We start from the raw sequence: 112094 nt of genomic DNA on the forward strand, positions 1-112094 counted from the left end.
GCTCTGAATGGCGACGCCGAGAAGATCGAGAAAGGGCGTGGCCAGTTTGACCGCGGGCAGTTGGCTGTGGTGGTGATCTCTTCGCCGAAAGACGCCGAAAAGGTGCCTGTGGCGGAACAGGTGCTGTCCGCCGGGGCGCTGTGCATGAACATCGTGCACGCTGCAACAGCTGCGGGCTGGGGGGCGTGCTGGCTGTCGGGCTGGCCCTCGCATGATGCGCAGTTCCGGGCCTTGGCCTTTGGCTGCGCGGATCACGAGACGGTGGCGGGGATCATTCACATCGCCACTCCGGGCCCGATGGCTGCCGACCGTCCACGCCCCGATCTGTCGCGGCTGGTAAGCTGGGGCTGACATGATCCTTGGCGATTTTCTGAAAGCTGTCCTGCAACTGGGGGATCGGCGTTTCCGGCGGGTGATGGGGCTGGGCGTGCTTCTGACGCTGGCTCTGTTGATCGCGGTCTATGCGGGCTTTCTGGCTCTGATCCAAAGCGTCACCCCCGAGACCATCGACATCCCGTTTGTCGGCCCGGTGACAGGGTTGGAGACGCTGCTGTCTTGGGGATCGGCGGTGCTGATGATCGGGCTGTCAGTGTTCCTGATGATGCCGGTGGCCTCGGCTTTCACCGGGCTGTTCCTTGAGGATGTGGCGCAGGCGGTTGAGGATCGGCACTACCCGAGCTTGCCGTCGGTGCCGCGCATGGCTTGGGGGGATGCGCTGGTGGATGCGGCCAATTTCTTTGCCCTGCTGATCGCCGTCAATGCGCTGGCCCTGATCCTTTATGCCTTTGCGGGGCCGTTCGTTCCGGTGGTGTTCTGGGCGGTCAACGGGTTTTTGCTGGGGCGGGAATACTTCACCCTCGTCGCGATGCGGCGCTTGGGGCGGCAGGGGGCGAAGGCGCTGCGGGGGCGGCATGGGGGCAAGATCTGGCTCGCGGGGATCCTGATGGCGGCACCCTTGTCGCTGCCGCTGGTCAACCTGCTGATCCCGGTCTTGGGGGCGGCAACCTTTACCCATCTGTTTCATCGGCTGAACCGGGATGCATGACCCTCTGTGTTACAAGACTGAAGCTACATACATCTCAATGACTTAGCCTTGCAGCTTTCAGACCTTTTTAACGAACGGGCCCGCAGGACAGACAAAAGAGCGGCTGCGCCGCAATCGTCTTGTCTCGGCTCTGGCCTGCGGCCAACCGCCTCGGCGTGAGGGGCTTTGCCCCTCGCCGCCCGAAGAGGGCGGCTCACCCCAGAGTATTTGGAAAAGCTGCAATTCAGACAGCGCGCAAGGCGGAGAGCGGCAAGCCTTTGCGATCGGCCGCATCCCCCTGCCCTTCATGGCCTTGCACCTTTCTGAAATACTCCCGCCGTAGGGCCAGAGAACAGCGCCGGGATCGGCTGTGCGGTTTGATGGAGGCTGGTCTTGGGCAACGGCCGCGCTGCCACTGGCGCGTCCCTTGTGCCGGGAGGGCTGCGCGCCCGTCTGGCCGCGGCGGGATCAACCGCGGCGGCCGACGTGCAAGACAAAGGCGCGCCCCCGGCAGGAGCGCGCCTCGACAAGCGATGGAGCGGCGGTCAGGCCGCCCAATCCCAAGGGTTGGTGAAGCCGCCGAGCACTTCGGTGACCTTGGCATCCTCCACCTCGCCCGATTTGGCGAGTTTGGCGACAAGGCCGCGCTTCTTGTCTTCGGCGACCATGGCCACCGTGGCGGGGATGCCAGCCTTGGCCAGCGCCTCGTTATAGACCCGGGTGATCGCCATGCGGCGCAGATCGGGTTTGAACACCTTGCCCACCGCGGTTTTCGGCACTTCAGACAGGATCTCGATATGCTTGGGCAGCGCCGCGCGTTCATGAATGTGCTTGCCCGCGTAATCCATCAGGTCGGCCACGCTGGCAGTGGCGCCCTTGACCAGTTCGACATAGGCCGCAGGCAATTCGCCCGAATGCGCATCGGGCTGGCCGATGGCGCCCACCACCGCCACAGCGTCATGGCCCATCAGCGCCTCTTCGATGATCGCAGGGTCGATGTTATGCCCGCCCCGGATGATCAGATCCTTGGCGCGCCCGGTGATGAAGAGATAGCCATCCGCATCGATGCGGCCCAGATCGCCGGTGCGCAGGAAGCGGCCTTCGGCAAACAGATCCTTGTTCTTGTCGACCTCGGTATAGGTGGAGCCTTCGTAGACGCCCGGATTGGCCACGCAGATTTCGCCCACCTCATCCACGGCGCATTCCCGGAAGCCTTCGGGGGTTTGCGTGAGGATGCGGACATGGGTGTAGGGGAAAGGCATGCCGACCGAGCCGATCTTCTTCACGCCATCCGGCGGGTTGATCGAGACAAGGCAGGTGCATTCGGTCAGGCCATAGCCTTCCACGATCTCGATGCCGGTTTCCTTCTTGAAGCGGTTGTAAAGCTCGATCGGCAGCGGGGAGGAGCCGGAAAACGCGCTGCGCAAGGAGGAGATGTCGGCATCGACCGGGCGCTGCATCAGCGCCGAGAGCGCGGTGGGCACCGTGATCATATAGGTGGCCTTGTAGCGGGCGATGAGCTTCCAGAAGTTGTCGAAGACGCCCTCGCCGCGATAGCCCGCCGGAGTGGGGAAGACGACATGGGCGCCCGAGGCGATCATGCTCATCAGGATGGGATAGGCCGCGAAGACGTGGAACAGCGGCAGCGGGCACATCACCACGTCATCGGGCTTGAACAGAAGCTGCTGGCCAAGCCAGCCGTTATAGACCATGCCCGAGACCTTGTGCTGGGCCACCTTGGGCATGCCGGTGGTGCCCCCGGTGTGGAAATAGGCGGCGACACGGTCGCGGGGTTCGTCGGCAAAGGTCAGGCGGTCACTGGGCTGACGCGCGAGTTCGGCCATGAAGTTCTTGACGGTGGCGGTGTGCTTGACCGGGTTCTTCGGCCGGATCAGCGGCACGATGTATTTCTTGGCGCCCGAAAGATAGCGGACGAGATCGACTTCCAGCACGGTCTTCACCGACGGGGCGTGGCGCACGGCCTCGGCCACCTTTTGCGGCAGATCGGTCTTGGGGAAGGCCTTGAGGGTGACGACAACCTTGGCCTTGGTCTCGCGCAGGATGGCGGAGATCTGTTCGGGCTCGAGCAGCGGGTTGATCGGGTTCACGATGCCCGCGACGGCGCCACCGATCAGGGTGACCACGGTTTCAAGGCTGTTGGGCAGCACATAGGCAACCACATCGGTCTCTCCCACACCCAGAGCACGGAACAGGTTGGCGGCTTGGGTGGTCTGGGCGTGCAACTGGGCCCAGGTCAGTGTCTCGCGCTTGGTGTCGGCACCAGAGAGCAGCTGGTAGCTCACGGCGGGGCGCGCGCCATGCGCCGCCTTGGTGGTCGACATGAATTCATGCATCGTGCGCGCCACCGGCCGGTCGGCCCATGACATTTCCGCCTCGGTCGCGGCGATGTCTGCACGCGTCACGAATTTCCCCATAGCATCCTCCCTATGACCCCGTTGATGGGGGGTCTTTTATCCCTGTGCCCAGCATGTGGGCAAATGCGGCATTTGCCAAGCCGATGGGGCGGATGAAAACGCAACGTCATGCCGGCATGGCAAGAACGGGTTTGTCTTCTGCGCCGCCTTCCCCCTGCCCTGCGGGTAGATGCCTCCGGCGGGAGTATTTCAGAAAGGTGCAAATCCTGCGGACGCTTTGGGATTTGCACCTTTTCCAAATACTCAAAATGCACCGCTGGTGCCGCTAGCGGACGGTGCCATCGGTGAACTGCAGGCGGGCAAGGCGCGCGTAGAGGCCGCCTTGGGCCACCAGATCTTCGTGCTTGCCCTGCGCCACGATGCGGCCATGATCGAAGACCACGATGCGGTCGGCGCGTTTGACGGTGGCAAGGCGATGGGCGACCACGAGGGTGGTGCGCCCCTTGGCGAGGGTTTCCACCGCCGATTGCACAAGGCGCTCGGATTCGGCGTCGAGGGCCGAGGTGGCCTCGTCCAGAAGCAGGACCGGGGCGTCGCGCAGGATGGCGCGGGCGATGGCGATGCGCTGTTTCTGCCCGCCCGAGAGCATGACGCCGCGTTCGCCCAGACCGGTGTCATAGCCTTGGGGCAGCGCGGTGATGAAATCATGCGCGGCGGCGGCGCGGGCGGCGGCTTCGACCTCAGCATCCGTGGCCTCGGGGCGGCCAAAGCGGATGTTGTCGCGGGCGGAGGCCGCGAAGATCACCGGGTCTTGCGGCACAAGCGCCAGCGCGCGGCGAAAATCGTTGCGGGTCATGGCGCGCAGGTCGACCCCATCCAGACGCACCGCGCCCTGTTGCGGATCATAAAAGCGCAGGAGAAGTTGCAGGATGGTGGTCTTGCCCGCCCCGGACGGGCCGACGAGCGCCACGGTTTCCCCCGGCTGAACATGCAGGGTTATGGTGTCGAGGGCCGAGGTTTCGGGCCGGGCCGGATAGCGGAAGGTGACGGCGTCGAAGCGGATGTCGCCGCGCACGGGTCGCGGCAGCGTGACGGGGGCGTCCGGGTCTGCCACCGGATCGGTCGCGTTGAGGAGTTCCACCAGCCGCTCGGTCGCGCCGGCGGCGCGCTGCAACTCGCCCCAGATTTCCGACAGCGCGCCGACCGAGCCTGCCACCATGATGGCATAGATCACGAACTGGATGAGCTCACCCGCGGTCATCACCCCGGCGCGCACGTCGCGCGCGCCCATCCAGAGCACGCCGACGATGCCGGTGAAGACCAGAAAGATCACGAAGATCGTCAACAGCGCGCGGGTGCCGATGCGGGTCTTGGCCGAGAGGAAGCTTTTTTCGGTGACCTCGGCGAAGGCGGCGCGGGTCTGGGGTTCATGGGTGAAGGCCTGCACGGTTTGCACCGAGGAGAGCGCTTCGGAGGCGGCGCCGGAGGAATTGGCGATCCAGTCCTGATTTTCGCGGCCCAGATTGCGCAGGCGACGGCCCAGCACGATGATGGGCACCACCACCACCGGCACGATGAGAAGCACCAGACCTGCGAGCTTGGCCGAGGTGGCCAGCATCAGCACCAGACCGCCGAGCAGGATCAGACTGTTGCGCAGGGCGATGGAGACGGAGGAGCCGATCAGCGACAGGATCAGCGTGGTGTCGGTGGTGATGCGGCTGAGCACCTCGCCTGTCATCAGGCGCTCGAAAAAGGCGGGCGAGAGGCCCAGCACCCGGTCGAACAGCGCGCGGCGGATGTCGGCCACCACGCGCTCGCCCAGCCGGGTGACGAGGTAGTAGCGCATCCCCGAGCCAAAGGCGAAGAGGCCCGCGATCACGATGGCGGCGCCGAAATACTGATCGAGGATCACCACATCGGCGTTGAAATTGTCGACCACGCGGCGCACCGCCAAGGGCAGGATCAGGCTGACGGCGGCAGTGAGCACTAAAGCCGCAAGCGCCAGCACCAAAAGGCGGCGGTACGGGGTGAGAAACGGCATCAGCCCGGCAAGCGCGCCGACCCGTTTCGATGTTGCGCGGTCTTCTGTCACTGTCGGGGTGCGTGCCATAACGTCCTGCCTTGTTCTGGCCCGGGTTTAGGCAACCCGGGCCATGGGGGCAAGCGCCCCGATTGCCGCGCCCCTGTGGGGCAGAGGGAAGAGGACTGCGACGGAGGCGCCCTTGGGGGGCGGGGGAGCCTCCGGCGGGGATATTTGGGCCAAGATAAAGGGCGGGCCCAGAGCGGATGAGGGGGGCGGCGCCTTAGGGGGGCGCGGTTTTGTCCGAAGGCGGGGGCCCCGCGGACCCGATGGGGCATTGCGGGCGGGGCGCGCTTGGGCTTTATCTGTGCGGCGGTGGGGACCGTGCGCGCGACGGGACGGGCGCGATCCCGACCGGGGGCGCAGGCCCCGGCGGGACGCGAGGATCGGGCGGCGGGATGGCTGGCGTTGGCATGAAGGCTTCCAAGCGGGGGCGGCAAGGCGAAGGATGTAGGCACGAGGATGCGGCGATGACCCGGTTTTTCACGGCACAGGACGGGGCGCGTCTGGCCTATGACGACCAAGGCGTGGGGCTACCGCTGTTGTGCCTGTCGGGCCTGACCCGCACGATGGGGGATTTTGACTATATGCTGCCGCATCTGCCCCCTTGCCGGGTGATCCGCATGGATTACCGTGGCCGCGGGGCCAGCGACTGGACCGGGGCCGAGAGCTATACCGTGCCCATCGAGGCGCGCGATGCGCTGGATCTGCTGGACCATCTGGAGGTGGAGGCGGCGGCGGTGATCGGCACCTCGCGCGGCGGCCTGATCGGGATGTTGCTGGCCGCCCTTGCGCCGCAGCGGCTGCGCGGGCTTTTGTTGAACGATGTCGGCCCCGAGATCCACCGCCCCGGGCTGGAGCGCATTTTCGATTATGTCGGGCGCAATCCGGCGGCCAAGACCCATGCGGCGCTGGCGGCGGCCTTGCCCGGCGTGATGCCGGGCTTTGCCAACGTGCCCGAGAGCCGCTGGCTGGAGGAGGCGCGGCTGCATTACCGCGAGACGCCGCAGGGCTTGCGCATCACCTATGACCCGGCCTTGCGCGCGGCCTTTCTTGCCGCCTTCGACGGGCCGGAGGTGGACCTTTGGCCGCTGTTCGAGGCCTGTGCGGGCAAGCCTTTGGCGCTGTTGCGCGGCGCGAATTCTGACCTGTTGTCGGCGGCGACGGCGGATGAGATGCGGCGGCGACGGCCGGACATGATCTTTGGGGAGGTGCCGGACCGGGCGCATATCCCTTTTCTGGATGAGCCGGAGGCCGTTGCGGTGATCCGGCGCTTTGTGGAGGCATGCGGATGAATTTGGCCAAGATCGAGGCGGCGGCGGCGCGGCTGGCGGGCGCAGCGCGGGCGACGCCGCTTCTGGAAGCGCCGCTGCTGAGCGCGCGGGCGGGCAAGCGGGTGCTGGTGAAGGCGGAATGCCTGCAGGTGACAGGATCGTTCAAGTTTCGCGGGGCTTGGGCCGCGGTGTCGGCGCTGCCTGCGGAGACGCGCGGGGTGCTGGCCTATTCCTCGGGCAACCATGGCCAAGGTGTCGCCTTGGCGGCGGCGCGGCACGGATTGCCTTGTGTGGTGGTGATGCCGTCCGACGCGCCCGAGGTGAAGGCCGCCAACACCCGCGCCTTTGGGGCGGAGGTGGTGCTTTATGACCGGCAGCACGAGGACCGGGATGCGATTGGCGCGCGGCTGTGTGCCGAGCGCGGGTTGGCGCTGATCAAGCCCTTTGACGATGCCGAGGTGATCGCCGGGCAAGGCAGCGTGGGGTTGGAGATCGCGGCGCAGGCGCGAGCCTTGGGCGTGGAACAGGGCGAGGTGCTGGTCTGTTGCGGCGGCGGCGGCCTGTCGGCGGGGATTGCGCTGGCGCTGGAGGCGCACGCCCCGGGCCTGCGGCTGCGCACGGTGGAGCCTGCGGGTTTTGACGACATGGCGCGGTCCTTGGCGGCGGGCGAGCGGCTGCGCAATGCCCAAGGGACCGGATCGGTTTGTGACGCCATTCTGACGCCCAGCCCGGGAGAGTTGACCTTTCCGGTCTTGCAGCGGCTGGCGGGCGCGGGAATTGCGGTGAGCGACGATCAGGCGCTGGAGGCGATGGCGCTGGCCTTCACCCATCTGCGCATCGTGCTGGAACCCGGGGGGGCGGTGGCGCTTGCGGCGGCCTTGAAGGCCGAGACCCATGATCCGGTGATCTGCGTGGCCAGCGGGGGCAATGTGGACCCGGGCCTGTTCCGCGACGTTGTGGCGCGGTTTGGCTGAGCCATGGCGACGCTGTTCTTTCCCGATCTGCGGGTGAATGTGGAGGTCTCGGGGCCGGAGGGGGCGCCGCCTGTGGTGCTGTTGCATGCCTTGGGCACCCACCTGCGGCTGTGGGATCCGGTGGTGGCGCGGTTGCCCGGGCACCGGATCTTGCGGCTGGACATGCGCGGCCATGGGCGTTCCGATGTGCCGCCCGGGCCCTATGCGATGGGCGCGCTGATCCATGATGTGGAACGGGTGATGGCGCAGGTGGGGATGCGCGAGGCGGTGGTGGTGGGCCTGTCGATCGGCGGGCTGATCGCGCAAGGGCTTGCGGTCAAGCGGCTGGATCTGGTGCGGGGGATGGTGTTGTCGAACACGGCCGCCCGGATCGGCATTGCCGCGCAATGGCAGGCCCGGATCGAGGCGGTGCGCGCGGGCGGGATGGCGGCGATCGCCGAGGCCACGCTGGAGCGCTGGTTTGGCCGCGGGTGGCGGGACCTGCCCGAACTGCCGCAGATGCGCGCCATGCTGCTCTCCACCGCGCCCGAGGGCTGGATGGGGGCGGCGGCGGCGATTGCGGGGACGGATTTCTACACGCCGACCGCCGGGTTGACCCTGCCGACGCTGGCGCTTGCGGGCCTGCGCGATGGGTCCACCCCGCCCGATCTGGTGAAGGAAACCGCCGACCTGATCCTTGGCAGCCGGTTTCAGCTGATCCGGGGGGCAGGCCATCTGCCGATGGTGGAACAGCCCGACGCCTACACACAGGCGATCCGTGAGTTTCTGGAGAGCATCGGCCATGCCTGAGATCCTGTTGATCCACGGCTCGTGCCATGGCGCGTGGTGCTGGCACCGGGTGATTCCCGCGCTGGCGGCCTTGGGCCACCGGGCGCGCGCGATCGATTTGCCCGGGCATGGGCGTGACCGCACCCCGGCGGATCAGGTGACGCTGGACAGCTATGCGCAGGCGATCTGTGGCGCGCTGGAGGGGCCGACGCTGGTGGTTGGTCATTCGATGGCGGGATATGCGATCACCGCCGCCGCCGAGGCTGATCCGTCCCGGATGACGGGGCTGGTCTATCTCTGCGCCTATGCTCCAGTCTCGGGGATGAGCTTGGGCGACATGCGCCGCGCAGGCCCGCGCCAGCCGCTGGCCCCGGCCATTCAGGTGGACAAGGCGGCGGGCACCTTCCGCTTTGACCCGGCGATGGCCGATGCGCTGTTCTACCACGACTGCGACGCGCAGGCGCAGACGCTTGCGGCGCTGTGCCTGACACCGCAACCGATTGTCCCGCAGGAAACGCCTCTGACCTTGACCGCGCGCAGCCAGTCCCTGCCCCGGCACTATATCCGCTGCACGGAAGACCGCGCCATCCCGCCCGAGTATCAGGCGGTGATGGCCGAGGCGGTGCCGCTGGCGCATCGCAGCACGCTGCCCGTCTCGCATTCGCCGTTTTTCGCTTGCCCCGAGGCGCTGGCGCAAAGGCTGGACGCCATCGCGCACGCGGTTCAGGCCGCATCATGAGCCAAACGCCCCGCCTTGCGCTGGCCTTCATCCTGACCACGGTGACGCTGGATGCCATCGGGATCGGGCTGATCTTTCCGGTGATGCCGGATCTGATCCGCAGCGTGACCGGGCAGGATCTGGCCCATGCCGCGCTTTGGGGCGGGGTGCTCGCCACCTCTTACGCGGTGATGCAATTCCTGTTCGGTCCGATCCTTGGCGCGCTGTCAGACCGCTTTGGCCGCCGTCCGGTGCTGTTGCTGTCCTTGCTAATCATGGGGCTGGACTATCTGGTGATGGCGGTCGCGCCGTCGATCTGGCTTCTCCTGATCGCGCGGCTGGTGGCGGGGGTGACGGCGGCCACCTATGCCACGGCCACCGCCTTTATCGCCGACATCACCCCGCCCGACCAGCGGGGCGCGCGCTTTGGCCTGATCGGCGCTGGCTTTGGCGTGGGCTTCGTACTGGGGCCGCTGATCGGAGGGCTGCTGGCGGGGGTGGATACACGCGCGCCCTTTTACGCCGCATCAGCCTTGGCCTTTGCCAATCTCGCCTTTGGCTGGTGGGTGTTGCCCGAAACGGTCACCGACGCCACCCGCCGTCCCTTCTCCTTGCGCCGCGCAAATCCGCTGGGCGCCTTGCGCGCCGTCAGCCGCCTGCCGGGACTGCGCCCGACCCTTGCTTGCTTTCTGATCCTTGGCATCGCCATGAACGTCTATCCGGCGATCTGGGCCTATTACGGACAGGCGCGCTTTGGCTGGTCCAGCCAGATGGTGGGCGTGTCGCTCGCCATCTATGGCATCAGCTTTGCGCTGGGTCAGGCGCTGCTGGTGGGGCCGATGATCCGCCGCTTTGGCGAACACCGCGCCGCGCGTTACGGCATGTGGGTCGATATCGTCACCCTCACCGCGCTGGGCCTTGTCACCTCCCCCACCCTTGCGCTGATGATCACCCCGATCACCGCGCTGGGCGGCGCTGTCACCCCCGCCTTGCAGGCCATCGCCAGCCGCGCCGCCCCGCCCGATGCGCAAGGCGAGTTGCAAGGCGTGCTGGCAAGCCTCAATGCCATCGCGATGATCACCTCGCCCTTGCTGATGACCGCCACTTTCAGCGCCTTCACCGCGCCCGAGGCCCCGGTCTATGCGCCCGGCGCGCCCTTCCTGCTGGCGGCGCTGCTGATGTGCGCCTGCCTCGCGCTGCATGTGCTGGGCCCGCGCCTGTCGCGCCCGCGCCCTGCCTGATCGCCCGTTTGCGGCAGATTCTGTCGCAAAAGCCTTTGCCCTGCCGCTTCTCCCGGCCTAGCCTTCATCTGTTCATAAATATCCCGCAGGGGGTCCGGGGGACGCGACGTCCCCCGGCGCTGGCCACAAAAGGAACGCCGGACCATGAAGCTCAAAGACCTCGAAATCTTCGTCGTGGCGCCGCCTTTTCCCGGCTGGGGCGGGCGCTACTGGATCTTCCCCAAGCTCACCACCGCCTGTGGCATCGTGGGCTATGGCGAATGCTATGCCTCGACCGTCGGGCCACAGGCGATGATCGCGGTGATCGAGGATGTCTTTGCCCGCCATATGGAAGGCAGCTCCCCCGAAGACATCGAGTTGATGTTCCGCCGCGCCTATTCGGCGGGTTTCACCCAGCGGCCCGATCCCACCGTGATGGGCGCGTTTTCGGGGCTGGAAATTGCCTGCTGGGACATCTTGGGCAAGGCGCGCAACCGTCCGGTCTGGGCGCTTCTGGGCGGCAAGATCAACCACCGCATCCGCAGCTATACCTATCTTTACCCCGAACCGGGCAATGAAGACCCCGATTTCTGGGTCGATCCCGATGCTGCCGCCAAGGCGGCGGTGCGCTTTATGGAGATGGGCTTCACCGCCGTGAAGTTCGATCCCGCCGGACCCTACACCATCCGCGGCGGGCATCAGCCGGCGCTGTCCGACATTTCGCGCTCGGTTGCCTTTTGCCGCGCGATCCGCGAGGCGGTGGGGGACCGGGTCGATCTTCTTTTCGGCACCCATGGCCAGTTCACCACCCAAGGCGCGATCCGGCTGGGCCGCGAGCTCGAGCCCTATAATCCTCTTTGGTATGAAGAGCCGATCCCGCCGGACAATCTGCTGGAATTCGCAGAGGTGGCACGGGGTGTGCGCATTCCGCTTGCCACCGGCGAGCGGTTGACCACCAAAACGGAATTTGGCGCGCTGTTGCGCCATGGCGGGGTCAAGATCCTGCAACCGGCCTTGGGCCGGGTGGGCGGGATCTGGGAGGCCAAGAAGATCAGCGCCATGGCCGAGGTCTTCAACGCCGAGATGGCCCCGCATCTTTATGCGGGCCCGGTGGAATGGGCGGCGAATGTGCATCTGGCGGCCTCGATTCCCAATCTGCTGATCGCCGAGACGATCGAGACTGGCGGTGCCTTCCATCAAAAGCTGATTCGCAACACCATCACTTGGGAGGCGGGGTATATCCTGCCGCCCGAAGCGCCGGGGCTTGGCATCGACTTTGATGAGGATGTGGCGCGCGCCCATCCCTATACCGGCACGGGCCTGCATCTTCAGATGCAGGAAGCGCCTTGCGATTACACCAATGGCAACCGGTTCGAAGGCGGCGCGCCCTCGACCCTGCCACACAAGACCTGATTTGCGCTTTGGCCTTGGCGCGGCTAACTGTGAACCAAGTTCAAGGAGATGCCATGACCAAGGCCCCCAGCAAGACAGAGATGCGGCGCGCAGCCTTGCGCGACCGCCTGATCGATCATGCCGAAGAGATCATCGCGCGCGATGGTTTGGCGGCGCTGAAAGCACGTGATCTGGCAGGGCTGGCGGGCTGTTCGGTGGGCGCGATCTATACGGTGTTTCCCGATCTGAACGCGCTGGTCATGGCCGTGAACGGGCGCACCTTCCGGCGGCTGGGGGCGGCGGTCTCGGCCTCGCTTGGCGCGCAGGACAGCGCGCCGCAGGACAGCCTGATCTGCATGTCACAGGCCTATCTGGCCTTTGCGGCGGAAAACACCCAAGCGTGGCGGGCGTTGTTTGATCTGGAGATGTCGGTCGAGCAGCCGGTGCCCGCGTGGTATCTGGCGGAACTGGCGGCGCTGTTTGCGCTGATCGCGGCGCCCTTGCGGCGGATTTTCCCCGACTGGTCGGCGCCGCAGATCGATCTGATGACGCGGGCGCTGTTTTCCTCGGTCCATGGCATTGTGCTTTTGGGGTTGGAAAAGCGCATTTCGGGCGTGCCGGTGGACCGGATCGCCCAGATGATCGCGGTGGTTCTGGCCAATGTGACCGACCGCCCCGCGCCGGAATAGGCCTGCCTTAGCCCGTCTGCGGCTGGGCGGCGATGCGCAGGCCGGTGGCGGAATCAAAAAGGTGCAGCTTGCGGCGGTCAAAGCGCAAAGGCAGCGCCATGCCGCGCGCCACCGGCACCTCGGGCGCGAGACGCACCACCGCCATGCTGCCCGCGATGCGGCACGACACCATGGTATCAGAGCCGAGAGGTTCAAAGACCTCGACCTTGGTGATCAGATCGGGGGTGCCGCTGGTGGCCAGCAGGATCGCTTCGGGGCGCGCGCCGAGTGTCACGGCGGTGCCGGGCGCGGCTTGGGCAGAGAGCGGCAGGTGCAGACCGTCAAGCTGCACCCCCGGCATGCCATCCCCGGCCAGAGTGCCCGCGAACAGGTTCATCTGCGGCGAGCCGATGAATGCGGCGACAAACAGGTTGGCCGGTTCTTCATAAAGCGTCAGCGGCGGGCCTTCTTGCATGATGCGCCCGTCCTTGAGAATCACCACACGGTCGGCCAGCGTGAGGGCCTCGACCTGATCATGGGTGACGTAAACGGTGGTGCGGCCCAGAAGCCCGTGCAGGCGCTTGATTTCGGTGCGCATTTCCACCCGCAGCTTGGCATCGAGGTTGGAGAGCGGTTCATCGAAGAGATAGGCCGAAGGGCGGCGCACGATGGCGCGGCCCATGGCGACGCGCTGGCGCTGGCCGCCGGAGAGCTCGGCCGGGCGGCGCTGAAGCAAGGGTTCGATCTGGAGGATCTGCGCGGCTTCGGCCACGCGGGCGGCGATGTCGGCGGCATCGGTCTTGCGCATTTTCAGGCCGAAACCGATGTTTTGCTCCACCGTCATATGCGGGTAGAGCGCGTAATCCTGAAACACCATCGCCACATCGCGGTCGCGCGGCTCGACCGCGTTGACCACCCGCTCGCCGATGGAAAGGCGGCCGCCTGTTACGTCTTCCAGCCCCGCAATCATGCGCAGAAGTGTGGACTTGCCGCAGCCGGAGGGGCCGACAAGGGCGACAAACTCGCCATCGCGGATCGCAAGGTCGATGCCATGGATCGTCTGCACCGCGCCATAGCTTTTGGTGAGTTGCTCGAGTGTGATCGTGGCCATCTGCGCCTCTTCCCCTGTGACAAAGGGCTTGTCAGCCCGCGGTGTTTCTATTATCGATATTGATAATGATAACGCAGATCAAGTGAGTTGACATGGCTGCCGAGACTTTTTCCCAAGGCCCGAGCCAAACGCAGGGTCCTCAGACAGAGGGGCCTCGGTCACAGGGCGCCAAGGCAATGGGCGCCAAGGCACAGGCCGCCAAAACACAGGCCACTGTGCGGGCCTTTGCGTCGCGGCGCAGCCATGTGATCTATCGCAGTCTGCAGCGCGAGATTGTGCTGGGGATGCTGGCCCCGCGCTCGGCCTTGCTGGAACTGGAGTTGGCGAACCGCTTTGAGGTGTCGCAGGGCACGGTGCGCGAGGCGCTGCTGCTGTTGCAGGAAGAAGGGCTGGTGCACCGGATGGCGCATCGCGGCACGGTGATTGCCGATTGCCGGGCCGAGGATGCCGAAGAGCTGATCCGCCTGCGCCATGACATTGAATGCCGGGGCGTGCGGCGGGCGATGGCGCGGCGCGGGGGCGCGCTGGCCGAAGACCTGCGGCGGCATCTGGGCGCGATGCAGGCGGCGGCGGCGGCGGGGGATGAATACCTGCTGTCGGTGCATGACCGGGCGTTTCACACCGGGCTGTTCGAACAGGCCGACCTGCCACCGGTGCAGCCGATGCTGGCGCGCTGCCTGATCCATGCGCATCGCTTCAAGATCCTGCACCCGGAACAGCAGCGCGACCTTTTGGAGACCGCGAACCGGCATCAGGGGATTATCGAGGCGGTGGCGGCGGGCGATGCCGAGGCGGCGGTGTCGGCGCTGTCGCATCACATCACCACGATCGTGGATTTCGGGCCCAGCGTGATCGGAGGGGCAGCATGAGCCGCAGTCAGCCTTCCGCCAGCCAGCCTTCGCCTGCGATGGCGGCAATTCTGACGCGGCTGGCGGCCGAGGATGCGGGGCTGCCCGATCCGACGCTCTTGCCTGCGGCGGAGGGGCGGGCGCAGGCGGCGCGGGGCAATGCACGCTGGAACCGGGACTTGCCGGAGATGGCCGAGGTGCGGGAGGTGAGTGTGGAGGGCCCGGCGGGGCCCCTGCCCTGCCGGATACTGGTGCCAAAAGGGGCGGTGCGCGGCACGATCTTGTATCTGCACGGCGGTGGCTGGGCGTTCTGCGACCGCGACACGCATGAGCGCGCCTGCCGCCTGCTGGCGATGGCGGCGGGTGCGGTGGTGGTGAATGCCGATTACCGGCTGGCGCCCGAGCATCCCTTTCCCGCCGGGCTGGAGGATGCGCGGGCGATCTGGGCGGCGCTGCACGCGGGCCATGCGCCCTTTGCCGGATTGGCGGGGCCGTATGCGCTGGCGGGCGACAGCGCGGGGGCGAATCTTGCGCTGGCGGTGATGTTGGGGGCGGATGCGCCGCCTGCCGATTGCGGACTGCTGTTTTATGGCGTGTATGGCGCGGATTTCACCACGGCGTCCTACACAGAGTTTGCCGAAGGGCCGGGGCTGAGCCGCGCCAAGATGCAGCGCTATTGGGATTGGTATGCGCCCGAAGCCTTGCGCGACAATCCGCAGCTTGCGCCGTTGCGCGCGACGGATGCGGCGCTGCGGGCTCTGCCCCCTTTGTATCTGAACGCCGCCGAGATCGACCCCCTGCGGTCGGACAGCGAGCGGCTTTATGCGCGGCTGATGGCCTTGGGCCGGGCCGACAGATTTCGCCTGCATGGCGGAGTGGTTCATGGCTTCATGCAGATGAGCCTTGAGCTGGAGGAGGCGCAGCGGGCGCTGGTCGATGCGGGGGAGGCGTTTCGCAGTCTGACCCATCAGCCGCCGCGCAGGGACACACCAAGGGAGAGAGACAGATGATGACCACCCGTATCACCCGCAGGGTTGCGGCGGCGCTGATGGCAAGCACCTTGCTTGCCGGTGCGGCCAGCGCGCAGACTGTGAACTTCTGGTATCACTTCGACAATGCCGACAATCCGATGTCGGATCTGGTGGCGAAGTTCGAGGCGGAGAACCCCGGCATCAAGATCAATGCCGAGAACATCCCGTGGAACAGCTATTACGACCAATTGTATACGGCCTTTGCCGCAGGCACCGCGCCGGATGCGGCGCTGGTCAAGCTGAATGCCCTGCCCCGTCTGCTGGAGATGGAGGCGCTGGAGCCACTGGATGCGCGGCTGGACGCTTGGGAGGGCAAGGCCGAGATTCAGGACAATCTGCTGAACCTGACGGCGGCGGCGGATGGCGGGCATTACTATCTGCCGGTGCAATATGTGGTGCTGTATCTCTATTACCGCACCGACATGTTTGCCGAGCTGGGGCTGACCCCGCCGGAAACCTGCGAGCAGTTCCGCGAGGCGGCGCTGAAGCTGACGCGCGACACCAATGGCGACGGGCAGCCCGATGTGTACGGCTTTGGCTTTCGCGGTGGCAAAGGCGGGCATGACCATTGGGCGAGCTTTGTGCTGTCACGCGAGGGCGTGGGCTTTGGCCCCGGCGAGTTGACCAGTGCCGCAGGCGTGGACGGCAGCCAGTTCGTGGTGGACCTGTTCCGCACCGACAAGGTGTTTCCGCCTTCGGCCCCGAATGACGGCTTTCAAGAGATCATCGGGGCGTTCAAGAACGGCACCACGGCGATGACCATTCACCACATCGGCTCTTCCGCCGATATGGTGGCCACCTTGGGCGACAAGGTGTCGGCCGTGCCGGTGCCGGAATGCGGCGGCGGGCGCTGGACCTCATTCGGCGATGAAAGCACGGCGATCTTTTCCAGCGCGCAAGACAAGGACGCGGCGTGGAAGTGGATCAGCTTTCTGTCGAGCCCGGAAAACAACGCGGCTTTCAACATGGCCACCGGGCAACTGCCGGTGACCAAGACCGACAGCGCCAACTGGAACCTGCATGAGGCGCGGTTTGTGGAGGCGACGGTGAAGTCGCTGCCCTTTGCCAATCTGCTGCCCAATGTCAGCGAGACGGCGGATTTCGCCAATACGGTCTGGCCGGTCGCGATGCAGCGCGCGCTGATCGGCGAGATCAGCGCCGAGGCGATGAACGCCGAGATCGACTCGCTCTACAACAAGTGACCGTTTGAGCGAGCCTGTGGCAGGCCGTTCCTCCCCGGCCTGCCACCCCCTTTAGCTGCAAGGCAACCCCATGTCCGCACTTTCCGCTCCGCCGGTGCCGCTGTCGCGCCGGGTGCTTCCCTATGCCATGCTGTCCCCTGCCGTGCTGGTGACGCTGGCGATCGTGTTCCTGCCGATGGTGCAGGCCGTCTGGATGAGCCTGCATGATTATGTGCTGTTTCGTCCGCGGGTGTTTGATTTTGTCTGGTTCAAGAATTTCCAGACCGCGCTGGCCGATCCGGTGTTTTGGGTGTCATTGCGCCAGACGGTGATCTGGATCGCCATCACGGTGCCTGCGCAGATGCTCTTGGGGCTGGCCACGGCGCTATTGCTCAACCAAGATTTCCCGTGGCGGGGGCTGGCGCGGGCCTTGGTGATTATCCCTTGGGCGCTGCCTTCGGTGGTGATCGCGCTGATGTGGGTGTGGATTTATGACAGCAATTACGGGGTGTTGAACGACCTGTTGCTGCGGATGAACCTGATCACGGCGTCGATCCCGTGGCTGGCGAACCCGGACACCGCGCTGTATGCGATTATCCTCACGCTGACATGGCAGGGCTTTCCGTTCTTTGCGGTGATGATCCTCGCCGGATTGCAGGGGATTCCGAAAAGCTATTACGAGGCCGCGGCGATTGATGGCGCATCGAGCTTTCGGCAGTTCTGGCACATCACCCTGCCGGGGCTTGCGGGCGTGCTGATGACGGCGACGCTGCTGCGGATCATCTGGGTGGCCAATTCCATCGATGTGATCTTTGTGATGACAGGCGGCGGGCCGGGATATTCGACCTATACGCTGCCGCTTTACGCCTTTGTGAATGCGCGCACGGGGCTTGATTACGGCTATGGCTCGGCGCTTGCGGTAAGTTTCACGCTGGTGCTTTTGGGCTTTGTCATCCTGTATCTGCGCCGCGCGGGGAGGAACATCGGATGATGGTGCGCAACCGTTCGCTGACGCGGCGCATTCTGACGGTGGATCTGCCGGTGCTGCTGATCTTGTGTTTCACGCTGTCGCCCTATCTGTGGATGGCGCTGACCTCGGTCACCGAAAAATCGCGGCTGTTCACCGAAGGGCCGTCGCTGGCGGGCGCGACCTTGGAGAATTACGGCCGCCTGTTCCGCACGGTGGGCTTTGGCCGCAACCTGTTTGACAGTTTTGTGGTGGCCAGTGGCACCATGCTGGTGGGGTTGGGCCTTGCGGTGCCTGCGGCCTATGCGTTTTCGCGGTTCCGCTTTCGCGGGCGCCGCTTGCTGATGCTGCAGTTCCTGCTGATCAACATGTTTCCCTTGGTGCTGCTGATCCTGCCGCTGTTCATCCTGATGCGCAGCCTTGGGCTGGTGGACACCTATCTGGCACTGATCATCGCCAATTCCACCGTGGCGATCCCGTTCTCGGTCTGGATGATGACAAGCTATATCGACAACATCCCCCGGTCGCTGGACGAGGCGGCGATGACGGATGGCTGCACGCGCTTTGGCGCGTTGTTCCGGGTGGTGCTGCCGCTGTGCACGCCCGGTATCATTGCGACGGGCGTCTATATCTTCATCACCGCTTGGAACGAATACCTTTACGCGCTGACCCTTGGCGGGCGCAGCGTGAAGCCGATCACCGTCGCGATCCAGACGCTGATCGGGGAATACCAGATTGAATGGGGCCTGCTGACGGCGGGCGGCATTGTGGGCGCGATGCCTGCAACGCTGCTGTTCCTGTTCGTGCAAAAACGTCTGATCGCCGGGATGACCCAAGGCGCGGTCAAGGGATAAGGGAGATGAGTTTGAAGAATCCGGTCGGCATCATTTCGATGCAATTCGTGCGCCCGTTCACCGGCGCGCATCTAGGGCTGTTCGCGCAGATCCGTGCCATGGGCTTTGATTTCATCGAAATGCTGGTGCCCGAACCCGAGGATGGTCTGGACTTGGCCACCACGCGGCGGGCGCTGGACGATGCGGGGCTTGCGGTCGTGCTGGCGGCCCGGGTGAATGTGCAACGCTCCATCGCCTCGGAAGAGGCGACGGCACGGCAATGCGGTTTGGACTACCTTGCCCGCTGTGTGGAAGTGGCTGAAGGCTTGGGCGCGCAGATCATCGGCGGGCCGCTCTATGGCGAGCCGATGGTTTTTGCCGGGCGCCCGCCCCTGCCCCGCAGTGCCGACGAGATGAGGGCGCGCGCCGACCGGATGATCGACGGCTTGCAACGGGTGGCGCCGCTGGCGCGGGCGGCCGGAAAGGTGTTTGCGGTGGAGCCGCTCAACCGGTTCGAGACCGATATGCTCAACACCACGCGGCAAGGCATCGCCGTGGTGGATGCGGTGAACGATGCGGGGCTGGGGCTGATGCTCGACACCTTCCATATGAACATGGAAGATCAGTCGATCCCCGATGCGATCCGGCTGGCGGGGCACCGCACGGTGCATTTTCAGGCCAATGAAAACCACCGGGGATTTCCGGGCACCGGGAACATGGACTGGCCTGCGATCATGCGGGCGCTGGCACAGGTGGGCTATCAGGGGCCGGTGTCGCTGGAGCCGTTCCGGCGCGACGACCAGCGGCTTGCGCTGCCCATCGCGCAATGGCGGGCCCCTGCCGAGGATGAGACAGAGAAACTGAAGGCTGGCCATGCGCTGATCCGCGCGGCGCTGGATTTGGCGGAGTATGCGCAATGACCAAACCCCTGAACATTGGCTGGATCGGCTGCGGGCGTCATGCGCGCTGGATGCTTTTGCCGCAACTGGGCAAGGCCGGGTTCCGGCTGGCGGCACTGTGCGACCGCGACGCCGAAGCGATGGCCGAGACGGCAGCGCATTATGGCGTGACACAGACCTATAGCGACTGGCAGGAGATGCTGGCGCAGCCGGGGCTGGATGCGGTTTTCATGGCGGTGGGGCCACAGGTGCACCATGCCGCCACGCTGGCCTGCATCGCCCGCGGGATTCCGGTGTTCATGGAAAAGCCCCCGGCGGCCAATCATGCGCAGGCGCTGGAATTGCAGCGCGCGTCGGAAGCGGCGGGGGTTCCGGTCTATGTGGGCTTCATGAAGCGCTATTCCACCGGCAACCGGATTGCGGGCAATATCTTGCGCGGCGAGGCGTTTGGCCCGGTGCTGGGGATCACCGCGAGCTATATGACGGCGCCCACCTATTTTGCGGGCGAGGAGGATTACACCGGGTTCTATCTGCATCACTGCGTGCATTACATGGATCTGCTGCCTTGGCTGGCGGGCAGCCCGCTGGCCGAGCTGAGCGTGCGGCGGATCAGCCCGGCGAAGGGGCGCGTGCTGTTTCATATGGGGTTCACCTGCGAGAGCGGCGTGATCGGCCATGTGGTGATGGGCACGCTGCAATCGCGCGGGACACCGATGGAACAGATCATGGTGATGGGCGATCACAACCGGGTGGAAGTGTCGAATGTGATCCATGTGGCGTGGCACCGTGACCCGCCATTCAAGGCGGAAGATCCGGCGGCGACGCTGGACCCGGGCTGTGACACGCTGACATGGAGCCCGAATTTCACCGCTGCGGCGAATGAAGATCACAAGGGCTATGCGGCGCTTTTGGCCGATGTGGCGGCAGGGCTGTCGGGGCGGCCGTCAGCCGCGCCGACGATTGCCGATGGCGTGGCGGCGATGGCGGTGCTGGACCGGATGATCGCGCTGTTGGAGGCGCAGGCCTGACCTTTGGGCGGGGGGCGGCGTCCCCTGCCCCGGCCCAGCGCTCAGAGCACCCCGATGCCGCGCAGGATCACGGTTTTGACCGTTTCGGTCGCTTCGCGCCATTGGGCATCGGTGAGCGGCTGGCCGCCGTTCAGCGTTTCGATCTGATGGCCGAAATCGGCGTAATGCTGGGTCATGGCCCAGAGCATGTAAAGCAGATGGCGCGGGTCCACCGGGGCCATCTTGCCCTGATCCACCCAAGTCTGGATCACCGCCATGCGCCCGGCCGTCCAGTCGCGCAGGGTGGATTCGAGGTAATCCTGAATGACCGGTGCGCCGTGCATCACCTCGGAAGCCCAGACCTTGGAGCCATAGGGATGGCGGCGCGAGATTTCCATCTTGGCCTCGATATAGGCGCCGATGCCTTCGACCGGGCCGGGCGCATGGTCGAAGCTGTCGGCGGCGTGCAGCCAGATTTCAAAGATGTTGCGCACGACCTGACGGTAGAGCGCCTCTTTGGTGGGAAAATAGTAATGCAGATTGGCTTTGGGCAGGCCTGCAAGATCGGCAATGAGCTGCATGGTGGCGCCGCCATAGCCCGCCTCGGCGAAGACGCGTTCTGCCGCATCCAAGATCATACGCTCATTTTCGCGCCGGATTTCGGTGCGTTTGCCTTTGGATATGCGCGAAACTTGGGCGTTTTGAGGCATTGGCCTTGCGGGAATTATGTTGACCGGATGGTCAGGTTGTGGTGCGCTTGAGCTTGACCATACGGTCAGAAAACGAGTCGCGGCAAGGGGTGCAAAGACACCCCGCGCACACAGGGAGAGCCAGCTGATGCCAGCACCCGGAGAGAATCTCCGCATCAATTCCGAACGTCTGTGGGACAGCCTTGACCAGATGGCGCAGATCGGCCCCGGCGTGGCGGGCGGCTGCAACCGGCAGACGCTGACCGATGCCGATAATGAAGGGCGCCACCTTTTTGCCGACTGGTGCGAGGCGGCGGGCCTTACGATGGGCGTGGATCAGATGGGCAATATGTTTGCCACCCGCGCGGGCAGCGACCCCGAGGCCCTGCCCGTCTATATGGGCAGCCATCTGGACACCCAGCCCACGGGCGGGCGCTATGACGGGGTGCTGGGCGTGCTGGGCGCGTTGGAGGTGGTGCGCACGCTGAACGATCTGGGGGTGACGACGCGGCGCCCGATCGTGGTGACGAACTGGACCAACGAGGAAGGCGCGCGCTTTGCGCCCGCCATGCTGGCCAGTGGCGTGTTTGCGGGCATTCACAGCCAAGACTACGCCTATGACCGGCGCGACCCCGAGGGCAAGCGCTTTGGCGACGAGCTGGCGCGGATCGGCTGGGTTGGCGACGAGGCGGTGGGCGCGCGCAAGATGCATGCGATGCTGGAGTTGCACATCGAGCAAGGCCCGATCCTCGAGGCCGAAGGCAAGCAGATCGGCGTGGTGACCCATGGCCAAGGGCTGTGGTGGCTGGAGATCACCCTGACCGGCAAGGATGCCCATACCGGCAGCACGCCGATGGCGATGCGGGTGAATGCGGGGCTTGGGATGGCGCGGATCACCGAACGCGTCCATCAGATTGCCATGAGCCATCAGCCCAATGCTGTGGGTGCGGTGGGACAGGTGTTCGTGCATCCGAACTCACGCAATGTGATTCCGGGCAAGGTGGTGTTCACGGTGGATATCCGCAGCCCCGAGCAAGGCAAGCTGGATGCGATGAAGGCCGAGGTGATGCGCGCAGCCCATGCGGTGGCGGCGGAGCTGGGGCTTGGCTGCGGGATCGAGGAGGTCGGACATTTCGACCCGGTGACCTTTGACGCCGGTTTGGTGGCGACGGTGCGGGGGGCGGCGGAACGGCTGGGCTATGCGCATATGGATATCGTGTCCGGGGCCGGGCATGATGCCTGCTGGATCAATCGCGTGGCGCCGACGGTGATGGTGATGTGCCCCTGTGTCGGGGGGCTGAGCCACAACGAGGCCGAGGAGATTTCGCCCGCATGGGCGGCGGCAGGGACGGATGTGCTGCTGCACGCCTGTCTTGAAGTGGCTGAGGTGGTGTCCTGAGGCTGGCCGCCGGGGGCTCTGCCCCCGGACCCCCGGGATATTTGTGAACAGATGACATGAGGGAGCGGTGTGATGGCCTCGACGGTGATCAAGGGCGGGACGGTGGTGACGGCGGATCTGTCCTATGCGGCGGATGTGAAGATCGAAGGCGGCGTGATTGTCGAGATCGGCAAGGGGCTGTCGGGCGACAAGGTGCTGGATGCGGGCGGCTGCTATGTGATGCCGGGCGGGATTGATCCGCACACGCATCTGGAGATGCCTTTCATGGGCACCTATTCGGCGGATGATTTTGACAGCGGCACCCGCGCGGCTTTGTCGGGGGGCACCACGATGGTGGTGGATTTCATCCTGCCCGGCCAAGGGCAGGATCTGATGGATGCGGCGAAGGTGTGGTCGAACAAATCGACGCGGGCGCATTGCGATTATTCCTATCACATGGCCGTCACCTGGTGGGGCGAGCGGGTCTGGGAGGGGATTGCCGAGAGCGCCAAGGCGGGGATCACCAGTTTCAAGCATTTCATGGCGTATAAGGGCGCCTTGATGGTGAATGACGACGAGCTGTTCGCAAGCTTCCGCCGGGTGGGGGAAGTGGGGGGGCTGGCCATGGTGCATGCCGAGAATGGCGATGTGGTGGCAGAACTGACCGCCAAACTGCTTGCCGAAGGCAATTGCGGGCCGGAAGGACACGCCTATTCGCGCCCGCCGCAGGTGGAGGGCGAGGCCACCAACCGCGCGATCATGATTGCCGATATGGCGGGCGTGCCTTTGTATGTGGTGCATGTGTCCTGCGAGGACAGCCATGAGGCCATCCGCCGCGCGCGTCAGGCGGGCAAGCGCGTGTGGGGCGAGCCTTTGATCCAGCATCTGACGCTGGATGAGTCTGAATATTTCCACCCTGACTGGGACCATGCCGCACGCCGCGTGATGAGCCCGCCCTTCCGCAACAAGCAGCATCAGGACAGTCTGTGGGCCGGGCTGATCTCGGGCAGCCTGTCGGTGGTGGCGACAGATCATTGCGCCTTTACCACCGCGCAGAAGCGCTTTGGCCGGGACGATTTTTCCAAGATCCCCAATGGCACCGGCGGGCTGGAAGACCGGTTGCCGATGCTGTGGACCCAAGGGGTGGGCACCGGGCGGATGACGCCCAATGAATTCGTGGCGGTGACCAGCACCAATATCGCCAAGATCCTGAACTGCTATCCCAAGAAGGGCGCGGTTCTGGTGGGGGCGGATGCCGATCTGATCGTCTGGGACCCGGAAAAGGAGAAGACCATCACGGCGGAGAGCCAGCAATCGGCGATCGATTACAACGTGTTTGAAGGGCATAAGGTGAAGGGCCTGCCGCGCTTTACCCTGACGCGGGGCCATGTGGCGGTGACCGAAGGCCAGATGACCAGCCGCGAAGGGCATGGCCAGTTTGTGGCGCGTGAGGCGCGGCCAGCGGTGAACCGGGCGATGAGCCAGTGGAAAGATCTGACCGCGCCGCGCCCTGTGCAGCGGTCGGGCATTCCGGCGACGGGTGTGTGAGCGCATGAAGGACACGCTGACGACCAGTGCGCCGGTGATTGCGGCGCGCGATCTGAACCTGACGTTTCAGACCGGTGACGGGCCGGTCCATGCGCTCAAGGATGTGAACCTGACGATCAACAAGGGGGATTTTGTCAGCTTCATCGGGCCATCGGGCTGTGGCAAGACCACGTTTTTGCGCTGTATCGCGGCGCTGGAGCATCCGACGGGCGGGTCGCTGACGGTGAATGGCATGACGCCCGATGAGGCGCGGCGGCAGCGGGCCTATGGCTATGTGTTTCAGGCGGCGGGGCTGTATCCGTGGCGCACGATTGCCGGCAACATCAAGCTGCCCTTGGAGATCATGGGATTTTCCAAGGCCGAGCAGGAGCAGCGGGTGGCGCGGGTGCTGGAGCTGGTGGAGCTTGCGGGTTTTGGCGGCAAGTTTCCGTGGCAGTTGTCGGGCGGGATGCAGCAGCGCGCCAGCATTGCGCGCGCGCTGGCCTTTGATGCCGATATCCTGCTGATGGACGAGCCTTTTGGCGCCTTGGATGAAATCGTGCGCGACCGGCTGAACGAGGAATTGCTGAAACTGTGGGCGCGGACGGGCAAGACGATTGGCTTTGTCACCCATTCCATCCCCGAGGCGGTGTATCTTTCGACCAAGATCGTGGTCATGAGCCCCCGCCCCGGCCGCATCACCGATGTGATCGACAGCCCGCTGCCGCGCGAGCGCCCCTTGGACATTCGTGACAGCCGGGAGTTCATCGAGATTGCTCATCGGGTGCGCGAGGGCTTGCGCGCGGGGCATCAGGATGACTGAGCGCGCCCCCCGTTTCGCCGCAGCTTTGCCAGTGCTGAGCGTTTTGGCGGCGATCCTTGTGCTGTGGTATGCGGCGGCGGTGTGGATGAATGCCACATGGGTTTATGATCAGGCCGCACGGGCGGGCACGACGGTGACGCTGGCGGAAGTGATCCCGCAGACGATGGCGCAGAGCCGGCCGCTGCTGCCGCCGCCGCATCAGGTGGCCGCCGAGCTGTGGAAAGGGGTGACGGCGCAGGCGGTGACGTCGAAACGCTCTTTGGTCTATCATGGCTATGTCACCTTTCGCGGCACCATGATGGGCTTTGCACTGGGGATTGCGCTGGGGGTGGGGCTGGCCATGGCCATCGTGCGGTTCCGGGTGATGGAGCTGAGCGTGATGCCTTGGGCGATCATCAGCCAGACCATTCCGATCGTGGCACTTGCGCCGATGATCCTGACGGTGTCGAACCAGATCGGCATCGACAACCGCGAGGTGCCAAAGGCGATCATCGCGGCCTATCTGTCGTTTTTTCCGGTATTGGTGAGCATGGTCAAGGGCTTGCGCAGCCCTGACCAGATGCAGCTGGACCTGTTGTCGACCTATGGCGCGTCAGAGACCGACACTTTCCTCAAGCTGCGCTTGCCGGCGTCGCTGCCCTATTTCTTCGCCTCGCTGAAGGTGGCGGTGGCGGCGGCACTGGTGGGGACGATCATCGGGGAATTGCCGACGGGCGCGATCGAGGGCTTGGGCGCGCGGATGCTGATCGGGTCGCAGTTTGGCGAACCGCTGATCATGTGGGCGGCGCTGTTTGCGGCGGCGATTTTGGCGGGCGGGCTGATCCTGATCGTGGGATGGATCGAGCGCGTCGCGCGGGCAAGGATGGGAGCACCGGCATGATCTGGCTTTGGGGCGCGGTGGTGTTCTGGCTGGCGGCTTGGGCGCTGAACGTGCGGCTGGCGGCAAGCCCTTTTGGCCGCACGCGGGCCGGGCGGTTGATGGTGGCAAGCCTGTTTGGGCTGACGCTTCTGGTGCTGTGGGAAGGGCTGGTGCGCGGCTTTGCGGTGCCGACGGTCATTCTGCCGGGGCCTTCGGTGATTGGGCCAAAGATCGCGTCCTCGCTGCCGATCCTGTGGGCCGATTTCGTGCAGACGGTGATCAAGGGCGCGCTGTCGGGCTTTGCCATCGGCACGGTGGCGGCCTTTGTCGCGGCGATTGCCATTGACCGCTCGCCCTTCTTGCAAAAGGGGCTGCTGCCGGTGGGCAACTTCGTTTCCGCCCTGCCCATCGTGGGCCTCGCACCGGTGCTGGTGATGTGGTTCGGCTTTGACTGGCAGTCCAAAGCGGCGGTGGTGGTGGTGATGGTGTTCTTTCCGCTGCTGGTGAACATGGTGGCCGGGTTGCAGGCCACCGACCGGCTGCACCGCGACCTGATGGCGACCTATTCGGCGACCTATACCCAGCGGCTGATCAAGCTGCGCCTGCCCGCCGCGATGCCGTTCTTCTTCAACGGGCTGAAAATAGCGGCGACCTTGGCGCTGATCGGGGCGATTGTTGCCGAATTTTTCGGCAGTCCGATCGTGGGCATGGGGTTCCGCATCTCGACCGAGGTGGGAAAACTGGCGCTGGACATGGTCTGGGCCACAATTGCAGTGGCGGCTTTGGCGGGATCGGCGCTCTATGGTGTGATCGCGCTGATCGAATCCCGGGTGACCTTCTGGCACCCGTCACAGCGCAAATAGGCGCGCAGCTTCATTAAGGGCGGCACGAAGAACCGCCCCGATACGCAACGGCAACGCCCCCGTCAGAGGGGCACAACACGGAGGTCTGAAGATGAAAAAGACACTGTTTGCGGCCAGCATGTTGGCGCTTTCGGCCGGGATGGCCAGCGCCGAGGATGTGACGCTGCAACTCAAATGGGTGACGCAAGCGCAGTTCGCGGGCTATTATGTGGCCAAGGACAAAGGCTTTTACGAAGAGGAAGGCCTGAATGTCACCATCAAGCCGGGCGGTCCCGACATCGCGCCGGAACAGGTGATCGCAGGCGGCGGTGCCGATGTGATCACCACATGGATGCCCGCTGCCTTGGCCGCGCGCGAGCGTGGGCTGCCGCTGGTGAACATCGCGCAGCCGTTCTCCGAAGGCGGGCTGAAGTTCACCTGTCTGAAGGATTCGGGCGTGACCACCACCGCCGATTTCCCGGGACGCACCTTGGGCGTCTGGTTCTTTGGCAATGAATACCCGTTCTACGCCTGGATGGCCAAGCTGGGTCTCGCCACCGATGGATCGGAAGGCGGTGTGACGGTGTTGAAACAGGCCTTCAACGTGGATGCGCTGCTGCAAAAGCAGGCCGATTGCATCTCGGTCATGTCCTATAACGAATATGGTCAGGTGATCGATGCCGGGATCAGCGAAGACCAGCTGGTGACCTTCTCTTACAAGGATGAAGGTGTGGCGGTGCTGGAAGACGGGCTTTACGTGCTGGAAGACCGTCTGGCCGATCCGGCCTTTGTCGAGACGATGGCCAAGTTCGTGCGCGCCTCGATGAAGGGCTGGAAATACGCCGAAGAAAACCCGGATGAGGCCGCCGAGATCATCGTGGAGAACGACGAATCGGGCGCGCAGCGGCTGGAGCATCAGCAATACATGATGTCGGAGGTCGCCAAGCTGACCGCAGGCGGCGATGGCAAGCTGGACCCGGCCGACTATGAGCAAACCGTGGCCACCCTGCTCGCCGCGGTGTCGCCTGACAATCCGGCCATCACCAAGGCCCCCGAAGGCATGGCCTGGACCCACATGGTGACCGACAAGGCGCTGGAGTAACGCCGTCGCCGCAGGTCGGGTGCGCCAGACCTGCCGCCACGTCAAGCTGTGCCGCCGTCCAAGGGTCGCCCTTGGGCGGCGGTTCCACATTTGCGGCCGCTGGCGGGGCATCTGCCCACTGGAAACCGCGCGGGCTTTGCGGTAACCGGACCATCATGACCCAGGAAATCACCCTTCTCCGCCCCGATGACTGGCACCTGCACCTGCGCGATGGCGCGATGCTGCAAGGCGTGCTGCCCGAAACCGCGCGTCATTTTGCCCGCGCCATCATCATGCCCAATCTGGTGCCCCCTGTGGTGACCGGGGCGCAGGCCGCGGCCTACCGCGACCGCATTCTCGCCGCCTTGCCTGAAGGGGCCGTGTTCGAGCCCTTGATGACGCTTTACCTGACCGAAAGCACCGATGCGCAGGATGTGGCGGCGGCCCATGCTTCGGGTCTGGTGAAGGCGGTCAAGCTTTACCCCGCGGGTGCCACCACCAATTCGCATGGCGGTGTGCATGACGTGGACAAGGTGATGCCGGTGCTGGAGAAAATGGCCGAAATCGGCCTGCCGCTTTGCGTGCATGGTGAGGTGACGACGGCCGAGGTGGATATCTTCGACCGGGAGGCCGTGTTCATCGACACCGTGCTCGACCCGTTGCGCCGCCGCCTGCCGGAGCTGCGGGTGGTGATGGAGCATATCACCACCGAAGAGGGCGTGGCTTATGCGCGTGACGGCGGCGAGACCTTGGGCGCCACCATCACCACGCATCACCTGATCATCAACCGCAACCACCTGTTGGTGGGCGGGATCAAGCCGCATTACTATTGCCTGCCGGTGGCCAAGCGGGAAAAGCACCGTCTGGCGTTGCGCGCGGCCGCCACCTCGGGCGCGGGCCGGTTCTTTCTGGGCACCGACTCGGCGCCGCATGTGGATGCCGCCAAAGAACAGGCCTGCGGCTGCGCGGGGTGTTTTACGGCCACCAACACCATGGCGCTGCTGGCGCATGTCTTCGAGGAGGAGGGCGCGCTCGACCGGCTGGAAGCCTTTACCAGCCTGAACGGCCCCGCCTTCTACCGCCTGCCCGCCAACACGGCGCGCCTGCGGCTGGTGAAGCAGGATCAGCCGCAAAGCTGGCCCGAAAAGATCATCACCGAAGCCGGCCCCGTCACCGTTTTCAACCCCGGCACCCCCGTCCATTGGGCGGTGGAAGCCTGATTTGCACCTTTGTACAAATACTCCCGCCGGAGGCTCCTGCGGCTGTCGTCGGAGCCTCCGGCGGGAGTATTTGGAAAAGATGCAAGCCCGATGCGTTAAAAGGATGACCCGATGATCCCCACCAGCTTTCCCCCGCGCGAAGAAATCGCCCGCCTGACCGCCCGCGCCCTGCTGGAGATCAAGGCCGTGCATTTCAACGCCGAGACACCTTTTACTTTGGCCAGCGGCCTGCCCTCGCCCACCTACATCGACTGCCGCAAGCTGATCTCTTATCCGCGCATCCGGTCGATGCTGATGGATTTCATGGCCGTCACCGTGATGCGCGATGCCGGGTTCGAGGCTTTTGACAACATCGCCGGGGGAGAAACCGCGGGCATTCCCTTTGCCGCGCTGGTGGCCGAGCGTCTGGCACTGCCAATGACCTATGTGCGCAAGAAGCCGAAGGGCTATGGCCGCAACGCCCGCATCGAAGGGGCGATGACCGAAGGCCAGCGGGTGCTGCTGGTGGAGGATCTGACCACCGATGGCGGCAGCAAGCTGTCTTTCGTCGATGCGATCCGCGACACCGGGGCGAGCTGTGCCCATACGGCGGTGATTTTTTATTACGGCATTTTCGAGGGCACCACGGAGCGTCTGGCCGAGCATGGCGTGACGCTGCACCATCTGTGCACGTGGTGGGATGTGCTGGCCGAAGCGCGGGCACAAGGTGCCTTTGATGCCGCCACCCTGACCGAGGTCGAGGCGTTCTTGAGCGCGCCGCGGGCGTGGCAAGAGGCCCGCAAGGGCTGACCCGGTTTCGGCGTGAAGCCGGATGCGCCAGTTTCCGCCTGCCCGCCGCCAAGGCTGTGGGCAGGCCTGTGCACAAACTGTGGACAACCCTTCACCAGAATCGCTTTGCCATGCTAACCTCTGTCTCGTTGCCGCAAGATCTTGCGGCAGCATGACCCGTGCCAGCAACCGGTTGAAGGCGGCCAGAGTCTTGCACAGGCTTATCCACAGCTTTGTGCCCGGCTTGCCGAGGCCCCCCTGGCCGGGCTAAGTCGCAGTCTTTAATCCGGGGAGGCAGGCGCCGCAGATGAACGAAGTTGCAAAGATCAGACCCGACCTGCCGACCGCCGCCGAGACGGACAGCCTGCCGCACAACATCGAGGCCGAGCAACAATTGCTGGGCGCGATCCTGACCAACAACGATGTCTATGACCGTATCGCCAGCACCGTGAAGGCGGAGCACTTCTACGATCCGGTGCATCAGCGCATTTTCGAGAAATCCGCCGCCCGCATCCAGAAGAACGCGCTGGCCAGCCCGGTCACGCTGAAGCCCTTTTTTGAAGATGACGAAGGCCTGAAGGAACTGGGCGGCCCTGCCTATCTGGTGCGTCTGGCCGGGGCCGCCATCTCGGCCTATGCCGCGCGCGATTATGCGCAGATGGTTTATGATCTGGCGGTGCGCCGCGAATTGATCGCGCTTGGCCGCGACATCAGCGCCAAGGCTGGCAAGATCGACATGGCGTCAGAGCCTCGCGAGCAGATCGTCGAGGCGGAACAGCGGCTCTACAAGCTGGGCGAGCAGGGCGTGGCCGAGCGGGGCTTTCAATCATTCCTCAAGGCCGTGACCGATGCGGTGAATGTGGCCAATGCCGCCTATCAGCGCGGCGGCGGGCTTGCGGGCATCTCCACCGGCTTGACCGATCTGGACAAGAAACTTGGCGGCCTGCACGAATCCGACCTGCTGATCCTTGCCGGACGCCCTTCGATGGGCAAAACCTCGCTGGCCACCAACATCGCCTTCAACGTCGCCAAGGCTTATAAGCGCGGGCGCAAGCCCGATGGCCATGAAGGTGCTGTCGAAGGCGGCGTGGTGGGCTTCTTCTCGCTCGAGATGAGCGCGGAACAGCTTGCCGCCCGGATCCTGTCCGAAGCCTCCGAAGTGCCATCCGAGCAGATCCGGCGCGGCGACATGACCGAAACCGAATTCCGCCGCTTCGTCGATGCCGCCAAACAGCTGGAATCCTGCCCGCTCTACATCGACGACACCCCGGCCCTGCCGATCAGCCAAGTCGCCGCCCGCGCCCGCAGGCTGAAACGTACGCATGGGCTGGATGTGCTGATGATCGACTACCTGCAACTGCTGAAAGGCTCGTCAAAAGGTTCGGAAGCGAACCGAGTGCAGGAGGTTTCGGAAATCACCCAAGGGCTCAAGGCCATCGCCAAAGAGCTCAACATCCCCGTCATCGCCCTGTCGCAGCTGTCGCGTCAGGTGGAAAGCCGCGAAGACAAACGCCCGCAACTCTCGGACCTGCGCGAATCCGGCTCGATCGAACAGGACGCCGATGTGGTGATGTTCGTCTACCGCGATGAATATTACAAAGAGCGCGAGAAGCCGGGTGATCACGAGCTGGAGAAGATGGCGGCCTGGCAGCAGATCATGGAGCAGGTCCATGGCAAGGCCGAGGTCATCATCGGCAAGCAGCGCCACGGCCCCATCGGCTCGGTCGAACTCAGCTTCGAAGGGCGCTTCACCCGCTTTGGCAACCTTGCGAAGCCTTGGCAGGGCGACGGGCCCGATTACTGACCACAGAGCCTCAAAGCCGCCGCAAGAGCTTGCAGCTTTCCCAAATACTCCCGCCGGAGGCTCCGCCGCCTGCCTGCCCGCGCCGCCCTCACAGAACCGGCGCGCGGCCGAGCGCGGGCGCGGGGGCTAGATGCCCCCAAGCCCGCCCCTTTCCGCCGAAAGCCCCGTTTTCCGCTTGACCGTAACCCCTGATCTGACAACAAACCCCCATGACAACAGCAACCCTCTCGATTGATCTTGATGCCATTGCCGCCAATTGGCGGGCGCTTGACCGGGCCTCGTCTTCGGGCGTGCAGACGGCGGCGGTGGTCAAGGCCGATGCCTATGGCCTTGGCATCACCCGCGTCGCAAGGGCGCTTGCCCAAGCGGGCGCGCGCCGGTTTTTCGTGGCCGTCGCCGAAGAAGGGGCCGCGCTGCGGCAGGCCTTGGGGCCGGGACCGCAGATCTGCGTGATGTCGGGCCATATGGCGGGCGACACCGAGATGGTGCATGACCTTGATCTCACGCCGATGCTCAACAGCATTGATCAGGTGACCCGCCATCTGGAATCGCTGCCGGGCTTGCCTTTTGGCGTGCAGCTTGACACCGGGATGAACCGGCTGGGCATGGAAGAGGCGGAGTGGGAGGCGGTGGCGCCTTTCGTGTTGGACGCCGGCCCCGAGCTGATCATGTCGCATCTGGCCTGTGCCGACGACCCCGACCATGCGCTGAACGAGCTGCAACTGGCCACCTTCCACGCGATGACCGATGGCACCGGCGTGCCGCGCTCGCTGGCGGCGACGGGCGGTATCCTGCTGGGGCCGAAGTATCACTTCGATCTGACCCGGCCCGGCATCGGTCTGTATGGCGGCCGCCCCTATGAAGGCGCCAGCCGGGTGGTGGGGCTGTCCTTGCCGGTGATCCAGACCCGCATCGTGCAACCCGGCGAGGCCGTGGGCTATTCCTGCACCTGGACCGCCGAGGCGCCCAGCATGATTGCCACGGTTTCGGGCGGCTATGCCGACGGCTTGTTGCGCGGCCTGTCGAACACGGCGGTGCTGTGGGATGGCGATACCCCCTGCCCGCTGGTGGGCCGGGTCTCGATGGATCTGATCACGGTCGACATCAGCCATCTGGCCTATGTGCCACGCAGCCTCGATATTTTGGGGCCGCATCAGACGGTGGATGATCTGGCCGATACGGCGGGCACCATCGGCTATGAGATCCTGACCTCGCTTGGCCCACGCTACACCCGGCGCTATCAGGAGGGCGCGGCGTGAGCCCTGCCAGCGGATTGCGCGCGGTCGGGCGCCCGGCCTTGGCGACGCTGGCCGCGATCGGGCGGGTGGCGCTCTTTGCGGTGGCAACGCTGGGCCATATGCTGCGCCCGCCCTTCTACTGGCGTGAGTTCGCGACGCAGGTGATGCAGATCGGCTGGTTCAGTCTGCCGGTGGTGGGGCTGACCGCGTTGTTTACCGGTGGCGCGCTGGCCTTGCAGATCTATTCGGGTGGCGCGCGCTTCAATGCCGAAGCGGTGGTGCCCAGCATCGTGGCGATTGGCATGGTGCGCGAGCTGGGCCCGGTCTTGGGCGGGCTGATGGTGGCGGCGCGGGTGGCAAGCTCGATCGCGGCGGAGCTTGGCACCATGAAGGTGACCGAACAGATCGATGCCCTGACCACCTTGTCCACCAATCCGATGAAATATCTGGTGGTGCCGCGTGTGCTGGCGGCCACCTTGGCGGTGCCGGTGCTGGTGGGCGTGGGCGATGCCATCGGCATCATGGGCGGCTGGCTGGTGGGGGTGACACGGCTGGATTTCAACTCGGTCACTTACCTGAAAAACACCGTCGATTTTCTGGAGATCTGGGATATCGGCTCGGGTCTGGTCAAGGGCGCGGTTTTCGGCTTTCTGGTGGCGCTCTTGGGCTGCTATCACGGGATGAATTCGGGGCGCGGCGCGCAAGGCGTGGGCCGGGCGACCAAATCCGCCGTGGTGGGGGCAAGTGTTTTGATCCTTGCCGCCAATTACATGCTGACAGAGGTGTTCTTTACCTCATGATCACGCTTGAGAATGTCACCAAATCTTTCGGGTCCAACGCGGTGCTGCGCGGGGTGAACCTGACCATCCCGACCGCCAAGAGCATGGTCATCATCGGCGGATCGGGCACCGGGAAATCGGTGCTGCTGAAATCGGTGCTGGGCTTGGTCACGCCGGATGGCGGCACCATCACGCTGGACGGGCAGGATGTGCGCAAGGCCGAGCGCGACGCCTTTCTGGCGCGCTTTGGCATGTTGTTTCAGGGGGGCGCGCTGTTTGACAGTCTGCGGGTCTGGGAAAACGTCGCCTTTCGGCTGATGCGCGGGGCCAGCCGACGCCCCAAGGACGAGGCGCGCGCCATCGCGGTAGAGAAGCTGCGCCGGGTGGGGCTTGGCCCGCAGGTCGCCGACCTGTATCCCGCCGAATTGTCGGGCGGCATGCAAAAGCGCGTAGGCCTTGCCCGCGCCATCGCAGCCGAGCCAGAGATCATTTTCTTTGACGAGCCGACCACCGGACTTGATCCGATTATGTCGGGGGTGATCAATGACCTGATCCGCGAGATCGTGGTCGAGATGGGCGCCACCGCCATGACCATCACCCATGACATGAGCTCGGTGCGGGCGATTGCCGATGAGGTCGCCATGCTGCACGAAGGCACCATCAAATGGACCGGGCCGGTGGCCGCGCTTGACAGCTGCCCCGACCCCTATGTGCAGCAGTTCATCCATGGCCGCGCCACAGGCCCGATCAACGCCATCCGCTAGGCGCCATGCCCGCACTGTTTCAGGTCGATCTGGCGTTTCTTTTTGAACAGCCTTCGATCTGGCGCAGTCTGGTGCAAAGCCTGATCTTGATGACACCGCTGGCGATTGCGGTGTCGGGATATGCCACATGGCGGATCGGTGACCGGCGCGGCGCGCTGTTGATGCTGGGGGTGGCGCTTTACAGTGTCTGGATGCTTTGGCCCTTTCGCTTGCCCGCCGAAGTGGTGCTGCCCGCCCGGGTCGGATCGGTGATCGGCTGGTTCTGGCTGGTGTCGGGTTGGGGACGTCAGGCGAAATGGCATGAGCCCTTCCTTCTGGCGGTCAACGGGCTTGTGCTGACCGTGTTGCTTGCGCTGAGCCTGACCACAGCCGTCGCGCTGATCCGCGATGCTCTGGGCTGGGACAAGGCCGATGCGCAGATCTTTGGGCACACGCCTGTGCCGGAGCGCGGCCTTGGCGATGGTCCGCCGGCAAAAGCGGCTTGACGGGGGGGCGGCCCACGGCGACCAAGGGGCATGAAATGGCTGAACCTGTCGCTCTTGATCCTGTTTCCGCTGTCGTGGTTCGCGCCGCTGCTGCGCGCGGGGCTGCTGCCGCTGTTTGGCCTGTCCGAGATTTCGGTGATCTCGGGGGTGCAGGCGCTGTGGGCCAGCGACGTGGCCTTGGCGCTGGTGGTGACGGTGCTGGCGATCTTTGTGCCGTGGCTCAAGACGCTGGGGCTGGCGCTGCTGGATTTCGGGCTGCTGTCACCGCGCCTCCTGACTGCGTTGCGGCTGCTGGCACGGCTGGCGATGGCGGATGTGTTCTTGATCGCGCTTTACATCGTGGTGGTGAAAGGTGTGGGCCTTGCCACGGTAGAAGTGGCATGGGGCCTTTATCTGTTCAGCGGCTGTGTGCTGGTGAGCGTGGCTTTGTCGCTGCGCACGCATCGGCCCTGATGCGCCTTGGCGCCGCGCGCGGCAGGCGGGCGATGCAAGCCGGCGAGACTTGAAGAGCGCCCCCGTTCCGCGTTAGGCAGGCGGGATGAGCAAATCCTCCCCCAGCTTCACCTGCACCGCCTGCGGTGCGACATCGCGCAAATGGCAGGGCCGCTGCGATGCCTGTGGCGCGTGGAACACCATCGTCGAAGAAGCCCCGCTTTCCGCCGGACCCAAGTCGCTTGGCCACAAGGGCCGGACGATTCCGCTGACCGATCTGGCCACCGAAGAGGCGCCTCCGCCCCGCGCCTCTTCGGGGATCGAAGAGCTGGACCGGGTGCTGGGCGGCGGTCTGGTACCGGCTTCGGCGATTCTGGTGGGCGGTGATCCCGGCATCGGAAAATCCACCCTCTTGCTCCAAGCGGCCGCCAGCTTTGCCCGCACCGGGCTGAAGATTCTGTATATATCGGGCGAAGAGGCTGCGGCGCAGGTGCGGATGCGCGCACAGCGGTTGGGCCTCCAAGAGGCCCCGGTGGGCTTGGGCGCAGAAACCAACCTGCGCGATATTCTGACCACGCTGGATGCTGAGCGTCCGGCCTTGGCCATCATCGATTCGATCCAGACCATGTGGCTGGACACGGTCGAGGCCGCCCCCGGTTCGGTCAGCCAAGTCCGCGCGGCGGCGCATGAGTTGGTGACCTTCGCCAAGAAACGCGGCGTCGCGGTGATCTTGGTGGGCCATGTCACCAAGGAAGGCCAGATCGCGGGCCCGCGTGTGGTGGAACATATGGTGGACACCGTGCTTTACTTCGAAGGCGAGCGCGGCCATCAGTTCCGCATCCTGCGCGCCGTGAAGAACCGCTTTGGCCCGGCGGATGAAATCGGCGTCTTCGAGATGACAGGCAATGGATTGGCGCAGGTGACCAACCCATCGGCGCTGTTCCTGTCCGACCGCGACCGCCCTGCCCCGGGTTCGGCGGTCTTTGCCGGAATCGAAGGCACCCGACCGGTGCTGACCGAGATTCAGGCGCTGGTGGCGCCGTCCCCGCTGGGCACCCCGCGCCGCACGGTGGTGGGGCTGGAGTCGGGGCGGCTCTCGACGATTCTGGCGGTGCTGGAGGCGCGCTGCGGCATCCCCTTTACCGGGCTGGACGTGTTTCTGAACGTGGCAGGCGGTTTGCGGGTGAACGAGCCTGCCGCCGATCTGGCGGTTGCCGCTGCGCTGCTTTCCGCACGCGAGGATGTGGCAATTCCGCCGAACATGGTGCTTTTCGGGGAAATCTCGCTGTCGGGCGCGCTGCGCCCGGTGGGGCAGACCGAAAACAGGTTGAAAGAAGCCTCGAAACTTGGTTTTCAACAGGCCACCTTGCCCACAGGATCGAAAACCGCGGGCGAAACAGGCATGAGCTTGCGCACCATGCCCGACCTGACCGCCTTTGTCGGCGAGATGTTCGGCGCGGGCTGAGGCGACACAAAGGAGCGGACGATGGACGGCTTTACTCTGGTGGACGGAATCGTGGCGGGCGTGATCGTCCTGTCGGCGATTCTGGCCTATTCACGCGGGCTGGTGCGCGAGGCGATGGCCATTGCGGGTTGGATCGGCGCTGCGGTGCTGGCCTTCCTTTTCGCCCCCGCCGCGCAACCGCTGGTCCGGGAGCTGCCCGTCGTGGGCGAGTTTCTGGGCGACAGCTGTGAACTGTCGATCATCGGCGCCTTCGCCTTGGTCTTTGCGATTGGCCTTGTGATCGCAGCGCTCTTCACGCCGCTGTTTTCCAGCTTTGTGCAGCGTTCGGCCTTGGGCGGCATCGATCAGGCGCTGGGGTTCCTTTTCGGCGTGGCCCGCGGGGTGATTCTGGTGGCCGTGGCCTTCATCGTGTATGACCGCGCCGTGGCCGCCAATGCGATCCCCATCGTCGACGACTCCCGCTCGGCCAAGGTTTTCGCAAGCTTTCAGGCGAACATCGACGAGAGCATTCCGGCGGATGCCCCCGGCTGGATTGTCTCGCGCTACAATGACCTGACGGCCGCCTGCGCCGTTCCGGCCACGGCGCCTGCCGCGCAACCCGCGCCCTCGGGCAACTGACCCGCCGCATTGCAGCACATTGGCGCGGTGCCTGTGCTGCAATGCGCGTGACACTGCCGCGCCCATGCCGTAAAGGGAGGCGCATCAGTCCTAGACGGAGCAGCCCGATGCGCCCCTTCCTGTCCCACCCCTTTGATGATGACAAGTTGAAGGAGGAATGCGGGATCTTTGGCGTCATCGGCGTCTCGGACGCGGCCAATTTCACCGCGCTTGGCCTGCATGCGCTGCAGCACCGGGGGCAAGAAGCGGGGGGCATCGTTGCCTATCACCCGGATCACGGCTTCAACTCGGCCCGCCGCTTTGGCTATGTGCGCGACAACTTCACCAAGGCCGATGTGATGGACACGCTGCCGGGGCAGCTCGCCATCGGTCATGTCCGCTATTCCACCGCCGGATCGAAAGGCGCGACCGCCATCCGCGACGTGCAGCCTTTCTTTGGCGAGTTTTCCATGGGCGGTTGCGCCATCGCGCATAACGGCAACCTGACCAATGCGGCGGCCTTGCGCCGCGAACTTATTGAACGCGGGTCGATTTTCCAGTCTTCCTCCGACTCGGAATGCATCATCCACCTGATGGCGCGCTCGATCCAGAAGAACCTTTCCGAACGGATCAAGGATGCGCTGCGGGCCTGTGAAGGGGCCTTCTCGGTGGTCGCGATGACCCGCACCAAACTGATCGGCGTGCGCGATCCCTTGGGCGTGCGCCCGCTTGTTCTGGGCCGCATCGGCGATTCCGGCTGGGCGCTGTCTTCGGAAACCTGCGCGCTCGACATCATCGGCGCCGATTTCGTGCGCGAGATCGAACCCGGTGAAATGGTGGTGATCGAAGGCAACAAGGTGGTCTCGACCCGGCCTTTCCATCCGGCCCCCTCGCGCTTTTGCATCTTTGAAAAGGTGTATTTCTCACGTCCCGACAGCATCATCGGCGGCCGGTCGGTCTATGAAACCCGCCGCCAGATCGGGGTGGAACTGGCCATCGAATCCCCGGTCGAGGCCGATCTGGTCTGCCCGGTGCCCGATTCCGGCACCCCTGCTGCCATCGGCTATTCGCAACAATCGGGCATTCCTTACGCGATGGGGATCATCCGCAACCAATACATGGGTCGCACCTTCATCGAGCCCACCGAATCCATCCGCAACATGGGCGTGCGCCTCAAGCTCAACGTCAACCGCGCCCTGATCAAGGGCAAGCGGGTGATTCTGGTGGATGACTCGGTGGTCCGCGGCACCACCAGCCGCAAGATCAAGGACATGATCCTTGAGGCGGGGGCCGCCGAAGTTCATTTCCGGATCGCCTCCCCCCCCACGGCCTGGCCTTGCTTCTATGGCGTCGATACGCCGGAACGTGCCAAGCTGCTGGCCGCCACCATGACCGAAGACGAGATGCGCGACTGGATCGGCGTCGACAGCCTCAAGTTCATCTCGCTCGACGGCCTCTACCGCGCCGCAGGCGAGGCCGCGGGCCGCGATGCGGCCAATCCCAAATTCTGCGATGCTTGCTTCTCGGGCGATTACCCGGTCATCCCCTCGGACAAGATCGCCGAAGGGTTCGAAATGAAGGCTGCAGAGTAAACCCATCGCCCCTTCGCCTCTTGCATCTTTCCCAAATACTCCACGGGGGTGCGGGGGTGTGAAACCCCCGCTGCCCACGCCAGCCACCGGAGCCACCCATGACCCAGAATATCGCCCTGATCACCGGCGCCTCGCGCGGGCTTGGTGCTGCCATGGCCGAACAGCTTGCCTTTCGGGGCTGGCATGTCGTGGCGGTGGCGCGCACGGTGGGTGGGCTGGAAGATCTCGACGACAGGGTCAAGGCGGCGGGCCTGCCCGGCGCGGGCGGTCTCACTCTGGCGCCGATGGATGTGACCAATGAAGACGCGATGCGGCATCTGTGCCGGTCGATCCATGACCGCTGGGGCGGGCTGCAGTTCTGGGCGCATAGCGCGGTGCATGCCACTGCCTTGGCCCCGGCGCCCTCGATGGATATGAAGGATCTCGACAAATCCATCGCCGCCAATTTGCGGGCCAGCGCCTTTCTGATCACCATGGTTGCGCCGCTGTTGCAGGCGGCCAAGGGCAGTGCGATGTTTTTTGACGATCCGCTGGCCGGGCAGAAATTTGGCGCCGCTTACGGCGCCAGCAAGGCCGGGCAGATCGCCCTTGCCCGTGCTTGGCAGGCGGAATCCGAACGCATCGGCCCGCGTGTCCTGATCGAAACCCCGCGCCCGATGCCCACGGCGGTGCGCGCGCGCTTCTTCCCCGGCGAAGACCGGGGCCCGCTGAGCGCGCCGCGCGACGAGGCGGCCCGCCTCATCGACCTGATCTAAGCGCCGTTCGAGAGGCGCGCGCAGGGGCGCGCCGCTCGGACGGGTGCGTTCGGATCAGCGCAAGGCCTCGGCCATCGCGTCCCACAGCGCCTCGACCGGTTCCACCCCGATCGACAACCGCAGAAAGCCTTCGGGCACCGCATCGCCCCAGCGGGCCCGCCGCTCGCCTGCCGAATGGGTGCCGCCAAAACTGGTGGAGCGCACCAGATAGGGGCAGCGCTCCAGAAAGCGCTCGGCCACGGTGGCATTTTCCAGCGTGACACCGATCAGAAAGCCAAATCCCTGCATCTGCCGCTTCGACAGCGCATGGGCGGGGTCGTCCGGCAAGCCCGGATAGCGCAAGGCGCGCACCGCATCATGCTCGGCCAGCCGCGCAGCGATCACACCAGCACTGGCGCACATCCGCTCCAAGCGCACGTCCAGCGTCTCGAGCCCGCGGTGCAGCAGCCAAGCCTCCATGCTGCCCGGCACCGCGCCCGACAGCCGCCGCCAGTCGCGCACCCGGGCCATCCGGGCAGCATCGCGGCCCGCGACATGGCCAAACAGCGCATCGGAATGCCCTGCGGGGGCCTTGGTGTCGGCAGCCACCACCAGATCGGCGCCCAGATCCAGCGGGCGCTGCATCAGCGGCGTCATCGTGGTGTTGTCGACAATGACGATGGCCCCGGCGGCATGGGCGCGGGCGCACACATCCGCGATGTCCACCACATCCAGACCCGGATTGGAGGGGGTTTCCAGATAGACCACGGCCGCCCCGGTGAAATCGGCGGTGGCATAATCCAGCGTCGGGATCTGCACCACATCCACACCCAAGGGCGCCAGAAAGCCTTCGGACAAGACGCGGGTGACGTAATAGCCGTCAGACGGCAGGATGACGCGGTCCCCGGTTTTCAACGAGGCGAACAGGGCAGCCGAAATCGCGCCCATGCCCGATGGGAAGCCCACCACCTCGGCATCTTCCAGAAGGGCAAGCTGCGCTTCGACCGCCGACCATGTCGGCTGGCCGTTGCGCGCATAGATATAGGGCGCGCCCTGCACCTCGGGCAGATGAAAGCTGGTCGAGCTGGTCAACGGCAGCGACACCGGGTCGCCCTTTTCCAGCCCCGCGCTGCGGTGGTGAAGCACATCTGCCAAACGGCGCTGCATATCGGTGGTCATCCCCTACCCCTTTGATTTCATGCGCGCGACAATCTGTCAGCGCCGCGCGATTGGCAAGGTGGGGCAAGAAAAAGGGGGCCGCTGCGGCCCCCTTTTCAGATCATTCCGTCACGGTCACTTTTGCCATCTGGTCGGGGTCGCTGACCTCGCCATTGCCGCCGGTGCCTTTCTTGATGGCATCCACCACCTCCATGCCCGAGATCACGCGGCCCACAACGGTATATTGCCCGTTGAGGAACTCGCCCGGCGCGAACATGATGAAGAACTGGCTGTTGCCAGAGTTCGGGTCTTGGCTGCGGGCCATGCCCACGACGCCCCGGTCGAAGGAGATGTCGGAGAATTCCGCGGGCAGGTCGGGGCGGCTGGAGCCGCCCATGCCTGCGCGCGCGGTGTCGCCGCCGGATTTGCCGAATTCCACATCGCCGGTCTGCGCCATGAAGCCGTCGATCACGCGGTGAAACACCACGCCGTCATAGGCCCCTTCGCGGGCCAGCGCTGTGATCTGCTCGACATGCTTGGGCGCCACCTCGGGCAGCATGTCGATCACGATGGTGCCAGACGCTTCGCCCGCCACCTCGATCACGAGGTTCGGGCCGGGGCCGTCTTCGACCTGCGCCATCACCGGGCTGGCGAATTGGCTGACGGCGTAACCGCCCACCACCGCAAGCCCAAGCGCAAAGAGCCCGCCTGCAAGAAAGCGATCACGCGACATCGGCAGCCACCCGCACGGTGATCATCCGATCCGGGTTCGCCGGCGGCTCGCCCCGGGTGATCTTGTCCACATGCTCCATCCCCGAGATCACGCGGCCATAGACGGTGTATTGGCCGTTCAGGAAGTGGTTGTCGGCGAAGTTGATGAAGAACTGGCTGTTGGCCGAGTTCGGGTTCTGGCTGCGGGCCGCGCCCAGCGTGCCCCGGTCATGCGGCAGCTTGGAGAATTCGGCCGGCAGATCCGGCATGTCCGATCCGCCCGTGCCCGCGCGGCGCAGGTTGAAGTTGTTTTCCATGTTGCCGTTTTCCACGTCGCCGGTTTGCGCCATGAAGCCGTTGATCACACGGTGAAAACACACGTTGTCATAGGCTTTGGCGCGGGCCAGTTCCTTCATGCGGGCGGTGTGTTTGGGGGCCACGTCGGCCAGAAGTTCGATCACCACTTCGCCATCCTTCAGCGTCAGGATGATGGTGTTTTCGGGGTCTTTGATCTCGGCCATCGGTTTTGGCTCCTTGCTGTTGTCTGGCCGGGAACCTAACCCTCGTGGGGCCACATGGAAAGGGGGCAGCGCGCAGATCGGTTGACCTGCGCGGCAATCCGGCAGAAACAGAGGGCAGCATTCGACAGGAGGGTCCGTCATGGGCTGGAAAACACTCGACGACATCGGGCTTGCGGGCAAGACGGTGCTGGTCCGCGTTGACATCAACGTGCCGGTGGAGGGCGGTCAGGTGACCGACACCACGCGGATCGACAAGATCAAGCCCACGGTCGAGGATATCATCGCGCGCGGCGGGCGGGTTGTGTTGCTCGCGCATTTCGACCGGCCGAAGGGCAAGGTGGTGCCGGAGATGAGCTTGGGTCACATCGCCCCGGCGGTGGAGGCCAGCCTTGGCCGCAAGGTGGTGTTCTGCGCGCACAGCACGGGCGATGACGCCGCAGCGGCGATTGCCGGGGCGGCACCGGGCGATGTGGTGTTGCTGGAAAACACCCGCTTTCACGCGGGCGAGGAAAAGAATGACCCGGAGCTTGCCGCTGCAATGGCCAAGCTGGGCGATGTCTTTGTGAATGATGCCTTCTCTGCCGCGCACCGGGCCCATGCCTCCACGGCGGGGCTTGCGCATCTGCTGCCTGCCGCCGCGGGCCGTCTGATGGAGGCCGAGTTGCAGGCGCTGGAGGCCGCGCTTGGCACGCCCAAGCGCCCGGTGGTGGCGGTTGTGGGCGGGGCCAAGGTGTCGACCAAGCTGGACCTGCTTGGCAATCTGGTCACAAAGGTGGATCATCTGGTGATCGGCGGCGGTATGGCGAACACCTTCCTTGTGGCGCAGGGCATCGAGGTGGGTAAATCGCTGGCCGAGCGTGACATGGCCGACACCGCGCGCGAGATTTTGGCCAAGGCCAAGGCGGCGGGCTGCACCATCCATCTGCCGGTGGATGTGGTGGTCGCGCGCGACTTCAAGGCGAATGCCGCGCATGATGTGGTGGCGGCCGATGCCTGCCCTGCCGACGCGATGATTCTGGATGCCGGGCCGATGAGCGTGGCGGCCATCGTGAAGGTGTTCGAGGCCTCGGAGACGCTGATCTGGAACGGGCCTTTGGGCGCCTTTGAACTGACACCTTTTGACGCCGCGACCAATGCGGCAGCGAAATCGGCGGCGGCGCTGACGCGCGAAGGCAAGCTGATCTCGGTCGCTGGCGGGGGTGACACGGTTTCGGCCCTGAATCAGGCCGGGGCGGCGGCGGATTTCACCTTTATCTCCACCGCAGGCGGCGCCTTCTTGGAATGGATGGAGGGCAAGGAATTGCCCGGCGTGGCTGCGTTGATGGCCTGAAGCCTTACACCCCGGCCCCCGGCGCCTCGCAAGGTGCGCCGGGGGCCGGGCTTTTGCGCCCGTCTTGTGGGCCGCTGTGGCGCTTCTGCCGGTAAGTGCAGGAAATTCCACACACCGTTAGCGCCACCATGATTGCGAGGCGCAGATCATGGGGCTATCCAAAGGCAACCTCTGCGGCGTTTTCAAAGGATAGTCAGAATGGATTTCGCGCAAGCGGCCGAGCAGATCGGCAAAGGCAACGGGTTTATCGCGGCACTGGATCAATCCGGCGGATCTACCCCCAAGGCGCTGCGCCAATATGGCGTGACCGAGGATGCCTATTCGAATGAAACCGAGATGTTCGACCTGATCCATGCGATGCGGGCGCGGATCATCAAATCGCCTGCCTTCACCGGCGACAAGGTGGTGGGCGCGATCCTGTTCGAGCAGACGATGGACCGCGACATCGACGGCACCCCCACCGCCGAGTACTTGTGGAAACAGCGCAAGGTGGTGCCGTTTCTCAAGATCGACAAAGGGCTGGAGGCCGAGGCCGATGGCGTGCAGCTGATGAAGCCGATGCCGGGGCTGGATGCGCTTTTGGCGCGGGCTAAGGCTTTGGGCGTGTTTGGCACCAAGGAACGCTCGGTGGTCAATGCGGCCAATGCAAAGGGCATTGCCGCCATCGTCGCGCAGCAATTTGCCATCGGCGATCAGGTGGCGGCTGCGGGACTTATGCCCATTCTGGAGCCCGAGGTCACCATTTCGATTGCCGACAAGGCCGAGGCCGAAGCGCTGCTGATGGCCGAGATCCTGCGCCATCTGGACGCGCTGCCCGAGGATCGTCAGGTGATGCTGAAGCTGTCCTTGCCGACGGTAGACGGGTTCTACGCGCCGCTGGTCGATCATCCGCGCGTGCTGAAGGTTGTGGCGCTGTCAGGCGGGCACAGCCGGGAAGCGGCCAATGCCATTCTGGCCCGCAACCGGGGCATCATTGCAAGCTTCAGCCGCGCGCTGAGCGAAGGGCTTTCGGCCCAGCAATCGGATGCAGAGTTTGACGCGTTGCTCGCGCAGGCGATCGACAGCATTCATGCGGCCTCTGTCGCAGGCTGAGACAGCCAAATGTGATCGGAACCCCCCGCAAGGGGGATTCCTTATTCGAATCAACTGTGCGATGGTTCTGCAAAGGCCGGGCAAACGGCCAGACGGGGCAGAGCGATGATAGCACATGGCAACCGGTTTCCGGTCGGCGGCATAGTTTACCTGATCCTTGCCTTCATGCTGGGGGCTTACTTTACCTTTGCCGCCGTGCAGGGGGATTACGGCGTGTTTCGGCAGGTGCAGATCCGCGCCGAGGCCGAAGCGCTGCGGATCGAGCGGGACCGCCTGTATGAAGATCTGGACCGGATCAGCAATCTGACCGCCCGCCTGTCGGACCGGTATCTGGACGTGGATCTGCTGGATGAACGGGTGCGCGATGTGCTGGGCTATGTGCGCCCGGATGAAATCGTGATCCGGTAAACCCCACAGCATTTTTCGGTGCAAGACCTGCCATTTCTGCATGGGTGACATGCAGAACGTGGCGGCACTTTTTGTTTTGCCCAATAAATCCCGATGCGCTATGAATAGTTTAATACTGAACTATTCTAGCCACTGACGGGAGGACGCCGCATATGGCCGCCAAGAAACCAGCCGAGAGGCCCAATGCCTCGAAGGAAGAGTTGCTGAAATACTACCGCGAGATGCTGCTGATCCGGCGGTTTGAGGAAAAGGCGGGCCAACTGTATGGCATGGGCCTGATCGGCGGGTTCTGCCATCTGTATATCGGGCAAGAAGCCGTGGTGGTGGGGCTGGAAGCGGCGGCCAAGGAGGGTGACAAGCGCGTCACCAGCTACCGCGACCACGGCCACATGCTGGCCTGCGGCATGGACCCCAAGGGCGTGATGGCAGAACTGACCGGGCGCATCGGCGGCTATTCCAAGGGGAAAGGCGGCTCGATGCACATGTTCTCGAAGGAAAAGCACTTCTATGGGGGCCACGGGATCGTGGGCGCGCAGGTGCCTCTGGGGGCGGGTCTCGCCTTTGCTGACAAGTATCAGGGCAATGACAATGTGACCTTCACCTATTTCGGCGATGGCGCGGCAAACCAAGGCCAGGTCTATGAGACCTATAACATGGCGCAGCTGTGGAACCTGCCGGTGATTTTCGTGATCGAAAACAACGGCTATGCGATGGGAACCAGCGTCAAGCGCTCGACCAAGTCGCCGTCGCTGTGGGAGCGCGGTGCGGCCTATGGCATCAAGGGCGAAGCCGTGGACGGGATGGACGTGCTGGCGGTGAAGGCTGCGGGCGAAAAGGCGGTTGCCGCCTGCCGTGCGGGCGAAGGCCCCTATATCCTTGAGATGATGACCTATCGCTATCGCGGCCACTCGATGTCGGACCCGGCGAAGTATCGCACCCGCGAAGAGGTGGAAAAGATGCGGTCGGAAAAGGATGCAATCGAGCATGTGCGCGACCTGCTGCTGCAAGGTGGGCTGGCCACCGATGACGACCTGAAAGCCATAGACAAAGAGATCAAGGCACAGGTCAACGAATCGGCCGAATTTTCCAAAGACAGCCCAGAGCCTCCGGTTGAGGAACTCTGGACCGACATCTACGCCTGAGGGGGGACCGACATATGGCAACCGAAGTATTGATGCCCGCTCTGTCGCCCACGATGGAAGAGGGAACGCTGGCGAAATGGCTGGTGAAAGAAGGCGATGCGGTGAAATCCGGCCAGATTCTGGCCGAGATCGAAACCGACAAGGCCACGATGGAATTCGAGGCTGTGGATGAAGGGATCATCGGCAAGCTGCTGATCGCGGAAGGCACGGCGGGGGTGAAGGTGAACACCCCGATCGCGGTGCTGGTGGAGGACGGCGAAAGCGTCAGCGACACGCCCGCGCCGAAAGTGGCCGAAGCCGTCGCGCCGGCGGCAGAGGCCCCTGCCTCGGTTCCCGCCAAGGCTGCCGATCCTGCCCCTGCCCCGGCGGTTGTCGCCAAGGGCTGGCCGCATGCCGACCTGCCCGAAGGCCCGACCAAAACGATGACGGTGCGCGAAGCGCTGCGTGAGGCGATGGCCGAGGAAATGCGGGCCGATCCCACCGTCTTCCTGATGGGGGAAGAGGTGGGTGAATACCAAGGCGCCTACAAGATTTCCCAAGGTCTTCTGGACGAGTTCGGCGCCAAGCGCGTGGTGGACACGCCGATCACCGAACATGGCTTTGCCGGTATCGCAGTCGGCGCAAGCTGGGGCGGGTTGCGCCCGATTGTTGAGTTCATGACTTTCAACTTCGCCATGCAGGCGATTGACCACATTATCAACTCGGCGGCCAAGACGCTGTATATGTCGGGCGGTCAGATGGGCAGCCCGATGGTGTTCCGTGGCCCGAACGGTGCCGCAGCCCGCGTGGGCGCGCAGCACAGCCAGGATTATGCCGCGTGGTATGCGGCCATTCCGGGGCTGAAGGTCTGCATGCCCTATTCGGCCGCAGATGCCAAAGGCCTGTTGAAATCGGCGATCCGCGATCCGAACCCGGTGATCTTCCTTGAAAACGAGATCCTTTACGGGCGCAGCTTCGAAGTGCCGACCGATCCGGACTTCACCATTCCCTTCGGCAAGGCATCGATCATGCGCGAAGGCAGCGATGTGACCATCGTGAGCTTTGGCATTGGCGTGGCCCATGCTCTGGCCGCGGCGGAAGAGCTGGCGAAGGATGGCATCAATGCCGAGGTGATCAACCTGCGCACCCTGCGCCCGATTGATTACGACACCGTTCTGGCGAGCGTTCAGAAAACCAACCGCTGCGTGACCGTAGAGGAAGGCTTCCCCGTGGGCTCGATCGGCGACCATCTGGCCAGCACGATCATGCAGCGCGCGTTTGACTATCTGGATGCGCCCGTGATCACCTGCACCGGTAAGGATGTGCCGATGCCCTATGCCGCGAACCTTGAAAAGTTCGCGCTGATCACCCCGGCGGAAATCGCCACCGCGGTGAAATCTGTCTGCTACCGGTAAGGAGAGCGCATCATGGCAACCGAAATTCTGATGCCCGCGCTGTCGCCAACGATGGAAGAGGGCACCTTGGCCAAGTGGTTGGTCAAGGAAGGCGATGTGGTGAAATCGGGTCAGATTCTGGCCGAGATCGAAACCGACAAGGCGACGATGGAATTCGAGGCGGTGGATGAAGGCACCATCGGCAAGATCCTGATCGCCGAAGGCACGGCGGGGGTAAAGGTGAATACCGCCATCGCCGTCTTGCTTGAGGATGGCGAGGATGCCTCGTCTGTCGCGGCCGCGCCAACATCGGCGAAAGCGACTCCGGCGGCTGCGCCTGCGGAACCCGCGAAAAGCGAAGCACCTGCGAGCGCTGAGCCCGCCAAGGCAGCATCGGCTTCGGGTGCGCGGGTCTTTGCCTCACCGCTGGCCCGGCGCATTGCCAAGGAAAAGGGTCTGGACCTGACGGCTGTCAAAGGCTCTGGCCCCCATGGCCGGATCGTGCGCGCAGATGTCGAAGGGACGCAAGCCTCAACCAAGGCAGCCCCTGCCCCGGCGGCAGCCGCGGCCTCGGGAGCCCCAGCGGCCGCCCCGGCCCCGGTCAAGGCGGCGATGCCCGCCGGCATGGCGGCCGAGACGGTGTTGAAGATGTATGCCGACCGCACCTTCACCGAAGTGCCGCTTGACGGCATGCGCCGCACCATCGCCGCGCGCCTGACCGAGGCCAAACAGACCATCCCGCATTTCTATCTGCGCCGCGAGGTGCAGTTGGATGCGCTGATGGCCTTCCGCGAGACGCTGAACAAATCGCTTGAAGGGCGCGGCGTAAAGCTTTCGGTGAATGACTTCATCATCAAGGCTTGCGCGCAGGCCTTGCAGGCGGTGCCCGATTGCAATGCGGTTTGGGCGGGTGACCGTATCCTGAAGCTGAAGCCTTCCGATGTGGCGGTAGCGGTGGCGGTGGAGGGCGGGCTGTTCACGCCCGTGCTGCGCGACGCCGACAAGAAATCGCTCTCGGCCTTGTCGGCCGAGATGAAGGATCTGGCCAGCCGCGCCAAAACCAAGAAGCTGGCACCGCATGAGTATCAAGGCGGGTCCTTCGCGATCTCGAACCTCGGGATGATGGGGATCGAAAACTTCGATGCCGTGATTAACCCGCCGCATGGGTCGATCTTGGCGGTGGGGGCTGGCATCAAGAAGCCGGTCGTCACGTCGGATGGCAGCATCGGGGTGGCCACCGTGATGTCGATGACGCTGTCGGTGGATCACCGGGTGATCGACGGGGCTTTGGGCGCATCCTTCCTGAAAGCGGTGATCGAGGCCTTGGAAAACCCGATCGCCATGCTGGCCTGAACGTCCCCAGTCCATTGAAAACGCCCCCGGATCCCATGATCCGGGGGCGTTTTTATCTGGCGCCATGGGCTGCCATCAGTTGCAGTCGATGCAGCCCGACAACTTGTGATCCATCGAAACCGCAGGTTGCGAACAACCGGCCTCGCCCACGATCTTGGCCGGAACACCGGCGACGGTTTTGTTGCAAGGAATGTCCTGCAACACCACCGAACCTGCGGCGATACGGCTGCAATGGCCGATCTTGATATTGCCCAGCACCTTGGCCCCTGCCCCAATCAGGACACCATCGCCAATCTTGGGATGGCGGTCGCCATCCTCTTTCCCGGTGCCGCCCAAGGTGACCGAGTGCAGCATCGAGACATTGTCGCCCACGACCGCGGTTTCCCCGATCACAATGGAATGCGCGTGGTCGATCATCAGACCTTTGCCGATGCGCGCGCCGGGGTGGATGTCGACGCCAAAAGCCTCACTGACGCGCATCTGAACGAAATAGGCCAGATCCTTGCGCCCATGCGTCCAGAGCCAATGCCCGATCCGATAGGCCTGCACGGCCTGATAGCCCTTGAAAAAAAGGATCGGCTGCAAAAAGCGGTGGCAGGCCGGGTCACGGTCATAGACCGCCATCAGATCGGCGCGGGCCGCAGCGCCCAGATCCGGGTCATCGCGGTAGGCCTGATCCGCGATTTCGCGCAGGATCTGCTCGCCCATTTCCGCCGATGCGAGTTTGAACGAGAAGCGATAGGCCAAGGCCTGCTCCATGCTGGCATGGTGCAAAAGCGACGAATGGATCAGCCCGCCCAGCAGCGGATCTTCCTTGATCGCGGCCTCTGCCTCGTCGCAGACGCGGGACCAGACCGGATCCAAGGGCGACAGTTTCAGTTTGCGCTCGGCCATGGCACGATCCTTCTGCGGCGTCAGTCTCAAATGTAGCAGATTGCGGGCCGGTTCAACAGGGTGTTCAAAAAAACCCGCAGCACAGGCTTTACATTTCAAAGTATTTTTGTAAGGTATTCACACAGCCAGTCCGGACGGGCCAGCCAAGACCATAAACCCTGTCCAAAGGACCATCTGCCATGACACCTGCCGTTGTCCGCACCGCGCCCGTTGCGCCGGATGTCTCTGAACTTCTTCGCCAATCTCTGGCCGGATTGCTGCCGAACGATCTGCTTGGCGCGATGCTGGATCGGCTGGAGGGGCGGTCATGAATGCTTTGACCCCGATGGAGCAACTGGTCGACGCCGTTCCCCTGCATGACGCCACCGCGTTGACCGAAGGCGGGCGTGAGGCGCGTATCCTCTTGAATGGGATGGTCTATTCGCTGCGCATCACCCGTCAAGGCAAGCTGATCCTGACGAAATGAAAGGGGCCGCATGGCCCCTTCCCGTCACGCGCGCCGCTTAGCCGTTCAAGGCGTGGCGCAGGGCAATGATATCTTCGCGCATGACGCCATGCCCCGCGCCCGGATAAACCTGCATCTGCACTTCTGCCCCCAGCGCGCGCAAGGCTGTGGCACTGTCCTTGGCCCGCTTGAGCGGGATATGCGGGTCGCGTTCGTGCACGGAGAGCCAGACTTTGCCCGTGCGCCGCCCCGTGTAATCAAGCCGCTTGTCCGCATGGCCATAAAGCGCGTCCTGCGGCCCGGAGAGATCGGCCCGCCCCACAAGGCCGCCGGACAGGGCAAAAACGCCTGCCAGACCTTCCCCCTCCCGCGCATAAGCCTCGAGAGCAAGGCAGGCGCCTTGGCTGAACCCACACAGCCAGATGGATGCGCGCGGAATGCCCGCCTGCTCCAGTGTGGTCACAGACTCGGCGACAGCGGCAAGGCCGCGCTGCACATGTGGTTCGATCTGCGCGGAGGGCGCCAGAAAACTGCTGGGCCACCAGCTGTTTCCCGGGGCCTGCGGCGCCACCGCGGCCACATCGGGCAAAGCGGCATGGTCAAGGAGCGACAGGATGTCTGCGGCAGATCCGCCGCGCCCGTGCAGCATCACCACCCCCTGAACCGCGCCTTTCGGCAAGCGCGCGGTCATGAGCGCACCCGCAAGGGCGGCAGCACCCTTTCAATGCGGTCGCGCATCGGCTCGTAGCGCGGAGGCAGCTTCAAGGCTTGGCCAAGGCTGTGCGCTGGTTCATCGATGGCAAATCCCGGCGGATCGGTGGCGATTTCGAACAGCACGCCCCCCGGCTCGCGGAAGTAGATGGCGTTGAAATACTGACGGTCGGTCACCGGCGTTGTGCGATGCCCGGCATGGGCCAGACGCTCCATCCATTCCTTTTGCTCGGCATCGTCCTTGGTCCGGAAGGCGATGTGATGGATCGTGCCCGCCCCTTGCCGCCCCGGCTGTGCCCCGGCCACGCGGATCACATCCAGAATGCGGCCGCGCTCGGCCCCCGGTGCGATCAGACGCTGACGCTCCGTGGCACCCTCTTGCTCGGTCCCGGCCTTCTCATAGCCGAAAACTTCGGTCAAAAGCTTCACAGTCCGTTCGGGGTCGCGTTCCCACAGGGTCACCGAATGGAAACCGTGGGTATCCTGTGCCGCGGTGCTTTCGATGAGCTCCACCGGTGCGCCATCAGGGTCGCGCAAGGTGATGAAGCGCTCGCCAAACCGCAGGCCGGTGCCCGCTGTGGCCAAACCGCGCGCGGCCAGATCATCGGTGATCTGGTCGAAGTCGCCTGCCGGAATCGCATAGGCATAGGCGGACGCCATGCCCGGACCGGCCCGGCCGGGGCCTGCATCCGCGAACGGAAAAAAGGTCAGGATCGTGCCCGGACTGCCGGCGGCATCGCCATAATACAGGTGATAGGTGCCGGGATCGTCGAAGTTCACGGTTTTCTTGACCAGCTTCTGGCCCAGAACACCGGTGAAGAAATCGACATTGGCTTGGGCCGCCCCGGAAATGGCGGTCACGTGGTGAATACCGGAAATCTTTGTCATCTTGCCCTCCTATGGCCCCGACGCGGGGCGTTGCACCCAAGATAGACCAAAAGAATTTGCAGATAAGCCGCACGGTCAGAGGGAGATTGTGCAGAACCGCACAAAACCCTAGACCAGCTGGGTGGCAATCCAGTCGCGAAAGGCGATCAGCGGCGGGCGGGGCGGAGCCTCACGCGGCCAGACCAGATAGTAACTGCCCAAACCATGCCCCCGCGCTGGCCAAGCGGGCATCAAGGCCCCGCTTTCCAAGGCATCTTCGATCAGAAACAAGGGCAGCAAGGCCACCCCAAGGCCGTGGATTGCGGCTTGGGTCATGGTGGCGAACTGGTCAAACACCATGCCCAGGGGACGCTGGCCCGGCATGCCCTGCTGCGCCAGATAGCGGCCCCATGCTCCGGGGCGGCTTTCCAGTTGCAGCAAGGGCAGCGTCAACACGTCCTTGACCGCCGCGAGGGGCGCCGGGATCAGGCTTGGCGCACAGACCGGCAGCACCACCTCTTCCATCAACAACAGATGCTCGGCCCCCGGCCAATCGGGGCGGCCGAAATGGATGGCCGCATCAAAGCCTTCGGTCGTGAAGTCAAAAGGACGCAGCCGTGTTGCCAGATGCACGGTCACCCCGGGATGCGCCCGCGCAAAGCCGGGGAGTCGCGGCGCCAGCCATTGCACGCCAAAGGCGGGCAGAATGGCCAAGGACAGCCCCCCGCCCGCCGGATTGGCGCGCAGCCGCAGCGAGGCCTGTGACAGCGCGGTCAGACTGGAGCGCACCTGCCGCACATACTCTTGCGCGGCCGGGGTCAGGCGCAAGCGCTGACGGTCCCGCACGAAGAGTGCCACACCCAGCTGCGCCTCCAAACCTTGCAAGGCGCGGCTGACGGCCCCTTGGGTCAAGGACAGATCCGCCGCCGCCGCCGAAACGGTGCCCAGACGGTCCACCGCCTCTAGGGCCAGAAGCGCAGGCATGGACGGCAACAGGCGGCGCGGGCCAATCATGCATTTTCCTCATGATCCGGTGAGAAGGTTTCAATAGCAAATCGCATCATTCTGAGCAATAACGCAGGGTAAGTGTTGCGCCCAACGCATAGACTTGCCGCCTTTCAAAAGTGCTGGCGGCCGGCGGCCAGCCCCCTCGGGGGTGGCCCCGACGTCCCAGCAAACGCAAGTCTTCGACCGGGCGCCAGCTTCGCCACCCTGACCACAGCCGGAGGATGCCATGAGCCTTGAGACCCCGACCCTGAAAGCCAAGGACGCCCCCGATCTGGGCCGTTTCGATTGGGAAGACCCGTTCCGCCTGAACGACCAACTGACCGAAGAAGAGCGCATGCTGCGCGACGCCGCGCGCAGCTATGCGCAGGAAAAGCTGCAACCCCGGGTGATCGCGGCCTATCGCGAGGAATCCACAGATCCGGACATCTTCCGCGAAATGGGCGCCATGGGCCTGTTGGGTGTGACGATCCCCGAAGCCTATGGCGGGCTGGGCGCGTCTTACGTGGCCTATGGTCTGGTCGCGCGAGAGGTGGAGCGGGTGGATTCGGGCTATCGCAGCATGATGAGCGTGCAATCCAGCCTCGTGATGTATCCGATTTACGCCTATGGCACCGAAGCGCAGCGGCAGAAATATCTTCCCAAGCTGGCGTCTGGCGAGTGGATCGGCTGCTTCGGCCTTACCGAGCCGGATGCCGGGTCAGACCCGGCGGGCATGAAGACGGTGGCGAAGAAGACCGCCGATGGATATGTGTTGAACGGCGCCAAGATGTGGATCTCGAACGCACCGATCGCAGATGTCTTTGTGGTTTGGGCCAAATCCGAAGCCCATGGCGGCAAGATCCGTGGCTTTGTCCTTGACAAGGGCATGCAGGGGCTGTCGGCGCCCAAGATCGGCGGCAAGCTTTCGCTGCGCGCGAGCATCACCGGTGAGATCGTGCTGAAGGATGTCGCCGTCGGAGAGGATGCGCTTTTGCCGCATGTCGAAGGTCTCAAGGGCCCCTTTGGCTGCCTGAATCGGGCGCGCTATGGCATTGCATGGGGGGTCATGGGGGCCGCTGACTTTTGCCTGCATGCCGCCCGGTCCTATGGTCTGGACCGCAAGCAATTCGGCAAGCCTTTGGCTCAGACCCAGCTTTATCAACTGAAACTGGCCAATATGATGACCGACATCAGCCTTGGCCTGCAAGGTTGCTTGCAGGTTGGTCGCCTGCTGGATGAGGCCAATGCCGCGCCCGAGATGATTTCGATCATCAAGCGCAACAATTGCGGCAAGGCGCTGGAGGCTGCGCGTCTGGCGCGAGACATGCACGGCGGCAACGGCATTCAGGAAGAGTATCAGATCATGCGGCACATGGTGAACCTTGAAACGGTGAACACCTATGAGGGCACGCATGATGTGCATGCCCTGATCCTTGGCCGCGCCATCACCGGGCTGCAGGCGTTTTTCTGACCCGCCCTGCGACCAAAACCATAAGGCCCCCGGCGCGGCACCGCACCGGGGGCCTGTTCAGGATGGCCCGGCAAAGTCGTTAGAAGTTTTTGCGTTACGGAATTCTTAGGACCGCAAGGTGCAGTCTGCACCAACGGGCTTTGATCGCTTCAGGTCAACCCGCCCGCTGTCCGGAGGTGTTCCATGAAGCGCACAAGCCTCACGTTCCTGCTGCCCGCCGTCTTTATGCTGTCGATCGTCGTGCTTTTGGCAGCCTATGCCACCTTTGTGCTGGGCGACATGCGCAAAGCCTTGATGTCACAGGCCATCAGCGGGATGCAGGCGGCAACGGCTCGGTCCGTCTATCGGGTGGATACTTGGTTTGAGGCCACGCAAGGCAGGTTGAAAGCCGCCGCTGGCACCCAGTTCACGCGCGATAGCATTCGACAACTCTCGGTCATCCTGCGCGCGATGGGGCCAGAGGCACCAGATTTCCTGTACCGCACTTATGTAGACCCCAATCGCGAAACGGGCACCGCGCGTGACAATTATGATTACAGCGCGGAGCGCAGCGCCTATGGGCTGACCCATGCCAAGTTGCATGATTTCTTCCGCAGCATGCGGCGCGAGAATGGGTTTTACGATATCTTCCTGTTCGATGCCGAAGGCCATCTGGTCTACACCGTCGCCAAGGAAGGCGATCTGGGCCAAAACGCGATGGTGGGTGATCTGGCCCAAACCCCGCTGGGCGCCGCCTTTCGCCGGGCGATGCAAACCCCTGAACCCACCATGGTGTTTGAGGATTTTGCGCCTTATGTTTATTCCAACGCCGAGCCAGCCAGCTTTCTGGCCTATCCCGTCGATGATGAAACGGGGCGCAGGATGGGTGTTTTGGCAATCCAGCTCCCGGTCGAGCTTCTGACGGCCCTTGTCAGCGACGATGGTCAAGGGGGCGATGCGTATGACTTTACCCTTTTGGGCGGCAATGGATATTACTGGAGCCGTCAAAGCGGGAGCGTGATCACGGGCCGGAACCCGATCCAGACACCTCAGATGCTTGCTGCCCTGCGCGGCGAAACTGACACCATAGAAGACACCGTCAACACCAACGGCATACCGGTTCTGGCTGCCTATCGCCCTGTCACGAGCCTGAACATCGGCTGGGCGATCCTTACTGAGCGGAAGGCAGAGGTGGTGTCCGCCCCGGTCAGGGGAGAAGCCAAACGCACGCTCGTGGCGCTTGCCGTTCTGGCCCTTGTCGCGCTTGGTATCGGCTTTGGCATCGGCCGCTGGATCGCGCGCCCTCTTGCGCATCTCACGCAAGCCACCTTGGCCATGATGGCGCGCACGCCCACACAGATTGGCTTCTTGCAGCGGCGTGACGAGGTTGGCGAACTGGCCCGCGGGCTGGAGGTCTTTCGCAAGGATCAGGAGACCGCAGATGCCAACCGGGTAGAGATGTTGTTCAAGGGGAAGGCCTTCGCCACCACCAGCACCGCGATGATGATCTGTGATGCAAAAGGCACCCTGATGTATGTGAATGCGGCACTCATCAAACTGTTCCGCGATCACATCGGCGACATGCGGGCCCGCTTTCCCGATCTTGATCCAGACCGGCTGATCGGGCGCAACATCTCTGTCTTTCATTCCAATCACAATGCCAACCTCATCAAGATGTCAGACCCCGCCAATGCCCAACTGGAGTCGGACATCATAATTGGCGATCAGGTCTTCGCCCTGTCGATCAGCGCGGTGGAAGATGAAGATGGCACCCGGGCGGGCTATGTTGTGGTCTGGGAAAACGTGCGGGAACAAAGGCGCGCAGACGCCATCATCTCTGCGGTGAACGCCGCACAGGCGGTGCTGGAAATCGGGCTAGATGGCCGGATCCTGACGGTCAACGATGTGGCGATGAGCGTTTATCAGTATGCGCGTGCAGCCATCGTGGGCCAGCATCTTGGCATCCTGTTCAAAGGAGGCAGAGCAGAGGCAGAAAATGTGCTTTCCCGCGTGATCTCCCGCGGCGCCTTGAGTGAACCCCACCACCGTGTGGCGCAAGATGGCACAGACCGATTTGTGATCTGCAGCCTGAGTGTGATCCGAAATCGTCGGGGAGAGCCTCAGCGCATCATTGCCATCTGTACTGACCAAAGTGCCGAAACAGAGTTTCGCACCGCCACCGAGCGCGCGATGCAAGAACGCGCTGTGGAGCAGCAAAAGATGGTTGACGCGCTGCGCGATGCTTTGGGCGCGCTTGCCGCGGGTGATCTGACGACACAAATCGTGACGCGCTTCCCGGCCGATTATGAAAGCTTGCGGCTGAACTGCAACCAAGCGGCACAAAGCCTGTCCGACACGCTGGCCCGGGTGGCGGAGGTCGCCGCGTCCATCCTCAGCGGGGCCGACAACATCGCCAATGCCGCCGCCGACCTGTCGCGGCGCACAGAAAGCCAAGCCGCCACGTTGGAAGAAACGGCAGCCGCGCTGGACACCTTGACGGCGAATGTCCGCTCCGCCAGCGAAGGCACACTGAAAGCCGGAACCAAAGTTAAATCGGCACATAGCGAAGCGCGCAACAATGGCGGCGTCGTGCGCCAAGCCATTGACGCAATGGCAGCCATTGAACAGTCCTCCTCGCAAATTTCAAAGATCATCTCCGTGATCGACGATATCGCCTTTCAGACCAATCTTCTGGCGTTGAACGCCGGTGTCGAGGCTGCACGCGCTGGTGACGCGGGCCGCGGTTTCGCCGTGGTTGCCGCAGAGGTCAGAGCCTTGGCTCAGCGCTCCTCCGACGCCGCCAAGGAAATCAAAACCTTGATTTCCACTTCGGAACTCCAAGTCGGCAGCGGGGCGGAACTGGTGAGCCAGAGCGGTCGCGCGGTCGAGGCTATTGTGTCTGACGTGGCCGATATCAGCGCGATTGTGCAAGAGATTTCGCAAGCGGCGCAGGATCAGTCCAACAGCTTGGCAGAAATCAACGCAGGGGTTGCCGTTCTCGACAAGGTGACCCAACAAAACGCCGTCATGGTAGAAGAGTCGACAGCTGCGAGTGTCTTGCTCAAGCAAGAAGCAGATCAACTCTCCGAGCTTTTGTCTGGCTTTACCCTCCACCGCACGAACTCAAAACCAAGTCTCGGGCGCGCTGCCTGACGGGAGACCATGTTGCGACAGCTTCCTGCGCCTCCCGCCTCCTCTGATCGGATCATTGTCATGGGCGCCTCAACAGGCGGGGTCGAAGCGTTGCACCGTGTGCTTGCGAGCTTCCCCTCCGATTGCCCCGCAACCATTCTTGTGCAGCACATGCGGCCTGGTTTTGTTGAAAGCTTTGTTTCCGGTCTGAACCGTCACTGCGCGCCTGAGGTCGTTCTGGCTGAAGACCGCCAGATTGTGAAGCGCGGACGGATTCATGTGGCCCCGGCTGGAAATTTCCACCTCATCGTAACGGCGCATCCGGTGGCAACACTGCGCCTGGTTGACACACCCGCCGCTCATGGGCATCGGCCCGCTGTCGATCCCTTGTTTTTTGCGGCAGCCCGACTGCAGCCTCCCCCTGTCGCGGCCTTGCTGACAGGAATGGGACGAGACGGGGCAGAAGGCCTGCTGCGCATTCGTCACGCCGGCGGACACACGATTGCCCAAGATGAAGCAAGCTCCACGATCTACGGCATGCCGCGCGTGGCCCGAGATCTTGGTGCAGCGCTTCAGATCCTTCCTTTGCATGCCATCGCTGCCGCGGTTTTGCAGGCCGCGGACCCGCCTTCCCCCGGCAGCCACAAGCGGACCATTTGATGCAACACAGTGAAAAGCTGAAGGTCGTTATCCAAGGAGAGTACCAAGTGTCATCAGACCCGCAGGACGTGCTGTCGACGATTCTCGGATCTTGTGTTGCGGCGTTCTTGCGCGATCCGATTGCAAGGGTGGGAGGACTAAATCACTTTCTTCTGCCCGGAAACGACCCAAATGACCGAAATACGATGAAATATGGCCTGAACGCGATGGAGCTGTTGATCAATTCCTTAATACACGCAGGCGCGCGGCGAGACAGGTTGGAGGCAAAACTGTTCGGCGGCGGTCGGATGGTTCCTGGCCTCACCGACATCGGTGCTGCCAATGGCCGCTTCGCGGAAGACTTTCTGCGTCGCGAAGGAATACGTTATCTCGGCGGCAGCCTTGGCGGCAATAGTGGACGCAAGCTTCGCGTGTGGCCGGTTTCGGGACAAGTGCAGCAGATGAAGCTGCCCGCTGCCGCCGTTCAGGAAGCACCTGTAAGCCTCTCAGGTCGGCCAGATATCGTTTTGTTTTGATGGCAGACGAGAGGAAAAGAGGGATTTGTTCAGAATATGACGATCGAACTTGCGGAAGGTTCAAGCATTTGCCCCCGCACGGCAAGTGAAAGCCTTTTTAGGCGCGGCCTTTCTATCAACTCGATGAGGCCTTCCTCGGGGCGATCCGGCAGATGCGAGGCCGTGCCAATCAGGATCTCAGACAGCCCGTCGAGTTCTTGGATGATGCGATCCAGAGATTGCAAGCGTTGGCGGTGCGCAAGCGGTTGATCAGCGGCTTCGCGGTGGTCACATAGAAGGCCAGGGGCAATCATCGCGGCCTCGAAAGCACGTAACTCTTGAGCCACCCGCGCGAGATGTTTGCCGCTGTACAGCACCGTGCTGCGACCGCTCACATCTCCAGTGCCTGACAGGTCAGCCTGATCCAGAGGGGTGTTTTCCGGACTATCCATCAGAGCGGCCCTACTACCCGCTCAATGCAATCGCGCATCCCCTCGCGTGTGAAGGGCTTGGTGATCATGTTGTTCATGCCAAGCGCCCGCCCCTTTGCAACAATTGTGGCATCCGCACGGCCCGTCACTAAGATGAACCCCATGCGCTCAATGCCCTTTGTGCGCCGGATGCCCTCCAATAAGCCTAGGCCGTCGAGCCCGGGCATGTGATAATCAGAGATGACAAGATGAACAGGTTTTTGCACCAAAGAGCGCAACGCTTCTTCCCCGTCGGCGCAGGTGCGATACCCTTCAACCTGCATCCAATCCAGCGCTTGCGTGATCAAACCCCGGCTCACCGCAGTATCGTCCACCACCATAATCTTCAGATCTTCGCGCTTCATTGCTGCCCCTTTGTCCGCTTGATTTGCTGCCGCATGTCAGCGGCGTCTGTAAGTGGTCATTCCTTCGGTTTGAAACTCCGCGAGAGCCGCGCCAGTCACGCGCTCGGAGTGCCCAATCATCAGGAATGCGTCTCGTGGCATCACGGTCGCCAAACGCTGCCACAGGCGTTCTTGCGTCGGCTTATCGAAGTAAATCACGACATTTCTGCAAAAGATCACGTCAAACGGCCTCTTCATAGGCCATGGGTCCTGCAAGTTGAGGTGATTGCAGGTCACCAAACACTTGATCTTTTCGTGAATGTGCAACGCCGTCCCCGCCTTTGATGCAACGAAAAGGCGGCGTGCGACATCGGGGGAAAGCCCAGTTGCCGCCTCTGCCGGGTAGATCGCGCGGCGTGTCTTTTCGACCATGATTTGATCGATATCGGTTGCCAGAATGCGGATGTCATACCGATAGGCGTCAGGACACAGTTCCGACACAACTGCCGCCAAGCTGTAAGGCTCTTCCCCGCTTGAGCAGCCTGCAGACCAAAGCCTGACCCGCCCGCCCGCCTGAGCCTTGGCAATCAGAGGAGGCAGGATGGTGGCAGCCAGGCTGTCGAAGTGATGCTGCTCGCGAAAGAAGGAGGTGACATTTGTGGTTACGGCGGAGATCAAAGCGGAACGCTCTGCCTGACCACTTTGTCCTGACACATAATCAGCATAGGCCGCGAAATCTGGCAAGTTGAGGCTGCGCAGGCGCTTTATCAGACGCGAATGCACCAAGGGGCGCTTGGCCTCGGCGAGAACAATCCCCGCAACGTCGTGAACTAGAGCAGCAATGCGCGAGAAATCCTGATCGCTTAGGAACACATCTGCCGTTGGCGCGAGACCTTGGCTCATGAGTTATGCCGCCGGCTCGACATCTTGGGGCAAGAGCTGGCCGACATCGAGCAGCCTGATCAACCTGCTGTCTTGGACAACGACTCCGCGCAGCATGTTGCGCGTGGTTTCCGAAGCCAGGTCCGGCGTCGGCTGCACGCCTGAGGAAGGCACTGTCAGAATATCTGTCACCGCCTCGACAAGCAGCCCGACGATCCGGTTTTGTATGGCGGCAACGATAATCACGTTGCGATCGGTATCCTCAATTGGCTCCAACCCAAGCCGACGTGCAAGATCAAGGATTGGCACCACCGCGCCGCGCAGATTGATCACGCCCTGAACATAATGGGGCGCATGAGGCAGCAAGGCTGGTCGGCTCCACCCACGAATCTCTCGCACAGAAAGAATGTCGACACAAAAATCCTGACGCGCGGTGCGAAAGGCGACCAATTCGCGAACATTGGGATCCGTCGCAGATCCTGTGGCACGCATGATGTTACTCCGCCGCAAGAGGGGAAACGGGACGTGAAGGCGACTGTCCGCTGGCCGCAAGATCGGTGGGATCGAGGATCAAGGCCACGGAGCCATCTCCCAGCACAGTGGCAGCGGCGATGCCGGGGATTTGGCCATAATTCGCCTCGAGCCCCTTGATGACGACCTGCCTTTGGTCGCGGATCCCATCCACCATCAAGGCAATCGCGCCATCATCGCCGCGTTCGACAACGACAACAATTTCGCCCTCACCCGGTTGCAGGCTGCGCCGAAAACCCAAAGCCATGCCGACATCGATCAAGGGCATACACCGCCCGCGCACGTCGAGGACAGAGTCGGCTTGGCCCAGACTGTGCCGCATCCCCGGCTCCGGCCGCAGCGTTTCGATGATCGCTGAGACAGGGAGCACCAGGGTCTGCCCCGCCGCCACAAAGACCATGCCATCCAACACGGCGAGGGTCAGGGGCAAGCTGATGGTCAGCGTGGTGCCGAGACCGCGCACAGACGTAATGCCAACCCGCCCCCCGAGACCTGCAATTTCAGAGCGAACGACGTCCATCCCCACCCCTCGTCCCGAGAGCGCGGAAACCTCTGTGGCGGTGGAGAAGCCCGGCAGGAAAAGCAAGGCGTCAATCTCTTGCGGGGTGAGTTCGGCCGAGGCGGCGACAAGCCCCTTGTCGATGGCAATCTGACGCACCTTCTCACGGTCGATCCCTGCCCCATCATCTTGCACCGTGATGACGATTCGACCTGAACGATGGGCAGCCGCCAGCTTGATGACACCTTCGCTGGGCTTTCCGAGATCGGTCCGGCGGCTGGGTTTCTCGAGCCCATGGTCCACCGCATTTCGGATCATATGGGTCAGAGGATCGGCCAGCCGTTCGATGATGGTTTTGTCAACCTCTGTCGCCTCCCCTTCCGTGACCAAGCGCGCGGCCTTGCCAGCTGCCATCGACGCCTCTCGGACGATCCGGTGCATCCGGTCGAACAAGGGTTTGACGGGCTGTGCCCGGATGGCCATGACCGATTCCTGAATCTGACGCGACAGCTGACGGAGTTGATCAAGGCTGCGGTCCACCTCCACCGAACCGAAGCCGGGGGATTGTTCAATGGCTTCGGTCAGCATCGCCTGATGGATGACAAGCTCTCCCAAAATGTCGACCAGACGATCCACGCGGTCGATATCAACCCGGATCGTGGGACGGGGACCAGTGCCCGCGGCGGGGCTGACAGCCGCGGCAGGTGGGGCAGAGGTTTGCGCCGGAGCCGTGTTTGCGGGGATTGGCGGGGCGCTCGGCACCGGGGCAAGAGGAGGCGACGATGGCGGGGGGAGGCTCGCGGCCACGTCAGGAATGGGTGGCGCGGCTGAGGCAATGGTGAGATCGCAAATGCCATCAATGAATTCAAAAATTGCCAGAAGTTGCGGGTCGGTGCGCTCCGTTTGCAGGATGACTTTCCAGCCCAGGTAGGATTGCCCGGGGTCAAAACTGTTTGCGTCCGGCAGGGCCGATTGATCCAAGCAAACCTCGGCCGGATCATCTGCGCAGAGGTCGCGCAGCAAAAGGCAGGGGTCGTGCCCAGAGGCAAAGGCACCCGCGTGCGGCCGGAAAGTCAGGGTAACATCGCGGGTGCCTGAGGGCAGAGGCAGGCGGACCGCATCGATCCCGAAGGGTCCGTCCAAGGCCAAAGGCTCGAAAACAAAGGCCTCTTCCTCTTTCGAGCCGCCACCACCCGCATGCTGCTCCAGCGCCGCAATCACCCGTTCATCATGTTCCGGATCGGTCGCATTACCTTGCCGCGCGGCGGAAATCATGTCGGCCAAATGATCACTTGCATGGAGCAGGCCGCCGAGAAGGGCCGGTTCTGGCTGGAGTTTGCCCGCGCGCAAGGCATCCAGCACCGTTTCAAACCGATGCGCAAAACCGACAAGCGCCTTGAGATCAAAAGCACCCGCGCCGCCCTTGATCGAATGCACGGCGCGGAAAACGGCATTGACCGTATCGGTGTCATGCGCGCCGGTCTGGATTGCGCGCAAACCTTCTTCGAGTGCCGACAGAAGCTCGTCCGCCTCGACAAAGAAGATATCCCGAAGGTCTATCAGCCCCGCCATCCCGCCCTCACACCGCTGCGACGCGCCGGATGGTCGAAACCAACGACACTTCGTCAAAAGGTTTGGTAATCCAGCCCGTGGCCCCGGCAGAGCGGGCACGCTCCTTCAGTGAGGTCGCACTTTCCGTGGTCAGCACCAGAATGGGCACACGCGGCGCGACATCCCCCTTTCGCACCGCATCGATCAGCCCAAAACCATCCATCTTGGGCATGTTCAGATCGGTGAGGATCAGATCCGGATCTGCGTCGGGCAGACGGTGCAGGGCATCAACGCCATCTTCTGCCAGCATCACGTCAAACCCTGCTTCGGTCAGCGTCTGGCGGAGCATTTCGCGCATGGTAAGGGAGTCGTCGACAGCCAGGATGCGCAGGGTCATGCCACAGCCTCCCCGATCAGGGAGGTGGCCCCCATCACGCGCAAACACTCCTGACACTCTGGCGAAGGGGTGATGAGGGAGAGCGTTCCACCGTCGCGCTGCGCGCGCTTTTGGGCGACCAACAGCACCTGCACCGCCGCCGCGCTGAGATGACGGACCGCCTGCGCATCGATCACGAGGGCAGGCTTGGGCCCCGCGCCGTCGAATTGGCTTTCCAATTCATACCACAAGGCTTGCGCCGAATCCGGCGTGACCCTGGCGACCAGTTCAATCGTGCGCATCTGTTCAAGACCCTCTGACCGGCGTGAAGAGGGCGGCTGCGACCCTCTGCTCCTCTATGGGTAGCGCCGAAAGACTGAAGGAATTGTTTACCCGGGCCGGATAACGCAGGACATTTTAGACAACTGCCTTTTGCACAGGCCCCGCAACTGCCTAAGACAGCGCACCGATCTTGGGCCGCGTGCGCGCGATCGCGCCTGCCAGTGCCTCAAGCGTGACAGGCTTGGTCACGACATCGGAAAATCCGGCGCGGCGATAATCCTGAAGGTGCTGCGCCATGGCATTTGCGGTGACTGCCAGCACCGGCGGAAGCCCGGCCGCACCGGCCTTGTGCTGCAACTCGGCCAATGCTGTCAGCCCATCCTTGCGCGGCATCGAGATGTCGAGCAGCAACACGTCAAACAGGTCCGGGGCCCAAGCTTCAACCGCTTCATCGCCGTCGCAGACCTGTGTCACAGAGATGCCAAGCCGTGCCAGCATCGTGCGGATGATGAGCCGGTTCGTGGCATTGTCTTCCGCCAGAAGCGCGCGCAACCCCTTGAGCGGCGCGTGCTGCGCCGGTGCCTCGGCCTGTTGCCAGACCGCAGAGGGCAGGCCGACCTCGGCAGGCATCGGCAGGCTGACCGTCACGGTGGTGCCCTCCCCATGCGCACTGACCAAGGTGATCTCGCCATCCATCAAGCCGACAAGACGCCGCACGATGGGCAGGCCCAGACCGGTTCCGCCGAAGCGGCGCGTGATCGATTCATCGCCTTGCGTGAATTCCTCGAAGACGTGCTCCGTCTGATCTCGCGTCATGCCGATGCCTGTATCGGCCACAGTTATGCGGATGCGGCCCGGATGGCTGGGCTCTTCGGCGAGGGTGACGGTGACAGCGCCGGCTTCGGTAAACTTGACCGCATTTCCAACCAGATTGTGCAGCACCTGAAGGACGCGCTTGGCATCGCCACGCCGCAGGCGTTCGGTGCCCGGCCCCAAGGTGATGCTCAAGGCGACCGCCTTGCGCCGCGCGGAAAGCCCATGCATCGCTTCGATCCGCGACGCCAAATCCGCGAGGTTCATCGGGGCGAGTTCCAGCACGAGCTTGCCGCTCTCGATCTTGGCCAGATCAAGCAGATCATTCACGACAGACAACAGATGCGCGCCCGACTCGCGGATGGCCCCCAGCATGCCACGCTGCGAACCATCCAGATCGCCGGCCGCCAGCAATTCCGCCATGCCAAGCACGCCGTTCAGCGGGGTGCGCAATTCGTGGCTCATGTTCGCCAGAAACTGCGACTTGGCGCGGCTGGCCGCTTCGGCACGGTCAATCGCGGCCCGCAGGTCATCTTCGGCTTGGGAGGCCGCGGTGATGTCGGTGACGGTGCAGACCACACGCGCCGACATCACCGGGTCGGGCAGGACCGTGGCATTGACGGACACGACCTTGACGCGACCATCCAGCATCCCAAGGCGCAGCCGCACGTCGCGCACCATCTGGCCGCTGCTCAATGCCACCCGGCAGGGCATGGCAGAAAAAGGCAAGACATGGCCGTCGCTGTCCATGATCCGCAAGGCGACGGGATCGCAGAGTTGATCTTGCAAGGCTTCTGCCGGAAGTTCGAAGATGGATTGCACTTCCCGGTTGAAGAACACCACGCGCGCGGCCTCATCCACCGCAAGAATGCCGGACCCCGAGGTTTCCATCAATGTCGCCAGAAAGTCGCGCTCGGCCCTCAGGTCGACTTCAAGCCCCTTGCGTGCGCTGATGTCGAGATGCACGCCAGACGTCGCGGTGGGATTGCCTTGCATATCCCATTCTGTGACCTGCCCCCGGGAGGCCACCCAGACCCAATGTCCGGCCTTGTGGCGCAGGCGCAATTCATCCTCAAAGTGCCGGGTGCCGCTGCTGAAACGCTCTTCCATGTTGCGGTTCAGCATGATCCAGTCATCGGGGTGCAAAAGGCCTTGCCAGACCGCGTCGGTCACGGGGCCGAGTTCCTCAAGCGTATAGCCGAGCATGCCCACCCAGATGTCGTTGACATGGCACAGACCTGTCAGCATGTCGTGATGCCAGATCCCGGCCTCGGCGCCTTCGATGATTTGTTGCAACCGCTCTTCGGCGGCCTTGAGTGCCGAAACATCGACATGCACGCCCGAGAGGCGCAGCGGCAAACCGTCAGAGCCGCGCATCGAAACCGTGGCGCGGGACTGGACCCAGACCCAATGCCCTGCCTTGTGCCGCAGGCGGAACACGGCTTCGTAAAGATCCGCCTCACCGCGCGTGACCGGCGACAGACAGGCCATGGCATGCTCGACATCTTCGGGATGCAACAGGTCGCGCCATGTGTTCAGGGTGATGGGCGCAAGTTCCTCGCACGTCCACCCCAGCATCGACGCCCAACGCGCATTGACCCGGTTCTCCCATGTCAGGAAGTCGCATTCCCACGTTCCCGCCTGAGAGCCTTCGATCACATGGGTCAGCCGCTCTTTGCTTTCGTGTTCGGCCGTCACGTCAATGCGCAGGCCGACGCGCCCGCCGTTGGAAATCTGCCGGTCCAAGGCGCGGATCACCCTGCCATCGGTCAGACCCGTCAGCCTGTCCGACACAGGCAGTGTCCGCTCGGCCAAGGTGGTGTCCACCATGGCCTGTTTCTCATCCTCGGGCACAGCCCAGATGTTCAGGGCATGGCCCGTCCGCAGCACTTCGGCATAGGTGCCACCGGGCTCCATCAGATGTGCCAAGGCTGGATACATGGCCTTCATGCAGGCATTCACCATCACGATGCGGTCTTGCGCATCAAAAAGCATGAAGCCATGCGGCAAGGCCTGCACGGCACTGTGCAATTCTGCCCGGAACCGCAAGGCCTCGTCCCGCACGGCGCGCACTTCGGCCAAGTAGGCGCGCATCTCACTGATGTCTTCGACCATCACCCAAAGAATGCGCTGACCATAGCCCGTCGTCAGCAGAAAGCCGCGCAGAACCGACGGGAAATGAGAACCATCAGGGCGCTGAAAGCTCTGGTCGATCGGACCGAAGCGGCCACCTTCCTTCACATCCGCGATGGTTCTTTCGACAACCGCCTCGTGTCCGGCCGGAAGGATCGACCGGATCGGTGTGCCGATCAGCGCGTCACGCGGCCAGTCGCCAAAGGACATGAAGGCCGTATTGGCTTCAATGATCTGACCGCTTGTATAGTCGATCAGAACGATGCCCAAGGGTGACAGATCAAAAAGCCGGCGCAGCAGTTCATCACGCCGCGCGATCTTGGCATCAGCCTGTTGGGCGGCAAGCTGGCGCGTGGCAAGGCCGTCCTGCCTGCGGAACAAGGCTTGCAAACTGCGCAGCACAGCCTTCAGCGCCTCAGACACCGGGGCGGGCAAGTCATGCGGAAGACCCGCAAGCCCCGCATTCTTGTCGCTCAGGCAGGTTCCCTTGACGGGCCCCTGCCCCGCCTGCCATGCGCGCGCCCCGACGGTCAGCCGCAAGGGAACCGACAGACCCCGAGCGAGGCTGTCGAGCATCTGTTGCGCCGCGTTTTCGATCGCCTGAGGCTGGTCCTCTTCCAGCCCGGCCTCTGCCAGATCGGCAAGGCCTTGCGCACACGCAAGGAGCAAAGCCCCGACGTCAATTCCCTTCATGCCGTGATTGTCCATCGCGTCCTGTGCGCTGACCTTCTGTCAGGCTCTCACTCCAGGTTGCAAGAATGTGCCAGCCTTGCATCTCGTGCAAGTGCTTAGCGCTTGCCGTAGTACAATCCGACGACATGTTCGGCCTGAGCGAAGAACAGCCAGCGTTGGGCCAAGGCCCCAACAAGATACAGCAGGATCGCCAGACCAAAGCCAGCCGTGCCCGGCACAAGCAGCAAGGCCAGCACGGGCGCGGCCACACCGGCCCCAAGCGCGAGCATGCGCAGCTTTGGCACATGCCGTCGCCCGACAACATAGATCATCTCGCGCAGCAGATAGCTTCCGGCGGTATGTGCAGGTTCAAACACCGAAACGGCGCCACGCGCGCCCAACCCCGTCGCGCTGCCCAAGGTGCTGCCAGCCCGGGCAAAGGCACCATCCCCGATGCGCCAATGCAGCCACAGCGTGATGGCCACCGCCACCAGCGCAAGAATGGCCGAGACGCGAAACCCCGCCAACAGACACCCGCCCGCCACCGCATAGGCCAGAAACAGCAGCGGGACGCTCCAGTGGTGCCAGCGCGGCACGGCGCGGATTTGAGCATAGATCATTCCGGTCGCCAGCACGGTGGCAAGGGCGAGCGCAGCCCCCAGCCAGCCAAACCCGCGCGGCAGGCCGAGGCCCAGCCAGTCGGACAGCGCCAAGGGCGCAAAGGCCAGAAGGGTCAGCACTGCGCCCCAAGCCTCGCGGCTGAGCCAGCTGCTGCGCCATTGGGTAAAGGCCCGCCACGCCCGCTGCGGATTGCCAAGGTGAAACACCGAAGCCATCAGACCGATGGTCGCCAAGACATAACCAAAGGCCCAATGCCAGAACGCCGCCGCGCCGCTGTAGTCGTGAAACGTGGCCAGAAGGGCAAGGTAGCCAAAACCCATGCCAGACAGAACCGTGAAGACAATAACCGAAGGTGCCGGATTCATTCAGATCTTCCCCAATACCCGGTCAAGCCATCCCGCAAACCCCGTGGCCTTGATGTCCAGCAAGGGGGCCAGAAGGCTGGCCTGATCCGGGCGATCCTTCTGACGGGGCGGCAAGTATTTGTTGGTGGGCCGGGTCGCTTGCTCGGGCATCAGGTCATAGCCTGCGCGGGCCGCCACCAACTGGCTGACCGCGCTTGTCGGATCTGCGAGATCGCCAAAATGCCGCGCACCGGTGGGGCAAGTGCGCACACAGGCGGGTTCGCGGTCAACCTCGGGCAGGGTGTCATTATAGATGCGGTCGACGCAAAGCGTGCATTTCTTCATCACACCCGCATCAGCATCCATTTCGCGCGCGCCATAAGGGCAGGCCCAAGCGCACAGGCCGCAACCGATGCAGGCATCCTCATTCACCAGCACGATGCCATCTTCCGCCCGCTTGTAACTTGCGCCAGTGGGGCAGACCGTCACACAGGGCGCATCGGCGCAATGCAGGCAAGAGCGCGGGAAATTCACAATCATCGGGGCAGCCGCATCGGGCTGAACCTGATAGCTGTGAACGCGGTTGAGAAAGGTGCCCGAAGGTTCTGCACCATAAGGGTTTTGATCTGAGAGCGGCGCGCCATAGCCTTGGTCGTTCCAGCCTTTGCAGGCCGTCACGCAGGCTTGGCAGCCCACGCAGGTATCAAGGTCGATCACCAGCCCCAAGGCCTTGTCGGTCTTTCCCGGCAGACAGGTCATTTTGCACCCCCTTCCGGCACCACACGCGGCACGGCGCCAAAAGCCGGCAGGCTTGCGCCACCGTCGGGGGCCGGCACGCGTTCAATACGCACGCGCAGATCGAACCAAGCCGCTTGTCCGGTGACCGGATCAGAATTCGAATAGCGCATGCCATCCCCTTTCGGCGGCAAAAGCTCTGAGATCAGATGGTTTAAAAGAAAGCCCCGCGTCGCTTCCGGAGCGCCATCGTTCAAGGCCCATGCCCCCTTGCGCTTGCCGATGGCGTTCCATGTCCAGACGGTGTGCGGGTTCAAGGCGGCCATATGGACCACAGGCACCGTGATCTGACCGTTGGCCGAGGTGACGCGCGCCCAATCGCCTTCATGAAAGCCATGCTCTTTCCACAGCTTGGTCGGCACGAACAGCGGGTTATGCCCCCTGATCTGCCGCAGCCACGCATTCTGGCTCCCCCAAGAGTGATACATGTCCATCGGTCTTTGGGTCAGGGCATGGATCGGAAAACGCTCATCCGCGTCCCCGAAAGGCGCATACCACAGCGGCAGCGGGTCCATTGCTTGGCGCAACCGGTCCCGCAGATGATCGGGCGGCTGGTGAGGCCCATGCCCTTCGGCAGCCAATTGAAAGCGGCGCATCGGCTCGGACCAGATGTTGAACAGGTAAGGCTGGGGCGTGTCAAACAACCCGATCTCGACCGCCCACTCCTGATAGGCCATGTTCCAAGGCTTGAAGAAGCTGGCCGCCTCGGGGACGTGCGCCTGATAAAAGCCACCGTTTTCGATGTATCGCGCAATTTGCGCGGGGTTGGCCGCGCCGCGCCCTTCCTCTGCACCTGTGCCACGAAAGCCCATCAAGGGCCCCACCCCCGGGCGACGCAGGTGGTTGACCATGTATTCGGCGTAATCCTTGTAGAGGGCGGTGCCGTCCGAATTCACCATGCCCGGCAAGCCAAGACGCGCGCCCAAATCAAGCAGCACGGATTGAAAGCCGCGCACGTCACGGTCAAGCTCGACCACGGGCCAGCGAATGGCATCCCCTGCAGCGTCCGGCTCGCTGACCGGGCGGTCGAGCATGCTGATGCAATCGTGACGCTCCAGATAGGTGGTGTCCGGCAGGATCAGATCGGCATAGGCCACCATTTCGGACGCATAGGCATCGGAGTAGATGATCCGGGGAATCGTGTAACTGCCATCGGACTCTTGCGCGGTCAGCATCTGCATGACCTGCGCTGTGTTCATCGACGAATTCCACGCCATATTCGCCATATACAGAAACAGCGTATCGATGCGATAAGGCTCCCCCGCAGCGGCATTGGGAATGACCATATGCATCAACCCATGAGCCGAGAAGGGATTTTCCCAGCTATACGCCTTGTCGATGCGCGCAGGACTGCCATCGGGGCGCAAGGCAAGTTGCTCTGGCCCGCGCACATAGCCAAGGATCGGTCCTGACAAGGGCTTGCCCGGCACCGAAACGAAATGCGGCGTTGGATGCGCCTCGACCGGCTTCGGGTAAGGGGGTTTCATGCGCCAACTGCCCGGTGTTTCCACAGCCCCGAGCAGGATTTGCAAAAGATGCAAGGCGCGGGCGGTCTGAAAGCCGTTGGAATGGGCCGAGATGCCCCGCATCGCATGAAAACTGACCGGGCGACCGATCATGGTGGCATGTTCGTCGCCGCGAAAATCGACCCAAGGCTGCGCAATTTCGACGGCCTGATCAAAGGCGACCGACGCCAGTTCGGCGGCCAGTTGCCGGATGCGCAAGGCGGTGACACCACACCGCTCGGCAACGGCCTCTGGCGCGTATTCCGAAGCCAGATACCGCTCGGCCATATGTTGGAACACGGTCCGGTGGCCTTGCCACACAGCGCCCAGATCGGGCTGCACACCCTTTGCCTCCCATGGGGCGGGGGCACCGGTGCGGCGGTCAATCACAAAGGGTTGCGCTTCGGCATTGCGCACGAAAAGCCCTTTGTTTGGCCCGTCCGTGCTGTTGACCAGATAAGCCGCGTTGGTGAACCGCGCGAGATAGTCGAGATCCACCTTGCCCGACTCGAGCAAGCAGTGAATGAGCGACAGGATCAGCAAACCATCGGTCCCGGGCGTGATGCCGATCCAGTCATCGGCCACCGCGTTATAGCCGGTGCGGATCGGGTTCACCCCGATCACCCGTGCCCCGCGCGCCTTCATTTTGCCGATGCCAATCTTGATCGGATTGCTGTCATGATCTTCGGCCACGCCGAACAACACAAAAAGCTTGCTGCGTTCCCAATCCGGCGCGCCAAACTCCCAAAAGGCGCCGCCGAGGGTATAAATCCCCGCTGCCGCCATATTGACCGAACAAAACCCGCCATGCGCGGCATAATTTGGCGTGCCAAAGGCTTGCGCCCACCATCCTGTCAGCGCCTGTGACTGATCACGCCCTGTGAAAAACGCGAGCTTTTCCGGTGCGGTATCGCGCAGCGGGCGCATCCAATCCACCGCCGTTTGCAGCGCCTCTTCCCAGCTGATTTCCTCAAAAGCACCAGATCCGCGCGGCCCAACCCGGCGCAAGGGCGCACGCAGCCGGCTGGGGGCGGTCACTTGCATGATGCCCGACGCCCCTTTGGCGCAAAGGACGCCCTTGTTGATGGGGTGGTCACGATTGCCTTCGATGTAGGAGACGCGGCCGCTTTTCAGATGCACATTGATCCCACAGCGGCAGGCACACATGTAGCAGGTGGTTTGACGTATCTCGTCAGAGACTTGCGGCGATGTGTTCACAAACGGCTGGTTCATGTCTGCCCCTCCCGGCTCATGGCGGCCGCTGTCTCAATCGCAATCTGGCGTTCCTCATCGGCAGGTACGATCCAGACGGCGACACGCGAGGTCGCGGCATGCAAGGCCTTCTCCCCCCTTGCATTGGCGTCACCGTCCATGACCGCCCCCAGAAAGGCAAGGTGATTCAAGATATTGGAACGGCAAATGCCGTCATTCTCACCAATTCCGCCAGTAAAGGTGATCGCATCCACGCCTCCCATTGCGGCGCAGAGCGAAGCACCATGCCGGGCCGCCCAATAGCAAAAATGCGCAATGGCAAATTCTGCCTCGGGCGTCCGGGCTGCGTGCAACGCGCGTATGTCATTGCTGCCGCCCAGAGCCTTGAGGCCCGAGCCGCGATTCAGCATCTGCGCGGTTTGCTCCAGCCCGTGACGGGCCACCAGATCAAGCACCACAGCAGGATCGAGACCACCGGGGCGGGTCCCCATGGTCAGACCATCAAGCGGTGAAAACCCCATGCTCGAGGCGACAGAATGGCCGTCGACGATCGCGCAGGACGAAGCCCCATTGCCCAAATGAAACGAAAGAAGCCGCTTTGGAACGCCGTTGGGGTAGCAATGTTGCATGTTTCGAACAATTGCCGCGTAAGACAGGCCGTGAAATCCATACCGCCGCACCCCGCGCGCCCGCTCGGCCGCAGGCAGGGCGTAGGTGGTGGCCACGTCTGGATTGCTGGCGTGAAACGCGGTGTCGAAGGCTGCATATTGCGGCAGACCCGGCCAAAGCCGCGCCACCGCCGCGATGCCCGCCAAGGCAGGCGGATTGTGCAACGGTGCCAGTGTCGCGCAGGCCGCGATGGTCTGCTCGATCGCGGGCGTGATGCGGCAGGTCCGCGTGAGTTCGGCGCCACCATGCACGACCCGATGCGCCGCCGCCCGGATCTGACGGGCCGGCACGGCGAGTTGCGCAACGCCAAGGGCCAGCGCTTCCGCGTGGTCAGGAGGGCCACCGCTGCCAATGCGGTCCACCTGCGCCTGCGCCCGCTGCTGTGTGCCCTCGAAGGCCGCAAGCTTCACCGAGGAAGACCCTGAATTGACGACCAAAAGCATCATGTCACCGATCTGAGAAGCCCGGCCACGGAAAGCCCGGCCAAGAGCAATATGGCAAAGCGGCGAAAGTCTTGTGGGCTGGTCCGGGCAAAGCGGCGATCGCCCAAGGCCAGCCCGGCCAGCATGAAGGGCAGGCCCAAGGCGGTTGCGACGAAACTGTCGCGGGTGATCTGCCCCGCCTGCCACAAGACGGGCAGCGACCACAGGTCGAGCGCGGTGAAATAGGCGATCACCGTGGCGCGGAACACCACCGGTGCCACCCCTTGTGCCGTAAAGAACACCGCAACCGGAAGCCCGCCCACCGCCATGCCATTGGCAAGCCCCGAGACAGCGCCCACCCCGACATGGGCGCCCAAGCCTTGTCGCCCGATGTACCATCCGGCCAAAAGCAGTGCGCACATCGCCAGCACAAAGACCGACAGCACCGCGCGGCCCAGATCTGCCCCTGCCCACTGGACGGCGGCCACACCCACGGGCACCCCGACCAGACAGCCCGCAAACAACCCGGCCACCCGGCGCCAGTCGATATGCGCCCAGATCCCGCGCGCCTGCCCCAGCGTCATGACGATATCGGCCAGAATGACCACCGGCACAAAGGGGAATGGATCGGTGACCAGTGCGGCAAACAGCATGACCAGCGCCGCAAAACCAAAGCCGGAATAGCCCCGGACATAGCCTGCCACGACCATTCCTGCCGCCACCAACCCCGCTTCTGCCCCGGTCAGGCCAAAGGGGATCATACAGTCTGCGGGCGCATATCGGCCGCAGAGATCCCGGCCACCTCAACGGGTTTCTTCATCGCATCGCGCCGGAACGGCTCGCCCAGTTCTTGGTTGATCAGGGCTTCGATCAAGGTGGTCTTGCCCGCCTTCTGATCGGCAAGCGCCTGTGTCAGTGCCGCACGTAGCTCGTCCATCGTGCGGGCCTGCACGCCCTGCAATCCGCAAGCCCGCGCGATGCCAGCATAGCTGACGCCCTCGTCCAGTTCGGTGCCCACGAAGTTATCGTCATACCAAAGCGTGGAGTTGCGCTTTTCCGCGCCCCATTGGTAATTGCGGAACACCACCATGGTGATCGCAGGCCATTCCGGGCGGCCAATCGCCGTCAGCTCCGTCACCGCGATGCCAAAGGCACCGTCGCCCGCAAAACCCACCACCGGCACATCCGGGCAGGCAATCTTGGCCCCGATGATCGACGGCAGCCCATAGCCACAGGGGCCGAACAGCCCCGGCGCAAGGTATTTCCGCCCGGTCTCAAAGGTGGGGTAAGCATTGCCAATCGCGCAATTGTTGCCGATGTCGCTCGAGATGATTGCCTCTTTCGGCAGAGCCGACTGAATCGCGCGCCACGCCATGCGCGGGCTCATCCAATCGGGTTTGGCGGCGCGGGCGCGCTGATTCCATGTGGTGCCCGGATCATCCTCTTCGTGATCCATCGACGAAAGCGCCTGTGCCCACGCCGATTTGGTCTGAGCGATCTTCGCTTTGCGTTCGCTGCGCGCATGGTCACCGGCGGTGATGGCCAACCGCGCCAAAACCGCCTCGGCGACCTTTTTCGCGTCGCCGACAATACCGACTGTCACCTTTTTCGTCAGCCCGATCCGATCCGGGTTGATATCGACTTGGATGATCTTGGCCGCCTTGGGCCAGTAGTCCAGCGCGTATCCGGGGAGTGTTGAAAACGGGTTCAGCCGGGTACCCAAACAAAGTACCACATCTGCGCCCGAAATCAACTCCATCGCAGCCTTGCTGCCATTATATCCCAAAGGCCCAGCGAAAAGGGGATGCGACCCGGGAAAGGCGTCATTGTGCTGATAGCCGACGCAGACCGGGGCATCCAACCGTTCGGCCAGCGCCATGCTTGCCGGGATGGCGCCCGCCAGCACGACACCTGCGCCGTTCAAGATCACCGGAAACTTTGCCTCTGACAAAAGATCCGCCGCCGCCTGAATGGCTTCCTCGCCGCCTGCCGGACGCTCGAACTCCACCACGGCAGGCAGGTCGATGTCGATGACTTGCGTCCAGAAATCGCGCGGCATGTTGATCTGCGCCGGAGCCGATTGCCGCTTGGCCTGAAGAATGCACCGGTTCAGAACCTCGGCCACGCGGCTCGGGTCGCGCACCTCTTCCTGATAGCAGACCATGTCCTTGAACAAGGCCATCTGCTCCACTTCCTGAAATCCGCCCATGCCGATGGTCTTGTTTGCGGCCTGCGGCGTGACCAGCAAAAGCGGCGTATGATTCCAGTACGCGGTTTTCACGGCCGTCACGAAATTGGTGATCCCCGGGCCATTCTGCGCGATCATCATGCACATCTTGCCAGAAGCGCGGGTGTAGCCATCGGCCATCATTCCGCCACTGCCCTCATGTGCGCAATCCCAGAAAGTGATCCCGGCGCGGGGAAACAGATCGGAAATCGGCATGAAAGCCGAGCCAATGATGCCAAAGGCATGCTCAATGCCATGCCGCTGCAAGGTTTTTACAAAGGCTTCTTCTGTGGTCATGCGCATCGGTCCGGCTCCGGCACTGGGGTTCTTTCGGCCAGTCTACCGAGCGTGCCTGCCCCGCCTTAGGGCCAGAGCTTGCGCGCGGTTAAGTCCAGTGCAGCCGCTGGTTAGCCGAGGCGCATCTGATCCTGCACGCGCGCGATCCGGGCGATGCCCTCCGGGATGCGCGACGGGGCGATGGAGGAATAGGCCAAGCGGTAATGCTGGCGATTGGCGCGATCGGGGTGAAAGAAAGCGCGCCCGGGTTCGATCAGAACCCCTTCGCCCCGCAGGCGCGCCGCAAGCACATCGGTGTCGATGCCTTCAGGCGCCCGCATCCAGATGCTCGACCCGCCAAAGCCGCCCTGCCCCGCCATGGTCAGCCCCTGTTCGGCCAGCGCCTCCTCCATGACCTGACGTCGCCTGCGAAAGGCCACCCGCATCCGGTTGATCAGCGCATCATAATGCCCGTCGGCCAGAAAATAGGCCACCGTGCGCTGGATATGCCCCGGCGGATGCCGCAACACCAAGGCACGCAAAGCGCGCGCCTCGGCGATGAAACTGGGCGACCCAACCAGGTACCCCAGCCGCAATCCCGGAAAGATCGACTTTGAGAACGACCCGGCATAGATCACGCGGCCGTCACGGTCCAAGGATTTCAGCGCGGGCGCCACCGGCTTGAGATAGGACATCTCGAATTCGTAATCATCCTCTACCACGACAAAGCCCTGCCGCGCCGCCGCCTCCAGCAGAGCCACCCGTCGCGCCATCGGCATGGTGGCATTGGTCGGGCATTGGTGCGACGCGGTGGTGAACACCACATCCACGCCCTGCGGAATCCGCTCGGGCGGCAGACCGCCCTCGTCCACATCCACCGCCACCATTTGCGTTCCCGACGGTTCCAGAATGGCGCGCAGGCCCGGATAGCCGGGAGTCTCGATCACCGCCCGCGTGCCGGGCCCCAACAGCACCTGCGCGGCCATCCACAGCGCGTTCTGCGCCCCCAGGGTCAGCAGCACTTCTTCGGCCCGCGCGGCGATGCCCCGGCGCGGCAGGATGCTGCGCAGAACATGCTCGATCAGCACAGGGTCGTCTCGTTCATAGTAATCCGAGGTCAGCGCCGCAAAATCGCGCCGCCCCAGCGCACGCAAGGCGCAGGCGCGCCAGTTCTGATGGTCGAACAAGGCAGGGTCCGCCTGCCCGTAAATGAACGGAAACGGATAGCGCTCCCAATCCTCAGGCTTGGCAAGACGCGCAAGGCCCGAAAACCGCGCCCCGGTGAGGGCGGTGAAATCCACCCCCTCATCGCGCGCGGGCGATGACGGAAACTCCGGCGCACGCGGCGCTGTGTCAGAGACAAAATACCCTGACCGCCCGCGCGCCGAGAGGTAATCCGATGACACCAGATCGGCATAGGCCAAGGTGACGGTGATACGGCTCACCCCCAGATGCGCCGCCAATCCCCGCGACGACGGCATCTTGTCGCCCGGCCGCAATCGCCCCGCCAACACGCCTTGCACCACCATGGATCGGATGCGGCTTTGCAAGGTGCCTGCGGTGCCGGGCGGCATGAAGAAAGCGTCGGCGGGAATGGGCATAATCTGGCCTTATCAGGACTAAGACCAGAAACGCCGCGCATGTTCAAAGGTCAAGCCCGGCCTTGCATTTGCAGCTTTCCGAAATACTCCCGCCGGAGGCCCTTCGCGGAGGAGGAGCCGCAGGCGACGACGACGCAAAAACACGATCCTCTGCCCCTCTCTGGGGCGGAGGATGCCATTCTTCTGATCCCCCCTCAGCCGCAGACGCGCGTCAGGGCTTGGTCAATCGCATCGGTGATCTGGTCGATGTCATCCGGGCCCGCGATCAGCGCGGGGCTCAGGCACAGCGTGTTGTTCAGCCCCGGAAGGCTGCGGTTGGTCGCGCCGATGATGACCCCTTGCGCCATGCAATCGGCCACCACCGCCTGCACCGTCTTTTCGTCCAGCGCCTCTTTGGTGCCGCGATCCGCCACCAGCTCGGCCCCAAGGAACAACCCCTTGCCGCGCACATCGCCAATCACCCTGTGCTTGTCCATCAGCCCGCGCAGGTTGTTCAGGCACCGCTCGCCCATGGCGATGGTGTTGTTCAGCAAATCCTCATCCTCGATGATCCGCATGTTTTCCAGCGCCGCCGCCGGACCCGCCGTGCAGCCGCCAAAGGTGGAAATGTCGCGGAAATAGCTCATGGGATCGCCGGGATCATCCTTAAACAGGTCGAACACCGCCTCGGTCGTCACCGTGCAGGAAATCGCGGCATAGCCCGAGGCCACACCCTTGGCCATCGTCACGAAATCGGGGCGGATGCCGTAATGCTGATAGCCAAACCATGTGCCGGTGCGGCCCACACCGCAGACCACCTCATCGATGTGCAGCAGGATGTCATGCTTGCGGCAAATCTCCTGCACCCGCTCCCAATAGCCCGCAGGCGGCACGATCACGCCGCCGCCCGCCGTGATCGGCTCCAGCACCAGACAGCCCACCGTGTCGGGCCCTTCGCGCAGGATCACCTCTTCGATCGCAGCTGCCGCGCGCTCCCCGTAATTGTCGCCCTCCCACTGCGCGCGGTAGTCCAGACAATGCGGGACCATCACAAAGCCATCGGGATAGGGCCCATATTGCGCCGCCCGCTGCGCCTGACCGCTGGTGGCCAATGTGCCGATGGTGGTGCCGTGATAGTCGCGTTCCCGGTAGAGGATCTTCCATTTGCGCCCGCCATGATGCTTGTGCGCGATCTGGCGCACCATCTTGTAGACCTTCTCATTCGCCTCGGACCCCGAGTTCGAATAATAGACGCGGCTCAGGCCCGGCATCTTTTCGATCAATCTCTGGGCAAAGCGCGCGCCCGGAACCGACCCTGCGGCACCGGCGAAATAATTCATCTTGATCAGCTGGTCGCGCACCGCGTTGGCGATGCTTTCGCGCCCATAGCCCACGTTCACCGTCCAGACCCCGCCAGAGACGGCATCCAGATGCTCCTTGCCCCGCGCATCCCAGACGCGCATGCCCTTGCCTTCGATGATGACGCGTGGATCAATCGTTTCATAGGCCTTATGCTGGCTCAGGTGGTGCCAGATGTGGGCGCGGTCTGCCTCGACCACCGCTGAAATATCATTGCTGCTGTAGCCGTCCATGCGCCGTGTCCTTCTGTGGTCCCGCCCCAGCCCTTTCGCCATAGGGGCGGGCCTGTCGCCAGCATCCGCCTTTGCCGCAGGCAATCGTAGGGCCAGACGCCCCACCCCGATAGAGCCAGATGCAAAATCATTTGGCGCGCACCCAAAGCATGGCAAAGATCGAGAAGCGGCGGGCTGATCGGGCTGGAAACCGGCGTTCCGATTTCCTGAAACCCGGCCGATCCGCTGGACAGCGCCGGAACTGCCCCGATCAATGAGGGCAAAAGCAAAGACAAGACAAACCCAACAAGGAGAAGCCAAGGATGACATTCCGCAAGACACTGACAAGTGCTGCCGCCACAGTGGCCCTGTTGGCAGGCACCACCAGCGCCATGGCTCTGGACGAGGTGACAGTCGCCTATTTCATGGAATGGCCGATGCCTTTCCAATATGCCAAAGTGCAAGGCACCTATGACGCCGAGATGGGCGTCAAGGTGAACTGGGTTGCTTTCGACACCGGCACCGCGATGTCGGCGGCGATGGCGGCGGGCGATGTGCATTTCGCGGTCAGTCAGGGCGTGCCGCCTTTCGTGGTTGCGTCCAGCGCCGGACAGGATCTGCAGATCCTTGACGTGGCTGTCTCATACGCGGACAACGACAACTGCGTGGTGCAAAGCGCGCTTGAGATTGACAAAGACAATGCCGCCGATCTGGCTGGCAAGAAGGTGGCGGTGCCACTGGGCACTGCCGCACATTATGGCTTTCTGAAACAGATGGACCATTTCGGGGTGGACCTCGCCAGTCTTGAAATCATCGATATGGCGCCACCGGATGGCGCGGCGGCGTTCACCCAAGGCTCGGTCGACGTGTTCTGCGGCTGGGGCGGCAGTCTGCGCCGCGCCAAGGAATCGGGCAATGTGCTTCTGACCGGCGCCGAGAAAGAGGCGCTTGGCATTCTTGTGTTCGACGTCACCTCTGCTCCGGCCGGGTTCGTGGCGGAAAATCCTGATCTGGTGGCCAAGTTCCTTAAGGTCACGGCTGACGCCAACGCGATGTGGGCCGACAGCGCCAATCACGCCACCATGTTGCCGGTGATTGCGTCGGATTCCGGCATGGACGAGGCCGCCACCACCGAGACCATCGCAACCTTCGTGTTCCCAACCGTAGAGGACCAGCTTTCGGCCAAATGGCTGGGCGGCGGCGCGCAGGAGTTCATGAAGGGCGTGGCCGAGGTTTTCGTCGGAGCAGGCTCCATTCCGGCCGCTCTGCCCAGCTATGACAGCACGGTGAACACCGCGCCGCTGGCCGCCGCAAGCAGCATGTAAGCCGCAAAAGGGCGGCCCCCCACCGGGCCGCCCGCCCCTTACCCGGAGGACGCATGTCCGGACTGATCATCGATTCCGTGTCCATGCGCTTTGACCTGCCCAACGGAGCAGCGGTGCAAGCGCTGAAAAATGTCTCACTTGAGTTGAAGGAAGGGGAACTTTTGTCTGTGCTTGGCCCTTCGGGCTGCGGCAAAACCACGCTTTTGAACATTCTTGCCGGGTTTCTGGCGCCGAGCGAAGGGCAGATCCGGCTGGGCGGCAAGCGGGTAACAGGCCCCGGCCCCGAGCGCGGGATGGTGTTTCAGCAAGGCGCGCTGTTCGAGTGGATGAATGTTCGCCAGAACATCGATTTCGGCCCGCGCATGAAGGGCATGGCCAAGGCCGAGCGCGACCGGATCACGGACCACCTTCTGGAAACCGTAGGCCTGCGCGATTTCGGCGAGAAGGCTGTCTATGAACTCTCGGGCGGCATGCAGCAGCGCGTGGCCCTTGCGCGCTGTCTTGCCAATGATCCCGACGTGATCCTGATGGATGAACCACTGGGGGCGCTGGACGCGCTCACACGCGAGAAAATGCAAGGCTTGGTGCTCAAGCTCTGGAAGGAGACCGGCAAGACCGTGGTGCTCATCACCCATTCTGTGGAAGAAGCGCTGCTGTTGGGAGAGCGCCTGCTGGTCATGGCACCGCGCCCGGGACGGATCTTCCGCGAATACGCCCTGCCCTTCGCGGAGCGCGGCGTGACGATGGACCTGCGCGAGGTCAAAAAGTCGCCCGGCTTTGCAGAGACGCGTGAAGAGATCCTGTCGATGATCTGGAGCATGGAAGAAGAGATCATGGGCAAGAAGGACAGCGCTGCATGATGGTTCTTCTGTTCTACGTCGCGATTTTCACGGTCTCGATGCTGCTCTGGGGCTGGATCAAGCGCCGCCGCGGGCGGCATGACTTCACCTCGTTGAAGACCGTCACCTTTGGTGACGAGTCGGCCATCCAGCCCGACCGGGTGGCCAGCGTGATCTCGGTGCTGTCGATCTTTCTGATCTGGGGGGCCTTCACCGGATCAAACCTTGTGCCGCTGCACGTGCCGGGGCCATTCACCGGCGCGGCAGGGTTCACCTATACTGCGCGCGCGCCGGACGGAGCGGAGGCGCAGGCCGAGGTGCGCATCACGGTGCATGCGGCGGGGGAGACGCCCGCCGCGCCGCAACCGCCCGAGGCCTCCGGCTTTGCGCAAGGTGACGCGGCGGTGGTTCAGGCGTGGCGGTCGGTCTTGCTGCGGGTGGTCGAGAATGATGGCGAAGGCGCGCAGGTGGTGGCGATCAACGGTCAGCCCGTCGCGGTGGACGATCAGGTCAGTGTCACCGGCGGCACCGTCACCCTCACACCGCGCGGATCGCTGAACTTTCAGGCGGCCAAGGGGATGCAGATGGAGCCGATCTGGTTGCCTGCCCCCGAGGCCGTGGTGGCGCGCTTTGTGGAGATCTCGACGAATGGCTATCAGAATACCTCGCTTTGGGGGCATCTGGGCGCGTCGCTGGCGCGGGTGTTGGCGGGATTTGCCTTGGGCGCGCTTGTCGGCATTCCGCTGGGCTATGCGATGGGGTTGTCGGGTTGGTTTCGCGGCTGGTTTGACCCGATCGTGGAATTCATGCGGCCCGTGCCGCCCTTGGCGCTGATCCCGCTGGTGATCATCTGGTTCGGGATCTGGGAGACGGGCAAGGTGGTGCTGCTGTTTCTGGCGGCGCTCTGGATCATGACGATCGCGGCGCGCTCGGGGGTTTCGGGGGTGAAGCTGTCGAAGATCCACGCGGCCTATTCGCTGGGGGCCAGCAAGACCCAGATCCTGCGGCATGTGATCATCCCCAACAGCCTGCCCGATCTTTTCACCGGGGCCCGCGTGGCGATGGGGGTGTGCTGGGGGACGGTGGTGGCGGCGGAGCTGGTCGCGGCCCAGAAAGGGGCGGGGATGATGATCATCGCGGCCTCGAAATTCCAGCTGACCGACATCGTGGTGATGGGGATCATCCTGATCGGGATCATCGGCTATGGGATCGACATCCTCATGCGGATGGCCGAGAAAAAACTGGTGCCTTGGAAAGGGCGTGGGTGAGGGTCTTGGGGGTGCCCCCTGTGTTACAAAATGAAGACTTGTTCAATATCAACAGCTTGACCCTGTGATCTTCATGGTTTTTTAACAAATGCAGCGCGCAGTAAAGCCCAGCGGGCGCGCCGCAGACAGCGGGCTTGTAAGGCGGGCGCGGCCCCGGCGGGAGCGGAACGTCAGGTCGGCAGCGCGCCAAAGGCCAGCGACAGCGCGACGAAGCCCAGCCAGGCGGCAGCGATCCGGTGCAACGGCGGTGTCCAGGCCGGGCGCGACCTTGCCCGGCGGGTGAGCGCCCCCGCCCCGCCCCAAAGCAACGCGACCGCCGCCACCGCAAGGCAGAACAGCCCCAACTGCGGCAGGAAGGCAGGCTCTTGCACCGGGGGCAGCAGGACGAGGGCAAAGACCAGCGCCTTGGGATTCAGCGCGGTGGTGACATAAATCTGCCCCGGCGTCAGGCGGGCACCCGCGCCCTCGGGGCTGGCATCGGCCTGCCAGAGCGTGCAGGCCAGCCGCAGCACCCAAAGCGCCGCCACGCCCTTGAGCACCAAGGCGAGCGCGGGGGCGGCGGCAAGCAGCGGCGCCCCGAGCAGCGCCAGCGGCAGCACCGCCGAAAGATAGCCGGCCAGTTCGGCTGGCACCAGCGCGAGCACCCGCCGCAATCCGTGCCGCGCCCCCGCCAGCCCGATCAGCGTGTTCGTCGGCCCCGGTGCCACCAGAAGCGCCAAAACGGCCAGAAGAAATGTGAGCGTCGACATCTGCGGCCCTCCTGCGGCCCGGTCCTGACCTAGCAGACAGCTTTGACCGGGGGATTTGATCTGGATCATCCCGGCGCACCGGAATCGCAAGAGGCGATCTGCACCACGCGGCGCGATGTCACGCGCCACGGGGCGGGACGGGAGGCGGCGACGGCTCGGGCGGCGGGGGGCGGCGCTTTGGGCCGTGGTGGAGGGAGCGCCGCCCCTGCGCTGCGCGCGCCTCGGGATCATTTCGGACAGAAAATGAGAGAGGCGCGCCGGGACGGCCTCTGGCGGGCGGCTGTGGTGGGCAGCGGGGGCTCTGTCGGAGGAATGGGGAGGTGCAGGTCAGCCGCGGCCGATGGCACGGTTCATCAGGGTGACGAGGCGGGAGGCAGGATGACCACGGGCCTCGCGCCGGTCGGCCAGCGCATAGGCGGCATAGGTGGCATGCAGGCCGAGCCAGCGCAAAGGCTCGGGTTCCCAGCGGCGGACTTGGGGATTGACCCACGGCAGGCGGGTGAGCGGATCGTCCAAATCCAGTGCGAGCGCGGCGAGGGTGCGGCCTGCGAGATGGGCGGTGGCGACCCCGACGCCGACATAGCCCCCCGCCTGACCGATGCGGGTGGCGGGGTCGAACTGCACACGGGCGCACCAGTCGCGCGGCACGCCCAAGGCGCCGCACCACGCATGGGTGATGGCGGTTCCACGGGTGGCCGGAAACAGCGCATGCAGCCGCGCCGTGAGCTGGGCGATGGTGGCGGCATCGGGCACGCCGTTGCGGTCCAGCGCGCTGGCGTAGCGATACGGCGTCCCGCGCCCGCCCAGCGCGATGCGGCCATCGGGGGTGCGCTGGCAATAGACATAGCTGTGCGCGAAATCGCCAATGATTTCGTGCCCTTGCCAGCCGATCTGATCCCAGACCGATGGCGGCAGCGGCGCGGTGATGATCTGGGCCGAATTCAGCGGCAGAAGGGTGCGGCGCTGGCCCGGCAGATGGGCGGTGAAACCTTCGGTGCAGATCAGGATGGTCTCGGCGCGGATCAGGCCTTGGGCGGTGGTCACAAGGCCGGGGGCGATGGCGGTGACGCGGGTGCCTTCCAAGAGGCGGATGCCGCGCGCCTCGACCGCGCGGGCAAGGCCTGCCACCAGTTTGGCAGGCTGGATGCGGGCGGTGCCGGAGACCCGGAGCGCACCTTGGGTGCCGGGCATGTGGATGCGGCGGGCCGTGTCGGCGACACCGAGCAGGCTGAGGCGGTCTGCCTCGCCCCACGCGCTGCGGTGCTGGTATTCGGCCTGTAGGCGCTGCCATTGCGCGGGGTTGGTGGCGATGAGGAGTTCATCGGTGGGGGTGATCTCGGCCTCGATCCCGAGGCGGTCGCACTGGGCGATGACATCGGCCACGGTGCCGTTCATCGCGGCGACCATGGCGCGGACGGCGGCGGGGCTGCTGTGGGCGGCATAGCGGGAATGCGACCAAGCAAAGCCGCCGGTGAGCCAGCCGCCGTTGCGGCCCGAAGCGCCAAAGCCTGCATGTTCGGCCTCGACGATGAGGATGTCGAGGTCGGGCCGGGCCGCGCTGAGGGCCAGCGCGGCCCAGAGCCCGGTATAGCCCGCGCCGATGATGCAGACCTGCGTGCGCGCATCCCCCGCAAGGGCGGCGCGGCGCGGCGGCAGGCCGATCTGGTGCCACCAGAAGGAGGGGCCGCCAAGGGCGGGGACAGCGGTCATGCCGCCAGCCTGCCTTGCGGGCCGCGCGGGTGCAAGCCTTGCGCGCGCGCAAGGCGGCGGCACCGCTGCGGCGGCGGCACCGGAGCGCGGCCGGAAGTGTGGGGGGAGATGACAAAGAGGCTTGTATCTCAAGCGCTTTTTGAGGCAGGTTGCGCGCATGTGGGTGGTTGCCGGGGGGCGGGCCATCGCCGTGTCTCGTTGAGGGTGTCTCTGGATGAGCCCAATTCTCACACGGCTGCAAGGCGACGGGCTTTTGGCACGCGTCATGCGCAGTTCCGCCTGGACCGCGCTGGGATATGGCGCGAGTCAGGCCCTTCGGCTTGCGTCGAACCTGATTCTGACCCGTCTGCTGTTTCCGGAAGCCTTTGGCCTGATGGCCTTGGTGTCGGTGTTCATCGTGGGACTGACCATGTTTTCGGATGTGGGCACGCATCCGGCGATTTTGCAGCACCGCCGCGGCGATGATCCGGCGTTTCTGGACACCGCCTATACGATCCAGATGGCGCGCGGCGGGCTGTTGTGGCTGGCTTCGGCCTTGATCGCTTGGCCTGCGGCGCTGTTTTACGGGCAGCCGGAGCTGGCTTGGCTGCTGCCGGTGGCGGGGTTTTCGCTGCTGCTGCACGGGATGGAGCCGACACGGGTGGACACGGCGGCGCGGCATCTGCGGCTGGGGCGGCTGACGGCGCTGGATCTGATCGCGCAGGCGGTGGGTGTGCTGTCGATGGTGGTTCTGGCTTGGGCCACGCAATCGGTCTGGGCGCTGGTGGCGGGATGGATCGTCTCGTCGGGGACGCGGCTGGCGTTGATCGTGCTGGCGCTGCCGGGGCCGCGCAGCCGCCCGCGCTGGGAAGGCGCGGCGGCGCGGGATCTGCTGCATTTCGGGGTGTGGCTGTTCTTGTCGACGGCCTTTGGCTTCATGGTGGCGCAGGGCGACAAGGCGATCTTGGGCAAGTATCTGACGCTGGAACAGCTGGGGCTTTACAACATCGGGTTCTTTCTGGCGTCGTTTCCGATGCTGCTGGGGCAGACGATCGGCGGGCGTATCCTGATTCCGCTGTACCGTGAGCGGCCGCCGGGGGCTTCGGCGGAGAATTTCGCCAAGCTGCGGCGTATGCGTTTTGTGCTGACGGGGGCGGTGTTTGTGCTGCTGGGGGTGATGGCTTTTGCGGGGGAGTGGATCGTGGATCTGCTCTATGACCCGCGCTATTCGATGGCGGGGGCCATTCTGGTGGTGATCGCGGTGGTGCAGATCCCTTCGGTGATCGGGATGACCTATGACCAGTCGGCGCTGGCGGCGGGGGACAGCCGGAGCTATTTCGTTCTGACGGCGCTCAGGGCGGTGTTTCTGGTGACGGGGCTGATCCTGGGCGCCGAGGCCTATGGGCTGGTGGGGGCCTTGATCGGGCAGGCGCTGGCGGGGCTGGCGGTCTATCCGTTCCTGATCTGGCTGGCGCGGCGGCACCGGGCGTGGGACGGGCTGCATGACCTGACCTTTGCGCTGGCGGGGGCGGCGCTGGCGGCGGCGGCGCTCAGTCTGGACAGCGGGGCCATCGCGGCCTTGCAGACGGTGTTCGGAGGCCAGCCATGAGCCCGGACAGGCGCGAGGCCGTGCAGGATCTGGCCGCGACCCAGCGGGAGGCGGCCTTGGCAGAGGTGCCGCTGACGCCGCTGCAACTGGGCATGGTTTATGAAAGCGTGCTGGCGGGGCGGCCGTGGATCAACCTTGAGCAGGTGGTGGTGCATCTGGACGCCGAGACGGTGGAGGCCGAGGCGCTGGAGGCGGCATGGGCCGAGGTCGCGGCACGCCACGAGGCGCTGCGGCTGTCGATCCTGTGGCGCAAGCGGGTGACTCCGGTGCAGGTGCTGCGTGAGCGGGTGGAGGTGGCGGTCACGCTGGAGGACTGGAGTGCCCTGCCCGCGCGCCGCCGCGACGGCATGCTGGCGCAGTATCTGGCGGCGGACCGGGAACAGGGCGTCGATCTGGAGGGCGCGCCGGCGTGGCGGGTGCTGCTGGCGCATCTGGGGCCGAACCGGTCGGTGATGGTCTGGACGGTGCATCACGCGCTGGTCGATGGCCGCAGCATGGCCATCGTGCTGGAGGAGGTGTTCGCGCTGCTGGCAGGGCGGGTCTTGCCCCCTGCCCCGTCCTTGGGATTTCTGGGCTATGCGCAGGCCTTGGCCGCGCGGGACACCGGTGCGGCGCAGGCGTTTTTCCGCAGCTATCTGGACGGGTTTGATCAGCCCAACCCGCTGGCGGATGACCCGAGCGGATCGGGCATGGCGCGGCGGCGGCAGATCCGGCGCCAGCTTGACGTGGCGCTGACCGAGGCGCTGACCGACCGGGCCGAGGCCGCGGGCGCGACACTGGGCACCATGGTGCAAGCGGCGTGGGGCATGGTGGTGGCCCGCTGGACCGGGCGGGCAACGGCGGTGTTCGGCACCACCCGCGCCGGGCGGCACATCGTGCCGGGCAGCGCGCGCACCGTGGGGTGCCTGATCAACACGCTGCCGATGAAGGTGCAGATTGCCCCGCCACGGGCCGCCGATGCCTTTCTGAGCGCGCTGCGGCAGGATGTGCTGGCCTTGCGCGCGCATGAACATGCGGCGCTGACCGATGTGCGCCATTGGTGCGGCCTGCCGGGGACGGAATCGCTGTTCGATTCGATGGTGATGTTCGAGCGCGGGTCTTTGGAGGCCACGATGCGGTCGCTGGGGCCGGACTGGGCGCAGCGCCGGGTGGAGGTGCATGAGGAAGGCGCTTTGCCGCTGACGCTGGCGGCCTATGGCGATGCGGCGCTGCTGTTGGTGCTGGAACATGACCCCGAAGCGGTGGCCGATGGCAAGGCCGAGGTCATGCTGGGGCATCTGGCGGAGGTGCTTGCGGCCTTGGCCAAGGCCCCGACCCATGCGCCGCTGACCCAGTTGACGATGCTGCCCCGGTCGGAAGAGGCGGCGGTGCTGTCCTTGGGGCGGCCCGACCTGCGCCTGCCACCGGTGGTTCCCTGTGTGAGCCTGCGCTTCACCGATCTGGTCTATGAGCGCCCCGAAGCCTTTGCCCTGAAGATGGTGGGCGAGCCGGAGCGCATGAATTATTCGATGCTGGACATGCGGGTGAGCGCGATGTCGGCGCGGCTGGTGCAGGCGGGGGTGGGTCCGGGGCAGATCGTGGCCATCAGCCTGCCCCGCATTCCGCAATTCGTGGTGACGATGCTGGCGGTGATGCGGGTGGGCGCGGCCTTTCTGCCGCTGGACCCAAGCTATCCCGAGGCGCTGCGGGACCATATGCTGCGCGACAGCGGCTGCCGCCTGATGGTGGCGCTGCCGGGGCAAGTGGTGCCGGATGGGGTGCGTCTGATGTCGCCCTTTGCCCAGCCGGGGGAATCGTCCTTGACGCCCCCCGATCTGCTGCCGCCTGCGCCGGAGCGGCTGGCCTATGTGATTTATACCTCGGGTTCGACCGGGTTGCCCAAGGGGGTTGCGGTGTCGATGGGCGCGCTTTCCGCCCATGCCAGCGCGATCATCGCGGCATTCGGGCTGACGCCTTCGGACCGGGTGCTGCAATTTGCCAGCCTGTCCTTTGATGTGTCGATCGAAGAGATCATCCCCACGCTGTTGTCGGGGGCCAAGGTGATCTTGCGCGATGATGCGATGGCAGGATCGGTGGGGCATTTTCTGGAAGAGGTGGCGCGGCAGGGCATCACCGTGTTGAACCTGCCCACAGCGTTCTGGCATGTGCTGGTGGACGAGATGGCACGCGACCGGCTGAGCCTGCCACCGGGCGTGCGGCTGGTGGTGGTGGGCGGCGAGCAGATCAGCCCGCGCGCGCTGGCGACATGGCAGCGGATCGCGCCGCGCCCGCGCTGGATGAACGGCTATGGGCCGACAGAAACCACGATTACCTGCACCCTGCACGAGCCTGCGCGGGACGCAGGGGGCGAGGACATTCCGATCGGGCGGCCCACCGCGCATGCGCGGGCCTATGTGCTGGCCCCGGATGGGTCGCTGGCGCCGCCCGGCGCGGTGGGCGAGTTGTGGATTGGCGGGCCTGCGGTGAGCGACGGCTATATCGGCCATGCTGCCGCGATGACCGAGGCTTTTGCGCCGGACCGCTTTCACGGCGAGGGCCGGATCTACCGCACGGGCGATATGGTGCGCTGGCGTCCGGAGGGCACGCTGGCCTTTCTGGGGCGGCGCGACCGGCAGGTGAAGCTGCGCGGCTTTCGCATTGACCTGCGACAGGTGGAACGGGTTCTGGAGCGCGAAGAGAGCGTCGGTCGGGCCTTGGCGCATGTGTTGCACGCAGGCACGCCCGGCGCGCGGCTGGTGGCTTGGGTGGCGGCGGCGGATGGCCAGCCCTTGCCCGATGCAGAGGCGGTGCGCGCGGCGGTGGCCGAACACCTGCCGCCCCATATGCTGCCCGCGATTGTGCCGGTGGCGCGCTTTCCGCGCACGCCGGGGGGCAAGGTGGATCTGGCCGCGCTGCCCGTGCCCGAGACGGCGGCGCAGGTGGACCGAGGGGCCGAAGAGGACCCGGTGACGCGGCAGATCGCGGCGCTGATGGCGGTGACGCTGGGGCGGGAGGCGGTGGGACCCGAGGATGATTTTCACGATCTGGGCGGGCATTCGCTGCTGGCGGTGCAGCTGATCGGGCGGATCGAGGCCGCGCTTGGGCATCGGTTGGCGGTGGCGGATCTGCATCGCAGGCCGACGCCGCGCGGTCTTGCGCGGGCCTTGGCGGCGGCGCAGGCGGGGCCACGGTATATCATCCCGATCCAGCCCAAGGGCAGCCGCCCGCCTTTGTTTGGCGTGCATGTGCTGGGGCGCAATGAAGAGCATTTCCGCCCGCTGGCCGAGGCGCTGGGACCGGATCAGCCAGTGTTCGGGCTGACGGTGGGTTTGCTCGCGCAGGACACGCCGATTGGCGTGCGCGAGACGGCGCGCGCCTATGCCGAAGAGATCCAGCGCCATTTCCCCGAAGGGCCGATCAGTCTGGGGGCGGTGTCGCTTGCCAGCTATGTGGCCTATGAGTTGGCGCAGCAGCTGATCCGGGCCGGGCGCGAGGTGCGGGTGATCGCGCTGTTCGACAGCGCGGGGCCCGGCGGGCGGTCGCGGCTGTCGGGGCGGGCGCGGATGGGGGTGCATCTGCGCCAGCTTTACCGGCGCGGGCCTGCGCATCTGATGGGCATTGCCGCGAACCGCTGGGCGGATCTGGCCTATCGGCTGAAAAAGCTGCGGCTGCGTTTGCAGACCCGGCAGGGCAGCGCGGCGCCGATGACGGTGGACAGTTTCATGGTGGCCGCCGAATTGGCGGTGCAGGCCTATGAGGTGCGCCCGATTCACCGGCCGCTGTCGATCTTCCGCGCCGAAGAGAATGTTTTCGACAGTCCGCAAAGCGCGCGCGACGGGCTGGGCTGGGCACCGGTGGCGGCGGCGGGCTTTGAGGTGATCGATGTGCCGGGGGATCATCTGTCGATCTTGCAGCCGCCGAATGTGGCGGCGCTGGCGCATCACCTTTCGCGGCTGATGGCGGATCTGCCGGAGCCGTGACCCCGGCGCCCGGCTTGCGCTTTTGGCACGCGCGCCGCATGGTGCGGCGGCAAGGCGGGGGGAGCGGATGACGGTGGAAGAGATCGGCCGGATCGACGGCGTGGCGGTGCAGGCGGTCGCGCTGGGCGGGCCCGACGGGCCACGGGCGCGGGTGATGACCTATGGCGCGCGGCTGACCGAGCTGTGGGTGGCGGACCGGCAGGGTGTGGCCGCCGATATCGTGCTGGGGCATGCAGATCTGGCGGGCTATCAAGCGACCCGTGCCTATCTGGGCGCCACCTGCGGGCGGTTTTCCAACCGCATCGCGGGGGGGCGGTTCGTGCTGGACGGGCGCGCGGTGCAGCTGGACCGCAACGAGGGCGCAAACGCCCTGCACGGCGGGCGCGCCGGGTTTGACCGCAAGATCTGGGAGATCGCGGCGGTGAGCGCGCGGGCGGTGACGCTTTGCGCCACGTCGGAGGATGGCGAGATGGGCTATCCGGGGCGGCTGACGATGCAGGTGCGCTATGCGCTGGACGCGGCAGACCGGCTGTGGATCGAGATGACCGCCGAGACCGATGCGCCGACGGTGGTGAACATAGTGAACCACAGCTATTTCAACATGGCCGGTCATGGCTCGGTCATGGGTCAGCGGCTGCGGCTGGGGGCCAGCCATGTGACGCCGGTGGATGCGGACCTGATCCCCACCGGCGAGGTGCGGGCGGTGGCGGGGACCGCCTTTGACTTTGGCGCCTTGCGCGACATCGGGGCCGCATTGCCCGGGGAGGCGGGCTTTGACCACAACCTGTGCCTGAGCGGGCCGCTGGTGGCGCAGTGGGGCGAGGCCTTGCGCTTTTGTGCCGAGGCGGTGGACCCCGCGTCGGGGCGGCGCATGGAGGTCTGGACCAATGAGCCGGGGGTGCAGTTCTATACCGGCGCGCATCTGGCGGGGGGGCACCCGGGCAAGGATGGCCACCCCATCGCGCCCTTCACCGGATTCACGCTGGAAACCCAGCGCTTTCCCGACAGTCCGAACCAGCCGCACTTTCCCAGCGCCCGCTTGGCTCCGGGGGAGCGGTATCGGCATCTGATGGCGTTTGACTTTGCGCCTGCGCGTTAGGGTTTCTGGCCGCGCGCCTCGGGCTGCGGGCGGACCGGGGGTTTCACACCCCCGGACCCCCGTGGGATATTTATGAACAGATGAGGGGGGGCCTGAGGGCCATGTGCCCCGGAAGGAGGCCCCCCGCAGATTGGTGTCTGCGGGGGGGGCGTGCTTTTACGCCAGATCGAAACGGTCGGCGTTCATCACCTTGACCCAAGCGGCGATGAAGTCGCGCACGAATTTTTCGGCGTTGTCATCCTGGGCATAGACCTCGGCATAGGCGCGCAGCATCGAATTCGAGCCGAACACCAGATCGGCGCGGGTGGCGGTGAACTTGACCGCACCGGTCTTGCGATCGGTGATGTGGTAGAGGTTGCGGCCCGCCGGTTTCCACTGCCACGCCATATCGGTGAGGTGGACGAAGAAATCGGGGGTCAAGGCGCCGACGCGGTCGGTGAAGACGCCGTGCCGGGTGCCGCCGTGGTTGGTGCCGATCACGCGCATCCCGCCCAGAAGGCAGGTCATTTCCGCCGCCGTCAGGCCCATCAGCTGAGCGCGGTCGAGCAGCAGCTCTTCCGGGCTGACGATGTAATGCTCTTTTTGCCAGTTGCGGAAACCATCGGCGACGGGTTCCAGCACGTCGAAGGAGGCAGCATCGGTTTGCTCGGCGCTGGCGTCACCACGACCGGGGGCGAAAGGCACCTCGATCTCGAAGCCAGCGGCCTTGGCGGCCTGTTCCACGCCGTAAGAGCCCGCGAGCACGATCACATCGGCAAGGCTGGCGCCATGCTGGGCGGCAATGGGTTCCAGCACCGAGAGCACGCGGGCCAGGCGGGCGGGTTCGTTGCCTTCCCAGTCCTTTTGCGGCGCCAAGCGGATGCGGGCGCCATTGGCCCCACCGCGCATGTCCGAGCCGCGATAGGTGCGCGCGGAATCCCAAGCGGTGGTGACCATATCCGACACCGACAGCCCCGAGGCCGCAATGGCGGCCTTGACGGCAGCCACGTCATAGGAGGTGTTGCCTGCGGGGACCGGATCTTGCCAGATCAGATCTTCCTGCGGCACCTCGGGGCCGATGTAGCGCACCTTTGGCCCCAGATCGCGGTGGGTCAGCTTGAACCAAGCGCGGGCGAAGGTTTCCGAGAAATAGGCGTGATCGGCGGCGAAGCGTTCGCAGATGGCGCGGTAGATCGGGTCGACCTTCATCGCCATATCGGCATCGGTCATGATCGGCATGACGCGGATCGACGGGTCTTCGACATCGACCGGCATGTCTTCTTCGCGGATGTTGACGGGCATCCACTGGTTGGCTCCGGCGGGGGATTTCTTCAGCTCCCATTCATAGCCGAAGAGCAGGTCGAAATAGCCGTTGTCCCATTTGGTGGGATGCGTGGTCCAGGCGCCTTCGATGCCGGAGGTGACGGTGTTGCGCCCGATGCCCCGGCTGGTGTGGTTCATCCAGCCCAAGCCGCCTTCGGTGATGTCGGCGCCTTCAGGGGCAGCTTGCAGGGCACCGGCGTCGCCGTTGCCATGGGTCTTGCCCACCGTGTGACCGCCTGCGGTGAGGGCGGCGGTTTCTTCGTCATCCATCGCCATGCGGGCGAAGGTTTCGCGCACATGCAGGGCGGTCAGCGCCGGGTCGGACTGGCCGTTGACGCCTTCGGGGTTCACATAGATCAGGCCCATCTGCACCGCGGCCAGCGGGTTTTCCATGGTGGACGGGTTCTTGATGTCGTCATAGCGGGAGTCGGAGGGGGCCAGCCATTCCTTTTCCGAACCCCAGTAGATGTCTTTTTCCGGGTGCCAGACGTCTTCGCGGCCGAAGCTGAAGCCAAAGGTTTTCAGGCCCATGGATTCATAGGCGACGTTGCCCGCCAGAATGATCAGGTCGGCCCAAGACAGGCGGTTGCCGTATTTCTTCTTGATCGGCCACAACAGGCGGCGGGCCTTATCAAGGTTGGCGTTGTCGGGCCAAGAGTTCAGGGGCGCAAAGCGGATGGTGCCGGTGCCGCCGCCGCCCCGGCCATCGGCCAGACGGTAGGTGCCCGCCGAATGCCACGCGAGACGGATCATCAGGCCGCCGTAATGGCCCCAGTCGGCGGGCCACCAATCCTGCGAGTCGGTCATCAGGGCGTGCAGATCGGCCTTGAGCGCGGGCACGTCGAGTTTCTTGACCTCTTCGCGGTAGTCAAAGCCCTTGAGCGGGTCATATTTGGTGTCATGCTGGTGCAGGATGTCGAGGTTGAGCGACTTGGGCCACCAATCCATCACCGTGGATGCCGTTGTCGTCAAAGACCCGTGCATCACCGGGCATTTGCCGCCGGACTTGATATCGTTTCCATCCATGTCGCATCTCTCCGTTCTTGTGTGTCGGACAGCCGGTTCACGGATCGGGCCTGACGAATCGAAGGCCCGCAGAACCGAGGCTGCTTGGAATGGTTCTAACAGAAAGGTTCCATAATAAGAATTTGCATTTTCTAATGAAGCGCATATGTTTTTCTTATGAGAGCATTGTCGATGAAACACCTGCGCTATTTCGACGCCTTGGCGCAGCAAGGCCATTTCGGACGCGCGGCAGAGGTCTGTGCGATTTCGCAGCCTGCGCTGTCTTTGCAGATGAAAGAGCTGGAAGACATTTTGGGCGCGCCCTTGATCGAGCGGGGGGCGCGGCAGATCAGCCTGACGCCTTTGGGGGTGGAATTTGCGGCGCGCGCGCGGGGAATCTTGCAGGCGGTGGAAGAGCTGGGCGATCTGGTGCGGGCGTCGTTCGGGCCGCTGACAGGGCGGTTGCGGCTGGGGGTGATCCCGACGGTGGCGCCTTATCTTTTGCCGCGCATCATGCAGGATCTGACCGCGCGTTACCCCGCGCTTGACCTGCGCCCGCGCGAGGCGATCACGCAGCGCTTGGTGGAGGATCTGACCGAGGGGCGGCTGGATGCGGCGCTGGTGGCGCTGCCGGTGTCGGAGCCGGGGTTGACGGAATATCCGCTGTTTGAAGAAGAGTTCATTCTGGTGCGCCCGATGCGGGATGCGGCCAAGCCCGTGCCCGCGCCGGAAACCTTGCGCGAGATGCGCCTGCTGCTTCTGGAGGAAGGGCATTGCTTTCGCGAGCAGGCGATTTCCTTTTGCAAGCTGGGATCAGCGGTGCCGCGCGATCTGATGGAGGGAAGCTCGCTGACCACGCTGGTGCAGATGGTGGGGGCCGGGATTGGCGTCACGCTGATCCCGCAGATGGCGGTGGAGGTGGAGACGCGGTCTTCGGACGTGGCGGTGGCGCGGCTGCCCGCGCCGCGCCCCACCCGCAGCATCGGGCTGGTCTGGCGCAAGACCAACCCGTTGGCGAGCCAGTTCGCGCAGATGGCGGAGATGATCCGGGGGAGTGCGGTGGGCGCGATCGGCTCTGGGCGGGCGGGTTTGGCGCGCTAGACTGCTGGCCATGTTCATCATCACGCCCCGCACCGTTTCCAGCAAGGCCGCGCTGGAGTTTCGCCAGATCCCGCGCCGGTTCATCGGGCGCAGCTTTGTCTGGCCGCGCGGGGGCGGCTGGCGGCTGAAGGCGCGGGTGATCTTTGAGGTGGAGTTGCTGCGCTATCTGGTGGCGCTGGCGCCTTTTGCGGGACTGGCGCTTTTGTGGCGGGAGTCGGCTTTGGCGATTGCGCAGGCCCCTGCCCTGATGGTGCTGGTGATCTATGGGGTGGAGATGCGCTTTTTGCGGCTGACGCCGGCGGCGCGGGCGGCGCTGATGGACGCGGCGACGCGCGACCGGATGGCCGATCTTCTCGCGGCGCGGGGGCGTGCGATCCTGACGCAGATCGGCGCGGGGCGGCGGCTGAGCACGGGGGCGCTGCATCTGGTGGTGGAGCAATCCGAGCTGGCACGGGTGGCGCCCTTGACCTTTGTCACCGTGCAAAGCGACGACGGGCCTGCACTTTTGGACCTGACGGCGGAGGAGCAGGCGCTGATCCGGGCGGAGCTGTTCGCGCCGCCCTTGACCGAGGCCGAGATGCAGCGGCTGACGCTGGCGCGCAAGGATACGGTGAGCGTGGTGTCGCTGGAGATGCGGGCGATTTCGGCCCATGCGCGGATGCGGGCGCTGACCAAGGCGGGTTAATGGGTGAGCGGCAGGATCTGGCCAAAGGGGGGCGCGGGCGCGGGGGTGGTCAGGCCCCAGATCACCGGCAGGCCGCGTGGCGGCGGGCCAAAGGGGCCTTCGAGATCCGTCAGCACCACGGCGACCGAGGCATGGAGCGCCTGCGCGGCGGCAAGGGGCGGCGCGAAATCGGTGCCGCCGCCGCGCGGCCAGTCCGCGCCCGCGATCTGAGTTTGCCAGCGGGCGGGGTCGAGCCGGATCTGCCAGCGCAGGGCATCGTCAAAGGCGATCAGGTGGATTTCGGCGGCGACGCGGCGGGCGATGCCGGTGGTTTCCGACAGGAAGCGGTGCAACAGCGCGCCATCGACCGAGCCAGAGGCGTCGATCGCCAGCGCGATGCGCGGCACGTCGGTGGTGCGGCGGGTGGCGGGGCGAAAGCCGGGGGTGGGCGCGCCTGTGCTGCGCGCCAGCGCCTCGGCCGCGATCCAGTCGCGCGCGGGGCGGCGGTGGGTCTGGCTGCGCCCCGGCAGCAGCGCGCGGGTGAGAAGGCGGCGCAGGACGTGTTCCCACGGCGTGCGCGGCGGCGCGAGATCGGCGAGGCGGTGGCCGATGAGGCCGATCCCGCGCCCGGCGAGGCGCCCGGCTTCCATCGCGCGGGTGAGGTGCTGGCGCCATTGGGCGGCCTGATCGGCGCCCTCGGGGCTGTCGGCATCGGGGGTGGCGGGGGACAGATCAGGGGCAAAGCCCGCGCGCGCGGCCATGGCATGTGCGGCCTCGGACGGTGTTGGGCTGTCGCCGCCCTGCCCTTTCGGGCCTTTGCCCTTGCGCTTGCCATCGGCGGGGGCGGCAAGCTGAAGATAAAGCCGGTCGACATCCCATGTGGTCAGCGCGTCAGGACCCGGGGGGAGGCCAAGGGCTTGGGTCAGCAGGTCGGTCAGAGTGAGCGCGGGGCGCGGCAGGGCATAGTGCGCGGCGAGCAGGGTTTCGTTGAGGAGCGCATCGGCGGCGATGGTGTAGAGCGCGGGGTCGAACCCCTGCCCCAGCCGCTGCGCCATCGCCCCCATGCGCGGGCCATGGCGCAAGGCGACATGCAGGATGTGATGCGCGGCCAGCCCCACCTGTTCATGCGCGGGCAGATCCGCAAAGCCGGGGCCGTAATGGATGGTGATGCCGGTCGTGCGGGCGGGCGGGCCACCCTCCGCGTCGCGGTGCGCGCACCAGAGCGCCAGCGCGCCCAGCGCCGGGTCTTCGGCGGCCAGATGCACCAGCGCGGGCCGCGCGCGGGCCGAATGCTGGCCCGGCGCGGTCACGCCCGCGCCTGCGTGCGGGCGGCATAGGCGGCCCAATCGGGCGAGGCGGCAAACTGCGCCTCCCAGCCTTGGGCAAGCGCCTTTTGCAGCAGAAGTTCAAAGCCATGCGTGCAAAGCTCGGCCAAGGGGAGCGCGCGCAAGGTGGCCTCGTCACGGTGGTGGTGCAAATCGGCGATGCCCGCCATCAGGGCGATGATGCGCGGGATGGTGGTCGCCTCGGCCGCGCCGATCAGCGCATAGGTGAGCGCGGTGAGCCCATGCAGCGACGTGGGATAAAGCGGCCAAGCCTGCCCCGGTGCGGCGGCGAGCATGTCGGCCACCCGCAGGTTGGCGGTGATGTCGGCAAGGACAAGGCCGAATTCGGCGGCGGGGGCCTCACCCAGCGTGCCCGCGATCATCACATCGCGCAGGCGGCGGTCGGGGATGGCGTGGAGGATGGCGCTGACCCGCGCCCAAGAGCGGGGCGTGCAGGCGATGGTTTGCCCGCGCTGCAGGGTTTCGGCGGTGGTTTCCAGAAGATCCGGGCGGCCGCGCAGAAAGGCCGGGATGGCGGGGTGAAGGTTCTGCGGCAGCGCATAGTTTTCCACCCAATCCTGCGCGGTGGCGCGCAAGGACAGGTGGATCAGCCGGTCCGACAGCGCGGTGCCCATGTCATAGGCGATGGCGCCATCCTCGGGCCCATTGCCGGCGGCGACGACAAAGACGCTGTCGGGCAGACGGTGCCGCCCGATGCGGCGTTCCTGCAAGAGGCCGTAGACGGTGGGTTGCAGCGCCGGGGGGGCGGCGGTGAGTTCATCCAAGAACAGGACCGCCGGTTGGGCGGGATCATCGGGCAGGTCTTCGGGCCGATACCAGATGGTGCGCTGGGTGGCGTGATCGTAATAGGGCAGACCGCGCAGATCCTGCGGCTCGATCGTTGTCAGGCGCAGGTCAAAGAGTTGCGCGCCCGCGCGGGCGGCGAGGGTTTGCACGATCTCGGTCTTGCCGATGCCGGGGCGGCCGTGGAGCATCCAGCTGACGGTGAGCGCGCCGCGCGCCTGCGCCTGCCAGCCTTGCCAGAGCGTGGCCAGCGCCTCGCCCGTGGTGACGGGCAATGTATTGACGGACATGGGGTTCCTCCTTGCCCAGAGATAGCGGGGGGGCCGCGTGGGGCAAGTGAGGAAGGATCGGTCAGAAATCGGTGGGCGCGCCGCCCTCTTGCTTGCGGCGGGCGACGAAGCGGGCAAGCTCTTCGCGGGCGGAATCGTCCATCGGAGGGGGGGTGAATTCGGCGAGGATCTGCTTGTAGATCCGGTGGGCGCGTTCCGGTGTCCAGACCGCGCCATCGGCTTGCCACGCCTCATAATTGCGCCAGTCGCTGGCGAAGGGGGCGTAAAAGGCGGTTTGATAGCGGTCTTGCGTGTGCTGGCAGCCAAAGTAATGCCCCCCTGCCCCGACCTCGCGGATGGCATCAAGCGCAAGGTCTTCGGGCGTGGTGGCAAAGGTCGCCTGTTCGAAATAGCGCTGGATCATTTGCAGCACTTCGCAATCCATCACGAATTTCTCGGGGGAGGCGATCAGCCCGCCTTCGAGCCAGCCTGCGGCGTGATAGACAAGGTTGGTGCGCGATTGCACGGCGGCCCAGAGGCTGTTCGAGGTTTCCCACATCGACTGGCCGTCGGGGATATTGGCGGCGCAGACGCCTGACGAGCGCAGCGGCAGTTTGTAATGGCGCACCAATTGGCCGGTCATTTGCGTGGCGCGCATGTATTCGGGCGTGCCAAAGGCGGGGGCGCCGGATTTCATGTCGACATTGGAGGTGAAGGTGCCGATGGCGACGGGGCAGCCGGGGCGGATGTATTGCAGCAGCGCGATGGCGGCGAGGGCTTCGGCCAAGGACAGCGCCACTGCGCCCGCCATGGTGACGGGGGCCATGGCGCCCGCAAGCGTAAAGGGGGTGACGACCACCGGCTGGCCGCGCCGGGCAAGCCGCATGGCGCCGTCGAGCATCGGGTAATCATGCTTGAGCGGGCTGACCGAGTTGATGTTGGTGAACATGCGCGGGGTCGCATCGAACTCGGACGGGGTCAGCCCGCCCGCGATGCGGACCATTTCCATCACATCCTCTACCCGCTCGGCGCCCAGCGAATAGGCGTGGACGACCTTGTCGGTCAGGGTGAGCTGTTCATAAAGGCAATCGAGGTGGCGGACCGAGGCGTGGACATCGACGGGTTCCACCGGATAGCCGCCGATGACGTGGATGCAGTTGAAATACTGCGAGAGTTTGGTGAATTCGCGGAAGGTTTCCATGTCGCCCGAGCGTTTGCCGCGCTCCAGATCCCAGGCGTTGGGCGGGGAGCTGACGTTGACGAAGAGCATGTGCTGGCCGCCCATGACAACCTGCCGCGCCGGGTTGCGCGGGGTGATGGGGAAGGTTTCGGGCGCGTGCGCCAGCATCTCCATCACGAAGGCTTCGTCCATGCGGACATTGGTGCCAGAAACGATGCAGCCCGCCTCACGCAGGATCTGCACGGCCTCGGGGTTGAGGAATTCGATGCCGATGTCGGACAGGATGGTCATGGTGGCGCGGTGGATGCGCGCGACCCCTTCGGCATCGAGCGGTTCCGTGGGTCGGTCGGGGTTGACGGGGATGCGCCACGGCATCTGGTCTATCACGGCAGAGCCTGCGCGGGCCTTGTTGCCCGCGCGGCCGCCCGCGCGCTTTTTGCGATCTTGCACGTCCACCATGATCCGCCCTCTCCTGTGGCCTGTCTTGGCCCGGGCCTGACTGGCCCCGGCCTGTAGTGGCCCTTTGGCACAGGATGGCCGAAAGGCGCGCAAGATGCGCGCGTCAGCGGCGACGTGAACGCGTCGTTTTCAGGCGGCGTGGCTGGCGATCCAGGCGGGGAGCGCGCCGATATCGGGCAAAACCACATCGGCATGGGGGGCGAGATCGGCTTGGGTTGCGATGCCGGTGAGCACGGCGATGCGCAGCATCCCGGCCGCATGGCCCGCGTGCAGGTCATGCAGGCTGTCGCCCACCATGGCGATGCGGGCGGGATCGAGCCCGGTGGCGCGCGCAAAGGCAAGGCACATGCCGGGCCCGGGCTTCGCGCCATGGCCGGAATCGTAGCCCGCGATGAAATCGAAAAGATCGGTCAGATCATGCGCCGCGAGATGGGCGCGGGCCGGGGTTTCGGTGTCATTGGTCGCAAGCCCGATGCGCAGGCCCGTGGCACGCAGGGATTCGAGCAAGGGGCGCAAGGGCACGGCTGGCACCATCTGGGCCTGAGCCGCGGCGGCGTTGATCTGATCGGCGATCTGGGCCACGGACTGGCCCGGCAGATGCGGGGCAAGCGCCTGCGCGATGTCTTGCGCGGTGGCCGCGATCACCGGGCTGTCCGGGGCGAAGATGCCGCTGTCCAGATCATAGCCGATGGCCGCCGCCATTTCGCGCGCATGGGCGCGATCCCTTGCGAGCTGGGCCAGAAGGTTTTGCGCCCAGCCGCCCCAACTGCGGCGGAAGTCGAACAGGGTGCCGTCTTTGTCGAAGATCACGCCGTCAATCATGGGGGGCCTTTCGGGGTTGGGGCATCATGTCCAGTGCTGTGCCTCGCCCCCCGGCAGGGCGGCGCGGGCCAGCATGGGGGCTTCATAGCGCAGACCGGTGGCATCGCAAAAGGCCATGATCCAAGCGTCATCCATCAGCAGGAAATCGAGCACAGAGCCAAGAAACTCTGGCTCGGCCGCGCGGCGGGCAAGTTCATCGGGCGCGAGGCCGGTGGAGCCCATGAAAACAGGCAACAAATCCTCATTCGCGGCCAGCCAGGACAAGGCCTGCAAGGCCAGCGTTTCAGCAGAGTCTTGCCTTGACATGAGCGGATCTCCGGGGGGCGTCAGGTTGGAAACAGTTTATCGCAAATCGAAGCAAATCGCTTATTGCTTCAGCAAGGATTCCTTAACCAAATGGTAGGAACAAGGGTAGAGTAGAACTTCCTTCGGCTCGGGACTGGCATGGACGGCAGAATCCTCATCATTGATGACGTCGCGACAAACCGGATCGTGTTCAAGGTAAAGCTTGGCGCGGCGCGCTATCATCCGCTGATGGCCGCCGGGGGGGCGGAAGGGCTTCGGATGGCGCGCAAGGATCGGCCCGACCTGATCTTGCTGGACCTGATGCTGCCGGATTTGTCGGGCATCGATGTGCTGCGCGCGCTGCGCGAGGACGCGTTGACGCGCGATATTCCGGTGATCGTGGTGTCGTCTTCGCCTGCGCTTGAAGACCGGTTGCTGGCGCTGGAGGCGGGGGCGGATGATGTGTTCGTCAAGCCCTATGACGACGATCTGTTGATGGCGCGGCTGCGCAACCTGTTGCGCTGCCGACAGGATCTGGCGGTGCTGGCCGAGGGGCAGGATGCGACGATCTTTGGCATGGCGGATGCGGCCGCCGATTTTCGCCACCCCGGCCATCTGGTGCTGGTGACCGACCGGCCCGAGATGGCGTTGAAGCTGCGGCGGGACCTGTCGCCCCGGATGCGGGACCGGATTTCGGTTCTGGGGCACAGCGATGCGCTGTCGGGCACGGATGCGGAAAGCGGCGGGGCCGATATCTTTGTGATCGATGCCGAGGCGGGCGCGACACCGGGACCGGAGCGGGCGTTGCGGCTGCTGTCGGATCTGCGCAGCCGCAGCACCACGCGCCATGCCGGGATCTGTTTGCTGACCGGGCCCGCCGCGCGCAACGAGGTTAAGATGGGGTTTGATCTGGGGGCGAATGCGATGCTGACCACCGAAATGCCGGTGGCCGAGATCGTGTTGCGCCTGCGGGCGGTGCTGCGCGCCAAGCGGCGCGCGGATCAGCGGCGCGAACAGGTGCAAGACGGGCTGCGGCTGGCGATGATCGACCCGCTGACAGGGCTGTTCAACCGCCGTTATGCGCAGGCGCGGCTGGCGGTGATGGCCGAGCGCGCGCGGCGCGACGGGCGCACGCTGGCGGTGATGGTGGCCGATATTGATCGGTTCAAATCAGTGAATGACCGCTATGGCCACGCGGCGGGGGATGATGTGCTGGTGGAGGTCGGGCGCCGTCTGGGGATGAACCTGCGCGAGGAGGATCTGCTCGCGCGGATCGGCGGGGAAGAGTTTCTGATCGCCCTGCCCTTCACCACGCTGGACGAGGCGCAGAGCGTGGCCCGGCGGCTGTGCCAGCAGGTCGAACAGCGCCCGGTGGTGCTGGGCAGCGGCGACAGCCTGACGGTCACCGTCTCTATCGGGCTGGCGCTGTCGGAGACCTGCCCGCTGGAGGCGGCAGGATGCGACCCGATCGGGGTGGAGACGCTGATCGGGCACGCGGATCAGGCGCTGCTGGCGTCAAAACGCGCCGGGCGCAACAAGGTGACACTGGCCAGCCGCAGCGCCGCCTGAGCGCGCAGGCGCCAAGACGTTTTCCCGCCCTCACGGGCGCTCTGGCGCCTCGGCGCCGTCGCGCGGCGGGCGGGCTTCGTGGGGGGCGCGCGCGTCTTTGTTGCCCCGGCGGTCCAGCGACTGTTCCAGCCGGGCGACAAAGGCGGCGCGGTCTGCATCGGACATTTGCAGGACCAAGGCGACCAGCGCGTCACGCCCGGCCTCGGCCCGGGCGGCGATGCGGTCACTTTGGCCTTCGATGGCGGTGCGGAAGGCGGCGGCGTCAAAAGGCGTGGCGCGCAAGGCCTGAAGGACGGTTTCAAAATCGCCGCGCATCTGGGCGCGCATTTCGCGCAGGTCAGGACCGCTTTGCGCGACGCTGCGCAAGAGCGCGCGGCGCTGGTCACGGGTCAGCGCCTCGGTGAAGGGGCCGAAGTTCAGCGCGCGCACGGCGGCAGGGCTGGGGTGGTCGCTGTCATGAAAGCGCAAGGCAAAGCCTGCCACGGTGCCCACCACCGCCAGATTGAGCGCGAGCGAGAGGGCAAAAACAATCTTGAGCCCTCGCCCCATCGGGCGCGGTGCGGGGGGCTGCGGCGGCAGATCGGTCATGGCACCAGTTCCTCGGACAAGAGCGCATCAAAGCCGGGCAGCAGATCAAGGCTTTCGCTGACGCCAAAGCCGATGCTGCCCGCGAAAGTAACCACCGGCTCGGGCTGGGCATAGCCGATGACCAGCCCGGCCATGGCGGCGCTGCCGATCCCGGCGACGGCGAGCGCCCCGCCAAGGGCAGCGGCCAGCCGCGCCCAAAGCCCGGGCCGCACGCGCGCACGCACCGGCGCAACCGCGGCGGGGGCGGGTTGCTGGGCATAGGCATCCCCCAGCACACGGGCCATGAAGGCCGCATCCGGCTGGGGCGGCTGGGCGCGCGCCTGATCGAACAGGGCGTCCAGATCGGCATCGGCGGGGGTGGTGTCAGTCTGCGTCGTCATATCCCAGATCCTCTCGGCGTCCCGCCAGAAGGGCGGCCAAAGCGCGTTTGCCCCGCGCTGTCAGGCTTTCGACCGCCTCGACCCCGATGGCCATGATCGCGGCAATCTGAGGGTTGGCAAGTCCTTCGATGTGGCGCAGCACAACCGCCTGCCGTTGCCGGTCGGGCAGATCCGCAAGCGCCGCCTGCAACGCGGCCATGCGGTCGGCCTCGATCAGCCTTTGCAGCACGGCGGGCTGGTCGCTGGCCGGTTCGGGCGCATCCTCCAGCGGCTCGGCCCGGCGGCGTTTGCGCGCCCGCAGGCGGTCGGTCGCCAGATTGCCCACCACACGGTAAACCCATGTGGAAACCTGCGCCTCGCCCGGGCGCCAGTCGGGCGCGACCTTCCACAGCCGCAACAGAGCCTCTTGCGCCACATCCTCGGCCTCGGCCCGGTCGCCCAGCATGCGCAGCGCATGGGCAAAGGCGCGCGGGGCCAGACGCCCGGTGAGCAGGCGCGCGGCCTCGCGGTCGCCGGCGGCGTAAAGGCCCAGCAGCGCCTCGTCCGAGAGCGGGGCTTGCGTGTCGCGTGGCATGTCCATCCTGTTGCTGGCTTATCGGCTTTCGCCCGCCACCGGAAGGGCCGCGCGATGGCGCGGCCCCCGGATCGGTTGCAGGATCAGTTGCTGTCACGCGGGGACTGATCGGGGCGGTGCTGCCCGCCGTGCCTGTCGCCGCGGTGGCCGCGCCGGTCGGACATGCGCTCTTTGGCGGCGTCGAGTTCGGCCTGAGAGATGGCGCCGTCCTGATCGGTGTCGAGCCGGTCGAACATGCGGTCCGACAGGCCCGCGGCCATCGGACGGGTGGCGAGTTCGGCCGCCGAGAGCTTGCCATCGCCATCGGTGTCGAGTTGCGCGATCATGCGGGCGGCGTGGTCATTGGCGCGCTGGGTGGCGGCGCGGATGTGCATGGCGGCGATCTCTTCGGCCGAGATCAGGCCGTCGCCATCGGCATCCAGTGCCGCGGCCTGTGCGGCGCGCCATGCGGTGATTTCCTCGGGCGTGATCTTGCCGTCGCCATTGGCGTCGATGGCGGCAAAGTCCAGCCCTGCCCCCATCGGGCCGCCGCGCAGGCCGCCCATCCGGTCGCCCCGGTCGGCAAAGGCGGCACCTGCGGTGAGGGCGACGGCGAGGGCCATCAGCGAAGAGGCCAACATCTTGGTCTTGTCGATCATTGCTCGGTTCCTTTTCCCAGCGACCCGCGGTTCCTTGCGGGCCTTGTGAGAGTGAAACGCGCGATGGCGGCCGTTCCGTCGCGGGGGGGGGCAAAGATTGTGGCGCGCTTGCGACATAGACGCGCAAGGGGGAGGATGGGCCTTTCGCAAGGGGAAGGAGCCGCGCTATCAGGAGGCGGTTGCCGCCTGCGGCGCCCTTTCCTGATCCCGATAAAAAGTTGCGCGGCCATGTCGGACAGAATGTTTTCCGAGAACGAAAGATCCGTGGCGCCCGAGGATGCGGAGCGGCCGCTGGGTGTGGCGCTGCGGCGCGGCTGGCGGCGGCGCTGCCCGAACTGCGGCGCGGGCCAGATGCTGCGCGGCTATCTGAAGGTGCGCGAGGCTTGCCCGGTGTGTGGCGAGGCCTTGCACCATCAGCGGGCCGATGACGGGCCCGCCTATCTGACGATCCTGATCGTCGGACATCTGCTGGCGCCGCTGATCCATTATGTGTTCGTGGCCTATCGGCCCGATCCTTTGGTGCTGGCTTCGGTGTTTTCGGTGGGGACGGTGGCGCTGTCGCTGTATCTGCTGCCCCGGCTGAAGGGGGTGATGGTGGCGGTCCAGTGGTCGCGGCGCATGCATGGCTTTGGCGGGGCCTCGCATGACGGTTGATCCTGCGATCCGGTCGGCGGCGACGGTGATCCTGTGGCGCGCGCGCCCCGCAGGCGCGCAGGTGCTGATGGGGATGCGCGGGGCGGCGGCGGTGTTCATGCCGTCAAAATACGTGTTCCCGGGCGGCGCGGTGGATGCGGGCGACGACGGGGCGGAGCCCACCGTCAGCGCGCGCTGTGCCGCGCGGCTGGGCGCGCTGTGCGGGCCGGGGGCACCTGCGCCGGGGATGCTGACCGGGGCCGCGCTGCGGGAATTGCGCGAAGAAACGGGTTTGCGCATGGCGGCGGGGGCGCGCCTGCGCTTTGTCTTTCGTGCGATCACGCCCCCCGGTCGCACGCGGCGCTTTGATGCGCGGTTCTTCTTGGCGGATGCGGCCGATCTGGCCAGCCCGGAGGAGGATTTCAGCGCAGCCGAGGATGAGCTGTCGCATTTGCACTGGATCGGGCTGGCCGAGGCGCGGGCGCTGGACCTGCCCTTCATCACCGAGGTGGTGCTGGCGGAGGTGAGCGCGCTTTTGCGCGGCGCGCCCGATCAGGGGGTGCCGTTCTTTGACAATTCCGGCAACACGCCGATGTTCCGGCGGATTGCATAGGCGCCTGTCTCGGGGGTGGGGTCTGGCACGCTGGGGCGGAGCGGATGCGGCACCGGGTCTTTGGCGTGGATCAGATGGCGCGCGAAGATCTGCGCGTAAGAGCGGTAGAGATAGCCGTCATTCCGGCGCAGGTAGTGCCCGCGCTGCGCGGCATAGAGCGCGGGCAGGCGATACCATGGCACCTGAGGGTGCATGTGGTGGACGACGTGCAGGTTGTTGTTGAGGAACAACAGCGCCAGCGGGCCACGGTCTTCGACGATCACCGTGCGGGCGCGGGGCGCATGATGCGCGCGGTGTTCCAGAAAGGTGCGGATTTTCAGGATCGCGGCGGCGATGTAGACGGCGGCGAGGTAGCCAAGCCAGCCCATCGGCGCGAAGGCGAGCCAGAGGGCCACAAGGCCAAGCCCGATCAGGTGCAGCGCCCAGTCATGGCGCGCCGTGGTATCATGGCGCATCAGCCGCGCCTCGCCCCGCAGCCAGAGCAGGGAGCCAAGGAGCGGGCCCAGCAGCATCCGCCCCAGAAGCGTGTTGTTGGCGCGGAAGGCCGCGCGAACAGCACGCGGCAGCCGCGCCCAGACCCGCGGATCAAGGTAGTTCGATTCCGGATCGTCGTAAGGATCGGTCAGGTTGGGGTCATGGTGATGCGCCAGATGGGTCGCGCGAAAGCGGCGGTAGGGCACGGTGGGGAACAAGGCGGGGAACACCAGCGCCTCATTCAAGCGCGGGCTGCGGAAGGGGTGGCCATGCAGCGCCTCGTGTTGAAGCGAGCAGAACTGGGTGATCGCAAGCGCGGTGAGCGCGATGCCCAGCGCAGGGGAAAGGCCGAAAGCAAAGGTGGTGCCAAGCGCCCAGAGGGCATAGGTGGCGGCCAGAAGCGCGAGGGTGGGCCATTCGACAGCGGAGCGGGAGTCAGGGTGTATGGCCAAGGCGCGCGGGTCCGTTTTGATAACTGGTTTGTGAATATCACTTGCCAGCGGCCCCCGGAACGCCAAGGATGCGCAACATCTGCACAACACTGTTGTGTTTTGTCACCAAAGGTGAGGTATGATCGACAAGCGTGTGCGCGCCGCCCTGTTCCGCAGCCGCTTGGCCGAGGCGATGGGCGAGCGCGCGGTGTCGCAAGCGGCGCTGGCGCGGGCCTGTGGCGTGGACCGGTCCACCATCAGCCAGCTTCTGGTGTCAGACAAGCGGCTGCCCAATGCGCAACTGGCGGCGGATTGTGCCGAAGCCTTGGGGGTGTCGGCGGATTGGCTGCTGGGCCTGTCCAAGCGCCCCGAGCCGGTGGCCGACCTTTTGGCGATGCAATTGACCGAGACGCAGGCCCCGCGCGCGCTGATCGACGAGGCGATCTTTGGCTGGCACCAAGAGGCGGCGGGCTACAAGATCCGCCATGTGCCCGCGACGCTGCCCGATATGCTGAAAACGCGCGGGGTGGTGGAGTGGGAATATGCGCCGCAACTGGGACGGTCGGCGGCGCAGGCGATTGGCGCCTTCGAGGACCGGCTGGCGTGGATGCGGGGCGCGCGGTCGGATTATGAAATCGCCCTGCCCCGGCATGAGCTTTTGGCCTTTGCGCAAGGCACCGGCTATTATGCCGGGCTGCCAGTGGCGCTGCGGCTGGAGCAGATCGACCGGCTGATCGAATTGACGGAAACGCTGTATCCGGCGCTGCGCATCTATCTGTTCGATGCGCGGCGGGTGTTTTCCGCGCCGATCACGGTGTTTGGCCCGCTGTTGGCGGTGCTTTATCTGGGGCGGCACTATCTGGCCTTTCGCGATACCGCGCGGGTCGAAAGCTTTACCCGGCATTTCGACTGGCTGGTGCGCGAGGCCGAGGTGTCGGCCCGCGAGCTGCCCGCCCATCTGCGGGCGCTGCGGGCCGGGGTGGGTCAGTAGGTTTGCAGGCGGCGGGTGTCGTAGCCGTTGAAATCAAAGATCTCGCGCGCGGCGGTCAGCCGGTCGGGCGGCAACCCGCCGCCGCGGTTGAGGATAAAGCCGAAATCGCCCGAGGGGGTGGCGATGGCCAGCGTGCGGTAATCGGTGTCGGCCCAGATCACCCACCACGGTTGACCATTCACCAGAAAGCGCCCCGGTCCGGTGCTGGGCATCGGCCCATTGATCTGCACCGACTGGCCCGACAGGCACAGGCGCGCGGTGATGCGGAGCGCCCCGCCCTGCCCGCCGATCTCGGCCCCGCCGGGGGTGCAGCGGCTGCCTTGCGGCGCAAAGCTAGCGGTTTGTTGCCAACGCCCGATCAGGCGGGATTGGTCCAGCTGGGCATTCGACCAGATCGGCGCCGAGGGCGCGCGGTAAGGACCCGGCGTGGCGGGCGCGCGCGGGCCTGTGCAGGCGACAAGTGCCAGCAAGGCAAGGCCGGAAAGCGCCGCGCGGATCAGTTGATGCATTGGGTGAGCATCCTTCCTTGGTCGTTCAGGATGTCATGGCAGCCCAGCATCGGGGTGACGGGGGCACAGGTGCCGGATTTCGCAAGGCAATAGCCGGTGCAATCGGTCGCGGCCCGGCAGGATTGGCCCGCGTCGCGCGTGGGGCTCTGGCAAAAGGCCGCCGCGCCGCCGCCCGCCACGCTCCAGCGCCCGCCCCGCCTCTCGCAGGCCAGTTGCGCCGCCGTCTTGACGGCCACAGGGGCCACCGGTTCGGCAGCGGCGGGCGCTTCGGCGGGGGGGGAAGCGGCGGTTTCGGGGGAGGCCTCGGGCGCAGGCACGGCGGCTGGCGCTGCGGCGGGCGCAGATGCCGGCGCGGCGGCGGGCGCATCCAGCGAGGTGACAGCGATGGCGCCCCCGGTGATCGGGTTGGCCTGCGCCTCGACCGTGGCATCGCGCGCCAAGGCTCCGGGCAAGACCTGACAGGCGGCCAGAACGGGCAGCAGGAGCAAGGGCAAGAGCAGGCGCACACGCATGGGCAGGTTACCAGAGCAAGGACAGGCGGTCAGTAAGGCATCGGATGCAGGCGGTGCGCAATGGCGATGTCGGCCAGCACATCCTCTGACAGGAACACATCCGCCGCTCCAAGGTTCGGCATCAACTGCGCGGTCGAGGTGGCGCCAATGATCGGGATGCAGGGGAACGGCCGCGACAGGCAAAACGCAATCGCCATCTGGCAAGGGTCAAGCCCATGGGTGGCGGCAATGCCCAGATAGGCGGCCACCGCCGGGAACACCTGCGGCGTGATGCGCCCGCCCAGATCGGGCGTGAAGCTGCGCCGCGTGCCCACCGGCACCACATCGCCCGCATATTTGCCGCTGAGCAGCCCCGCCGCGAGCGGCGAGAAGGCGAGAAGCGGCATATCCTCGACCATGCTCAGCTCGCACCAATCGGTGTCGAACTGGCGGCACAAAAGCGAGTATTCGTTCTGCACCGAGACCATGCGCGGCAGGTCATGCACCTGCGCCAGATGCAGCCAGAGCGCCGCGCCCCATGTGCTTTCATTCGACAGGCCAATCGCGCGGATCTTGCCTTCGGCCATCAGATCGGCGGCAGCGCGCAGCACATCCAGCATATGCGCCTCGACCTCGGCCCGGTCGGTGACGCGCGGGGCATAGCGCCACGACTGGCGGAAATGATAGCTGCCGCGGTTGGGCCAGTGCAGTTGGTAAAGGTCGATGTAATCGGTTTGCAGGCGGCGCAGGGAGTCTTCCACCGCGGCGCGCAGACTGGCGCCCGTGATCGGCGCGCCGCCCCGCACCGCCTGTTGCCCGGCTCCGCTGATCTTGGTCGCGATCTGCAACCGCGCCCGCCCGCCGCGCTGCGCAAGCCAAGTGCCGATGATGGTTTCGGTATCGCCCACAGTCTCTGCCCGCACCGGATTGGTCGGATACATCTCGGCGGTGTCCCAGAAGGTGACGCCGTGATCCAGCGCCAGATCGGCCTGCGCATGGCCTTCGGCTTCGGTGTTCTGGCTGCCCCATGTCATGGTGCCAAGACAGAGCCTCGAAACCTCGATGCCGCTTTTGCCCAGTTGAACGCGTTCCATGATCTGCCCTTCGCTGCCGTCAGTTCTGGCCTGCACCCTAGCCCCCCAGCCCGGCAAGGCAAGGCCAAGTGCCGGGAGGCGCGCGAATTTCCCCCGCTCCTCACGCAGGCAGGCGCGCAGCGGTCACGGCGCTTTTTGCCCGTTCGGGCGTGCGGCGCCTCTTTACTTGCAAGACCAAAGGGTCTTTGGTTTGCCCATGCGCCTGATGATCTCCTTTGCTGCCCTGTTTCTCTCTGTGGTGCTGCTGCAGCTGGGTTTGGGGGGCGTGGCCCCCTTGGATGCCATCTCGGGTGTGGCGCTGGGGTTCAGCCCGGGCCAGATCGGCTTTCTGGGCTCGGCGCATTTCTTCGGCTTCTTCATCGGCTGCTGGTGGGCGCCGCGCTTGATGGGCAGTGTCGGGCATTCCCGCGCCTTTGCGGCCTTCACCGCCGCCGGAACCCTTGGGATTCTGGCGCATATGATGGTGGTCGATCCCTATGCCTGGGCGGTGATGCGGCTGACCTCGGGGCTGGCGGTGGCGGGGTGCTACACGATCATCGAAGCGTGGTTGCAGGCCAAGGTGACCAATGAAACCCGGGGGCGGGCCATGGGGCTCTACCGCGTGGTCGATATCGCGGGCTCTCTGGGCGCGCAGCTGATCATCGGGGTGCTGGAGCCTGCAAGCTACCTGTCCTACAACATCCTCGCCCTGCTGTGTTGCCTTGCGATCTTCCCGCTGACGCTCAGCCGTGCCGAGGCGCCCGAAATGCCCGACGCCCCGCGCCTGCGCCCCGGTCTTGCCTGGCGCATGTCGCCCTTGGCGGCGGCGGGGGTGGTGGTCTCGGGGATCACGGGCGCGGCCTTTCGCATGGTGGGGCCGCTTTACGGCACCGAGGTGGGGCTGCGCGCCGATCAGATCGCGTTGTTTCTGGCGGCCTATGTTCTGGGCGGGGCCTTTGCGCAATATCCTGTGGGCTGGCTCGCCGACCGTTATGACCGCCGCAGCGTGCTGATCTTCCTGTCGGTGGGCGGGGCCCTCTCCTGCGCGACCACGGTGCTGGCGGCGGGCAGCGGCACGCTGGGGGTGTTTCTGGCCGCCGGGGTGTTCGGCTTCTTCACCATGCCGGTCTACTCCGTCTCGACCGCGCATGCCCATGACTACGCCACCCAGATGGAGCGGGTGGAGCTGTCGGCGGCGCTGATGTTCCTCTATGCGGTGGGGGCCATCGCCAGCCCGCTGATCGCGGCGCTGCTGATCGACCGCTACGGCCCTTCGGCGATGTTCCTGATGATCGCGCTGTCGCATGTGGCGCTGATCCTGTTTGGCCTTGCGCGGATGCGCAGCCGCCCTGCCCCGGATGCCCGCACCCCCTATACCTACGAGCCGCGCACCTCGTTCCTGATCGGCAAGCTGTTGCGCAGCCGCCGCGACCGCTGACAGGCGCGCGCCGCTTGCAGGCTTGCACCTTTTCCAAATACTCATTTTGCGCCGCTGGCCCTTGGCGCATCCTCTGGCAAGGCGCTGCTGCTTGCGCTACACCGACGCCACCACAAGACAAAGGCGCATCATGGCACGGATTCTCATCACCTCGGCCATTCCCTATATCAACGGGATCAAGCATCTGGGCAATCTGGTGGGCAGCCAGCTGCCCGCCGATCTGTTCGCCCGCTATATGCGCGCGCGCGGGCATGAGGTGATGTTCATTTGCGCCACCGACGAACACGGCACCCCGGCGGAACTGGCCGCCGCCAAGGCGGGAAAGCCCGTCGCGGAATACTGTGCCGAGATGCATGGCGTGCAGGCCGAGATCGCGCGTGGCTTCCGCCTGTCGTTCGACCATTTCGGCCGCTCCTCCAGCCCGCGCAACCATGCGCTGACGCAACGCTTTGCAGGCAAGCTGGCCGAGAACGGGCTGATCCGCGAAGTGTCGGAAAAGATGATCTATTCGGTCGATGATGGCCGTTTCCTGCCCGACCGCTATGTCGAAGGCACCTGCCCCAATTGCGGCTATGACTCGGCGCGGGGCGACCAATGCGACAACTGCACCAAGCAGCTTGACCCGACCGATCTGATCCACCCCCGCTCTACCATCTCTGGCTCGACCAACCTTGAGCTGCGCGAGACCAAGCATCTTTACCTGATGCAGCGCAGCTTGCGCGACAAGCTGGAGGCTTGGATCGATTCCAAGACCGACTGGCCGGTGCTGACCACCTCGATCGCCAAGAAATGGCTGAACGATGGCGATGGCTTGCAGGACCGCGGCATCACCCGCGACCTCAACTGGGGCATTCCGGTGAAAAAGGGCGATCAGCCTTGGCCCGGGATGGAAGGCAAGGTGTTCTATGTCTGGTTCGACGCCCCCATCGAATATATCGCCGCCACCGCCGAATGGGCCGATGCCAATGGTCTGGACGATGCGGCGTGGGAGCGCTGGTGGCGCACCGACAAGGGCGCCGAGGACGTGACCTATTATCAGTTCATGGGCAAGGACAACGTGCCGTTCCACACCCTGTCCTTCCCCGCCACCATTCTGGGCTCGGGCGAGCCGTGGAAGCTGGTCGATTACCTGAAATCGTTCAACTATCTGAATTATGACGGCGGTCAGTTCAGCACCTCGCGCGGGCGCGGGGTGTTCATGGATCAGGCGCTGTCGATCCTGCCTTCCGATTACTGGCGCTGGTGGCTGTTGTCTCATGCCCCGGAATCCTCGGATGCCGAGTTCACATGGGAGAATTTCCAAGGCTCGGTGAACAAGGATCTGGCCGATGTGCTGGGCAATCTGGTGAGCCGCGTCACCAAATTCGCCACGTCGAAGTTCGGCAGCACCGTTCCGGCAGGCGGCCAGTTTGGCGCGATGGAAACCGCGCTGATCGCCGATCTGGGCGCGCGTATCCGCGACTATGAGGCGCTGATGCAGGCGATGGAGGTGCGCAAGGCGGCGGCCGAGTTGCGGGCGATCTGGGTGATCGGCAATGAATACCTGCAGGCCGCGGCACCGTGGAGCGTGGTGAAAACCGACCCCGAGCAGGCGCAGGCGATGATCCGGCTGGCGCTGAACCTGATCCGGGTCTACGCGATCCTGTCGCAGCCCTTTATCCCCGATGCGTCCGCCGCGATGATGCAAGCGATGGGGTCGGATGATTGGACATGGCCCGATGATCTGCCCGCCGCGATGCGCGTGCTTGAACCGGGGCAGCCGTTCAGCGTGCCGGAAAACCTGTTCCGCAAGATCACCGATGAAGAACGTGCCGAATGGCAGGCGCGCTTTGCCGGGGTGCGGACGTGACAGAGGCCGCGCCTCCGGTCTGGCAACTGGTGCTGGTCTTGTGGGGCACGAAATACCCGGTGGCAGAGGTGAATCACCTGATTGCCACCGTGTGCCGCCATGCCGCCCACCCGCCGCGCGTGGTGCTGATCACCGACCGC

Annotated in this window: 104 protein-coding genes (2 of these 104 cut by a window edge); 61 read left to right on the forward strand and 43 right to left on the reverse strand. The window is 64.9% G+C overall.

The window, feature by feature from the left end:
- Together CUR21_RS00300 and CUR21_RS00305 are read left to right on the forward strand one after the other, a co-directional pair.
- Positions 1 to 351 carry the 3' portion of a nitroreductase gene (locus CUR21_RS00300; RefSeq protein WP_100195018.1) on the forward strand. 222 nt of this gene lie to the left of the window's left edge, so the window shows 351 of its 573 coding nt (coding positions 223-573); the start codon falls outside the window, past its left edge; it ends in the stop codon at positions 349 to 351.
- Positions 352 to 355: 4 nt separating this feature from the next.
- The gene (locus tag CUR21_RS00305) at positions 356 to 1045 is read left to right on the forward strand and encodes an EI24 domain-containing protein (protein WP_198431587.1); all 690 of its coding nucleotides are present in this window, start codon (positions 356 to 358) and stop codon (positions 1043 to 1045) included.
- A 524-nt stretch (positions 1046 to 1569) separates the two neighbouring features.
- Here the strand turns inward: CUR21_RS00305 and CUR21_RS00310 are convergent.
- Together CUR21_RS00310 and CUR21_RS00315 are read right to left on the reverse strand one after the other, a co-directional pair.
- The gene (locus CUR21_RS00310; RefSeq protein ID WP_100195020.1) at positions 1570 to 3459 is read right to left on the reverse strand and encodes an acyl-CoA synthetase; all 1890 of its coding nucleotides are present in this window, start codon (positions 3457 to 3459) and stop codon (positions 1570 to 1572) included.
- A gap of 265 nt (positions 3460 to 3724) precedes the next feature.
- Positions 3725 to 5509: an ABC transporter transmembrane domain-containing protein gene (locus tag CUR21_RS00315; protein WP_100195021.1), complete on the reverse strand. Its 1785-nt coding sequence runs from the start codon at positions 5507 to 5509 to the stop codon at positions 3725 to 3727.
- A 440-nt stretch (positions 5510 to 5949) separates the two neighbouring features.
- Between CUR21_RS00315 and CUR21_RS00320 the strand changes: the two genes are divergently transcribed.
- From CUR21_RS00320 to CUR21_RS00350, 7 genes are all read left to right on the forward strand, one after another.
- Positions 5950 to 6774, forward strand: coding sequence for an alpha/beta fold hydrolase (locus tag CUR21_RS00320; RefSeq protein ID WP_100195022.1), 825 nt, complete (start codon positions 5950 to 5952; stop codon positions 6772 to 6774).
- Positions 6771 to 7727 carry a threonine/serine dehydratase gene (locus CUR21_RS00325; protein WP_100195257.1) on the forward strand — a complete coding sequence of 319 codons (957 nt, stop codon included), beginning with the start codon at positions 6771 to 6773 and terminating at the stop codon, positions 7725 to 7727. The genes CUR21_RS00320 and CUR21_RS00325 overlap by 4 nt, the downstream gene beginning before the upstream one ends.
- Positions 7728 to 7730: 3 nt before the next feature.
- Positions 7731 to 8516 (forward strand): 3-oxoadipate enol-lactonase, encoded by a 786-nt coding sequence (gene pcaD / locus CUR21_RS00330; protein ID WP_100195023.1) that lies wholly within the window; start codon positions 7731 to 7733, stop codon positions 8514 to 8516.
- Positions 8509 to 9234 carry an alpha/beta fold hydrolase gene (locus CUR21_RS00335; protein ID WP_100195024.1) on the forward strand — a complete coding sequence of 242 codons (726 nt, stop codon included), beginning with the start codon at positions 8509 to 8511 and terminating at the stop codon, positions 9232 to 9234. The genes pcaD and CUR21_RS00335 overlap by 8 nt, the downstream gene beginning before the upstream one ends.
- Positions 9231 to 10454: a TCR/Tet family MFS transporter gene (locus CUR21_RS00340; RefSeq protein WP_100195025.1), complete on the forward strand. Its 1224-nt coding sequence runs from the start codon at positions 9231 to 9233 to the stop codon at positions 10452 to 10454. The genes CUR21_RS00335 and CUR21_RS00340 overlap by 4 nt, the downstream gene beginning before the upstream one ends.
- Before the next feature lie 144 nt (positions 10455 to 10598).
- Entirely contained in the window at positions 10599 to 11846 is a 1248-nt protein-coding gene (locus tag CUR21_RS00345) for a mandelate racemase/muconate lactonizing enzyme family protein (RefSeq protein ID WP_100195026.1), read from the forward strand.
- Positions 11847 to 11899: 53 nt separating this feature from the next.
- On the forward strand, positions 11900 to 12514 hold the full coding sequence (locus CUR21_RS00350) for a TetR/AcrR family transcriptional regulator (protein WP_100195027.1): 615 nt from the start codon (positions 11900 to 11902) through the stop codon (positions 12512 to 12514).
- A 7-nt stretch (positions 12515 to 12521) separates the two neighbouring features.
- On the opposite strand, the gene CUR21_RS00355 is transcribed toward CUR21_RS00350, so the two are convergent.
- Positions 12522 to 13604: an ABC transporter ATP-binding protein gene (locus CUR21_RS00355; protein WP_100195028.1), complete on the reverse strand. Its 1083-nt coding sequence runs from the start codon at positions 13602 to 13604 to the stop codon at positions 12522 to 12524.
- A gap of 176 nt (positions 13605 to 13780) precedes the next feature.
- On the opposite strand from CUR21_RS00355, the gene CUR21_RS00360 reads away from it, so the two are divergent.
- The 7 genes from CUR21_RS00360 (at position 13781) to CUR21_RS00390 (ending at position 20391) form a co-directional block, all read left to right on the forward strand.
- Entirely contained in the window at positions 13781 to 14473 is a 693-nt protein-coding gene (locus CUR21_RS00360) for a GntR family transcriptional regulator (RefSeq protein WP_100195029.1), read from the forward strand.
- Positions 14470 to 15462: an alpha/beta hydrolase gene (locus CUR21_RS00365; RefSeq protein WP_100195030.1), complete on the forward strand. Its 993-nt coding sequence runs from the start codon at positions 14470 to 14472 to the stop codon at positions 15460 to 15462. The genes CUR21_RS00360 and CUR21_RS00365 overlap by 4 nt, the downstream gene beginning before the upstream one ends.
- On the forward strand, positions 15459 to 16685 hold the full coding sequence (locus CUR21_RS00370; RefSeq protein ID WP_100195031.1) for a sugar ABC transporter substrate-binding protein: 1227 nt from the start codon (positions 15459 to 15461) through the stop codon (positions 16683 to 16685). The genes CUR21_RS00365 and CUR21_RS00370 overlap by 4 nt, the downstream gene beginning before the upstream one ends.
- A 70-nt stretch (positions 16686 to 16755) precedes the next feature.
- The gene (locus CUR21_RS00375; RefSeq protein WP_100195032.1) at positions 16756 to 17655 is read left to right on the forward strand and encodes a carbohydrate ABC transporter permease; all 900 of its coding nucleotides are present in this window, start codon (positions 16756 to 16758) and stop codon (positions 17653 to 17655) included.
- A complete protein-coding gene (locus CUR21_RS00380; RefSeq protein ID WP_100195033.1) occupies positions 17652 to 18485 on the forward strand; it encodes a carbohydrate ABC transporter permease in 834 nt (277 codons plus the stop codon). Before CUR21_RS00375 ends, CUR21_RS00380 begins: the two co-directional genes overlap by 4 nt.
- Before the next feature lie 5 nt (positions 18486 to 18490).
- A complete protein-coding gene (locus tag CUR21_RS00385) occupies positions 18491 to 19384 on the forward strand; it encodes a sugar phosphate isomerase/epimerase (protein ID WP_232622629.1) in 894 nt (297 codons plus the stop codon).
- A complete protein-coding gene (locus CUR21_RS00390) occupies positions 19381 to 20391 on the forward strand; it encodes a Gfo/Idh/MocA family protein (RefSeq protein ID WP_100195034.1) in 1011 nt (336 codons plus the stop codon). The genes CUR21_RS00385 and CUR21_RS00390 overlap by 4 nt, the downstream gene beginning before the upstream one ends.
- A gap of 41 nt (positions 20392 to 20432) precedes the next feature.
- Here the strand turns inward: CUR21_RS00390 and CUR21_RS00395 are convergent, their stop codons facing one another.
- The gene (locus tag CUR21_RS00395) at positions 20433 to 21080 is read right to left on the reverse strand and encodes a TetR/AcrR family transcriptional regulator (protein WP_100195035.1); all 648 of its coding nucleotides are present in this window, start codon (positions 21078 to 21080) and stop codon (positions 20433 to 20435) included.
- A gap of 127 nt (positions 21081 to 21207) precedes the next feature.
- Here CUR21_RS00395 and CUR21_RS00400 point away from each other — a divergent pair, with 127 nt between their 5' ends.
- The 18 genes from CUR21_RS00400 to CUR21_RS00485 all read left to right on the forward strand — a co-directional run bounded on the left by CUR21_RS00400 (position 21208) and on the right by CUR21_RS00485 (position 39468).
- Positions 21208 to 22458: a Zn-dependent hydrolase gene (locus CUR21_RS00400; protein WP_100195036.1), complete on the forward strand. Its 1251-nt coding sequence runs from the start codon at positions 21208 to 21210 to the stop codon at positions 22456 to 22458.
- Positions 22459 to 22530: 72 nt separating this feature from the next.
- Positions 22531 to 23985, forward strand: a complete 1455-nt coding sequence (gene hydA, locus CUR21_RS00405) for a dihydropyrimidinase (RefSeq protein ID WP_100195037.1) — start codon at positions 22531 to 22533, stop codon at positions 23983 to 23985.
- Positions 23986 to 23989: 4 nt separating this feature from the next.
- Positions 23990 to 24787 carry an ABC transporter ATP-binding protein gene (locus tag CUR21_RS00410; protein WP_100195038.1) on the forward strand — a complete coding sequence of 266 codons (798 nt, stop codon included), beginning with the start codon at positions 23990 to 23992 and terminating at the stop codon, positions 24785 to 24787.
- Complete coding sequence (locus tag CUR21_RS00415; RefSeq protein ID WP_100195039.1) at positions 24780 to 25667, forward strand: ABC transporter permease; 888 nt, start codon at positions 24780 to 24782, stop codon at positions 25665 to 25667. The genes CUR21_RS00410 and CUR21_RS00415 overlap by 8 nt, the downstream gene beginning before the upstream one ends.
- The gene (locus CUR21_RS00420; protein WP_100195040.1) at positions 25664 to 26509 is read left to right on the forward strand and encodes an ABC transporter permease; all 846 of its coding nucleotides are present in this window, start codon (positions 25664 to 25666) and stop codon (positions 26507 to 26509) included. Before CUR21_RS00415 ends, CUR21_RS00420 begins: the two co-directional genes overlap by 4 nt.
- A 91-nt stretch (positions 26510 to 26600) precedes the next feature.
- Positions 26601 to 27590, forward strand: a complete 990-nt coding sequence (locus CUR21_RS00425; protein ID WP_100195041.1) for an ABC transporter substrate-binding protein — start codon at positions 26601 to 26603, stop codon at positions 27588 to 27590.
- 155 nt (positions 27591 to 27745) lie between these two features.
- Entirely contained in the window at positions 27746 to 28789 is a 1044-nt protein-coding gene (gene pyrC, locus CUR21_RS00430) for a dihydroorotase (protein WP_100195042.1), read from the forward strand.
- Positions 28790 to 28900: 111 nt separating this feature from the next.
- Positions 28901 to 29578 (forward strand): orotate phosphoribosyltransferase, encoded by a 678-nt coding sequence (locus CUR21_RS00435; protein ID WP_100195043.1) that lies wholly within the window; start codon positions 28901 to 28903, stop codon positions 29576 to 29578.
- Between the two features lie 286 nt (positions 29579 to 29864).
- The gene (locus tag CUR21_RS00440) at positions 29865 to 31361 is read left to right on the forward strand and encodes a replicative DNA helicase (RefSeq protein WP_100195044.1); all 1497 of its coding nucleotides are present in this window, start codon (positions 29865 to 29867) and stop codon (positions 31359 to 31361) included.
- Between the two features lie 209 nt (positions 31362 to 31570).
- Entirely contained in the window at positions 31571 to 32620 is a 1050-nt protein-coding gene (gene alr, locus CUR21_RS00445; RefSeq protein WP_100195045.1) for an alanine racemase, read from the forward strand.
- Positions 32617 to 33399: an ABC transporter permease gene (locus tag CUR21_RS00450; protein WP_100195046.1), complete on the forward strand. Its 783-nt coding sequence runs from the start codon at positions 32617 to 32619 to the stop codon at positions 33397 to 33399. The genes alr and CUR21_RS00450 overlap by 4 nt, the downstream gene beginning before the upstream one ends.
- Positions 33396 to 34142 carry an ABC transporter ATP-binding protein gene (locus CUR21_RS00455; RefSeq protein WP_100195047.1) on the forward strand — a complete coding sequence of 249 codons (747 nt, stop codon included), beginning with the start codon at positions 33396 to 33398 and terminating at the stop codon, positions 34140 to 34142. Before CUR21_RS00450 ends, CUR21_RS00455 begins: the two co-directional genes overlap by 4 nt.
- A 5-nt stretch (positions 34143 to 34147) precedes the next feature.
- Positions 34148 to 34627: a hypothetical protein gene (locus CUR21_RS00460; RefSeq protein ID WP_100195048.1), complete on the forward strand. Its 480-nt coding sequence runs from the start codon at positions 34148 to 34150 to the stop codon at positions 34625 to 34627.
- Between the two features lie 30 nt (positions 34628 to 34657).
- Positions 34658 to 35080: a paraquat-inducible protein A gene (locus CUR21_RS00465; protein WP_100195049.1), complete on the forward strand. Its 423-nt coding sequence runs from the start codon at positions 34658 to 34660 to the stop codon at positions 35078 to 35080.
- A gap of 85 nt (positions 35081 to 35165) precedes the next feature.
- Positions 35166 to 36524, forward strand: a complete 1359-nt coding sequence (gene radA, locus CUR21_RS00470) for a DNA repair protein RadA (protein WP_100195050.1) — start codon at positions 35166 to 35168, stop codon at positions 36522 to 36524.
- 21 nt (positions 36525 to 36545) lie between these two features.
- Positions 36546 to 37142, forward strand: a complete 597-nt coding sequence (locus CUR21_RS00475; protein ID WP_100195051.1) for a CvpA family protein — start codon at positions 36546 to 36548, stop codon at positions 37140 to 37142.
- Positions 37143 to 37249: 107 nt separating this feature from the next.
- Complete coding sequence (purF, locus tag CUR21_RS00480; protein WP_100195052.1) at positions 37250 to 38713, forward strand: amidophosphoribosyltransferase; 1464 nt, start codon at positions 37250 to 37252, stop codon at positions 38711 to 38713.
- 98 nt (positions 38714 to 38811) lie between these two features.
- Positions 38812 to 39468, forward strand: coding sequence for an SDR family oxidoreductase (locus tag CUR21_RS00485; RefSeq protein ID WP_100195053.1), 657 nt, complete (start codon positions 38812 to 38814; stop codon positions 39466 to 39468).
- Between the two features lie 54 nt (positions 39469 to 39522).
- Here CUR21_RS00485 and CUR21_RS00490 read toward each other — a convergent pair whose 3' ends face one another.
- The 3 genes from CUR21_RS00490 to CUR21_RS00500 all read right to left on the reverse strand — a co-directional run bounded on the left by CUR21_RS00490 (position 39523) and on the right by CUR21_RS00500 (position 41837).
- A complete protein-coding gene (locus CUR21_RS00490) occupies positions 39523 to 40626 on the reverse strand; it encodes a cystathionine gamma-lyase (RefSeq protein ID WP_232622630.1) in 1104 nt (367 codons plus the stop codon).
- A 100-nt stretch (positions 40627 to 40726) separates the two neighbouring features.
- A complete protein-coding gene (locus CUR21_RS00495) occupies positions 40727 to 41338 on the reverse strand; it encodes a peptidylprolyl isomerase (protein WP_100195054.1) in 612 nt (203 codons plus the stop codon).
- Entirely contained in the window at positions 41328 to 41837 is a 510-nt protein-coding gene (locus CUR21_RS00500; protein WP_100195055.1) for a peptidylprolyl isomerase, read from the reverse strand. The genes CUR21_RS00495 and CUR21_RS00500 overlap by 11 nt, the downstream gene beginning before the upstream one ends.
- A 139-nt stretch (positions 41838 to 41976) precedes the next feature.
- Between CUR21_RS00500 and pgk the strand changes: the two genes are divergently transcribed.
- From pgk to CUR21_RS00530, 6 genes are all read left to right on the forward strand, one after another.
- Complete coding sequence (gene pgk / locus CUR21_RS00505) at positions 41977 to 43167, forward strand: phosphoglycerate kinase (RefSeq protein ID WP_100195056.1); 1191 nt, start codon at positions 41977 to 41979, stop codon at positions 43165 to 43167.
- Between the two features lie 198 nt (positions 43168 to 43365).
- The gene (locus CUR21_RS00510; RefSeq protein WP_100195057.1) at positions 43366 to 44259 is read left to right on the forward strand and encodes a fructose bisphosphate aldolase; all 894 of its coding nucleotides are present in this window, start codon (positions 43366 to 43368) and stop codon (positions 44257 to 44259) included.
- A 105-nt stretch (positions 44260 to 44364) separates the two neighbouring features.
- Positions 44365 to 44667, forward strand: coding sequence for a septum formation initiator family protein (locus CUR21_RS00515; protein WP_100195058.1), 303 nt, complete (start codon positions 44365 to 44367; stop codon positions 44665 to 44667).
- A gap of 152 nt (positions 44668 to 44819) precedes the next feature.
- Positions 44820 to 45809 carry a pyruvate dehydrogenase (acetyl-transferring) E1 component subunit alpha gene (gene pdhA / locus CUR21_RS00520; protein WP_100195059.1) on the forward strand — a complete coding sequence of 330 codons (990 nt, stop codon included), beginning with the start codon at positions 44820 to 44822 and terminating at the stop codon, positions 45807 to 45809.
- 14 nt (positions 45810 to 45823) lie between these two features.
- A complete protein-coding gene (locus tag CUR21_RS00525; protein WP_100195060.1) occupies positions 45824 to 47203 on the forward strand; it encodes a pyruvate dehydrogenase complex E1 component subunit beta in 1380 nt (459 codons plus the stop codon).
- Positions 47204 to 47215: 12 nt separating this feature from the next.
- A complete protein-coding gene (locus tag CUR21_RS00530) occupies positions 47216 to 48535 on the forward strand; it encodes a pyruvate dehydrogenase complex dihydrolipoamide acetyltransferase (RefSeq protein ID WP_100195061.1) in 1320 nt (439 codons plus the stop codon).
- A gap of 75 nt (positions 48536 to 48610) precedes the next feature.
- Here CUR21_RS00530 and cysE read toward each other — a convergent pair whose 3' ends face one another.
- The gene (gene cysE, locus CUR21_RS00535) at positions 48611 to 49429 is read right to left on the reverse strand and encodes a serine O-acetyltransferase (protein WP_100195062.1); all 819 of its coding nucleotides are present in this window, start codon (positions 49427 to 49429) and stop codon (positions 48611 to 48613) included.
- Between the two features lie 179 nt (positions 49430 to 49608).
- On the opposite strand from cysE, the gene CUR21_RS18995 reads away from it, so the two are divergent.
- Positions 49609 to 49740 (forward strand): hypothetical protein, encoded by a 132-nt coding sequence (locus tag CUR21_RS18995; protein ID WP_255413766.1) that lies wholly within the window; start codon positions 49609 to 49611, stop codon positions 49738 to 49740.
- Positions 49737 to 49895, forward strand: a complete 159-nt coding sequence (gene hemP, locus CUR21_RS00540) for a hemin uptake protein HemP (RefSeq protein ID WP_100195063.1) — start codon at positions 49737 to 49739, stop codon at positions 49893 to 49895. Before CUR21_RS18995 ends, hemP begins: the two co-directional genes overlap by 4 nt.
- 37 nt (positions 49896 to 49932) lie before the next feature.
- Here the strand turns inward: hemP and CUR21_RS00545 are convergent, their stop codons facing one another.
- From CUR21_RS00545 to CUR21_RS00555, 3 genes are all read right to left on the reverse strand, one after another.
- Positions 49933 to 50565 (reverse strand): alpha/beta hydrolase, encoded by a 633-nt coding sequence (locus tag CUR21_RS00545; RefSeq protein ID WP_100195064.1) that lies wholly within the window; start codon positions 50563 to 50565, stop codon positions 49933 to 49935.
- Positions 50562 to 51473 (reverse strand): ring-cleaving dioxygenase, encoded by a 912-nt coding sequence (locus CUR21_RS00550; protein WP_100195065.1) that lies wholly within the window; start codon positions 51471 to 51473, stop codon positions 50562 to 50564. The genes CUR21_RS00545 and CUR21_RS00550 overlap by 4 nt, the downstream gene beginning before the upstream one ends.
- A 108-nt stretch (positions 51474 to 51581) precedes the next feature.
- Complete coding sequence (locus tag CUR21_RS00555) at positions 51582 to 52466, reverse strand: LysR family transcriptional regulator (protein ID WP_100195066.1); 885 nt, start codon at positions 52464 to 52466, stop codon at positions 51582 to 51584.
- Between the two features lie 220 nt (positions 52467 to 52686).
- Here CUR21_RS00555 and CUR21_RS00560 point away from each other — a divergent pair, with 220 nt between their 5' ends.
- From CUR21_RS00560 to CUR21_RS00575, 4 genes are all read left to right on the forward strand, one after another.
- Positions 52687 to 53910: an acyl-CoA dehydrogenase gene (locus tag CUR21_RS00560; protein ID WP_100195067.1), complete on the forward strand. Its 1224-nt coding sequence runs from the start codon at positions 52687 to 52689 to the stop codon at positions 53908 to 53910.
- A 183-nt stretch (positions 53911 to 54093) separates the two neighbouring features.
- Entirely contained in the window at positions 54094 to 57042 is a 2949-nt protein-coding gene (locus CUR21_RS00565; RefSeq protein WP_100195068.1) for a methyl-accepting chemotaxis protein, read from the forward strand.
- Positions 57043 to 57102: 60 nt separating this feature from the next.
- Positions 57103 to 57681, forward strand: coding sequence for a CheB methylesterase domain-containing protein (locus CUR21_RS00570; protein ID WP_255413767.1), 579 nt, complete (start codon positions 57103 to 57105; stop codon positions 57679 to 57681).
- Positions 57681 to 58196 (forward strand): chemotaxis protein CheD, encoded by a 516-nt coding sequence (locus tag CUR21_RS00575; protein WP_100195070.1) that lies wholly within the window; start codon positions 57681 to 57683, stop codon positions 58194 to 58196. Before CUR21_RS00570 ends, CUR21_RS00575 begins: the two co-directional genes overlap by 1 nt.
- Before the next feature lie 29 nt (positions 58197 to 58225).
- Here the strand turns inward: CUR21_RS00575 and CUR21_RS00580 are convergent, their stop codons facing one another.
- The 16 genes from CUR21_RS00580 to tpa all read right to left on the reverse strand — a co-directional run bounded on the left by CUR21_RS00580 (position 58226) and on the right by tpa (position 77971).
- Complete coding sequence (locus tag CUR21_RS00580) at positions 58226 to 58627, reverse strand: hypothetical protein (RefSeq protein ID WP_157791906.1); 402 nt, start codon at positions 58625 to 58627, stop codon at positions 58226 to 58228.
- Positions 58627 to 59010 carry a response regulator gene (locus CUR21_RS00585; protein WP_232622631.1) on the reverse strand — a complete coding sequence of 128 codons (384 nt, stop codon included), beginning with the start codon at positions 59008 to 59010 and terminating at the stop codon, positions 58627 to 58629. The genes CUR21_RS00580 and CUR21_RS00585 overlap by 1 nt, the downstream gene beginning before the upstream one ends.
- A 36-nt stretch (positions 59011 to 59046) precedes the next feature.
- Positions 59047 to 59892, reverse strand: a complete 846-nt coding sequence (locus tag CUR21_RS00590; RefSeq protein ID WP_100195072.1) for a protein-glutamate O-methyltransferase CheR — start codon at positions 59890 to 59892, stop codon at positions 59047 to 59049.
- A gap of 3 nt (positions 59893 to 59895) precedes the next feature.
- On the reverse strand, positions 59896 to 60363 hold the full coding sequence (locus CUR21_RS00595; RefSeq protein ID WP_100195073.1) for a chemotaxis protein CheW: 468 nt from the start codon (positions 60361 to 60363) through the stop codon (positions 59896 to 59898).
- Positions 60364 to 60367: 4 nt separating this feature from the next.
- Entirely contained in the window at positions 60368 to 62473 is a 2106-nt protein-coding gene (locus tag CUR21_RS00600) for a chemotaxis protein CheA (RefSeq protein ID WP_100195074.1), read from the reverse strand.
- A 7-nt stretch (positions 62474 to 62480) separates the two neighbouring features.
- Positions 62481 to 62849, reverse strand: a complete 369-nt coding sequence (locus CUR21_RS00605; RefSeq protein ID WP_100195075.1) for a response regulator — start codon at positions 62847 to 62849, stop codon at positions 62481 to 62483.
- Positions 62846 to 63130 carry an STAS domain-containing protein gene (locus tag CUR21_RS00610; protein WP_100195076.1) on the reverse strand — a complete coding sequence of 95 codons (285 nt, stop codon included), beginning with the start codon at positions 63128 to 63130 and terminating at the stop codon, positions 62846 to 62848. The genes CUR21_RS00605 and CUR21_RS00610 overlap by 4 nt, the downstream gene beginning before the upstream one ends.
- Positions 63131 to 63281: 151 nt before the next feature.
- On the reverse strand, positions 63282 to 66749 hold the full coding sequence (locus tag CUR21_RS00615; protein WP_198431572.1) for a PAS domain S-box protein: 3468 nt from the start codon (positions 66747 to 66749) through the stop codon (positions 63282 to 63284).
- A 95-nt stretch (positions 66750 to 66844) separates the two neighbouring features.
- A complete protein-coding gene (locus CUR21_RS00620; protein ID WP_100195078.1) occupies positions 66845 to 67714 on the reverse strand; it encodes a DmsC/YnfH family molybdoenzyme membrane anchor subunit in 870 nt (289 codons plus the stop codon).
- On the reverse strand, positions 67715 to 68452 hold the full coding sequence (locus CUR21_RS00625; protein WP_100195079.1) for a 4Fe-4S dicluster domain-containing protein: 738 nt from the start codon (positions 68450 to 68452) through the stop codon (positions 67715 to 67717).
- A complete protein-coding gene (locus CUR21_RS00630; protein WP_100195080.1) occupies positions 68449 to 71226 on the reverse strand; it encodes a molybdopterin oxidoreductase family protein in 2778 nt (925 codons plus the stop codon). Before CUR21_RS00630 ends, CUR21_RS00625 begins: the two co-directional genes overlap by 4 nt.
- Positions 71223 to 72320 (reverse strand): acetate/propionate family kinase, encoded by a 1098-nt coding sequence (locus CUR21_RS00635; protein WP_100195081.1) that lies wholly within the window; start codon positions 72318 to 72320, stop codon positions 71223 to 71225. The genes CUR21_RS00630 and CUR21_RS00635 overlap by 4 nt, the downstream gene beginning before the upstream one ends.
- Positions 72317 to 73057 (reverse strand): TSUP family transporter, encoded by a 741-nt coding sequence (locus tag CUR21_RS00640; RefSeq protein WP_100195082.1) that lies wholly within the window; start codon positions 73055 to 73057, stop codon positions 72317 to 72319. Before CUR21_RS00640 ends, CUR21_RS00635 begins: the two co-directional genes overlap by 4 nt.
- The gene (gene xsc / locus CUR21_RS00645) at positions 73054 to 74826 is read right to left on the reverse strand and encodes a sulfoacetaldehyde acetyltransferase (RefSeq protein WP_100195083.1); all 1773 of its coding nucleotides are present in this window, start codon (positions 74824 to 74826) and stop codon (positions 73054 to 73056) included. Before xsc ends, CUR21_RS00640 begins: the two co-directional genes overlap by 4 nt.
- Before the next feature lie 104 nt (positions 74827 to 74930).
- Positions 74931 to 76400 (reverse strand): PLP-dependent aminotransferase family protein, encoded by a 1470-nt coding sequence (locus tag CUR21_RS00650; protein WP_100195084.1) that lies wholly within the window; start codon positions 76398 to 76400, stop codon positions 74931 to 74933.
- A 194-nt stretch (positions 76401 to 76594) separates the two neighbouring features.
- The gene (tpa, locus tag CUR21_RS00655) at positions 76595 to 77971 is read right to left on the reverse strand and encodes a hypotaurine--pyruvate aminotransferase Tpa (RefSeq protein ID WP_100195085.1); all 1377 of its coding nucleotides are present in this window, start codon (positions 77969 to 77971) and stop codon (positions 76595 to 76597) included.
- 302 nt (positions 77972 to 78273) lie between these two features.
- Here tpa and CUR21_RS00660 point away from each other — a divergent pair, with 302 nt between their 5' ends.
- Genes CUR21_RS00660 through CUR21_RS00670 form a run of 3 tightly spaced genes read left to right on the forward strand, consistent with a single transcriptional unit; the run spans position 78274 to position 81382 of the window.
- Entirely contained in the window at positions 78274 to 79275 is a 1002-nt protein-coding gene (locus tag CUR21_RS00660) for an ABC transporter substrate-binding protein (RefSeq protein WP_100195086.1), read from the forward strand.
- Positions 79276 to 79328: 53 nt separating this feature from the next.
- A complete protein-coding gene (locus tag CUR21_RS00665) occupies positions 79329 to 80135 on the forward strand; it encodes a taurine ABC transporter ATP-binding protein (RefSeq protein WP_100195087.1) in 807 nt (268 codons plus the stop codon).
- The gene (locus tag CUR21_RS00670) at positions 80132 to 81382 is read left to right on the forward strand and encodes an ABC transporter permease (protein WP_100195088.1); all 1251 of its coding nucleotides are present in this window, start codon (positions 80132 to 80134) and stop codon (positions 81380 to 81382) included. The genes CUR21_RS00665 and CUR21_RS00670 overlap by 4 nt, the downstream gene beginning before the upstream one ends.
- A gap of 170 nt (positions 81383 to 81552) precedes the next feature.
- On the opposite strand, the gene CUR21_RS00675 is transcribed toward CUR21_RS00670, so the two are convergent.
- Both CUR21_RS00675 and CUR21_RS00680 read right to left on the reverse strand, forming a co-directional pair.
- Complete coding sequence (locus tag CUR21_RS00675) at positions 81553 to 82131, reverse strand: hypothetical protein (protein ID WP_100195089.1); 579 nt, start codon at positions 82129 to 82131, stop codon at positions 81553 to 81555.
- A 327-nt stretch (positions 82132 to 82458) separates the two neighbouring features.
- Positions 82459 to 83841 carry an FAD-binding oxidoreductase gene (locus CUR21_RS00680; RefSeq protein ID WP_100195090.1) on the reverse strand — a complete coding sequence of 461 codons (1383 nt, stop codon included), beginning with the start codon at positions 83839 to 83841 and terminating at the stop codon, positions 82459 to 82461.
- A gap of 214 nt (positions 83842 to 84055) precedes the next feature.
- On the opposite strand from CUR21_RS00680, the gene CUR21_RS00685 reads away from it, so the two are divergent.
- From CUR21_RS00685 to CUR21_RS00695, 3 genes are all read left to right on the forward strand, one after another.
- On the forward strand, positions 84056 to 85429 hold the full coding sequence (locus CUR21_RS00685) for an oligosaccharide flippase family protein (protein WP_100195091.1): 1374 nt from the start codon (positions 84056 to 84058) through the stop codon (positions 85427 to 85429).
- Positions 85426 to 89388: a non-ribosomal peptide synthetase gene (locus CUR21_RS00690; protein ID WP_100195092.1), complete on the forward strand. Its 3963-nt coding sequence runs from the start codon at positions 85426 to 85428 to the stop codon at positions 89386 to 89388. The genes CUR21_RS00685 and CUR21_RS00690 overlap by 4 nt, the downstream gene beginning before the upstream one ends.
- A 67-nt stretch (positions 89389 to 89455) precedes the next feature.
- Positions 89456 to 90487: an aldose epimerase family protein gene (locus CUR21_RS00695; protein ID WP_100195093.1), complete on the forward strand. Its 1032-nt coding sequence runs from the start codon at positions 89456 to 89458 to the stop codon at positions 90485 to 90487.
- 156 nt (positions 90488 to 90643) lie between these two features.
- On the opposite strand, the gene katG is transcribed toward CUR21_RS00695, so the two are convergent.
- Positions 90644 to 92815, reverse strand: coding sequence for a catalase/peroxidase HPI (katG, locus tag CUR21_RS00700; RefSeq protein ID WP_100195094.1), 2172 nt, complete (start codon positions 92813 to 92815; stop codon positions 90644 to 90646).
- A 156-nt stretch (positions 92816 to 92971) separates the two neighbouring features.
- Here katG and CUR21_RS00705 point away from each other — a divergent pair, with 156 nt between their 5' ends.
- Complete coding sequence (locus CUR21_RS00705; RefSeq protein WP_100195095.1) at positions 92972 to 93895, forward strand: hydrogen peroxide-inducible genes activator; 924 nt, start codon at positions 92972 to 92974, stop codon at positions 93893 to 93895.
- A 10-nt stretch (positions 93896 to 93905) separates the two neighbouring features.
- On the forward strand, positions 93906 to 94580 hold the full coding sequence (locus CUR21_RS00710; RefSeq protein ID WP_100195096.1) for a hypothetical protein: 675 nt from the start codon (positions 93906 to 93908) through the stop codon (positions 94578 to 94580).
- On the opposite strand, the gene CUR21_RS00715 is transcribed toward CUR21_RS00710, so the two are convergent.
- From CUR21_RS00715 to CUR21_RS00735, 5 genes are all read right to left on the reverse strand, one after another.
- Positions 94577 to 95869 carry a VWA-like domain-containing protein gene (locus CUR21_RS00715; protein WP_157791907.1) on the reverse strand — a complete coding sequence of 431 codons (1293 nt, stop codon included), beginning with the start codon at positions 95867 to 95869 and terminating at the stop codon, positions 94577 to 94579. The two genes, CUR21_RS00710 and CUR21_RS00715, sit on opposite strands and share 4 nt — an antisense overlap.
- Positions 95866 to 96978: an AAA family ATPase gene (locus CUR21_RS00720; RefSeq protein WP_100195098.1), complete on the reverse strand. Its 1113-nt coding sequence runs from the start codon at positions 96976 to 96978 to the stop codon at positions 95866 to 95868. Before CUR21_RS00720 ends, CUR21_RS00715 begins: the two co-directional genes overlap by 4 nt.
- 61 nt (positions 96979 to 97039) lie before the next feature.
- Positions 97040 to 98596, reverse strand: coding sequence for a trimethylamine methyltransferase family protein (locus CUR21_RS00725; protein WP_100195099.1), 1557 nt, complete (start codon positions 98594 to 98596; stop codon positions 97040 to 97042).
- A 129-nt stretch (positions 98597 to 98725) separates the two neighbouring features.
- Positions 98726 to 99418 (reverse strand): HAD family hydrolase, encoded by a 693-nt coding sequence (locus tag CUR21_RS00730; RefSeq protein ID WP_100195100.1) that lies wholly within the window; start codon positions 99416 to 99418, stop codon positions 98726 to 98728.
- Positions 99419 to 99442: 24 nt separating this feature from the next.
- Positions 99443 to 99724, reverse strand: coding sequence for a DUF3572 domain-containing protein (locus CUR21_RS00735; protein ID WP_100195101.1), 282 nt, complete (start codon positions 99722 to 99724; stop codon positions 99443 to 99445).
- Between the two features lie 138 nt (positions 99725 to 99862).
- Between CUR21_RS00735 and CUR21_RS00740 the strand changes: the two genes are divergently transcribed.
- Positions 99863 to 101272 carry a diguanylate cyclase gene (locus tag CUR21_RS00740; RefSeq protein ID WP_100195102.1) on the forward strand — a complete coding sequence of 470 codons (1410 nt, stop codon included), beginning with the start codon at positions 99863 to 99865 and terminating at the stop codon, positions 101270 to 101272.
- A gap of 30 nt (positions 101273 to 101302) precedes the next feature.
- Here CUR21_RS00740 and CUR21_RS00745 read toward each other — a convergent pair whose 3' ends face one another.
- The 4 genes from CUR21_RS00745 to CUR21_RS00760 all read right to left on the reverse strand — a co-directional run bounded on the left by CUR21_RS00745 (position 101303) and on the right by CUR21_RS00760 (position 103452).
- On the reverse strand, positions 101303 to 101860 hold the full coding sequence (locus CUR21_RS00745) for a periplasmic heavy metal sensor (protein ID WP_100195103.1): 558 nt from the start codon (positions 101858 to 101860) through the stop codon (positions 101303 to 101305).
- The gene (locus CUR21_RS00750) at positions 101857 to 102240 is read right to left on the reverse strand and encodes a dihydroorotate dehydrogenase (RefSeq protein ID WP_100195104.1); all 384 of its coding nucleotides are present in this window, start codon (positions 102238 to 102240) and stop codon (positions 101857 to 101859) included. Before CUR21_RS00750 ends, CUR21_RS00745 begins: the two co-directional genes overlap by 4 nt.
- A complete protein-coding gene (locus CUR21_RS00755) occupies positions 102224 to 102820 on the reverse strand; it encodes an RNA polymerase sigma factor (protein ID WP_100195105.1) in 597 nt (198 codons plus the stop codon). The genes CUR21_RS00750 and CUR21_RS00755 overlap by 17 nt, the downstream gene beginning before the upstream one ends.
- Before the next feature lie 77 nt (positions 102821 to 102897).
- Positions 102898 to 103452: an EF-hand domain-containing protein gene (locus CUR21_RS00760; RefSeq protein WP_198431573.1), complete on the reverse strand. Its 555-nt coding sequence runs from the start codon at positions 103450 to 103452 to the stop codon at positions 102898 to 102900.
- Positions 103453 to 103680: 228 nt separating this feature from the next.
- Between CUR21_RS00760 and CUR21_RS00765 the strand changes: the two genes are divergently transcribed.
- Positions 103681 to 104106: a DUF983 domain-containing protein gene (locus tag CUR21_RS00765; RefSeq protein WP_100195107.1), complete on the forward strand. Its 426-nt coding sequence runs from the start codon at positions 103681 to 103683 to the stop codon at positions 104104 to 104106.
- Entirely contained in the window at positions 104096 to 104698 is a 603-nt protein-coding gene (locus tag CUR21_RS00770; RefSeq protein WP_100195108.1) for an NUDIX hydrolase, read from the forward strand. The genes CUR21_RS00765 and CUR21_RS00770 overlap by 11 nt, the downstream gene beginning before the upstream one ends.
- On the opposite strand, the gene CUR21_RS00775 is transcribed toward CUR21_RS00770, so the two are convergent.
- The gene (locus tag CUR21_RS00775; protein ID WP_232622632.1) at positions 104638 to 105624 is read right to left on the reverse strand and encodes a fatty acid desaturase; all 987 of its coding nucleotides are present in this window, start codon (positions 105622 to 105624) and stop codon (positions 104638 to 104640) included. The two genes, CUR21_RS00770 and CUR21_RS00775, sit on opposite strands and share 61 nt — an antisense overlap.
- Positions 105625 to 105742: 118 nt before the next feature.
- Here CUR21_RS00775 and CUR21_RS00780 point away from each other — a divergent pair, with 118 nt between their 5' ends.
- Entirely contained in the window at positions 105743 to 106594 is an 852-nt protein-coding gene (locus CUR21_RS00780) for a helix-turn-helix domain-containing protein (protein WP_100195109.1), read from the forward strand.
- Here CUR21_RS00780 and CUR21_RS00785 read toward each other — a convergent pair.
- From CUR21_RS00785 to CUR21_RS00795, 3 genes are read right to left on the reverse strand one after another with little or no spacing between them, the layout of a single operon-like run.
- Positions 106588 to 107103 carry a lipocalin family protein gene (locus tag CUR21_RS00785; RefSeq protein WP_100195110.1) on the reverse strand — a complete coding sequence of 172 codons (516 nt, stop codon included), beginning with the start codon at positions 107101 to 107103 and terminating at the stop codon, positions 106588 to 106590. The genes CUR21_RS00780 and CUR21_RS00785 overlap by 7 nt on opposite strands.
- A complete protein-coding gene (locus CUR21_RS00790; RefSeq protein ID WP_100195111.1) occupies positions 107091 to 107615 on the reverse strand; it encodes a hypothetical protein in 525 nt (174 codons plus the stop codon). The genes CUR21_RS00785 and CUR21_RS00790 overlap by 13 nt, the downstream gene beginning before the upstream one ends.
- A 29-nt stretch (positions 107616 to 107644) precedes the next feature.
- Complete coding sequence (locus CUR21_RS00795) at positions 107645 to 108688, reverse strand: aldo/keto reductase (protein ID WP_100195112.1); 1044 nt, start codon at positions 108686 to 108688, stop codon at positions 107645 to 107647.
- 196 nt (positions 108689 to 108884) lie between these two features.
- Between CUR21_RS00795 and CUR21_RS00800 the strand changes: the two genes are divergently transcribed.
- The 3 genes from CUR21_RS00800 to CUR21_RS18510 form a co-directional block, all read left to right on the forward strand.
- A complete protein-coding gene (locus CUR21_RS00800; protein WP_100195113.1) occupies positions 108885 to 110105 on the forward strand; it encodes an MFS transporter in 1221 nt (406 codons plus the stop codon).
- Positions 110106 to 110235: 130 nt separating this feature from the next.
- On the forward strand, positions 110236 to 111954 hold the full coding sequence (metG, locus tag CUR21_RS00805; RefSeq protein ID WP_100195114.1) for a methionine--tRNA ligase: 1719 nt from the start codon (positions 110236 to 110238) through the stop codon (positions 111952 to 111954).
- A protein-coding gene (locus tag CUR21_RS18510; protein WP_157791908.1) for a hypothetical protein crosses the window boundary here: on the forward strand, positions 111921 to 112094 show its 5' end (the start). It continues 750 nt past the right edge of the window; only the first 174 of its 924 coding nucleotides appear in the window; it begins with the start codon at positions 111921 to 111923; its stop codon lies off the right edge, out of view. Before metG ends, CUR21_RS18510 begins: the two co-directional genes overlap by 34 nt.

The sequence above is a fragment of the Pseudorhodobacter sp. MZDSW-24AT genome, assembly GCF_002794355.1.
GTDB lineage: Bacteria > Pseudomonadota > Alphaproteobacteria > Rhodobacterales > Rhodobacteraceae > Pseudotabrizicola.

What these genes read in the sequence shown, in the direction of transcription:
- CUR21_RS00310 (WP_100195020.1), bottom strand. Translation starts at nt 3,459, where the DNA reads ATGGGGAAATTCGTGACGCGTGCAGACATCGCCGCGACCGAGGCGGAA.
- CUR21_RS00315 (WP_100195021.1), bottom strand. Translation starts at nt 5,509, where the DNA reads ATGGCACGCACCCCGACAGTGACAGAAGACCGCGCAACATCGAAACGG.
- CUR21_RS00320 (WP_100195022.1), top strand. Translation starts at nt 5,950, where the DNA reads ATGACCCGGTTTTTCACGGCACAGGACGGGGCGCGTCTGGCCTATGAC.
- CUR21_RS00325 (WP_100195257.1), top strand. Translation starts at nt 6,771, where the DNA reads ATGAATTTGGCCAAGATCGAGGCGGCGGCGGCGCGGCTGGCGGGCGCA.
- pcaD (WP_100195023.1), top strand. Translation starts at nt 7,731, where the DNA reads ATGGCGACGCTGTTCTTTCCCGATCTGCGGGTGAATGTGGAGGTCTCG.
- CUR21_RS00335 (WP_100195024.1), top strand. Translation starts at nt 8,509, where the DNA reads ATGCCTGAGATCCTGTTGATCCACGGCTCGTGCCATGGCGCGTGGTGC.
- CUR21_RS00340 (WP_100195025.1), top strand. Translation starts at nt 9,231, where the DNA reads ATGAGCCAAACGCCCCGCCTTGCGCTGGCCTTCATCCTGACCACGGTG.
- CUR21_RS00345 (WP_100195026.1), top strand. Translation starts at nt 10,599, where the DNA reads ATGAAGCTCAAAGACCTCGAAATCTTCGTCGTGGCGCCGCCTTTTCCC.
- CUR21_RS00350 (WP_100195027.1), top strand. Translation starts at nt 11,900, where the DNA reads ATGACCAAGGCCCCCAGCAAGACAGAGATGCGGCGCGCAGCCTTGCGC.
- CUR21_RS00355 (WP_100195028.1), bottom strand. Translation starts at nt 13,604, where the DNA reads ATGGCCACGATCACACTCGAGCAACTCACCAAAAGCTATGGCGCGGTG.
- CUR21_RS00360 (WP_100195029.1), top strand. Translation starts at nt 13,781, where the DNA reads ATGGGCGCCAAGGCACAGGCCGCCAAAACACAGGCCACTGTGCGGGCC.
- CUR21_RS00365 (WP_100195030.1), top strand. Translation starts at nt 14,470, where the DNA reads ATGAGCCGCAGTCAGCCTTCCGCCAGCCAGCCTTCGCCTGCGATGGCG.
- CUR21_RS00370 (WP_100195031.1), top strand. Translation starts at nt 15,459, where the DNA reads ATGATGACCACCCGTATCACCCGCAGGGTTGCGGCGGCGCTGATGGCA.
- CUR21_RS00375 (WP_100195032.1), top strand. Translation starts at nt 16,756, where the DNA reads ATGTCCGCACTTTCCGCTCCGCCGGTGCCGCTGTCGCGCCGGGTGCTT.
- CUR21_RS00380 (WP_100195033.1), top strand. Translation starts at nt 17,652, where the DNA reads ATGATGGTGCGCAACCGTTCGCTGACGCGGCGCATTCTGACGGTGGAT.
- CUR21_RS00385 (WP_232622629.1), top strand. Translation starts at nt 18,491, where the DNA reads ATGAGTTTGAAGAATCCGGTCGGCATCATTTCGATGCAATTCGTGCGC.
- CUR21_RS00390 (WP_100195034.1), top strand. Translation starts at nt 19,381, where the DNA reads ATGACCAAACCCCTGAACATTGGCTGGATCGGCTGCGGGCGTCATGCG.
- CUR21_RS00395 (WP_100195035.1), bottom strand. Translation starts at nt 21,080, where the DNA reads ATGCCTCAAAACGCCCAAGTTTCGCGCATATCCAAAGGCAAACGCACC.
- CUR21_RS00400 (WP_100195036.1), top strand. Translation starts at nt 21,208, where the DNA reads ATGCCAGCACCCGGAGAGAATCTCCGCATCAATTCCGAACGTCTGTGG.
- hydA (WP_100195037.1), top strand. Translation starts at nt 22,531, where the DNA reads ATGGCCTCGACGGTGATCAAGGGCGGGACGGTGGTGACGGCGGATCTG.
- CUR21_RS00410 (WP_100195038.1), top strand. Translation starts at nt 23,990, where the DNA reads ATGAAGGACACGCTGACGACCAGTGCGCCGGTGATTGCGGCGCGCGAT.
- CUR21_RS00415 (WP_100195039.1), top strand. Translation starts at nt 24,780, where the DNA reads ATGACTGAGCGCGCCCCCCGTTTCGCCGCAGCTTTGCCAGTGCTGAGC.
- CUR21_RS00420 (WP_100195040.1), top strand. Translation starts at nt 25,664, where the DNA reads ATGATCTGGCTTTGGGGCGCGGTGGTGTTCTGGCTGGCGGCTTGGGCG.
- CUR21_RS00425 (WP_100195041.1), top strand. Translation starts at nt 26,601, where the DNA reads ATGAAAAAGACACTGTTTGCGGCCAGCATGTTGGCGCTTTCGGCCGGG.
- pyrC (WP_100195042.1), top strand. Translation starts at nt 27,746, where the DNA reads ATGACCCAGGAAATCACCCTTCTCCGCCCCGATGACTGGCACCTGCAC.
- CUR21_RS00435 (WP_100195043.1), top strand. Translation starts at nt 28,901, where the DNA reads ATGATCCCCACCAGCTTTCCCCCGCGCGAAGAAATCGCCCGCCTGACC.
- CUR21_RS00440 (WP_100195044.1), top strand. Translation starts at nt 29,865, where the DNA reads ATGAACGAAGTTGCAAAGATCAGACCCGACCTGCCGACCGCCGCCGAG.
- alr (WP_100195045.1), top strand. Translation starts at nt 31,571, where the DNA reads ATGACAACAGCAACCCTCTCGATTGATCTTGATGCCATTGCCGCCAAT.
- CUR21_RS00455 (WP_100195047.1), top strand. Translation starts at nt 33,396, where the DNA reads ATGATCACGCTTGAGAATGTCACCAAATCTTTCGGGTCCAACGCGGTG.
- CUR21_RS00460 (WP_100195048.1), top strand. Translation starts at nt 34,148, where the DNA reads ATGCCCGCACTGTTTCAGGTCGATCTGGCGTTTCTTTTTGAACAGCCT.
- CUR21_RS00465 (WP_100195049.1), top strand. Translation starts at nt 34,658, where the DNA reads ATGAAATGGCTGAACCTGTCGCTCTTGATCCTGTTTCCGCTGTCGTGG.
- radA (WP_100195050.1), top strand. Translation starts at nt 35,166, where the DNA reads ATGAGCAAATCCTCCCCCAGCTTCACCTGCACCGCCTGCGGTGCGACA.
- CUR21_RS00475 (WP_100195051.1), top strand. Translation starts at nt 36,546, where the DNA reads ATGGACGGCTTTACTCTGGTGGACGGAATCGTGGCGGGCGTGATCGTC.
- purF (WP_100195052.1), top strand. Translation starts at nt 37,250, where the DNA reads ATGCGCCCCTTCCTGTCCCACCCCTTTGATGATGACAAGTTGAAGGAG.
- CUR21_RS00485 (WP_100195053.1), top strand. Translation starts at nt 38,812, where the DNA reads ATGACCCAGAATATCGCCCTGATCACCGGCGCCTCGCGCGGGCTTGGT.
- CUR21_RS00490 (WP_232622630.1), bottom strand. Translation starts at nt 40,626, where the DNA reads ATGACCACCGATATGCAGCGCCGTTTGGCAGATGTGCTTCACCACCGC.
- CUR21_RS00495 (WP_100195054.1), bottom strand. Translation starts at nt 41,338, where the DNA reads ATGTCGCGTGATCGCTTTCTTGCAGGCGGGCTCTTTGCGCTTGGGCTT.
- CUR21_RS00500 (WP_100195055.1), bottom strand. Translation starts at nt 41,837, where the DNA reads ATGGCCGAGATCAAAGACCCCGAAAACACCATCATCCTGACGCTGAAG.
- pgk (WP_100195056.1), top strand. Translation starts at nt 41,977, where the DNA reads ATGGGCTGGAAAACACTCGACGACATCGGGCTTGCGGGCAAGACGGTG.
- CUR21_RS00510 (WP_100195057.1), top strand. Translation starts at nt 43,366, where the DNA reads ATGGATTTCGCGCAAGCGGCCGAGCAGATCGGCAAAGGCAACGGGTTT.
- CUR21_RS00515 (WP_100195058.1), top strand. Translation starts at nt 44,365, where the DNA reads ATGATAGCACATGGCAACCGGTTTCCGGTCGGCGGCATAGTTTACCTG.
- pdhA (WP_100195059.1), top strand. Translation starts at nt 44,820, where the DNA reads ATGGCCGCCAAGAAACCAGCCGAGAGGCCCAATGCCTCGAAGGAAGAG.
- CUR21_RS00525 (WP_100195060.1), top strand. Translation starts at nt 45,824, where the DNA reads ATGGCAACCGAAGTATTGATGCCCGCTCTGTCGCCCACGATGGAAGAG.
- CUR21_RS00530 (WP_100195061.1), top strand. Translation starts at nt 47,216, where the DNA reads ATGGCAACCGAAATTCTGATGCCCGCGCTGTCGCCAACGATGGAAGAG.
- cysE (WP_100195062.1), bottom strand. Translation starts at nt 49,429, where the DNA reads ATGGCCGAGCGCAAACTGAAACTGTCGCCCTTGGATCCGGTCTGGTCC.
- CUR21_RS18995 (WP_255413766.1), top strand. Translation starts at nt 49,609, where the DNA reads ATGACACCTGCCGTTGTCCGCACCGCGCCCGTTGCGCCGGATGTCTCT.
- hemP (WP_100195063.1), top strand. Translation starts at nt 49,737, where the DNA reads ATGAATGCTTTGACCCCGATGGAGCAACTGGTCGACGCCGTTCCCCTG.
- CUR21_RS00545 (WP_100195064.1), bottom strand. Translation starts at nt 50,565, where the DNA reads ATGACCGCGCGCTTGCCGAAAGGCGCGGTTCAGGGGGTGGTGATGCTG.
- CUR21_RS00550 (WP_100195065.1), bottom strand. Translation starts at nt 51,473, where the DNA reads ATGACAAAGATTTCCGGTATTCACCACGTGACCGCCATTTCCGGGGCG.
- CUR21_RS00555 (WP_100195066.1), bottom strand. Translation starts at nt 52,466, where the DNA reads ATGATTGGCCCGCGCCGCCTGTTGCCGTCCATGCCTGCGCTTCTGGCC.
- CUR21_RS00560 (WP_100195067.1), top strand. Translation starts at nt 52,687, where the DNA reads ATGAGCCTTGAGACCCCGACCCTGAAAGCCAAGGACGCCCCCGATCTG.
- CUR21_RS00565 (WP_100195068.1), top strand. Translation starts at nt 54,094, where the DNA reads ATGAAGCGCACAAGCCTCACGTTCCTGCTGCCCGCCGTCTTTATGCTG.
- CUR21_RS00570 (WP_255413767.1), top strand. Translation starts at nt 57,103, where the DNA reads ATGGGCGCCTCAACAGGCGGGGTCGAAGCGTTGCACCGTGTGCTTGCG.
- CUR21_RS00575 (WP_100195070.1), top strand. Translation starts at nt 57,681, where the DNA reads ATGCAACACAGTGAAAAGCTGAAGGTCGTTATCCAAGGAGAGTACCAA.
- CUR21_RS00580 (WP_157791906.1), bottom strand. Translation starts at nt 58,627, where the DNA reads ATGGATAGTCCGGAAAACACCCCTCTGGATCAGGCTGACCTGTCAGGC.
- CUR21_RS00585 (WP_232622631.1), bottom strand. Translation starts at nt 59,010, where the DNA reads ATGAAGCGCGAAGATCTGAAGATTATGGTGGTGGACGATACTGCGGTG.
- CUR21_RS00590 (WP_100195072.1), bottom strand. Translation starts at nt 59,892, where the DNA reads ATGAGCCAAGGTCTCGCGCCAACGGCAGATGTGTTCCTAAGCGATCAG.
- CUR21_RS00595 (WP_100195073.1), bottom strand. Translation starts at nt 60,363, where the DNA reads ATGCGTGCCACAGGATCTGCGACGGATCCCAATGTTCGCGAATTGGTC.
- CUR21_RS00600 (WP_100195074.1), bottom strand. Translation starts at nt 62,473, where the DNA reads ATGGCGGGGCTGATAGACCTTCGGGATATCTTCTTTGTCGAGGCGGAC.
- CUR21_RS00605 (WP_100195075.1), bottom strand. Translation starts at nt 62,849, where the DNA reads ATGACCCTGCGCATCCTGGCTGTCGACGACTCCCTTACCATGCGCGAA.
- CUR21_RS00610 (WP_100195076.1), bottom strand. Translation starts at nt 63,130, where the DNA reads ATGCGCACGATTGAACTGGTCGCCAGGGTCACGCCGGATTCGGCGCAA.
- CUR21_RS00615 (WP_198431572.1), bottom strand. Translation starts at nt 66,749, where the DNA reads ATGAAGGGAATTGACGTCGGGGCTTTGCTCCTTGCGTGTGCGCAAGGC.
- CUR21_RS00620 (WP_100195078.1), bottom strand. Translation starts at nt 67,714, where the DNA reads ATGAATCCGGCACCTTCGGTTATTGTCTTCACGGTTCTGTCTGGCATG.
- CUR21_RS00625 (WP_100195079.1), bottom strand. Translation starts at nt 68,452, where the DNA reads ATGACCTGTCTGCCGGGAAAGACCGACAAGGCCTTGGGGCTGGTGATC.
- CUR21_RS00630 (WP_100195080.1), bottom strand. Translation starts at nt 71,226, where the DNA reads ATGAACCAGCCGTTTGTGAACACATCGCCGCAAGTCTCTGACGAGATA.
- CUR21_RS00635 (WP_100195081.1), bottom strand. Translation starts at nt 72,320, where the DNA reads ATGATGCTTTTGGTCGTCAATTCAGGGTCTTCCTCGGTGAAGCTTGCG.
- CUR21_RS00640 (WP_100195082.1), bottom strand. Translation starts at nt 73,057, where the DNA reads ATGATCCCCTTTGGCCTGACCGGGGCAGAAGCGGGGTTGGTGGCGGCA.
- xsc (WP_100195083.1), bottom strand. Translation starts at nt 74,826, where the DNA reads ATGCGCATGACCACAGAAGAAGCCTTTGTAAAAACCTTGCAGCGGCAT.
- CUR21_RS00650 (WP_100195084.1), bottom strand. Translation starts at nt 76,400, where the DNA reads ATGCCCATTCCCGCCGACGCTTTCTTCATGCCGCCCGGCACCGCAGGC.
- tpa (WP_100195085.1), bottom strand. Translation starts at nt 77,971, where the DNA reads ATGGACGGCTACAGCAGCAATGATATTTCAGCGGTGGTCGAGGCAGAC.
- CUR21_RS00660 (WP_100195086.1), top strand. Translation starts at nt 78,274, where the DNA reads ATGACATTCCGCAAGACACTGACAAGTGCTGCCGCCACAGTGGCCCTG.
- CUR21_RS00665 (WP_100195087.1), top strand. Translation starts at nt 79,329, where the DNA reads ATGTCCGGACTGATCATCGATTCCGTGTCCATGCGCTTTGACCTGCCC.
- CUR21_RS00670 (WP_100195088.1), top strand. Translation starts at nt 80,132, where the DNA reads ATGATGGTTCTTCTGTTCTACGTCGCGATTTTCACGGTCTCGATGCTG.
- CUR21_RS00675 (WP_100195089.1), bottom strand. Translation starts at nt 82,131, where the DNA reads ATGTCGACGCTCACATTTCTTCTGGCCGTTTTGGCGCTTCTGGTGGCA.
- CUR21_RS00680 (WP_100195090.1), bottom strand. Translation starts at nt 83,841, where the DNA reads ATGACCGCTGTCCCCGCCCTTGGCGGCCCCTCCTTCTGGTGGCACCAG.
- CUR21_RS00685 (WP_100195091.1), top strand. Translation starts at nt 84,056, where the DNA reads ATGAGCCCAATTCTCACACGGCTGCAAGGCGACGGGCTTTTGGCACGC.
- CUR21_RS00690 (WP_100195092.1), top strand. Translation starts at nt 85,426, where the DNA reads ATGAGCCCGGACAGGCGCGAGGCCGTGCAGGATCTGGCCGCGACCCAG.
- CUR21_RS00695 (WP_100195093.1), top strand. Translation starts at nt 89,456, where the DNA reads ATGACGGTGGAAGAGATCGGCCGGATCGACGGCGTGGCGGTGCAGGCG.
- katG (WP_100195094.1), bottom strand. Translation starts at nt 92,815, where the DNA reads ATGGATGGAAACGATATCAAGTCCGGCGGCAAATGCCCGGTGATGCAC.
- CUR21_RS00705 (WP_100195095.1), top strand. Translation starts at nt 92,972, where the DNA reads ATGAGAGCATTGTCGATGAAACACCTGCGCTATTTCGACGCCTTGGCG.
- CUR21_RS00710 (WP_100195096.1), top strand. Translation starts at nt 93,906, where the DNA reads ATGTTCATCATCACGCCCCGCACCGTTTCCAGCAAGGCCGCGCTGGAG.
- CUR21_RS00720 (WP_100195098.1), bottom strand. Translation starts at nt 96,978, where the DNA reads ATGTCCGTCAATACATTGCCCGTCACCACGGGCGAGGCGCTGGCCACG.
- CUR21_RS00725 (WP_100195099.1), bottom strand. Translation starts at nt 98,596, where the DNA reads ATGGTGGACGTGCAAGATCGCAAAAAGCGCGCGGGCGGCCGCGCGGGC.
- CUR21_RS00730 (WP_100195100.1), bottom strand. Translation starts at nt 99,418, where the DNA reads ATGATTGACGGCGTGATCTTCGACAAAGACGGCACCCTGTTCGACTTC.
- CUR21_RS00735 (WP_100195101.1), bottom strand. Translation starts at nt 99,724, where the DNA reads ATGTCAAGGCAAGACTCTGCTGAAACGCTGGCCTTGCAGGCCTTGTCC.
- CUR21_RS00740 (WP_100195102.1), top strand. Translation starts at nt 99,863, where the DNA reads ATGGACGGCAGAATCCTCATCATTGATGACGTCGCGACAAACCGGATC.
- CUR21_RS00745 (WP_100195103.1), bottom strand. Translation starts at nt 101,860, where the DNA reads ATGACCGATCTGCCGCCGCAGCCCCCCGCACCGCGCCCGATGGGGCGA.
- CUR21_RS00750 (WP_100195104.1), bottom strand. Translation starts at nt 102,240, where the DNA reads ATGACGACGCAGACTGACACCACCCCCGCCGATGCCGATCTGGACGCC.
- CUR21_RS00755 (WP_100195105.1), bottom strand. Translation starts at nt 102,820, where the DNA reads ATGGACATGCCACGCGACACGCAAGCCCCGCTCTCGGACGAGGCGCTG.
- CUR21_RS00760 (WP_198431573.1), bottom strand. Translation starts at nt 103,452, where the DNA reads ATGATCGACAAGACCAAGATGTTGGCCTCTTCGCTGATGGCCCTCGCC.
- CUR21_RS00765 (WP_100195107.1), top strand. Translation starts at nt 103,681, where the DNA reads ATGTCGGACAGAATGTTTTCCGAGAACGAAAGATCCGTGGCGCCCGAG.
- CUR21_RS00770 (WP_100195108.1), top strand. Translation starts at nt 104,096, where the DNA reads ATGACGGTTGATCCTGCGATCCGGTCGGCGGCGACGGTGATCCTGTGG.
- CUR21_RS00780 (WP_100195109.1), top strand. Translation starts at nt 105,743, where the DNA reads ATGATCGACAAGCGTGTGCGCGCCGCCCTGTTCCGCAGCCGCTTGGCC.
- CUR21_RS00785 (WP_100195110.1), bottom strand. Translation starts at nt 107,103, where the DNA reads ATGCATCAACTGATCCGCGCGGCGCTTTCCGGCCTTGCCTTGCTGGCA.
- CUR21_RS00790 (WP_100195111.1), bottom strand. Translation starts at nt 107,615, where the DNA reads ATGCGTGTGCGCCTGCTCTTGCCCTTGCTCCTGCTGCCCGTTCTGGCC.
- CUR21_RS00795 (WP_100195112.1), bottom strand. Translation starts at nt 108,688, where the DNA reads ATGGAACGCGTTCAACTGGGCAAAAGCGGCATCGAGGTTTCGAGGCTC.
- CUR21_RS00800 (WP_100195113.1), top strand. Translation starts at nt 108,885, where the DNA reads ATGCGCCTGATGATCTCCTTTGCTGCCCTGTTTCTCTCTGTGGTGCTG.
- metG (WP_100195114.1), top strand. Translation starts at nt 110,236, where the DNA reads ATGGCACGGATTCTCATCACCTCGGCCATTCCCTATATCAACGGGATC.